The organism is Polynucleobacter sp. AM-25C3 (genome assembly GCF_018882335.1).
Lineage (GTDB): Bacteria > Pseudomonadota > Gammaproteobacteria > Burkholderiales > Burkholderiaceae > Polynucleobacter.
Genome location: NZ_JACVOS010000007.1, coordinates 57,672 through 142,905 on the forward strand (window position 1 = coordinate 57,672; position 85,234 = coordinate 142,905).

71 protein-coding genes (1 of these 71 running past the window's edge) are annotated in these 85,234 nt (G+C 46.2%); 35 read left to right on the forward strand and 36 right to left on the reverse strand.

Features of this window, described 5'->3' with window-relative positions; genetic code table 11:
• Positions 1-962, forward strand: the 3' portion of a protein-coding gene (gene murJ, locus ICN12_RS06330) for a murein biosynthesis integral membrane protein MurJ (RefSeq protein ID WP_216271643.1). 592 nt of this gene lie to the left of the window's left edge; the window shows 962 of its 1,554 coding nt (coding positions 593-1,554); the start codon falls outside the window, past its left edge; the stop codon is at positions 960-962.
• Positions 963-967: 5 nt separating this feature from the next.
• Positions 968-1,810 (forward strand): SirB1 family protein, encoded by an 843-nt coding sequence (locus ICN12_RS06335; protein WP_216271644.1) that lies wholly within the window; start codon positions 968-970, stop codon positions 1,808-1,810.
• Positions 1,811-1,856: 46 nt separating this feature from the next.
• On the opposite strand, the gene ICN12_RS06340 is transcribed toward ICN12_RS06335, so the two are convergent.
• Entirely contained in the window at positions 1,857-2,501 is a 645-nt protein-coding gene (locus ICN12_RS06340) for a VTT domain-containing protein (RefSeq protein WP_216271752.1), read from the reverse strand.
• 82 nt (positions 2,502-2,583) lie between these two features.
• Here ICN12_RS06340 and miaA point away from each other — a divergent pair, with 82 nt between their 5' ends.
• A complete protein-coding gene (miaA, locus tag ICN12_RS06345) occupies positions 2,584-3,588 on the forward strand; it encodes a tRNA (adenosine(37)-N6)-dimethylallyltransferase MiaA (RefSeq protein WP_216271646.1) in 1,005 nt (334 codons plus the stop codon).
• 14 nt (positions 3,589-3,602) lie between these two features.
• On the opposite strand, the gene purM is transcribed toward miaA, so the two are convergent.
• On the reverse strand, positions 3,603-4,655 hold the full coding sequence (gene purM / locus ICN12_RS06350) for a phosphoribosylformylglycinamidine cyclo-ligase (protein WP_216271648.1): 1,053 nt from the start codon (positions 4,653-4,655) through the stop codon (positions 3,603-3,605).
• Between the two features lie 73 nt (positions 4,656-4,728).
• Here purM and ICN12_RS06355 point away from each other — a divergent pair, with 73 nt between their 5' ends.
• The 6 genes from ICN12_RS06355 to panB all read left to right on the forward strand — a co-directional run bounded on the left by ICN12_RS06355 (position 4,729) and on the right by panB (position 10,006).
• Complete coding sequence (locus ICN12_RS06355) at positions 4,729-5,718, forward strand: AI-2E family transporter (RefSeq protein WP_216271650.1); 990 nt, start codon at positions 4,729-4,731, stop codon at positions 5,716-5,718.
• 12 nt (positions 5,719-5,730) lie between these two features.
• Positions 5,731-6,489: a DnaA regulatory inactivator Hda gene (hda, locus tag ICN12_RS06360; RefSeq protein ID WP_216271652.1), complete on the forward strand. Its 759-nt coding sequence runs from the start codon at positions 5,731-5,733 to the stop codon at positions 6,487-6,489.
• A 6-nt stretch (positions 6,490-6,495) separates the two neighbouring features.
• The gene (locus ICN12_RS06365; RefSeq protein WP_216271654.1) at positions 6,496-7,176 is read left to right on the forward strand and encodes a histidinol-phosphatase; all 681 of its coding nucleotides are present in this window, start codon (positions 6,496-6,498) and stop codon (positions 7,174-7,176) included.
• A complete protein-coding gene (gene pcnB, locus ICN12_RS06370) occupies positions 7,173-8,573 on the forward strand; it encodes a polynucleotide adenylyltransferase PcnB (RefSeq protein ID WP_216271656.1) in 1,401 nt (466 codons plus the stop codon). Before ICN12_RS06365 ends, pcnB begins: the two co-directional genes overlap by 4 nt.
• Before the next feature lie 72 nt (positions 8,574-8,645).
• Positions 8,646-9,173, forward strand: coding sequence for a 2-amino-4-hydroxy-6-hydroxymethyldihydropteridine diphosphokinase (gene folK / locus ICN12_RS06375; protein ID WP_216271658.1), 528 nt, complete (start codon positions 8,646-8,648; stop codon positions 9,171-9,173).
• A gap of 17 nt (positions 9,174-9,190) precedes the next feature.
• Positions 9,191-10,006 (forward strand): 3-methyl-2-oxobutanoate hydroxymethyltransferase, encoded by an 816-nt coding sequence (gene panB, locus ICN12_RS06380; RefSeq protein WP_216271660.1) that lies wholly within the window; start codon positions 9,191-9,193, stop codon positions 10,004-10,006.
• A gap of 14 nt (positions 10,007-10,020) precedes the next feature.
• Here panB and dnaJ read toward each other — a convergent pair whose 3' ends face one another.
• The 5 genes from dnaJ to hrcA form a co-directional block, all read right to left on the reverse strand.
• Positions 10,021-11,154 (reverse strand): molecular chaperone DnaJ, encoded by a 1,134-nt coding sequence (gene dnaJ, locus ICN12_RS06385; RefSeq protein WP_216271662.1) that lies wholly within the window; start codon positions 11,152-11,154, stop codon positions 10,021-10,023.
• A gap of 99 nt (positions 11,155-11,253) precedes the next feature.
• On the reverse strand, positions 11,254-13,191 hold the full coding sequence (gene dnaK / locus ICN12_RS06390; protein WP_216271664.1) for a molecular chaperone DnaK: 1,938 nt from the start codon (positions 13,189-13,191) through the stop codon (positions 11,254-11,256).
• A gap of 175 nt (positions 13,192-13,366) precedes the next feature.
• A complete protein-coding gene (gene grpE, locus ICN12_RS06395) occupies positions 13,367-13,927 on the reverse strand; it encodes a nucleotide exchange factor GrpE (protein WP_216271666.1) in 561 nt (186 codons plus the stop codon).
• An 82-nt stretch (positions 13,928-14,009) separates the two neighbouring features.
• Entirely contained in the window at positions 14,010-15,104 is a 1,095-nt protein-coding gene (gene hemH / locus ICN12_RS06400; RefSeq protein WP_216271668.1) for a ferrochelatase, read from the reverse strand.
• Between the two features lie 45 nt (positions 15,105-15,149).
• Complete coding sequence (hrcA, locus tag ICN12_RS06405) at positions 15,150-16,172, reverse strand: heat-inducible transcriptional repressor HrcA (RefSeq protein ID WP_216271670.1); 1,023 nt, start codon at positions 16,170-16,172, stop codon at positions 15,150-15,152.
• Positions 16,173-16,209: 37 nt separating this feature from the next.
• On the opposite strand from hrcA, the gene ICN12_RS06410 reads away from it, so the two are divergent.
• Both ICN12_RS06410 and recN read left to right on the forward strand, forming a co-directional pair.
• Complete coding sequence (locus ICN12_RS06410) at positions 16,210-17,115, forward strand: NAD kinase (RefSeq protein WP_216271672.1); 906 nt, start codon at positions 16,210-16,212, stop codon at positions 17,113-17,115.
• 26 nt (positions 17,116-17,141) lie between these two features.
• Positions 17,142-18,812 (forward strand): DNA repair protein RecN, encoded by a 1,671-nt coding sequence (gene recN, locus ICN12_RS06415; protein WP_216271674.1) that lies wholly within the window; start codon positions 17,142-17,144, stop codon positions 18,810-18,812.
• Between the two features lie 6 nt (positions 18,813-18,818).
• Here recN and glnE read toward each other — a convergent pair whose 3' ends face one another.
• A complete protein-coding gene (gene glnE / locus ICN12_RS06420; RefSeq protein ID WP_216271675.1) occupies positions 18,819-21,635 on the reverse strand; it encodes a bifunctional [glutamate--ammonia ligase]-adenylyl-L-tyrosine phosphorylase/[glutamate--ammonia-ligase] adenylyltransferase in 2,817 nt (938 codons plus the stop codon).
• Between the two features lie 79 nt (positions 21,636-21,714).
• Here glnE and ICN12_RS06425 point away from each other — a divergent pair, with 79 nt between their 5' ends.
• The 4 genes from ICN12_RS06425 to ICN12_RS06440 are packed head-to-tail and all read left to right on the forward strand — an operon-like array spanning position 21,715 to position 29,382.
• Complete coding sequence (locus tag ICN12_RS06425) at positions 21,715-25,884, forward strand: YhdP family phospholipid transporter (RefSeq protein WP_216271677.1); 4,170 nt, start codon at positions 21,715-21,717, stop codon at positions 25,882-25,884.
• A gap of 6 nt (positions 25,885-25,890) precedes the next feature.
• Complete coding sequence (locus ICN12_RS06430) at positions 25,891-26,724, forward strand: carbon-nitrogen hydrolase family protein (protein WP_216271680.1); 834 nt, start codon at positions 25,891-25,893, stop codon at positions 26,722-26,724.
• Between the two features lie 23 nt (positions 26,725-26,747).
• Entirely contained in the window at positions 26,748-28,238 is a 1,491-nt protein-coding gene (gene tldD / locus ICN12_RS06435) for a metalloprotease TldD (RefSeq protein ID WP_216862160.1), read from the forward strand.
• Positions 28,239-28,257: 19 nt separating this feature from the next.
• A complete protein-coding gene (locus ICN12_RS06440) occupies positions 28,258-29,382 on the forward strand; it encodes a 3-deoxy-7-phosphoheptulonate synthase (RefSeq protein WP_216271682.1) in 1,125 nt (374 codons plus the stop codon).
• 52 nt (positions 29,383-29,434) lie between these two features.
• Here ICN12_RS06440 and ICN12_RS06445 read toward each other — a convergent pair whose 3' ends face one another.
• On the reverse strand, positions 29,435-30,004 hold the full coding sequence (locus ICN12_RS06445; protein ID WP_216271684.1) for a cob(I)yrinic acid a,c-diamide adenosyltransferase: 570 nt from the start codon (positions 30,002-30,004) through the stop codon (positions 29,435-29,437).
• A gap of 42 nt (positions 30,005-30,046) precedes the next feature.
• On the opposite strand from ICN12_RS06445, the gene ICN12_RS06450 reads away from it, so the two are divergent.
• From ICN12_RS06450 to proC, 5 genes are read left to right on the forward strand one after another with little or no spacing between them, the layout of a single operon-like run.
• Complete coding sequence (locus ICN12_RS06450; RefSeq protein ID WP_216271754.1) at positions 30,047-31,537, forward strand: FAD-linked oxidase C-terminal domain-containing protein; 1,491 nt, start codon at positions 30,047-30,049, stop codon at positions 31,535-31,537.
• On the forward strand, positions 31,537-32,685 hold the full coding sequence (gene glcE / locus ICN12_RS06455; RefSeq protein ID WP_216271686.1) for a glycolate oxidase subunit GlcE: 1,149 nt from the start codon (positions 31,537-31,539) through the stop codon (positions 32,683-32,685). The genes ICN12_RS06450 and glcE overlap by 1 nt, the downstream gene beginning before the upstream one ends.
• 20 nt (positions 32,686-32,705) lie before the next feature.
• Positions 32,706-33,986: a glycolate oxidase subunit GlcF gene (glcF, locus tag ICN12_RS06460; protein WP_216271688.1), complete on the forward strand. Its 1,281-nt coding sequence runs from the start codon at positions 32,706-32,708 to the stop codon at positions 33,984-33,986.
• Complete coding sequence (locus ICN12_RS06465) at positions 33,983-34,708, forward strand: YggS family pyridoxal phosphate-dependent enzyme (protein WP_216271690.1); 726 nt, start codon at positions 33,983-33,985, stop codon at positions 34,706-34,708. Before glcF ends, ICN12_RS06465 begins: the two co-directional genes overlap by 4 nt.
• The gene (gene proC / locus ICN12_RS06470) at positions 34,705-35,565 is read left to right on the forward strand and encodes a pyrroline-5-carboxylate reductase (protein ID WP_216271691.1); all 861 of its coding nucleotides are present in this window, start codon (positions 34,705-34,707) and stop codon (positions 35,563-35,565) included. The genes ICN12_RS06465 and proC overlap by 4 nt, the downstream gene beginning before the upstream one ends.
• A gap of 7 nt (positions 35,566-35,572) precedes the next feature.
• Here proC and ubiA read toward each other — a convergent pair whose 3' ends face one another.
• Positions 35,573-36,430 (reverse strand): 4-hydroxybenzoate octaprenyltransferase, encoded by an 858-nt coding sequence (ubiA, locus tag ICN12_RS06475; protein ID WP_216271693.1) that lies wholly within the window; start codon positions 36,428-36,430, stop codon positions 35,573-35,575.
• A gap of 48 nt (positions 36,431-36,478) precedes the next feature.
• Positions 36,479-38,566: an ATP-dependent DNA helicase RecG gene (recG, locus tag ICN12_RS06480; protein ID WP_216271695.1), complete on the reverse strand. Its 2,088-nt coding sequence runs from the start codon at positions 38,564-38,566 to the stop codon at positions 36,479-36,481.
• Between the two features lie 30 nt (positions 38,567-38,596).
• Here recG and queA point away from each other — a divergent pair, with 30 nt between their 5' ends.
• The 5 genes from queA to secF all read left to right on the forward strand — a co-directional run bounded on the left by queA (position 38,597) and on the right by secF (position 44,109).
• Entirely contained in the window at positions 38,597-39,643 is a 1,047-nt protein-coding gene (gene queA, locus ICN12_RS06485; RefSeq protein ID WP_216271697.1) for a tRNA preQ1(34) S-adenosylmethionine ribosyltransferase-isomerase QueA, read from the forward strand.
• The gene (gene tgt / locus ICN12_RS06490; RefSeq protein WP_216271699.1) at positions 39,640-40,797 is read left to right on the forward strand and encodes a tRNA guanosine(34) transglycosylase Tgt; all 1,158 of its coding nucleotides are present in this window, start codon (positions 39,640-39,642) and stop codon (positions 40,795-40,797) included. Before queA ends, tgt begins: the two co-directional genes overlap by 4 nt.
• A gap of 122 nt (positions 40,798-40,919) precedes the next feature.
• A complete protein-coding gene (gene yajC / locus ICN12_RS06495) occupies positions 40,920-41,246 on the forward strand; it encodes a preprotein translocase subunit YajC (protein ID WP_216271701.1) in 327 nt (108 codons plus the stop codon).
• Between the two features lie 25 nt (positions 41,247-41,271).
• On the forward strand, positions 41,272-43,131 hold the full coding sequence (gene secD / locus ICN12_RS06500) for a protein translocase subunit SecD (RefSeq protein ID WP_216271703.1): 1,860 nt from the start codon (positions 41,272-41,274) through the stop codon (positions 43,129-43,131).
• A 3-nt stretch (positions 43,132-43,134) separates the two neighbouring features.
• A complete protein-coding gene (gene secF / locus ICN12_RS06505) occupies positions 43,135-44,109 on the forward strand; it encodes a protein translocase subunit SecF (protein ID WP_216271704.1) in 975 nt (324 codons plus the stop codon).
• Between the two features lie 14 nt (positions 44,110-44,123).
• On the opposite strand, the gene ICN12_RS06510 is transcribed toward secF, so the two are convergent.
• Together ICN12_RS06510 and purB are read right to left on the reverse strand one after the other, a co-directional pair.
• On the reverse strand, positions 44,124-45,443 hold the full coding sequence (locus ICN12_RS06510; protein ID WP_216271755.1) for a 3-deoxy-D-manno-octulosonic acid transferase: 1,320 nt from the start codon (positions 45,441-45,443) through the stop codon (positions 44,124-44,126).
• A 59-nt stretch (positions 45,444-45,502) separates the two neighbouring features.
• Positions 45,503-46,882 carry an adenylosuccinate lyase gene (purB, locus tag ICN12_RS06515; RefSeq protein WP_216271705.1) on the reverse strand — a complete coding sequence of 460 codons (1,380 nt, stop codon included), beginning with the start codon at positions 46,880-46,882 and terminating at the stop codon, positions 45,503-45,505.
• 93 nt (positions 46,883-46,975) lie between these two features.
• Here purB and ICN12_RS06520 point away from each other — a divergent pair, with 93 nt between their 5' ends.
• Complete coding sequence (locus tag ICN12_RS06520; protein ID WP_216271707.1) at positions 46,976-47,590, forward strand: glutathione S-transferase N-terminal domain-containing protein; 615 nt, start codon at positions 46,976-46,978, stop codon at positions 47,588-47,590.
• Here ICN12_RS06520 and mnmA read toward each other — a convergent pair.
• Positions 47,587-48,702, reverse strand: coding sequence for a tRNA 2-thiouridine(34) synthase MnmA (gene mnmA, locus ICN12_RS06525; RefSeq protein ID WP_216271709.1), 1,116 nt, complete (start codon positions 48,700-48,702; stop codon positions 47,587-47,589). The genes ICN12_RS06520 and mnmA overlap by 4 nt on opposite strands.
• A 175-nt stretch (positions 48,703-48,877) precedes the next feature.
• Here mnmA and ICN12_RS06530 point away from each other — a divergent pair, with 175 nt between their 5' ends.
• The 3 genes from ICN12_RS06530 to ICN12_RS06540 are packed head-to-tail and all read left to right on the forward strand — an operon-like array spanning position 48,878 to position 51,772.
• Complete coding sequence (locus ICN12_RS06530) at positions 48,878-50,008, forward strand: Re/Si-specific NAD(P)(+) transhydrogenase subunit alpha (RefSeq protein ID WP_216271711.1); 1,131 nt, start codon at positions 48,878-48,880, stop codon at positions 50,006-50,008.
• Positions 50,009-50,032: 24 nt separating this feature from the next.
• Positions 50,033-50,371 carry a proton-translocating transhydrogenase family protein gene (locus ICN12_RS06535; protein ID WP_216271713.1) on the forward strand — a complete coding sequence of 113 codons (339 nt, stop codon included), beginning with the start codon at positions 50,033-50,035 and terminating at the stop codon, positions 50,369-50,371.
• Between the two features lie 33 nt (positions 50,372-50,404).
• Positions 50,405-51,772, forward strand: a complete 1,368-nt coding sequence (locus ICN12_RS06540; protein WP_216271716.1) for an NAD(P)(+) transhydrogenase (Re/Si-specific) subunit beta — start codon at positions 50,405-50,407, stop codon at positions 51,770-51,772.
• Between the two features lie 52 nt (positions 51,773-51,824).
• On the opposite strand, the gene ICN12_RS06545 is transcribed toward ICN12_RS06540, so the two are convergent.
• From ICN12_RS06545 to ICN12_RS06625, 17 genes are all read right to left on the reverse strand, one after another.
• Positions 51,825-52,520: a hypothetical protein gene (locus ICN12_RS06545; protein ID WP_216271718.1), complete on the reverse strand. Its 696-nt coding sequence runs from the start codon at positions 52,518-52,520 to the stop codon at positions 51,825-51,827.
• An 87-nt stretch (positions 52,521-52,607) separates the two neighbouring features.
• A complete protein-coding gene (gene groL, locus ICN12_RS06550; protein WP_216271720.1) occupies positions 52,608-54,257 on the reverse strand; it encodes a chaperonin GroEL in 1,650 nt (549 codons plus the stop codon).
• 26 nt (positions 54,258-54,283) lie between these two features.
• The gene (locus tag ICN12_RS06555; protein WP_216271721.1) at positions 54,284-54,574 is read right to left on the reverse strand and encodes a co-chaperone GroES; all 291 of its coding nucleotides are present in this window, start codon (positions 54,572-54,574) and stop codon (positions 54,284-54,286) included.
• A gap of 730 nt (positions 54,575-55,304) precedes the next feature.
• Positions 55,305-55,997 (reverse strand): ABC transporter ATP-binding protein, encoded by a 693-nt coding sequence (locus ICN12_RS06560; RefSeq protein WP_216271723.1) that lies wholly within the window; start codon positions 55,995-55,997, stop codon positions 55,305-55,307.
• Between the two features lies 1 nt (position 55,998).
• Positions 55,999-57,189 (reverse strand): ABC transporter permease, encoded by a 1,191-nt coding sequence (locus ICN12_RS06565; protein ID WP_216271725.1) that lies wholly within the window; start codon positions 57,187-57,189, stop codon positions 55,999-56,001.
• The gene (locus tag ICN12_RS06570) at positions 57,186-58,343 is read right to left on the reverse strand and encodes an efflux RND transporter periplasmic adaptor subunit (protein ID WP_255537729.1); all 1,158 of its coding nucleotides are present in this window, start codon (positions 58,341-58,343) and stop codon (positions 57,186-57,188) included. Before ICN12_RS06570 ends, ICN12_RS06565 begins: the two co-directional genes overlap by 4 nt.
• An 819-nt stretch (positions 58,344-59,162) precedes the next feature.
• The gene (locus tag ICN12_RS06575) at positions 59,163-59,711 is read right to left on the reverse strand and encodes an HPP family protein (RefSeq protein WP_216230473.1); all 549 of its coding nucleotides are present in this window, start codon (positions 59,709-59,711) and stop codon (positions 59,163-59,165) included.
• A gap of 68 nt (positions 59,712-59,779) precedes the next feature.
• Positions 59,780-60,370 (reverse strand): nitroreductase family protein, encoded by a 591-nt coding sequence (locus ICN12_RS06580; protein WP_216271727.1) that lies wholly within the window; start codon positions 60,368-60,370, stop codon positions 59,780-59,782.
• Complete coding sequence (locus ICN12_RS06585) at positions 60,360-61,034, reverse strand: carbonic anhydrase (protein ID WP_015420605.1); 675 nt, start codon at positions 61,032-61,034, stop codon at positions 60,360-60,362. Before ICN12_RS06585 ends, ICN12_RS06580 begins: the two co-directional genes overlap by 11 nt.
• Before the next feature lie 19 nt (positions 61,035-61,053).
• Positions 61,054-61,755 (reverse strand): respiratory nitrate reductase subunit gamma, encoded by a 702-nt coding sequence (gene narI, locus ICN12_RS06590; RefSeq protein WP_216271728.1) that lies wholly within the window; start codon positions 61,753-61,755, stop codon positions 61,054-61,056.
• Positions 61,752-62,432: a nitrate reductase molybdenum cofactor assembly chaperone gene (narJ, locus tag ICN12_RS06595; RefSeq protein WP_216271731.1), complete on the reverse strand. Its 681-nt coding sequence runs from the start codon at positions 62,430-62,432 to the stop codon at positions 61,752-61,754. Before narJ ends, narI begins: the two co-directional genes overlap by 4 nt.
• 5 nt (positions 62,433-62,437) lie before the next feature.
• On the reverse strand, positions 62,438-63,961 hold the full coding sequence (gene narH, locus ICN12_RS06600) for a nitrate reductase subunit beta (protein WP_216271732.1): 1,524 nt from the start codon (positions 63,959-63,961) through the stop codon (positions 62,438-62,440).
• Positions 63,962-63,973: 12 nt separating this feature from the next.
• Positions 63,974-67,747 (reverse strand): nitrate reductase subunit alpha, encoded by a 3,774-nt coding sequence (locus tag ICN12_RS06605; protein WP_216271734.1) that lies wholly within the window; start codon positions 67,745-67,747, stop codon positions 63,974-63,976.
• 20 nt (positions 67,748-67,767) lie between these two features.
• Complete coding sequence (locus ICN12_RS06610) at positions 67,768-69,150, reverse strand: NarK family nitrate/nitrite MFS transporter (protein WP_216271736.1); 1,383 nt, start codon at positions 69,148-69,150, stop codon at positions 67,768-67,770.
• A gap of 24 nt (positions 69,151-69,174) precedes the next feature.
• Positions 69,175-70,437: an MFS transporter gene (locus ICN12_RS06615; protein ID WP_216271738.1), complete on the reverse strand. Its 1,263-nt coding sequence runs from the start codon at positions 70,435-70,437 to the stop codon at positions 69,175-69,177.
• Positions 70,438-70,565: 128 nt separating this feature from the next.
• A complete protein-coding gene (locus tag ICN12_RS06620; protein ID WP_216860525.1) occupies positions 70,566-71,225 on the reverse strand; it encodes a response regulator in 660 nt (219 codons plus the stop codon).
• A 40-nt stretch (positions 71,226-71,265) separates the two neighbouring features.
• Positions 71,266-73,116, reverse strand: coding sequence for a type IV pili methyl-accepting chemotaxis transducer N-terminal domain-containing protein (locus ICN12_RS06625; protein WP_041484816.1), 1,851 nt, complete (start codon positions 73,114-73,116; stop codon positions 71,266-71,268).
• A 17-nt stretch (positions 73,117-73,133) separates the two neighbouring features.
• On the opposite strand from ICN12_RS06625, the gene ICN12_RS06630 reads away from it, so the two are divergent.
• Entirely contained in the window at positions 73,134-74,099 is a 966-nt protein-coding gene (locus tag ICN12_RS06630; RefSeq protein WP_255537730.1) for an SLAC1 family transporter, read from the forward strand.
• A gap of 21 nt (positions 74,100-74,120) precedes the next feature.
• On the opposite strand, the gene ICN12_RS06635 is transcribed toward ICN12_RS06630, so the two are convergent.
• Genes ICN12_RS06635 through ICN12_RS06650 form a run of 4 tightly spaced genes read right to left on the reverse strand, consistent with a single transcriptional unit; the run spans position 74,121 to position 79,379 of the window.
• The gene (locus ICN12_RS06635) at positions 74,121-76,541 is read right to left on the reverse strand and encodes an adenosylcobalamin-dependent ribonucleoside-diphosphate reductase (protein WP_216271740.1); all 2,421 of its coding nucleotides are present in this window, start codon (positions 76,539-76,541) and stop codon (positions 74,121-74,123) included.
• Positions 76,522-77,736, reverse strand: coding sequence for an NAD(P)H-dependent flavin oxidoreductase (locus tag ICN12_RS06640; RefSeq protein ID WP_255537731.1), 1,215 nt, complete (start codon positions 77,734-77,736; stop codon positions 76,522-76,524). The genes ICN12_RS06635 and ICN12_RS06640 overlap by 20 nt, the downstream gene beginning before the upstream one ends.
• A 51-nt stretch (positions 77,737-77,787) precedes the next feature.
• Complete coding sequence (locus ICN12_RS06645) at positions 77,788-78,942, reverse strand: NnrS family protein (protein WP_216271741.1); 1,155 nt, start codon at positions 78,940-78,942, stop codon at positions 77,788-77,790.
• An 11-nt stretch (positions 78,943-78,953) separates the two neighbouring features.
• On the reverse strand, positions 78,954-79,379 hold the full coding sequence (locus ICN12_RS06650; RefSeq protein ID WP_216253051.1) for a PAS domain-containing protein: 426 nt from the start codon (positions 79,377-79,379) through the stop codon (positions 78,954-78,956).
• 206 nt (positions 79,380-79,585) lie between these two features.
• On the opposite strand from ICN12_RS06650, the gene ICN12_RS06655 reads away from it, so the two are divergent.
• Positions 79,586-79,795 carry a DUF3079 domain-containing protein gene (locus ICN12_RS06655; RefSeq protein ID WP_216271742.1) on the forward strand — a complete coding sequence of 70 codons (210 nt, stop codon included), beginning with the start codon at positions 79,586-79,588 and terminating at the stop codon, positions 79,793-79,795.
• 163 nt (positions 79,796-79,958) lie between these two features.
• Here ICN12_RS06655 and ICN12_RS06660 read toward each other — a convergent pair whose 3' ends face one another.
• The gene (locus ICN12_RS06660) at positions 79,959-80,702 is read right to left on the reverse strand and encodes a hypothetical protein (protein ID WP_216271743.1); all 744 of its coding nucleotides are present in this window, start codon (positions 80,700-80,702) and stop codon (positions 79,959-79,961) included.
• Positions 80,703-80,762: 60 nt separating this feature from the next.
• On the opposite strand from ICN12_RS06660, the gene ICN12_RS06665 reads away from it, so the two are divergent.
• The 4 genes from ICN12_RS06665 (at position 80,763) to ICN12_RS06680 (ending at position 84,927) form a co-directional block, all read left to right on the forward strand.
• Positions 80,763-81,029 carry a hypothetical protein gene (locus ICN12_RS06665; protein ID WP_216271744.1) on the forward strand — a complete coding sequence of 89 codons (267 nt, stop codon included), beginning with the start codon at positions 80,763-80,765 and terminating at the stop codon, positions 81,027-81,029.
• Between the two features lie 187 nt (positions 81,030-81,216).
• The gene (locus tag ICN12_RS06670; RefSeq protein ID WP_216271745.1) at positions 81,217-81,930 is read left to right on the forward strand and encodes a TnsA endonuclease N-terminal domain-containing protein; all 714 of its coding nucleotides are present in this window, start codon (positions 81,217-81,219) and stop codon (positions 81,928-81,930) included.
• A gap of 1 nt (position 81,931) precedes the next feature.
• A complete protein-coding gene (locus ICN12_RS06675; RefSeq protein ID WP_216271746.1) occupies positions 81,932-84,034 on the forward strand; it encodes a TnsB C-terminal domain-containing protein in 2,103 nt (700 codons plus the stop codon).
• Positions 84,035-84,060: 26 nt separating this feature from the next.
• Complete coding sequence (locus ICN12_RS06680) at positions 84,061-84,927, forward strand: TniB family NTP-binding protein (RefSeq protein WP_216271747.1); 867 nt, start codon at positions 84,061-84,063, stop codon at positions 84,925-84,927.
• Positions 84,928-85,234: the final 307 nt, after the last annotated feature.

An 85,234-nucleotide genomic window follows, 5' to 3' on the forward strand; every position in this document is an offset into this window, starting at 1 on the left:
TGCAGTTGGCAATTCAAATTCCGGCACTTTCTCGCCTAGGCTTATTGCCCAGGGTTGGTCTATTGCCAGGCGCAATCAAATCCGCTATCCAAAATCCAGACGCTAGACGGGTCATGAAATTAATGGGGCCGGCTGTTTTTGCAGTGTCTGTTGCTCAGATCTCACTGATCATTAATACCAATATTGCTTCTCGCTTACAAACTGGTAGCGTGTCTTGGCTCTCGTATGCCGACCGCCTAATGGAATTTCCAACAGCACTTCTCGGTGTCGCGCTAGGAACAGTCTTACTACCAAGCCTGAGTAAAGCAAATGCAAAAAATGACTTAGTTCATGCTGGTGAACTGTTGATCTGGGGATTGCAACTCACCTTTTTACTTGCCGCCCCTTGCGCAATTGCCCTCTTTATTTTTGGGGAGCCTCTTGCAGCAGTCTTGTATCACTACGGTAAATTTACCGCCCTAGACGTACTGATGACGCAGCGCGCATTGGCAGCCTACGGAGTTGGATTGATTGGCTTGATTTTGGTGAAGATCTTGGCTCCAGGCTTTTACTCACGCCAAGACATTCGTACACCAGTCAAAATTGGTTTGTTGGTTTTAGTAGCCACGCAGTTGGCCAACTTGGTTTTTGTTCCTTGGCTCGGGCATGCCGGATTAGCTCTTTCAGTTGGTGCTGGCGCCTGCCTTAATGCGACATTGCTGTGGGTAGGCCTGCATCGTCGTGGCGCCCTCCCCAGCGCTGCATGGTTAAAGTATTTGAGCCAGTTACTGCTTGCCTTAATTCCATTCTCATTCCTGCTGTATTACGCAGCGACTGCGCATGATTGGATTGCACTTCAGCAAACTCCTTGGACTAGGGTTGGGTTGCTGGCCGCTTGGCTTGCTGCCGCTGCAGTGATTTACTTTGGAGCCCTAGGCCTTGTGGGTATCCGCTGGCAAAAATTCCTGCGTCATGCAAAATAGCTGATATGCCAACACAACAACTCGACTATTTCACCTCCTTAGTTGCTGAAGACGAACACCTCCCTTTAACTGAGGCTGCGGTAGCCGTTGCACAGCATGCCTATCCCGACCTGGATGTGCAGGGAGCGCTCGATCAGATTGATCAATGGGGCAATAAGCTCAAAAAACAAATTACCCCAGATACCCCACCGATTCAGCGTCTGCAATTGTTAAAGCATTTCTTTTACAACGACTTGGGTTTTGGTCCTAATTCCAATGATTTCTACGCGCCCGAGAATTCTTATCTCCACCAGATCATTGATAATCGCCGTGGTATCCCAATCTCCTTAGCCATCCTAATGATGGAGTTAGGCCAACAGGTTGGCTTGAATATTCGCGGAGTCTCTTTCCCGAATCACTTCATGATGCGCATCTCCTTGCAACAAGGTGAAATCATCATGGACCCATTGACCGGTGACTCGCTATCCAAGAATCAATTGCAGGAAATGTTAGACCCCTACCTTGACGCTAAAGGCTATCGCGGCGAACTCAGCCTGCCTCTGAATATTTTCTTGCGCGCCTCTAGCTCTCGAGAAATTCTCTCGCGCTTTATGAGAAATCTCAAAATGATTTATTCAGAAGACGAGCGTTGGGAGCGCTTACTCGGCATTCAGGAGCGTCTAGTGATTTTGTTGCCAGACTCGAATGAAGAAATTCGCGACCGCGGTTTAATCTTTGCCCAGCTTGAATACGTGCGCCCCGCTATAGCCGACCTACATCAATATTTAAGCGAGATGCCAGGTGCAGAGGATGCGGCAGATATACGTGAGCACATCGCTACACTCGAGAGCCAAACTAAACTGCATTAAGCACTCAAGTTCAGCAATCTCAAAAAGGATTGCTGATTGCTGGCGCTTATTTCTTTTTGCGCTGAAAGAGTTTGTACACAGCAGCCATCACAATCGGAATAGCGGCTGCGCCAATACCAATCAATACGATGACATTGAGGTTCTGGCGAATGATGGGAATATTGCCAAAGAAGTAACCGGCCACCACCAGTCCAAATACCCACAAAAGTGCACCAGTAATATTAAATAACTGAAAGCGCGAGAAATTCATTTCCGATACACCCGCCACAAATGGTGCGAAGGTGCGGATGATTGGCAGAAAGCGTGCCACGATAATTGTTTTACCGCCGTGTTTCTCATAAAAAGAATGGGTCTTGCGCAAAGCTGCTTGATCAATCCAGCGCGATTGGCTAGCAAAAATTCTTTTGCCGATCCAGCGGCCAATGAAGTAGTTCACGGTATTTCCAGCAATGGCAGCGATTAGCAATCCAATGCATAAAGTCCAGAGATTAAAATGCTCAGTAGCACAGTAGGCCCCGGCAATAAATAGCAATGAGTCACCCGGCAAAAATGGAGCTACAACTAATCCGGTCTCCGCAAAAACGATAGCAAAAAGTAAGCCATAAGCCCAATAGCCGTATTGCTGAATCACCACGTCCAAATGACGATCAATGTGTAATAGCAAATCGCCTAACTGCAATAAGGTGTCGATCAAATCGTGCTCCAGGTATTCGTTGCAAGGATATTAACAGGCTAGCAATACAGATTGCGTCATTTCATTCCTATAATGGGGGATGCATACTGAACCCCACATTCAGCCTAAGCATGCCCCTGATCAAGCGCCAATACTGTGTATTGTTGGCCCTACAGGCGCAGGCAAAACCTATCTCGCAATGGCATTAGCGGAACATGCGAAATCCATTGGTCAAACCGTTGAATTAATCAGCATGGACTCCGCCTTGGTGTATCGCGGACTAAATATTGGAAGCGCTAAGCCGACCAAAGCAGAGCAAGTAGCAGTTCAACACCACCTGATTGATATCCTAGAGCCAACTGAATCCTACTCTGCAGCGCGCTTTGCAAATGATGCTAAGCGACTGTGTGAAGAAATTCGTGGTCGCGGAAATATTCCTGTTGTAGTGGGTGGCACGATGCTCTACTGGCGCGCATGGGCGCATGGCCTCTCTTCCCTGCCACCAGCTGATCCAGAAATTCGCGCCCGCCTAGATGAGCAAGGTAAAGCGATTGGCTGGCCTGCAATGCATACTGAACTCGCTAAATTAGATCCCGTTACCGCTGCACGCTTACAGCCCAATGACTCTCAACGCGTACAACGTGCATTAGAGGTTTACGAAATCACTGGCAAACCCTTGTCTGAACTGCTGGCAAATTCACCAAGCGAGGATGGTAGAGAGGGCTCAGCCATTCCCACATGGATTGATCTGATATCCCTAGAGCCCAGTGATCGCGCCCGCCTGCATCAGAGCTTAGAAAAACGCTTTGATGAAATGCTAGTCGGAGGACTGCTAGAAGAAGTTGAGGCGCTGAGAAAAAATCCAGACCTGCATGCGGACTTGCCTGCTATTCGTTCAGTTGGGTATCGACAAGTCTGGGAATATTTGGATGGCGAAGTCGACCAAGAAGAGATGCGTTATAAAGCGCTGGCTGCCACAAGGCAATTAGGGAAAAGGCAGTTGACTTGGTTGCGCGCAATCGCCGGAAGAAAGACTTTCGACCCCTTCAATCCAACTGAGTTGAATGCAGCCTTGGACTATTGCAAGCAAAGCATAGGTAAATAGACTTTTGCCGAGTATTAAATAACGATTGTTTGTGGAGCACCAGCTGGACGCTCTACAACCTCGCCAACAATCCAAGCATGTAAACCTTCAGCCTTGAGGGATTGGATTGCAACATCCGCCTGATCAGCAGACACAATCACCACCATACCAATGCCGCAGTTAAATACACGCACCATTTCTGCATCCGCTACGCCACCCTTCATCTGCAACCAGCGGAAAAGCTCTGGCATTTGCCAGCTATCACGATGCAATACGGCTTGCGTATTTTCTGGGAGTACACGTGGCACGTTGTCTACTAAACCACCACCAGTAATGTGAGCCATACCCTTCACATTGATCTCACCGATCAACTTCAGCAACTGCTTCACATAAATTTGTGTTGGAGCCATCACCACATCACCCAAGGGACGTCCACCCAAATCATCAGTCGGTTTTGCACCAGCACGCTCAATAATTTTGCGAACCAATGAATAACCATTGGAATGTGCCCCGCTTGAAGCAATTGCCAAAACGACATCACCAGGAGTAATCGTTGCACCAGTAATGATTTTGGATTTTTCAACAGCACCAACTGCAAAGCCTGCTAAATCGTATTCACCAGGAGGATACATACCAGGCATCTCAGCAGTTTCGCCGCCAATGAGGGCGCAGCCAGACAACTCACAACCCATTGCAATGCCACCAACCACAGTTGCAGCTGTATCAACAGTGAGCTTGCCACAAGCAAAGTAATCCAAGAAAAAGAGGGGTTCGGCACCTTGAACCAAAATGTCATTCACGCTCATAGCCACCAAATCTTGGCCGATCGTATCGTGACGATTCCACTCAAAGGCCAGTCTCAGCTTCGTGCCAACACCGTCAGTACCAGATACCAAAACTGGCTCTTTATAGCGCTTAGGCACTTCAAAGAGAGCGCCAAAGCCGCCAATCCCAGCTAGCACACCTTCACGCATGGTTTTCTTAGCCAAAGGCTTAATGCGATCTACCAAATCATCCCCAGCGTCAATATCGACGCCAGCGTCACGGTAGGAAAGGCCTTTTGAGGAAGAATTAGTAGATGAGGTCATGGCAGAGATAGAAGATTAGTAAAAAACACTACTTGGTCGGTAGAATCATTGAATTCTAGAGGATTCGAGCACGATGGCTGAAATTTTTACCCCTTTTCTGACTGCATTTATTCTGGCTTACGCCTTGCGCCCAGTTTGCTTGTGGCTTGAGAGGCATCGCCTACCCCGCGCAGCTGCAGCTGCAACTGCCATGATTATTGGCCTGGGAGTGTGTTTTTTGATTTTGAGCCTGTTTATTACCCTCCTCAAAACCGAAATTCCCCTCATCAAGGCTCAATTTCCAGAATGGATCCAAAATACCCAATCTTGGCTTGGGCCCAAGTTAAGTGAATTTCAAATTGATGTGGATTGGAGCACCCTCAAGTCGAGCGCCACTCAAAAGATTACTGAACACCTAAATGACAATTCCGATGCGTTGATGACATCCACACTAGAAACAGTGTTGATGTCGGGCAGCTCAGTTATTACCGGATTCGTTAATGCAGTACTGACGCTATTTGTGATGTTTTATCTATTGATCGACTGGGACCATTTTTTCAAACTAGTCAAATCGATTGTTCCAGTACGCGCGCAAGAAACCATTCACCATCTCGCCATGCATGCCGATGGTTTGCTCTCCCAATATCTCAGGGGCATGTTGATTGTTATTTCCATCATGTCTATTTTCTACAGTGCTGGATTAAGTATCATTGGAATTAAAGGCGCTGTGGCATTAGGTGTATTCACTGCGCTCATGATTGTGATTCCCTACATTGGGATCACCTTAGGCTTCACCTTGGCGATCTTGGCAGCCCTTCTGCAATTTGGGCCTGGTGGTGCAATCATTGGTGTCCTGGTGCTGTATGGTCTCGGCCAATTCATCGAAGGCTTCTTTCTAACACCACGCCTAGTGGGCGAGCGGATTGGACTGCATCCCGTTGCCGTGCTGTTTGCCTTGTTGTTATTTGGAAAATTATTTGGCTTCTTTGGAGTGCTCCTAGCATTGCCAACCAGTGCAGTAGGTTTGGTTCTACTTCAGTATGGCTGGTCACGGTATACCCAAAGCCCGTGGTACCAAAAGTAAATTTCTGCAGCAATGAATAACACTCCACTGCCACGGCAATTTGCTCTCGATATCAGCCATATCCCCACACCCAGCTTAAATAATTTTTTAGCTGGGGAAAATCTAGCGCTGCACTCTGCTTTGTTGGATTTAGCTAAATCCTGGCAAGTGAACACCCCAAGATTAGTAAGTGAGAACCCCTTAAATCAACGCTGGATGTATTGGTGGGGCCCTGAGGGCTCTGGTCGCACCCATTTACTCAGCGCAATTGGTAACGCCGCTCAGCAACTAGGGCTGGAGCACTTTCCTCTTACCCCCAATGAACCGATTTCTTGGGTGCGCCTAGAAGAAAACCTATCCACTCTCTGTGCAAGCGATAAACCCTCTGTAATCACTGTGGATGACGTGGATCGACTTGATGAACGCTTAGTGGCATCTTTATTTCGTATTCTGAACGCCATTCAAGGCAGCAAAGGGGTTCATATTTTCATGGCAGGCAACGCTGCCCCTGGCGCTTTAAGGCTCAGAGAAGACCTGCGTACCCGCCTGGGATGGGGTTTAATCTTTCAAACCCATCTTTTGGGCGATGATGAGAAAATACAAGCATTACAACAAGCAGCGCAAGCGCGTGGCTTGGTTTTATCACCAGATGTACTGCCTTGGCTACTCAATCGCTTTTATCGGGATATGCCGAACCTGATGGCCTTGATGGATGCTTTGGATGCTTACTCACTAGAAACAAAACGTGCTGTCACCTTGCCTCTTGTACGAGAGCTCTTGCAGCCCAAATAAATATTAATGACTCAATTAGCACTCTTCGATTTAGATCACACCCTCCTTCCCTGCGACAGCGATTACGAATGGGGTCAGTTCTTGGCGCGCATTGGTGTGGTGGATAGCAAATTCTATGCGCAGCAAAATGAGCGCTTCTATCAGGACTACAAAGATGGCAAGCTCGATATCCAGCAATTTCTTCGCTTTGCTTTAAAGCCACTCTCAGAACATTCCCGAGCCCAACTGAAAGAATGGCATGACGCCTTCATGGAAGAAGTCATTACCGGCCAGTTGCGTCAACAAGCAGTTGATCTAGTGAAGCGCCACCAAGATGCTGGCGATCTTTGCTGCGTTGTCACCGCCACCAATAGCTTTGTCACAAGGCCTATCGTGGAAAGTTTTGGTATTGAGCATCTTGTTGCTACCGAACCCGCTACCGTGGGCGATAACCCACTTGCCAATTTCACTGGCGAAGTAAAAGGGATTCCGAACTTTCGGGAAGGAAAAATTCAACGAGTGCACGATTGGCTTGCCAGTCAAGATTTAGCATTAGATCACTTGCCACATAGCTATTTTTATTCAGACTCCATGAATGATTTACCCCTCCTGGAAAAAGTAAGCAATCCTGTTGCTACTAATCCGGATACTCGCCTGCGTGACGAAGCCACAAAACGCAATTGGCCCATACTTGAACTGTTTGCATGATTACCAAATTTATTAAACGTATTTTGCGTCGCGACCCCATGGTCCGACATACCGCCGCTCACACCTCTGGTGCCCCAAAACGGGTTCCTAAAAAATCCCATCGCATTGATCCGCACTTGCTTTCTAAAAACGCAGTAAAGGTAACACACACTCTGCAACAAGCCGGCTACGACGCTTTTATTGTGGGGGGCGCTGTACGGGATTTGGCTTTAGGCATTGGCCCCAAAGATTTTGATGTGGCAACCAACGCAACACCAGAACAAGTACAAAAACTTTTCCGTAAGGCGCGCCTCATTGGTCGTCGCTTTCAGATTGTGCACGTCACTTTTTTTGGCAAAGGCCAGCCGGAAATCATTGAGGTATCCACCTTTAGAGCCTTACTGGAGAACGCTGGAGAGCATGTCGCTGAAAATGGCCGCATCTTGCGAGATAACGTTTGGGGTAGTCAGCATGAAGACGCTGCGCGCCGAGATTTCAGTATCAATGCGATGTATTACGACCCTGCCACTGAAACCGTGCTCGACTATCACGGCGGTATGGCAGACATGCAGAAGAAAACCTTGCGCATGATTGGTGATCCCGCTAAGCGCTATCGCGAAGATCCGATTCGGATGTTGCGTGCAATTCGCTTTGCCGCTAAAACGGGCTTCACACTGGATGCAGCAACACGCGCACCGATCGCCAAATTAGGCAAACTGATTCATGATGTTCCTTCAGCGCGACTGTTTGATGAAATTCTCAAGCTCCTCATGTCAGGTTACTCATGGGCTGCTATTCAGGGATTAAAAGAAGCTGGACTACACCATGGCCTCCTTCCCTTGCTTGACCATATTCTGGACAGCAAAGCAGACTCTAAAGAGGCGAATGATTTTGTTCGCATTGCTTTAGCTAATACCGACGAACGCATTCAATCTGGTAAGAGTGTGTCAGCCGGATTCTTGTTTGCTACCTTGTTGTGGCCAGATCTCCTGAGTAACTGGAAAAAAAATATCGCCAAAGGGGTTTCCAATATCCCAGCACTGCATGATGCGATGGATGAAACCATTGCCAGCCAAAGCAGTGGCATGGTCATCCAGCGTCGCTTTGAAAGTGATATGCGAGAAATCTGGTCTATGCAACCCCGCTTTGAAAAGCGTGTTGGCCGCTACCCTTATCGCCTGGTTGAGTCCCCACGTTTTAGAGCGGGTTATGACTTTATGCTGCTCCGTTGCGCTACTGGTGAGAAAAATCCAGCCTTAGGTGAGTGGTGGACTAGCTTTATTGCTGCAGATCCTACGGGCCAAGAAGCCTTAATGGCTAGCGTCAAGAACGAGAGTGGCAATAGCGCATCACCTACCAAGCGACGCCGTCGCAGAAAAGCCAAAGTTGCCGCGCCCACCGAAGGTGCAGCAGACTAAGCAGGCCTGAGAAAAATTCAGTAAAGTAGTTTCCGTAGTTTCGTATCGCTTTATTTCTCGTTTGGGATGCGCATGGCTCGAGCTTTTATCGGATTTGGTGGCAATATCGGTGACACGCGTCAGCTCATTACTGACGCGATTGTTTGCCTTGCGCAGCGTTGTGAACTCCAGATCATTGCCAAAAGCTGTTTCTATCAAAGCGCACCCTTTCAGGCTGCTGGTGGCGACTATATCAACGCGGTGATTGAGATTGAGACCCAACTAAGCCCTTATGGCCTATTGCATGTCTGCCAAGCCGTTGAACAAGAATTTGGTCGTGAGCGCCCCTATACCAATGCACCGCGCACCTTAGACTTAGACATTCTGTCCTTTGAGGGCGTCTCTCAGGGAGATTCTGAGTTAACCCTCCCTCATCCCAAAATCATTGAGCGCTCATTTGTCTTGCTGCCACTCCTAGAAATTGCTCCCGACTTCTTTTTGCCGAACTGGGGTGAACTCAAGGCCTATTTGCCTCAAGTTGCCGACCAGCGTATTGAAAAACTCCCTTGCCGCAACTGTAATTGCGGTGAAAAAGACGTTTATAGCCAATCTACGCATTAATTCATTAAACTCACGCCATGGGTTACTTGCAAGGCGAAAAGCCAATTACGATTTCTAAACTCCTCTCGATGCGTGCCGAGGGTGAAAAAATAACGATGCTGACGGCATACGATTCAACGATGTCCGCGTTGTTGAACCGCTGTGGAGTGGAGACCATTCTGATTGGCGACTCCTTGGGCAATGTAATTCAGGGACACTCAAGCACTACGCCGGTAACTGTAGAGCAGGTGGCGTATCACACGGAATGTGTGGCTCGGGCAAATTCACATGCTTTTGTAATCGCCGATCTTCCCTTCGCTAGCTATGGAGATCCCGCTCAAGCCTTAGATTCAGCAGCAGAACTCATGCGTGCTGGTGCCGATATGGTGAAGCTCGAAGGTGGCGATTGGCAAATCGACATCATTCAATATTTAGTGAAGCGTAGCGTGCCCGTTTGCGCTCACCTTGGTTTGCTACCTCAGTCCGTTCACATCCTGGGTGGCTACAAAGTTCAAGGCAAGTCTAAAGATGCAGCCAGTCTAATGCTGGAACAAGCTATTGCTTGCGAACAAGCTGGCGCCCAGATGATTGTGCTCGAGGCTATTCCAGCCTCCCTTGGAAGACACATTACGGAGTCCCTCTCTATCCCCACCATTGGAATTGGGGCAGGCGCAGATTGCTCAGGGCAAGTATTGGTACTGCAAGATATGCTGGGCATTAGCCCCGGTAAGCCGCCGAAGTTTGTTAAAAACTTTCTGGAAGGTCATGCCTCTATTGAGGCAGCAGTCAAAGCCTATGTTCGAGAAGTGAAATCCGGAAAATTTCCCGGACCCGAACACGGCTTTGCTGGATAAGCTTGAACTACTAGTTAACTAAAAAAACTTTTTACCCCATCAAACCATCCCTTTTGATGGGGATTGTGTTTATCCCCGCCCGATTTAAGGCTGTCATCAAATTTCTGCAGTAATTTTTTCTGCTCATCAGTCAACTTGACTGGTGTTTCTACCGCTACGTGAACAAACAAATCACCAACCAAGGTGGAGCGCAAACCTTTAATACCTTTATTGCGCAAACGGAATGTTTTACCAGTCTGCGTACCTTCAGGAATCGGGAACTCTACGCGCCCCGAAAGGGTTGGCACTTCAATATCCCCGCCAATCGTTGCGGCTGTAAAGGAAATGGGCATTTGTACATGCAAATCACTACCATCACGCTCAAATACCTTATGGGGTTTAACTCTGACTTCTACATAGAGATCGCCGGATGGTCCGCCATTCACCCCTGGTTCACCGTTACCGACTGAGCGGACACGCATGCCATCATCAATACCCGCAGGAATTTTGATTTCCAGTGTTTTTTGTTCTTTATGTTTACCACTGCCATGGCAAGTTTTGCATGGCTTAGGAATGTACTCGCCCGTGCCGCGACACTTAGGGCAAGTTTGCTGCATCGAGAAGAATCCTTGCTGTACCCGGACTTGGCCGTGGCCATCGCAAGTCGTACATCTCTCAGCCTTGCTACCAGGCTCTGCGCCAGTGCCATGACATGGTTTGCAATTACTCCAGCTTGGCACCCGAATTTGAGTGGTGTAACCCTCGGCCGCTTGCTCGAGAGTGATCTCCATGTTGTAACGTAAATCAGCGCCTTTATAGACTTGCGGCCCTGACTGTCGTCCGCCGCCTTGACCGAAGATATCGCCGAAGATATCACCGAATGCGTCCGCAAAACCACCGCTGCCACCGAAACCGCCGCCGCCAAAACCACTAGACTGATCAACGCCCGCATGACCATATTGATCATAAGCAGCGCGTTTATTGGGATCGGTTAATGTTTCGTAAGCTTCTTTAACTTCTTTAAATTGGGCTTCTGCTGTTTTGCTATCGGGGTTGCGATCGGGGTGATGCTTCATGGCCATCTTCCGATAAGCTTTTTTTAGCTCTTCATCGCTGGCACCTTTCGCAACACCAAGCACTTCGTAATAATCGCGTTTACTTTTAGGCACAAAATTCCTCTCAACAACCTGAATGACACAAGTCGGCACGAGGCCGACTTGTTATTTAAGTACTTCTAAACTACGTTAAATGGCTTTCAATATCCGGGATTACTTCTTGTCATCCACTTCTTTGAAATCAGCATCCACTACGTCAGCATCCGGCGCAGCAGCTTGTGCTCCACCAGGAGCTGCGCCAGGAGCAGCACCGCCACCAGCCTTAGCCTGTTCAGCGGCCATGGCTTTTTCGCCTAACTTCTGACTTGCTTTACCCAAAGCTTCGGTCTTTGCTTCAATGGCAGCTTTATCGCTACCTTTGATTGCTTCATCCAGTCCTTTTAAGGCAGCTTCAATCGCTTCCTTCTCGGATGCTTCTAAAGAAGCGCCATGCTCTTCTAAGGCTTTCTTGGTTGAGTGAGCTAAAGCATCAGCAGTATTGCGTGCGGTTACCAATTCCAATGCTTTTTTATCTTCATCGGCATTCGCTTCAGCATCTTTCACCATGCGCAGAATTTCTTCTTCGGTCAGACCAGAGTTTGCCTTGATGGTGATTTTGTTCTCTTTGCCAGTGGTTTTGTCTTTTGCAGTCACGTGCAAAATACCGTTGGCATCAATATCAAAGGTCACTTCAATTTGCGGCATACCGCGCTGTGCTGGAGCAATACCTTCCAAATTAAACTCGCCGAGCAATTTGTTAGCAACCGCCATTTCACGCTCACCCTGGAAACACTTAATCGTCACCGCAGGCTGGTTGTCTTCCGCTGTGGAATACACCTGTGAATGCTTAGTAGGAATAGTCGTATTCTTTGGAATCATCTTGGTCATCACGCCGCCCAAGGTTTCGATACCCAATGACAATGGAGTTACGTCCAAGAGCAATACGTCTTTACGATCACCTGACAAGACAGAACCCTGAATCGCAGCACCAACAGCAACGGCTTCGTCTGGGTTTACGTCTTTGCGTGGCTCTTTACCGAAAATCTCTTTTACCTTGTCCTGAACAGCAGGCATACGGGTTTGGCCACCAACTAAGATCACATCATCGATTTCAGCAGGATTCACACCAGCATCTTTAATTGCAGTTAAGCAAGGACCAGCCGTACGGTTGATCAATTCCTCTACCAAAGACTCTAACTTAGCGCGAGTGAGCTTCAAGTTCAAATGCTTAGGACCGCTTGCATCAGCAGTCACGTATGGCAAATTGATTTCAGTTTGTTGCGCAGATGACAATTCGATCTTGGCTTTTTCAGCAGCGTCTTTCAAACGCTGCAAGGCCAATACGTCTTTACTCAAATCAACGCCTTGCTCTTTCTTGAACTCAGCGATGATCCAATCAATGATGCGTTGGTCAAAGTCTTCACCACCTAAGAATGTATCGCCGTTAGTGGAAAGCACTTCAAACTGCTTCTCACCATCCACGTTAGCAATCTCAATAATGGATACGTCAAATGTACCGCCGCCTAAGTCATACACAGCAATCTTGCGATCCACTTTGTCTTGTTTGTCGAGGCCAAATGCCAATGCTGCTGCAGTTGGCTCATTGATGATGCGCTTCACGTCCAAACCAGCGATACGACCTGCATCTTTAGTTGCTTGGCGTTGGCTATCGTTAAAGTAAGCAGGAACAGTAATCACTGCCTCAGTCACTTCTTCGCCGAGGTAATCTTCGGCTGTCTTTTTCATTTTGCGCAGGATTTCTGCAGAGACTTGTTGTGGCGCCATTTTTTTATCGCGCGCTTCAACCCATGCATCACCGTTGTCCGCTTGAACAATTTTGTAAGGCATCAAACCAATGTCTTTTTGCACTTCAGCATCAGTAAATTTACGACCCATTAAACGCTTTACCGCGTAGATCGTGTTTTTAGGGTTAGTAACGGATTGGCGTTTTGCAGGCGCGCCAACCAATACTTCGCCATCTTCTACGTAAGCAATGATGGATGGAGTTGTACGGCCGCCTTCGGCGTTCTCGACAACTTTAGGTGCATTGTTTTCAACAACGGAAACGCACGAGTTCGTGGTTCCTAAGTCAATTCCGATAATCTTTCCCATAATGGCTCCAAAAAATTAAGTTATGTGTAATTTCGTAAAACTGCGAATAAATCGATATTCAATAAATGGGGTCAAAAAGAGGGAATTCAAGGGCTAAAAGAGCAAAAAAGGCAGAAATCTGCCTTTTTTATCTCACTTCTTTGCCAAAAACCCCTAATTTGGGGCCTGAAATAGCTTATTTGGGTGCACTTACGGTTACCAAGGCTGGACGCAGAATGCGATCAGCAATCGAATATCCCCTCTGGAGCACTGAAACTACGGTATTTGCCTCTTGGTCTGATGGCACTGAAGCAATTGCTTGATGGTGGTGAGGGTCGAACTTTTCACCTACAGCAGGATTAATCTCAGTTATGCGGCCTTTTTCGAAAGCTGAGAGTAGCTGTTTGAGGGTGATTTCTAGACCTTCTTTGAAGGCTTTAGCATCCACCGCTTCTGCGTTCAGGGCTGCGTACAAGCTATCTGTTACTGGCACCAGATGCTCGGCAAAACTCTCAATCGCAAACTTATGTGCCTTAGAAACATCTTCGGCAGCACGGCGACGAATATTCTCACCTTCAGCCTTCGCGCGAAGGTAGCTGTCTTGCATCTCTGTTAGCTTTTGATTTAACTCAGTAATTTCTTGCTCGGGAGTCTTGACTTCGGCAGCAGCAGGGGCTGCATCAGCGCCACCTTCGGGCTGAATATCTGCAACTGGAATTTCTTGCTCAGGAGACGGGTTTTGATTTTCTTGGGTCATGGGTGCAAATTCACTTTTCTTTAAGAATCACTAGTTCTGAACAATATGGGGTCAATCAAGGCAATTTCAAGTGCGATTGAGTTTAAGCAATATTGGCCTTGGCTAACTCGGCCAAGCGGTTGCGCTCAACCAATTGAGCATCAGACTCCACACCCAAACTCCAACCAGACAAATGCTCTTGGGCAATGTCATACATCGCCTCAATCCATTTTGGATTGCTATTAAGACAAGGAATATAGCGGTAATCTTTTCCACCATGCTCCAGGAAAATCTCACGCGCTTCCATAGCAATCTCCTCTAGGGTCTCTAAGCAATCCGCCGGAAAGCCAGGGCAAAAAATATCCACTCGCTGACACCCTTCTTTGCCTAGCTTTTCAATTGTTGGTGCAGTGTAGGGTTTGAGCCATTCCGCTTTTCCAAAGCGAGATTGGAAGGTCACTAAGTATTGCCCAGGCTCTAGACCCAAAGACTCGCCAAGCAAGCGGCCTGTTTTTAAGCACTCACAATGGTAGGGGTCACCCTTCATTAAATTACGCTTTGGTAAGCCGTGAAATGACATCACCAGGCGATCGCCACTGGCAAAATTAGGGCGTCCGTCTTTATCCCATGCGCTAAGCACTTGATCACGCAACGCGGAAATATACGCAGGGTTGTCGTGATAGTGCTTTACCAAACGCAGCTCAGGTTGGTTGCGCCACGTTCCGAGAACACGAAACACCTCATCAAAGCTGGAAGCGGTAGTTGTCGCTGAGTACTGTGGATACAGTGGCAATAATAAGAGACGCTCCATGCCTTCCGCCTGAAGGGCTTCAAGGGCTTGCTGGGTGGAAGGTTGGCCATAGCGCATTGCCAAATCTACCAGTACCACTTGACCGTGATGAGCAAATTTCTCACCTAGTTCTTTTGCTTGCAGGCGTGAGTAATGCATCAGAGGGGAGCCCAATTTTGGCAGCCAAATCGAAGCGTATTTTTTTGCAGAGGCGCTACTGCGGATCGGCAAAATGATCCCGTTCAAGATGCACCACCAAATAATCCGTGGGATCTCAACTACGCGAGGATCAGATAAGAATTCTTTTAAGTACACCCTCACCGCTTTTGCTGTTGGTGCAGAAGGTGTACCTAAGTTCAGCAATAAAACTGCTGTCTTAGAAGGGCGTAAGTGGGGGTTTTGATTCAAGGGGGATCCGTCTGAATTAAAGAGAGCTAAAAAATATTATTGTTATTAGAAGCTGATTGGAGAACTCAATGCGCCCGATAACAACTTCGAAGTAATGTCGACAATCGGGATGACGCGATCATATGCCATGCGGGTTGGCCCAATCACACCCAGAGTTCCCACGATTTGGCCATCAACACTGTAAGGCGCACTAATCACCGCCAAATCTTCATATGGCAGCAAATCACTTTCCCCACCAATAAAAATCTGAATGCCATCAGCATGGCTTGAGACATCTAACAATTGCATCAAGACTGATTTCTGCTCAAGCATGTCGAACATCTTACGCAACTTATCTAGATTGGTGCTGAGGTCACCGACATTCAATAAACGTCGCTCACCTGATAAGAGTACATCTCCTTGACCCATGCCGTAATCACTTACGCCACTGTGCAACGCTAAGGCCATTAAACCAGAGATGTCAGTGCGCAAATTATCCAAATCGGAAGCGAGATGCGCCCGCACCTCAGCAAAACTCTTGCCGGCAAACTGCATATTGATGTAATTGCCTGCCTCGACTAACTGGCTTGGCGTGTAATCCTGCGTGGTTGGCAGGATGCGGTTTTGAACGTCCCCTTCAGGGGTCACCATGATGAGCAAGATCTTGCCCTCTCCAAGTCGCATAAATTCAATATGCTTAAACACTTGAGCCCGCTTTGGCGTCATCACGACCCCAGCAAAATGGGTCAAATTAGACAGAATTTGCGCAGCGGAGTTCAGCACCCTTTGCGGAGAATCTGGCAAAAGCCCTTTTTCCATCTCGCGGGCAGCTATTTCTTCTAGAGGGCGAACGGTCACCATCGTATCTACGAACAAGCGATAGCCCCTAGGGGTTGGGATACGACCGGCCGAAGTGTGGGGGCTAGTCACCAGGCCCATTTCCTCTAAATCCGCCATGACATTGCGAATCGTGGCCGCAGAAAGATCCAATCCCGAGAATCTAGATAGGGTGCGTGAGCCAATAGGCTGCCCCTCCTCGATATAGCGCTCGATGAGGGTTTTCAGTAAGGCGCGGGAACGATCATCCATAGTGGAAGGGATTTTATGCGTATGGTTTAATCGTTATATGTTAAGCCCATCCCCAAATTCCAGCAAAAAGGCATTTAGCCGGGTTGCGCTTGTCGGCAAATATCAAGCTGATGGCATGCAAGAGCGCATCAGCGAGCTAGCGCTACTCCTAGCCCAGCTAGGCTGTGAAGTCTTTGTCGAGAGCGCCACTGCGACCCACCTAGGCCTAACAGCCTATCCCATCAAAAAAGTGGAAGAATTTGCAGGGGCCATTGATTTAGCAGTAGTTTTGGGCGGTGACGGGACGATGCTTGGAATTGGGCGTCAACTGGCTGGCAGTCATGTGCCTCTCGTCGGCATCAATATGGGTCGCCTAGGCTATATGACCGATATTCCCATTCAGAGCGTCCAAACAGTCTTACCGCAAATTATTGCCGGTGACTATGAAGCGGATACGCGAACCTTGCTTGACGCTGTTGTACTTCGCAATGGTAAAGAGATTAATCAAGCCCTAGCTTTAAATGATGTCGTAGTGAATCGCTCCGGAATTTCTGGAATGGTTGAACTCGCAGTTCGAGTTAACGGTTCATTTATGTACAACCAGCGATCCGATGGATTGATTGTGTCAACTCCTACCGGCTCTACTGCTTACGCCCTTGCAGCTGGCGGACCCATTCTGCATCCGCGAGTAGCTGGAATTTTGTTGGCACCGATTGCACCGCATTCTTTATCTAACCGCCCGATCGTATTGCCCCAAGATATTGTGGTGAGCATTGAGGTAGTTGATGGCAGAGAAGTGATTGTGAACTTTGACATGCAATCACAAACTAATTTGCAATCAGGCGACACTATTGAAGTCAGTCAATCTAAAAAAACAATCACCCTACTTCACCCTCGCAGCCACAGTGACTACAAAGCCTTGCGAGAGAAGTTACATTGGAATGAGTATCCATCGACATTCTAATGTTGAATTATTCGGTACGCTAAGGCATGCTTCAAACCCTATCGCTTCGCGACTTTGTCATTGTTGATCAACTAGAGCTAGACTTTTCTTCTGGCTTTACCGTGCTCACTGGCGAAACGGGCGCCGGTAAATCTATTCTCTTAGACGCCCTCAGTCTGGTTTTAGGTGAACGCGCAGATAGCAGTCAAATTCGTGAAGGCTGTAATCGCGCTGAAATTAGCGCCCTCTTTCGCATTGATCCCCAGCAAATTGCGCACTTCAATCTTTGGCTGGATGAACAAGGTTTCCCGACGGAAGATGAAGGCCAAAACCTGCTCCTAAAAAGAATGGTAGAAGCCAATGGCCGCAGCCGCGCATTTATCAATGGCAGCGTGGCAACCTTGGCACAACTGCGAGAAGCTGGCGATCAGCTGGTAGATATTCATGGGCAACACGCCCATCAACTATTGCTTAAAGGTGGTGCGCAACGCGAGCTGCTAGATCGCCATGCCAATCACATGGACTTAGTTGTTGAAGTTACACAACTATTCAAAGCGCTCAATGATTCTCGCCGTCGCTTAGAGCAAGCAGAAAACGCTGGGCAAGACATCGAACGTGAGCGTGAACGTCTGGAATGGCAGCTAGAGGAGCTCACTGAGCTCTCACCGCAAGAGGGTGAATGGACCGCCATCCAGAGCGAACATGCTCGTTTGGCCAATGGCGCAAAAATTATTAGCGGTTGCCAAGAGGCAATCGATGCACTTAGTGATGCAGACAACTCCGTTGAATCAACCTTGTCTAAAGCCAGCACCAATATGAGCGCATTAGCAGAGCACGACTCCGCACTCAGCGATATCAGTCAGGCCTTAGAGTCAGCCCAGATTCAGATTGATGAGGCGGTGCATAGCCTGAATCGCTATCTACAAAAACTTGATTTAGATCCTGGGCGTCTTAGTGAAGTTGAGGAGCGCATGCAAGCACTGCATGGCGCCGCCAGAAAATACCGCACTGAAGCAGATGACTTACCAAAATTACTTCACGACACTACCGAACGTTTAGAGGCGTTGACGGCCTCTCAAAATATGGAAGCCTTGCGCGAAAAAGTCAAACAAGAAGAGCTGGCTTATCTCAAGCAAGCAAAGCATCTCTCACAAAAACGCAGTAAAGCAGCGCTAGATTTAGGAAAGCAAGTCACCACCGCAATGCAAGACTTATCTATGGCCGGTGGTCAACTAGAGATCGCCTTACTCCCTTTGACCGAGAGTGGCGCTCATGGGCTTGAGCAAATTGAGTTTTTGGTTGCTGGACATGCCGGCAGTACCCCGCGTTCATTGGCCAAAGTAGCATCAGGTGGCGAACTCGCTCGCATCAGCTTAGCTATTAGCGTAATCACCAGCAAAGCCTCATTTACGCCAACACTGATATTTGATGAAGTCGATGCCGGTATCGGTGGCGCTGTTGCAGAGACTGTCGGCAAATTATTGCGTCAACTTGGTGAGTCACATCAAATTCTTTGCGTGACCCATTTGCCACAAGTGGCTGCACAAGGCAATCACCACTTTAAGGTCAGCAAATCTCAAGCGGGCGATAAAACATTCTCGCAAGTTGCGCAACTAGGTAGATCCGAAAGAGTGGAGGAGGTAGCGCGCATGCTTGGTGGAGCTACGATTACCGATACTACACGTCGTCATGCGCGAGAATTGCTGGAGCAGAGTTAAGTTTTTTCAAACATCAGAAGGGGCATGAAATATTTCTTGCCACAAACCCAGCACAACTTCTCTTGCTTGAACTAGTTGAGGCTCAAGCTCCAAATCTACCCGCGTCTTTTCTGCGCCATCCAAACGCAAGCGATGTTGACGCGCTCGGAGCAGACGATAGGCATCGCCCACCTCTTGAGCCATTGAGGCCTGAATTAAGCCCGCCTCCCCCGCAATACGCAGTAAGGCAATATTGCCTAGATTTCCAATGAGTTGCGAATAGGTATTTGAAAACGCCAAGACTAAAAATTGGACGATAAATTCAATATCGACCATGCCACCGGCATCGTGCTTTAAATCAAAATCAGCACTAGGGTTTGGATGTCCAGCATGCACTTTGCGACGCATTTCTAAAATCTCAAGACGTAGCTGATCAATATCACGCTTTTGACTCAAGACCTCAAAACGCACATCATCGAAAAATGTGCCAACCGCTTTGGAGCCCGCAGAGAATCTTGCTCGCGTCAAAGCCTGATGCTCCCAAACCCATGCGGCGTTATCGCCCTCACGTAACTGATACTTTTTAAATGCGTCGGCATTCGTCACTAAGAATCCAGCCGAGCCATTCGGGCGAAGGCGTGTGTCGATTTCAAATAAACTTCCCGCCGAAGTGTAAGTAGTCAACCAATTGATCATGCGCTTTGCCAGAAGGGCGTAAATTTCTTGGGCTGCAAAATCAGTTTCTTCAGCTTGATATAAAAACACCAAATCCAAGTCTGAGGCGTATCCCAACTCCTTGCCGCCCAACTTGCCATAAGAGATCACCGCAAACGGTGCACTCGCATCTGCGGGTAATCCAAACTTCTTGACAACGCTAGGCCACACACGCTCGAAGGTAGCCTGCAATATTAAGTCTGCCAAAGCGGATAAATGATCGCTCACCTTCTCCACGGAAAGTTCATGATCAACCCCAATTCCTAAATCTGCCAATAAAGTAATAAAGGTTTCGGTGTGATGGGTAACACGCAAAATATCCATTGCTTGTTCTGAACCATCCCCATCTGCCATGACATCATCCAGACGCATCTCCAGGGTGTTCTTAACCTCTTTCCAATATTCTTCAGGATGCTCAATCAGCGCTTTCTCGATGCGTGAGTTGAGTAAGTAATCCAGCAAATGGGGATGTCGGGTTAAATATTCCGCGCCCCATTGCGATGCCTTAAGCAAAGCCAACACATTCGATAGCGCCTGAGGGTATTCAGACAGAATAGATAGATAGGCGCTACGCCGCGCAACCGCCTCCAGCAAATCAAAGAAGCGAAGTAAAGTCAGATCCGCGCTAATTAAAATGAGTTGATCTGCTTGCAAGCTATCTGCAGCCTTGCGAATGAGGTTATTAAAAATTAATCTACTTTTCTCGGGCAACTGCCTTTGCTTGGAACTATCAGCCCAAGCCAGCCAACGAGCCGCAGACTCTGGAAATAGTGCGCCATCAGGCTCCCAACCTGCCGGCAATGAAGCGCTGTCCAGACGCGAAGCATCATCGAGCACAAATGCCTTTTCAAAGTATTGGGCAACTGCCGTTTGATGCTTGTCGAGTTCACTCAAGAAAATGGCTTGCTCTTGAATCTGGTCAGGGCCAACCATGCTGGATGCCAAGCGGCTGCGGGCTCCTTCATCCTCAGGTAGATAGTGCGTCTGCTGATCCTCCCATACCTGAATACGATGCTCTAAGCGCCTCAAGTAAACATAAGCTGCTTTTAAGGCATCCACTTCTTCGGCAGGCAAGATGCCTTGTTGTTTTACCAACTCCAATACTTCCAAGGTTGGGCGAATCCGAAAACGAGGATCTGTACCACCACGCATTAATTGAAACATTTGAGCTAAGAACTCAATCTCACGGATGCCGCCACGACCCAACTTAATATCTTTTGATCGGCCATGGTGATTTGACGAACGCTTCTCTGCTTCGTGCTGAATTTGCGCGTGCAGCTCTCGAATCGAGGCAATGACCCCGTAATCCAAATGACGTCGATACACAAAGGGGCGAATGAGCTGATCTAACTCACGCTCGCAATAGGCAAAATCAGGAGAGTGAGGTAACGGAGAAATTAACCTACCCTTAATCCAGGCATAGCGCTCCCATTCCCTACCCTGGACCAACAGGTACTCTTCGAGCATATCGAGACTACAGACCAATGGGCCAGAATCCCCATTAGGTCTTAAGCGCATATCCACCCGAAATACAAAGCCATTTGCATCATGCTCTGCCAATAACTTGATCAGGCGCTTACCCATACGAGTAAACCACTCATGAAAAGACAAGCTCTTGGGCGCACCTTGGGTCTCCCCTTCGTGCTCGTATAAAAAAATGAGGTCAATATCGGAAGACAGGTTGAGCTCCAGACCCCCCAATTTACCCATGCCAACCACCATCAATGGCATCTCCGAATCAGTAACCCTGCTCCAAGGAAGTCCAAACCGCTGCCCAAGGTCTTCACGAATGTAGGCAATTGATAAGGCAACTACCTCCTCAGCAAAATGACTGAGGGCATGCGTGACCTCTTTTAAATCAGCTATGCCATTCAGATCTCGGAATGCAATCCAGAGCATGAGGCGCTGCCTAGCCAGCCTCAGATCCGCCATAAATTGAGCCTCATCCTGCTCCGGGACAGCCAGAGCGGCCTGGCAGGCGCTCAATAAACCCCTAATCCCGTCAACATCGACTTTTTGAGAGCTCTGAGACTGGAGCCAATCCGCCCATTCTGGACGAGAATTCAGCCAGCGTTGCGCATAGCTAGAATGCTGCTTTAGAAATTCAATTTGGGCGGGAAAATTGGTCATTTCTCCATCTTAATCCGACTCCAGACTGAAACGCGCAGAAGCTTGGAGATCGCCCAATGGCTGACGGATAATAGAGGCCATGCTTCGAAACATCATCCGGACTCGCCTGCAGAGCGTGCTTCAAAAACGTCCTCCAGGCCCTGGTGGTATTTGGCGTAAGCGTGCCCTCATTCTTGCTGGCGTCACTGTGGCTTTTTTTGTAATAGGCCATCTTGGGGTGCGGTTTGTTTTATGGCCTCAGATCGAAAAATCAAAGCCCGCCTTAGAACGCTTAATGAGCGCTCGCTTAGGCACTAATGTCACGATGGATGATGTCCAAGTATCCTGGACTGGAATTCGTCCGAGCTTTATGATTGAGGGCTTGCGATTTAATGGCGCAACTGCATCTACACCACCCTTATTCATTCAAAATATCAGCGGGCAACTCAGCTGGCTTTCTTTCTATCACTTATCACCATATTTTCACGAGATCACTTTTAATCAGGTTCAGTTATATGCGCAACGTGATGCAAAAGGCGCAGTCTCCATTGCGGGAGTTCCGATTAAAAGCCGGTCTAATGACTTTGCAACCGAGAGCTGGCTGCTCGCTCAAAATGACATTCAAATTAACAACGCCAAAATCTTCTGGGAAGATCAACAGGGTCGCAAGCTAAAGACTTCTATAGAAATAAAAGATTTTCACTTTACGAATGGCATTCGTAGGCATCAAGGCGGACTAAATGCAATAACGCCATGGAGCCCAAATCCCATTTCAGTGCAGGCAAATTTCGTACATCACCTTGGCGGGCAAGCGGGTGATTGGCGTGATTGGGTCGGCACTTTTTCTTGGGATCTTGCTGATTTCAACCTCAGCCAAATCTCCAAAGATATTTCACTTCCACTGCATGACTTGGGTGGAAAGCTCAGCTCTAAAGGTAGTCTGAAACTTGATGGCGGTAAGGCTGATGGCGGGCAAATGTCTTTAACAGCTGATCGCCTCAAGGTGCAACTTAATAAGGATGAAGATCCCATTGAGTTTGGCAGACTTGAAACTGATCTATTGCAGGATACGGATAGCGGCCTCAACTCCATCACTACGAAAACCTTGGCATGGCGAAACATCGACAGCCCTAGTACCGCCCCGCTTGAAAAATTAAGTCCCATTACTTTCCGCTGGCGCCCACCAAAAGATGGCGCCGAGATTAAAGAGTTTGGTTTCTCATCGCCAAAAATACAGGTGGAAGATATTGCTCTGTTTGCACTTAACCTCCCTCTGCCGAAAAAAATTCATCAGTGGATCAAGATTTCCGAGGCTGATGGAGAATTGCAGAATTTAGATATCAATTGGTCCGAAAGCCAATCCGCTTTATCGGCCTTACCAATTCCGGGAAATTGGTTTTCCGCCAATAGCCTCGATTTCACTATCAGCGCAAAACTGAATGGCATTAGCTTCATTAGGATAAATAAATCGATGCCCTCAGCCTCGAATTTATCTGGGAACTTGGTAAGCAATCAGAGGCAAGGGAGCCTCACAATCGATTCCAACAATCTTGAGTTGGAGATGAGTGATTTCTTATCCTCCCCTGAAATTCAATTAGACCGTGCAAAAGGTGAAATTAGTTGGTCCAAGCAAAAAGGTGGATGGCTAATCAACGCCAAGAAACTACAACTAAGTAACTCTGAAATTACCACTAATCTAGATCTGAGCTATTTACTTAGCGGACCTAAGCAACCCGATCAAATGGTGCTAGATATGGAATTCGTCAAAGCCAAATTGGCGACAGCGCATCGCTATCTGCCGGTTGGAATGGATAAGGATAGTCGCCTGTATTTGAGCAAGGCCTTTGAGTCTGGAGATATTCAAAATGGGTCTTTGCACATTAAGGGCGATCCAAATCAAGTCCCCTACCCAGCTGGAACCGTTGGGGAGCTAAGCCTGCATCTGCCTTTTGCTAAGGCAAGCTTTAAACCAGCCCCTTTATTACCAAAAAACCAGGGGATATGGCAGACATTCAGCAATGTCAGCGGCAATATTGATATGAAGCAATCAACCTTAAATGTTGCCATCGATAAAGCAAATTTTAAAAAGGTACTGCTAACCAATATCAATTCACAAATTCCCAATCTCAGCGCAAAGCAACTGACCTTGCTCATCAATGGCGCAGTTGAGGGGGATGGATCAGAGATTCTGGAATACCTCTTTGCGTCACCCGTGGGTATTCAGCAAGCAAATCTAGCCAAGAATCTCACCCTAAAGGGTCCAGTAAATCTAGACATTGGCTTAAAAATCCCACTGTCCGGAAGTGACGATGTCAACTTTGATGCAAAAATTACTCTTCCAGGCAATCAGGCTCAATGGGGGAATGCTCCTCCATTAGAAAATCTGAAGGGCAAAGTCCGCATTACTGAAACTAATCCCGAGTTCGAAGATGTGACTGCAAATTTTTTGGGTGGCGCTTTCAAGATTTCGAGCGCACCATCTTCATCCGGAAACTCCAGCTTTAGTATCGGTGGCGATATTAATGCCAGCTTCATCAAAGATTACATTTCGGGAAATTTACAATCTCGAACTCATCCCGCACTACTTTCTGCGATGAGTGGGTCAGCCAAATACGAAGGCATGATCAACTTTAATAAAGCAGGAAGTCAAGCTAACTTGAAGTTTGATCTACGCAATTGGGCTAGCTCCGCTCCTGCGCCCGCAAAGAAATTAATGGGAACGCCAATGCTCGGAGAGTTGAGTTTAAAAACTTACACCACCAGCAAATCAAATCCAGTGCGCGCAGATTGGTCCGGAAAATTGGGGGATCAATACTTCATTCAAGGCAACCTCAATTTCGCCAATGAGATAAAAAATGCATTAGGCATTGGAGCTGTAGCCCCCTTACCTCAACAAGGTCTTGGAATGCACTTAGCCAGCAACGAACTCAACCTCGATCAATGGATAGAGTTTTTGGGTGCAGGAAAGCCAATGGGTAAAGCGAGTGAAGCGAATAAGTCAGATATTCCAAATGAAGATATACAAATCTCCGCCCAAGTTAAAAAATTGATTGCCCTGGATCGCGAATGGGCCGATGTCAGTATTCTTTCTCACGAAAAAAATAAGGCATGGCAAATACGTTTGAATTCACCCCAAATTGTTGGCAATGTGCAATGGCACCCTAGTAATAGCGATCATCCTAGTGGATTTATTTCCGGAAGACTTGCGCGCCTGAAACTGCCAGATCAACGCACACCTACAGACTTGCCTTCTAAAGAGAATGCTCCACTAAAATCGGTGAGCCTTAAGACCCCTGTCAGTCCAAATACTATCCCCAGCCTGGATTTAATGATCGATGATTTGAGTTGGACCAAAGCAAAGCTAGGCACCGTAAAGATTAAATCTAAAACTAGTCAGGACCTCATGCAGGTCGAGTCTATTCAAATCAATAATCCACAAGGCAACTCGATAATCAAAGGCCAATGGAATGCTCGCACTCCAAGCACCCCAGATCAGAGCTCTATCGTTGTGGATATGAATATCAAAGACGCAGGCCAAATTATTGCCCATTGGAGCAACTCTAAATCTGTAGAGGGTGGAGAAGGAAAACTCAATGCCTCGCTTTCCTGGGCTGGCCCACTCTTTGCCCCAGCTTATGACTCACTTGCTGGTGAGGTCAGCCTTGATCTCGTCAAAGGCCGCCTACTGGAAGTCAATACAGATGGAGCCAAGTTACTCGATGTTCTTAGTCTGCAAAGTCTCTTTAGATTTGCAACCTTTGACTTAAAGGGTAGTTTAGGAAACTTAGCGACTAAAGGTACGCCTTTTAATTCTATTAATAGTAATTTTGAGATTGCACAAGGAATAGCCCAAACTAAGCAATTCACAATGATTTTGGATCAAGCTCGTGTAGCCATGACAGGACAAATAAATATCCCCAAAGAAACTCAGGATCTTCGTATCACCATATTCCCTACGATTGATGCCACGGCAGGTTCACTAGCTGCGTTTGTTATCAACCCCATCATTGGCTTGGGGGCAGTGTTAGGTCAATACCTCATTACAAATCAAATTAATCGCACTATGCAAACGGATTATTTAGTGCAAGGTTCTTGGGAGAGTCCTGAAGTCATTCCACTCGATCAAAAAGGTCAACCGCTCGATGCTAAAACGCTAGAGACCATTCGAACAAAGAATCTTTTAAAAGAGCAAAGTAAGCCGAGTTCGCCGAACACTGCTCCTACTAACCCGCCAGTAAATCAGAATAACTCCACCCAAATCCCAGCTTAGGCCGCCATGAACCCCCTTGCAAATGCTTCGGAACTCAAAATTGCATCGATACAAATGGTATCAACACCTCAGCTCAATGAGAATCTTGAGGTGGCTGCGCGCTTGACTAAATCCGCCTCGGATTGTGGATCTCAGCTTGTAGTGCTGCCAGAATATTTTTGCTTAATGGGAATGAAAGACGCCGATAAAGTAAATGTGCGGGAGGCTGCTGGGTCTGGCCCAATTCAAGAGCGGCTCGCTGCAATTGCGCAAGAAAATAATATTTATCTAGTCGCTGGCTCCATTCCCCTGGAAGCCAAAGAATCCAACAAAGTTCTCAATAGCTCTCTCGTATTTAATCCACAGGGAAAGCAAATTGCTCGATACGACAAAATTCATTTGTTTGGCTTTCAAACTGAGACGGAGCGCTACGAAGAATCCGAAACCATTGCACCAGGCAGCCAGCCAGGCCAATTCGAAATTCAAGTTAATTCGATGGATTGGCGCTTTGGTTTAAGCATTTGCTATGACTTGCGTTTTCCAGAACTGTATCGGGCGCTTGGCCAAGTCGATTGCCATATTATTCCCGCTGCATTTACCTATACTACCGGCAAAGATCATTGGGAAATTCTTCTGCGCGCCCGTGCCATAGAAAATCAATGCTACGTACTATCCTCAGCACAAGGTGGCATTCACCTTAATCAACGGCGTACATGGGGTGAGAGCATGCTGATTGATCCTTGGGGGGAAATATTAAGCAATCTTGCCGAAGGTGAGGGATTTATTACTGGCACGCTAAGCAAAGATAAATTAAAAGAGGTACGCTCTAAGTTACCCGCACTAAAACACCGCAAGCTTTAATGAAGAAAGTTCAGCAGAACAAGATGAAAGCACCAGAAGCATTATTTCCAAGTGATTGGACTAAGCCCAAAAAACAGGCTGACCTTCTCAAGCTAGCAAAATCTATTCTCCTTGAGCCAACAGGCCTCTCCGAGCAGGATTTGCATCGCACCTTTGGCAATATGTTTACACATCAACTTGATGATGCTGACCTCTACTTTCAGCACACTCGAAGTGAGAGTTGGAGTCTTGAGGAAGGTATTGTTAAGTCTGGAAGCTTTAGCATCGACCAAGGCGTTGGTGTGCGTGCAATTTATGGCGATAAAACTGCTTTTGCTTACTCCGATGAAATCAATTTAGAGGCTTTAAATAAGGCTGCAAAATCCACTCGAGTAATTGGCCCTCAAGGCGGTAAACGCGCCATAGCAAGCAAAATCTTTACTCCCGTTTCTAATGGCCTGTACTCAGACTTAAATCCTTTAGATTCACTTGCCCCACAAGAAAAAATTGCCTTACTTGAAGGTATTGAGCGTCGCGCCAAAGCACGTGATCCACGCATCATTCAGGTGATGGCCAGCCTAGCCGGTGAGTTTGATGTTGTTCTGGTGGTTCGAGCTGATGGCTTATTGGCTGCTGATGTGCGCCCACTAGTGCGAGTCTCAGTTCATGTAATTGCCGAGCAAAATGGTCGCCGTGAGTCCGGATCTTCAGGTGGTGGCGCCCGCCATGATTACCACTATTTCAATACTGAATTGATTAATCAATATGTTGATGAAGCTGTCGATGGGGCACTAATTAATTTGGACTCTCGCCCGGCTCCAGCAGGTCCGATGACTGTAGTGATGGGTCCAGGTTGGCCTGGCGTATTACTTCATGAAGCAGTTGGTCATGGTCTCGAAGGAGACTTTAATCGCAAGGGCTCTTCCGCATTTGCTGGTTGCATTGGACAACGTGTAGCTGCTAAAGGCGTCACCGTGGTGGATGATGGAACGCTATCTGGTCGTCGCGGCTCACTCAACATCGATGACGAAGGCACCCCCACCCAGTGCACCACTCTCATTGAGGATGGTATTTTGAAGGGCTACATCCAAGATAGCCTCAATGCCCGCCTCATGAATATGCCCCTAACAGGGAATGGTCGGCGAGAGAGTTTTGCCTCCCTGCCAATGCCTCGCATGACCAATACCTATATGTTGGCCGGTAAAGATGATCCCCAAGAGATCGTGGCTAGCATCAAACGCGGCCTTTATGCGGTCAACTTTGGCGGTGGCCAAGTCGACATTACCAGCGGCAAGTTTGTGTTCTCAGCCTCTGAAGCCTATTGGGTAGAGAACGGCAAAATTCAATATCCCGTCAAAGGCGCCACCATTATTGGTAGTGGCCCTGAATCCCTAAAACAGGTCTCTATGATCGGAAATGACCTCAAATTAGACGGTGGCATCGGGGTTTGCGGCAAAGAAGGTCAAAGCGTCCCCGTGGGCGTTGGACAGCCCACTTTACGTATTGATAGCCTGACTGTCGGGGGAACCGCTTAATACGGCTTAAAATAGTTGAATGAGCCAACAAAACACGAATCCCGCTAACTGGTATGCCGCCGTCGACAAAACGTCGGATACAGATGATCAACGCATTCATAACATTACTGTTCTGCCACCGCCAGAGCATTTAATTCGCTTCTTTCCGATTTCGGGAACTCCTACTGAAGCCTTAATCAGTAAAACACGCAGCAAAATTCGGAACATTATTCATGGCAAAGATGATCGCCTCTTGGTCATCATCGGACCCTGTTCCATTCATGATCCCCGTGCAGCCTTAGAGTACTGCCAACGATTGTTAGCAGAGCGTGATCGCTTTGCCGGTGAACTTGAAATTGTGATGCGCGTCTATTTCGAAAAGCCACGCACGACTGTTGGTTGGAAGGGTTTAATTAACGACCCCTACTTGGATGAGAGCTACCGCATTGAAGAAGGTCTGCGCATTGCACGTCAAGTGCTGATGGAAATTAATCGTCTTGGCATGCCTGCTGGCAGCGAGTTCCTAGATGTGATTTCTCCGCAATACATTGCTGACTTGATTTCTTGGGGCGCTATCGGAGCACGTACCACCGAGAGCCAGGTTCACCGTGAACTCGCTTCAGGCCTCTCTGCACCCATCGGATTCAAGAACGGCACAGACGGCAATATCAAGATCGCAACGGATGCTATTCAAGCAGCTAGCCGCCCACACCATTTCTTGTCAGTACACAAAAATGGTCAAGTCTCCATTGTGGAAACTAAGGGTAATAAAGATTGCCACGTCATTTTGCGTGGTGGTAAAGAGCCAAACTATGAAGCACAGTACGTTCAAGCAGCTTGCGCTGAGCTAGAAGCAGCAAAGCTTCCAGGCAGTTTGATGGTTGACTTATCGCATGCGAACTCCAGCAAAAAGCATGAGCGTCAAATTGTGGTTGCAGAAAATATTGCTGAGCAAATTGAATCTGGCTCACGCCAAATTTTTGGCGTGATGATTGAAAGCCATCTCAATGATGGCGCACAAAAATTCTCGCCAGGAAAAGATGATCCGAATAAGCTGGAGTATGGCAAAAGCATTACAGATGCCTGCATTAACTGGGAGGATTCAGTTAATGTATTGCAACGCCTCGCATTGGCAGTGAAGAATCGCAGAAAAGCAAAGAAATAAAGAAATCAGCAGATAAAGCGAGACTGCTTTGTTGACCTCAAAAGAGACTAATTTACTTAGTCTCTTTTTTTTCATGCTTCCATAGAATGTCTTGACCACCAGCCGCGCGATTGAGTACGCGCGCTAATACAAACAAGAGATCAGACAGGCGATTGACGTACTGACGTGGAGCGTCATATAAAGGCTCTTCCCAACCCAAGCGCACAATCGATCGTTCGGCGCGTCTACAAACTGTGCGGCATACGTGAGCTTGGGCAGCGGCACGAGTACCGCCGGGGAGAATAAATTCCGTTAATGGGGGCAAGGTTGCATTGTATTTTTCTAGCCAAATATCCAGTTGGGCTACGTGCTCTGGCTTAAGCAAGGTGTAATTCGGGATGCAAAGTTCGCCACCCAAATCAAACAAGTCATGCTGCACTTGCAAAAATAACTCTTTGAACTCTCCAGCAATGCTTTCGGGGATTGATTCAGTCATTAAAACCCCGATTTCTGAGTTCAACTCATCCACGTCACCCATGGCGCAGATGCGTAAATGATCCTTCTCGACTCGGCTGCCATCACCCAGTCCGGTCATACCGGCATCACCGGTTCTAGTGGCTATTTTTGAAAGTCGATTTCCCATGCAACTAATTATAGGTAAATGGCTAAAATGATTCTTATGAATATGGTGACCCCACCCCCAGATATCGCGGCAATCGCTGCCCTTCAATCCAAATTGGTATCGGCCTTGCGCCCTATCCTCCCCGAATACGCCTTGCTGTGGGAGCCTGAGGACACAATTCCCTACGAATGTGATGGTCTGGCTGCCTATCGACGCATGCCATTGGCGGTTGCCCTGCCAGAAACTGAAGATCAGGTCGCCCAAATACTGAAGATTTGCTTTGAGATGCAGGTCCCAATCGTCCCACGTGGATCGGGAACAGGCTTATCAGGTGGTGCCATGCCAATTTCCCAAGGATTAGTGCTTTCGCTAGCCAAGCTCAAGAAAATCGTCAGTATTGACCCTTTTACACGCACTGCAGTAGTTCAGCCAGGCGTACGAAATTTAGCTATCTCTGAAGCGGTTGCTCATCTGGGTCTGTATTACGCCCCAGACCCCTCTTCACAAATTGCCTGTTCTATTGGTGGCAATGTAAATGAGAACTCCGGTGGCGTGCACTGCCTTAAATATGGCCTTACTCTTCACAATGTATTGAAAGTCCGCGGCATTTTGATGAATGGCGAGATTGTGGAGTTCGGCAGTCTTGCGCCCGATGCCCCTGGTCTAGATTTACTCGCTATCGTAATGGGTAGTGAAGGCATGCTTGCCGTAGTGACTGAAGTCACTGTCAAGCTCATTGCTAAACCAAAGTTAGCACGCGTCATTATGGCTAGCTTTGACGATATTGAAAAAGGTGCCAATGCGGTTGCCGCCATTATTGCTGCTGGCATTATTCCTGCTGGCCTCGAGATGATGGATAAAGCAACTACCCGCGCAGTTGAAGAGTTTGTGCATGCGGGCTATGACCTTGAGGCCGAGACCATCCTACTTTGTGAGTCCGACGGCACACCAGAAGAAGTTGCTGAAGAAATCGAGCGCATGACTAAAGTACTCGAACTAGCAGGTGCTAGCGGTATTCAGATTTCTCAGAATGAAGCTGAGCGACTCAAGTTTTGGAGCGGTCGCAAGAACGCCTTCCCAGCAGCTGGACGCTTAGCGCCTGATTACTACTGCATGGATGGCACTATCCCTCGCAGAAATATTGGCACCTTACTGAGACGCATTCAGGGCATGGAAAAGAAATATGGCCTGGCCTGCTTGAACGTATTTCATGCGGGCGACGGTAATATGCATCCCCTCATTTTGTTTAACGGCGCCGATCAAGAAGAGTGGCATCGTGCTGAAGAATTCGGCACTGAAATTCTAGAAGCCTGCGTTGAGCTTGATGGCACGATCACGGGTGAGCACGGTGTTGGTATTGAAAAGATTAATTCCATGTGCGTTCAGTTTGGCGAGGGTGAACGAGAAATGTTCTGGGGCGTTAAAGCCGCATTTGATCCCGAGAAACTCCTCAACCCTGATAAAGCGATCCCCACCTTAAATCGCTGCGCCGAGTATGGTCGCATGCGCATTAGTGGGGGCAATTTACCGCACCCAGAGTTGGAGCGCTTCTAATGTCCAAATCCAACACGAACATGAATATTGATTTATTTCGAGAGCAAATTCTCGCGGCAGCCAAAAACAAGGCGCCTTTATCGATTGAAGGTGGTGGCACGAAGTCTTGGTATGGCAATGCTAATTCCCACACCAAGTTAGATACCCGCTCCTACCCTGGCATCCTAGAGTATCAACCTGAAGAACTTGTGATTACAGCTTGTGCAGGCACGCCACTGAAAGAGATTGAAGCGGCTCTGGCAGAAAAAAACCAGGTGCTACCTTTTGAACCACCGCACTTTGGCGAGAATGCGACTTTTGGTGGTGCAATTGCCGCAGGCTTAGCTGGTCCAGGCCGTATTAGCGTTGGCAACTTACGCGACTTTGTTCTAGGTGCGCGCATCATGGATGGCCAAGGCCAAGACTTGTCTTTTGGTGGCAAGGTCATGAAGAACGTTGCTGGGTATGACGTTTCCCGCTTGCTACCAGGATCCATGGGAACCTTGTCGCTGTTGCTTGAGGCTTCTGTAAAGGTATTGCCCAAACCAGCAGCGACTGCAACGTTACGCTGTCAGATCTCTCAAGAAAAAGCCTTACGGGTTTTAAATGAATGGGCTGGTCAACCACTACCGCTATCAGCAAGTTGCTGGATTGGTGGGCCAAGACAAGATGGTGAGCTGACCATTCGTTTAGCCGGTGCGCTTGCAGCAGTTAAAGCTGCTATTCCTCTGATGAATGCCGCTATTGATGCCGCTGAAGTGGATTCGACAATTGCACAAGCATTTTGGAATGATTTACGTGAACAGCGCTTGGCCGTTTTCACAAGCCTACACAGTAATGACACACTCTATCGTTTAGCTCTACCAGCTATCTGCGGACCACTGGCTCTTGAAAATATAAGCGGTGACATTGCATTGGAATGGCATGGTCAGCAACGTTGGATAAAGGCGCTTGGGGATGATGCTACTTTCGCATCCATCAAAGCATTAGCCAATTCTCATGGTGGGCATGCAACACGTTTTAGACAAGGTGCTGATGTTAATCCAGCCAATCAACGTTTTACCCTTCTGAGTGAACAAGCACACTCAGCCGCTTTAGAGGCAGTACAAGCACGCCTAAGAGCCGCCTTTGATCCAGCAGGCGTATTTGCTACTTCACGCCTTCCTTAAGTATTTCTTTTAGTCTTCCTATGCAAACTCAACTCGCCCCCCAATTTATCAATACCCCTGAAGGTATTGAGGCCGCCAGAATTCTTGGTAAATGCGTGCACTGCGGTTTTTGCACTGCAACCTGCCCAACCTATCAAATCCTCGGTGATGAACTCGATGGCCCCCGCGGTCGCATCTATCTCATTAAACAAATGGCTGAAGGCCAAACACCTACTGAAAAAACACGTTTGCATTTAGATCGTTGCCTTACTTGTCGCAATTGCGAAAGCACCTGCCCAAGCGGTGTGCAATACGGCAACCTGGTGGACATTGGTCGTAAATGGGCAGAAGAAAATACTCCCGAGCGCCCCATCTCTCAACGCCTTACCCGTTGGGCGCTCAAAGAAGGCTTAACCAGTCCCAAGCTATTTAATTCCGCAATGGCAATTGGACGCCTGGTTCGCCCATTGATGCCAAGCGGTATCAAGCGCAAGATCCCTGAGGCAAAGAATAAAGCCCTCAATTCAAATACAAATCCTTATGCAAGGCCTCAAGCGAATCACTCACGCAAGATGCTATTGCTGGAAGGGTGCGTACAGCCTGGCATGCTCCCCAATATCAATTCAGCTACAGCGCGTGTTTTAGATGCCCTCAAAATTCAATTGATTAGCGCACCCAATGCGACTTGCTGTGGTGCATTGCGCTACCACCTAAACGATCAAGCTGGCGGACTAGATAATGCGAAGCAGAATATTGATGCCTGGTGGCCGCTGGTTGAACAAGGTGCAGAAGGAATAGTGATGACAGCCTCTGGCTGTGGCGTCATGGTCAAAGACTATGGACATCTTTTTGCAAATGATCCGCAATATGCCACTAAGGCAAAAAAGATCTCTGATCTCACAAAAGACATTTCTGAAATCTTGCCAGCACTCCAAGAAGAACTTATTACTCTAGTGGGGGCGGATCCAAAATCGGGTGTGGTCTATCACCCACCCTGCACCTTGCAACATGGTCAACAAATTAGAGGCAAGGTGGAAGGCCTTTTAGCTGGGATTGGTATTGGTGTGCGCCTCTGTGCTGATAGCCACCTGTGCTGTGGCTCAGCGGGAACCTACTCCGTTACCCAACCAGAGCTATCAGAGCAATTACGCAAGAACAAGCTCACCCATCTAAATGCTGCTTGCGAAGAATCAGGTGCCCAAGTAATTGTTTCTGGGAACATTGGCTGTATTACACACCTTCAGCAAGAAGACACACCGGTACTCCATTGGATTGAGATCGTTGATCAACTGATTGCTCAAAAAAGCCTGACAAAACAATGAGCCAAGTTACCGCCAACCTCATGTTGGTAAAGCAGCGGCTTGAGTTAGCAGCCTTAGCTGCGAAGCGTGAGCCTGAGGATATTCAACTGCTCGCAGTCAGCAAGACCTTTCCAGCAAGGATCATTGAAGAGGCAATGCACGCCGGACAAACTGCTTTTGGTGAGAACTATGTCCAAGAGGGTGTTGAAAAAATCCAGCACCTTGCCAAATTACGCCCTTGGCTCGAGTGGCATTTTATCGGGCCACTCCAAAGCAATAAGACTCGGGAAGTAGCGGAGCATTTTGATTGGGTACACAGTATTGATCGGCTCAAAATTGCAGAACGCCTCTCCAGTCAGCGCGGTGAATTTCCAGAATTAGCAGAGTTACAAGTTTGCGTCCAAATCAATGTCAGCGAAGAAGAGTCAAAAAGCGGCATAGCGCTTGAGGAAGTGGAGGCACTTTGTAGCGCAATCGCTAAATTACCCAATATTGTGCTGCGGGGCTTAATGGCCATTCCCGCGCCCAGCCACGATGTCGCCCAGCAACGACAGGCCTTTGCAGCCGTTCGGGAGTGCTTTGCTGGGATTAAGGCAAAACACGCAAATGATGTCGGGTATGATTTTTTTGACACCCTTTCCATGGGAATGTCCGATGACATGGAGGCCGCAATTGCTGAGGGCAGCACCATGGTACGTATAGGCAGCGCTATTTTTGGGAAGCGCGATAAGATGAAAGCATGAGCACACAACAAATCAACCAAAATGCCCATATCACCTTTATTGGTGGTGGCAATATGGGTCGCGCTTTAATTAGCGGATTACTAGCCAATGGCTTTGAAGCCAATCAACTTTCTGTAGTTGAGGCAAACGCCAGCACCGGCTTGCAATTACATCAAGATTTTGGTGTGCAAATTATTGGTGCGTTGGAGCAAATCGCATTTAACTTCACGAAGAATAATGTCGTGGTGATGGCCATCAAACCCCAAGACTTTAATGTCGTTGCTAAATCCCTGAATGCCAAACTTAAACACGCAACAGCGCCTGGTCCATTGATCCTCAGTATTGCCGCTGGCATCCGCCTTAAAGATATGAGTCGTTGGCTTGATCATGAGCGCTGTGTTCGTGCCATGCCCAATACCCCCGCCCTTATTGGCAAAGGTATTACTGGGCTATTTGCAGATGCAGCAGTTAATGCATCTGACCGCGCCCTAGCGGAAACGATTTGCACTGCAGTAGGTCAGACGGTTTGGGTAAACGAAGAAAAACTCATGGATGCGGTTACAGCAGTGTCTGGTAGCGGACCCGCCTATGTCTTTGCTTTCCTGGAAGCTATGCAGTCCAGTGGCGAGAAGCTCGGTCTTGATGCGGCTACTGCTCGCAAATTAGCTTATGCAACTCTAGAGGGTGCTACTCAACTAGCTCATAACTCAGAAGAGCACGCAGGCGTATTGAGAGAGAGAGTAACTTCAAAGGGTGGCACGACTGCTGCCGCACTAGATACACTTAAACAGCTTGATTGGCACGGCGCACTGGAAAAAGCAATTGATGCTGCCAGTCAACGTGGCAAAGCCATGGGCGATGAACTAGGTAAGAACTAAAGGCGAACTAAAAGCGAGCTAGGCCCAATAGGATTCCTAGGAATAAGAATCCGCCTAGCCAGTTGTTATGTCGGAAAGCTTTAAAACAATCCTCGCGCTTTCGAGTGGATACCAATTTCAGGTGATACAAAGCGCAAACTAAAGCCAAGCACCAGCCCACCCAAAAGTAATTGCTGAGGTTTGCCAGTTGGGAAACCCAAATTTGACTCATGAACAAAATTGTGTAACTCACCGCAATAGCAATCACATCAAAGCGGCCAAAGGTAATGGCAGAAGTGCGCAAACCTAAACGTAAATCATCGTCGCGATCGACCATGGCATAAGCCGTATCGTAAGCAATCGCCCAAAAGATATTCCCAACAAATAAAATCCAAGCTTCTAGGGGGATAAAACCGAGAACCGCCGCATAGGCCATCGGAATGCCAAAGCCAAAAGCAATTCCCAATACCGCTTGTGGAATAGCAAAGAAGCGCTTGGTGAAGGGGTAAATAATCGCAACCGCCAAGGCAAAGAAAGAAAGCTCTTTGGTTAAAGCATTCAGAGGCTGAATGAGCAGGAAGGCGATCAGCGCGAGCGTGGCAGCCACTGCTAAAGCTTCTTTCCCAGAAATTTTGCCACTCGTAATGGGCCGGTCTTTAGTCCTCAATACATGACGATCAAAATCTTGATCTGCATAGTCATTAACGGCGCACCCCGCACTGCGCATTAAAAATGTTCCCAGGGTGAAAATAATCAGAAGATACCACTCAGGAAAGCCCCCACTTGCCAACCACAGTGCCCATAAGGTTGGCCATATTAATAAGAGAGTCCCAATCGGCTTATCGAGACGAATCAAATAGGCGTAAGCAATAAAGCGGTCGCGCATTAGATGGGTATTCTTTCCTTATTGACAATCGTGGTCATGGCGTAATTATCAAGCCTTTAGAAACTCAGTGCGAGATCCTAGCCAGCGCTCTAGGTGTCTTTCAACTAGATCACCATGTTCGGCTAGCAAACGCTCTGCTGCTAGTTGAGCTAACTCAATCAACCAGGCATCTCGCTGAAGATCCACAAAACGCAACATGGCATCACCAGATTGCTTTGCCCCCAACAGCTCACCTGGGCCACGGAGTGATAAATCACGCTCCGCAATCACAAAACCATCCGAAGTCTCTCGTAAGGTTTGTAACCTCTCCTTGGCAGCTAAAGATAAGGGCTCTGCATACATCAAGATACAGACCGAATCAGCTGAACCGCGCCCAACGCGCCCTCTCAACTGATGAATCTGTGCATAACCAAAACGCTCTGCATGTTCAATCACCATCAGTGCTGCATTAGGGACGTCCACACCCACCTCAATCACCGTCGTCGCAACTAGCAGCTGAATCTCATTGGCTTTAAACGCCGCCATGACGGCAGCTTTTTCTTCGCCCTTTAGGCGCCCATGCACCAAACCAACTTTGAAATCAGGTAAAGCTTGGGTGAGTTGTTCAAAACTTTCAACAGCTGTTTGCAATTGCAATACTTCAGACTCTTCAATTAAAGGGCAAACCCAATAGGCCTGCAGTCCCTTGGTCAACCAATCATGCAAGCCGCCAATCACCTCATCCCTGCGGGCAGCCTTCACTACTTTGGTGGCAATCGGTTTACGACCTGGTGGCAGCTCATCAATAACAGAGACATCCAAGTCAGCGTAGTAGGTCATCGCCAATGTTCGAGGAATAGGGGTAGCCGTCATCATCAGTTGATGGCAATAAAACAATTCAGAGCCAACGCGTTGCTGAATCTCTAAACGCTGTCTCACGCCAAAACGATGTTGCTCATCAATGACCGCCAAACCCAGCTTTGCAAAACTCACCTTATCCTGAATGAGCGCATGCGTACCGATGATGAGTTGTGCATCACCACTCTCAATCATCTCTTGTGCCAGTCTCTTTTCTTTGGCCTTCAAGCTTCCAGAGAGCCAAACAATCTTGACACCTAGTGGCTCGAACCACTCTTTCATCTTGAGATAGTGCTGCTCAGCCAGTATTTCTGTAGGCGCCATGATGGCCGCTTGATACCCATGATCCATGGCGCGTGCTGCGGCTAAGGCAGCAATGACTGTCTTCCCGCTACCAACATCACCCTGCAGTAAGCGATTCATCGGAAAGGTATTAGATAGGTCGAGCCCAATCTCAGACCAGACTCGCGCTTGAGCACCAGTCAGCTTGAAGGGCAAAACCTTAAATAAGCCATCCTCAACACTAGTATTTGTTGTGCTTACTTTGCTTATTTGTTGATCCCTCTTGAAGCTTGGGGCGCGTCTCTCTCTGCGAATCGCATGCGCTCGCTTTAAAGAAATTTGCTGTGCAAGCAATTCTTCAAACTGCACCCGGCGCCAAGCAGGATGAGTCCGCTCAAGTAGTGATTGAGTATTGGCATCCGCAGGGGGCTGGTGCAAATACGCAATTGCATCTTGTAGTGGAGGCCAATCATTACTTGGAAAAATTTCTGCCATTAGTTTAGATGGAAGAAATTCTGCCAAACTTTCTTTAAGGCTAGCGTCCCGCAAAGCTTGCAAGACTGCTTTACGAATAATGGTTTGAGAGGTTCCGGCGCTAGCTGGATATACCGGGGTCAAACTCGCTGGCAATGGCGCATCTGAAGTGACAGCCCGGACTGTAGGGTGAACCATCTCAGCACCCTGATAACCTTCTCGCACCTCGCCTCGCACCCGCACATGACTACCGACTGCCATTTGCTTTTGCTGACTAGGATAGAAATTCAGGAAACGAAGTTGCAGCGAGCCAGTGTCGTCCTCAATCGTGACTAGCAGTTGTCTTCTGGGGCGGAACATGACCTGATTGCGAATAACAACACCTTGAGTCTGGATAGAATGGAACCTTCCTAGGCCCAAGGCCTCATCGATGGTGAAGAGCTCAGTCTCATCCTCATAACGGGATGGCAGATGCAAAGCAAGGGCCATAGGGCTGTTTAAACCCATCTTTTCGAGTGCAGTTGGCGGTCGCTTAGTCGTCATCGTTAAAATCCAATACCTGATGGTAATGCTATGCAACTTTCCGACTTCAATTACGACCTCCCGCCCCAACTAATTGCCCAGCATCCCCTGGCCAATAGAACGGATAGCCGCCTCTTAGAGGTCAGGGCCGAGGGGAGTAATGACGCCCAACTCATTGATCGGCAATTTCGAGACATCCTTAACCTTGTCAGACCTGGGGATTTACTGGTCTTCAATGACACCAAAGTCATTCCCGCTCGCCTCCATGGCAAAAAAGAGACTGGGGGCAATGTAGAGCTCCTGATCGAACGCATCAGTGGTGATAAACAAGCCTGGGTTCAAATTAGAGCCTCCAAAGTTCCCAAAACTGGATCCATAGTTCATATTCACAATAAATCTGGCGAAACTTTCCCAGTTGAAATGATTGGGCATGACGACCGATTCTATGAAGTGCGCTTTCCAGCAAATGTCTTTGCTTTGCTTGAACGGTTTGGTGAATTACCGCTCCCACCCTATATCGAGCATCAGCCAGATGAAGAGGATGCTAATCGCTACCAAACTGTCGTTGCCAAGGTTCCTGGGGCAGTGGCTGCCCCGACCGCAGGCTTGCACTTTGATGCAGCCATTCTCAATCAACTTCGTGAGTTCGGCGTTAAACAGGCCAGCGTCACTCTCCACGTAGGGGCTGGAACATTCACCCCGGTTCGAGAAGAAGACCTCAGCAAACACAAAATGCACTATGAGTGGTTCTCGGTTCCCGCGGAAACGCTTACAGCAATCGAAGCTACCCATAAGGCAGGGGGTAGAGTCGTTGCGGTTGGTACGACCAGCCTGCGAGCCCTAGAGAGCCAGGCTCAAACCCAACAGGCCAGCGGTGAAACGAACTTATTCATTACGCCCGGATATATATTTAAAACCGTGGATTGCTTGCTAACGAACTTTCATCTGCCAAAATCGACTTTATTAATGTTGGTCAGCGCCTTTGCTGGCGTGGACAATATCCGCAATGCCTATCAACATGCCATTCAAAATGAATATCGCTTTTTTAGCTACGGCGATGCGATGTTCTTAAGCCGTCTCAACAATACAAACTCATGACAAAACCTGTTCACTTCAATATCCTGGCACGCGACTCCGCAAGCCCTGCCCGCCTAGGTCGGCTTGATCTTCCTCATGGCAGCGTGCAAACGCCGATCTTTATGCCGGTTGGAACCTATGGCACCGTGAAGGCGATGACCCCACGGGATTTGAACGAAGCCAAAGCGCAAATTATTCTCGGAAACACTTTTCATCTGTGGCTAAGACCAGGTTTAGATGTCATCAAAAAACATGGTGGCTTACATCGCTTTATGGGTTGGGATAAACCCATCCTGACTGACTCGGGCGGCTTTCAGGTATTTAGCTTAGGTGCTCTGAGAAAAATCTCCGAAGAAGGTGTGACCTTTGCATCACCCATTAATGGTGATAAGTTATTTATGTCTCCAGAAGTCTCAATGGAAATTCAAGCGGTGCTCAATAGCGATATCGCCATGCAGTTTGATGAGTGCACCCCTTACGAAGTCAAAGGACAGGCAACCTCAGAAAAAACTGCTCGCGCTTCACTAGAAATGTCGCTGCGTTGGGGTGATCGTTCCTTAAAGCGTTTTCGGGAGCTCGAGACAGGAAACGGTCTCTTTGGCATCGTTCAGGGCGGGATGTTTGAAAACCTTCGTGAATTTTCTCTAGACGCCGTGAGTCAGCAAGGTTTTGATGGCATTGCTATTGGCGGTCTATCTGTTGGTGAGCCAAAACCGGAGTTTGAGCGCATTCTCAATTTCACTGCCCCTAAGCTGCCAGAACATATGCCCCACTATTTGATGGGGGTTGGCACACCAGAGGACCTGATACTCGGCGTCAGCCTAGGTATCGATATGTTTGACTGCGTCATGCCCACCCGAAATGCCCGCAATGGTTGGCTCTTTACCCGCTTTGGCGATCTCAAACTCCGCAATGCAGGCTACAAGGACGATGATCGCCCTGTCGACCCTACCTGCGCATGCTATACCTGCCAAAACTTCACCAGATCCTACTTAAATCACCTCCAAAAGGCGAATGAGATCCTCGGATCACAGCTCAATACCATCCACAACCTCTCCTACTACCTCCAGCTAATGGAAGAGGTCCGAGAATCGCTAGCTAAAGACCGTTTTAGCGCCTATCGCGAGGAATTTCATCGAAATCGCCAACGGGGCGTAGAGCCTGGGCAGGATTAATAGCCCTAGGGCAGTAAATCAGCCCTCAAAGCCCCATACAGTTTAGAATTGCGGGTTTACGGCTTCGCTTTAAAAGCCTAAAACTGAAGCAGTTTCCAATTGGTAATTAACGGAGGTTTTGTATGTGGATTAGTAACGCTTTTGCCCAGGCTCCGGCTGCGGGTGCAGATTCTGGTGGCTTGATGAGCTTCCTTCCCTTGGTTTTGATGTTTGCAGTGCTGTACTTCATCATGATTCGCCCACAAATGAAGCGTCAAAAAGAAACTAAAGCAATGTTGAGTTCTTTGGCGGTTGGCGACGAAGTAGTGACTGTTGGCGGCATCATCGGCAAAGTAACTGCATTGAAAGATCAAGTTGTTACAGTTGAAATTGCTGCTGGCACTGAAGTGCAAATGCAAAAAGGCGCCATCACAACAGTATTGCCAAAAGGCTCACTGAAGTCTGCTTAATACGTTTGTTTAAAAGTATCTCAATATGAATCGCTACCCTCTCTGGAAATACATAGTCATCCTCTTTGCTTTATTGATCGGGGGACTATATTCATTACCCAATTTCTACGGAGAGGCTCCAGCGGTTCAAGTCTCGTCCGCCAAACCAACCATCAAGGTTGATTTGGCGACACAGTCTCGAGTCGAAAAGATTCTGACTGATGACAACATTAGCAACACCGGTATCTTCTTTGAATCTGCAGGCAATGTAGGTTCCATCAAAATTCGTTTTAACAATACCGATATTCAACTGCGCGCTCGCGATCTATTGCAGCAGAAGTTGAACGTCGATCAAAACGAACCCAATTTCACAGTCGCATTAAACCTGCTCTCCAATACACCGGGCTGGTTAAATGCACTCAATGCATTACCAATGCCACTCGGTCTTGACTTGCGTGGCGGCGTGTACTTCTTATTGCAAGTAGATATGAAGGGTGCTGTTCAGAAGAAGGTGACTTCTTTAGCAACGGATATTCGCAGTCAATTACGCGACAAATCCATTCGTCAACAAGGCATTGAACGTGGCCAAGACACCATCACCCTGACTTTCGGTAGCACCGAAGATGCTGAAAAAGCACGCGCTGTGCTGATGACCAGTCAACCTGAGCTGACTTGGCAAATTAAACCCACCGGCCTGTCTCCAAAACTCGTTGGAGAATTTAAGCCTACTGCCTTGAAAGAAATTCAAGATAACGCAGTAAAACAAAACATCGTCACGCTCAATAAGCGCGTGAATGAATTGGCCGTTAAAGAACCAGTGATTCAACAACAAGGTGCAGAGCGCATTGTTGTGCAACTACCAGGCGTACAAGACACTGCTCGCGCCAAAGACATTATTGGTCGTACGGCAACTTTGGAATCCAGATTGGCCGATCCAATTGTGTCAACGATTGCGATTGGTGAGGCACCACCCCCAGGAATGGATGTTTTCCGCTTTGGCGAAAATCGTCAAGGCGTATTTAAGAAATCTGTGATTTTTAGTGGTGATCGCATTACCGATGCGAGCGCCGGCTTCGATCAAAACCAACGCCCTGCGGTCAACATCTCTTTAGATGCTGCTGGTGGTCGCGTGATGCAAGAAGTAACTCGTGAAAACATTGGCAAACCAATGGGCATGATCTTGTTTGAAAAAGGTAAGGGCGAGGTTCTCACGATTGCCACAATTCAAGGCGAGTTCGGCTCTAAGTTCCAGATCACTGGTCAGCCAACTACCGAGAGCGCAAACGACTTAGCCCTCTTGCTGCGTGCGGGTTCTTTAGCGGCACCAATGGAGATCATTGAAGAGCGCACGATCGGACCAAGCCTTGGCGCAGAAAATATTGAAAAGGGCTTTAAGTCCCTCATCATTGGTTTCGCTGCAATCTCTGTCTTCATGATTGCCTACTACCTCTTATTTGGCACATTCTCTGTAGTTGCTTTGGCAGTGAACTTGCTACTTTTGATTTCTGTATTGTCGATGTTGCAAGCCACCTTAACTCTGCCAGGTATCGCTGCGATGGCCTTGGCACTGGGTATGGCAATTGACTCCAACGTCTTGATTAACGAACGTATTCGTGAGGAGTTGCGCAACGGCGCCGCCCCACAAACTGCAATCGCCGTTGGCTTTGATAAAGCCTGGGCAACAATTTTGGATTCCAACGTCACCACCTTAATTGCTGGTCTTGCATTGCTCGCATTTGGCTCCGGTCCGATTAAAGGCTTCGCGGTAGTGCATTGCCTTGGTATTTTGACTTCCATGTTTTCAGCTGTCTTTTTCTCACGTGGCCTGGTTAACCTCTGGTACGGCAGAGGTAAAAAAGTTCAAAAACTCGCTATCGGCCAAGTTTGGCGTCCACAGGAGAAATAAGTCATGGAATTTTTCCGGATCAAAAAAGATATTCCCTTTATGCGCCATGCATTGGCGCTCAATGCAATCTCTTTAATTACCTTTTTAGCTGCCGTTTTCTTCCTCTGGCATAACGGCCTTCATCTATCGATTGAATTCACCGGCGGTACGGTGATGGAAGTGACTTACCCACAGACCGCTCCCTTGGATTCGATTAGAGCAAATGTAGAAAAGTTAGGCTACGCCGATACCCAAATCCAGAACTTTGGCAGCTCACGCGACGTGATGATTCGCCTGCCGCTGCAAAAAGATGCTGAAGGAAAAATGATTTCCTCTGCAGATCAAAGTGCGGCGGTGATGACAGCACTTGAACCAGCTACCTCTGGCGTCAAGTTGCAACGTGTTGAGTTTGTTGGCCCTCAGGTAGGTCGCGAACTCGCAATGGATGGATTGATGGCACTGCTATTTGTCATCATCGGTATCGTGGTTTACCTTTCCTTCCGCTTTGAGTGGAAATTTGCTGTCGCCGGCATCATCGCGAACTTGCATGACATCGTGATCATTCTGGGCTTCTTTGCCTTCTTTCAGTGGGAGTTCTCCCTCTCCGTATTAGCAGCAGTACTTGCTGTTCTGGGCTACTCAGTCAATGAGTCTGTTGTGATCTTTGACCGTATTCGCGAGAACTTCCGCAAATACCGCAAGATGAACACTCGCGAGATTATTGATAATGCAATCACCAGTACGATTAGCCGCACTGTAATTACTCACGGCAGTACTGAGATGATGGTGTTGGCCATGTTGATCTTTGGTGGCCCAACCCTCTTCTATTTTGCGTTAGCACTCACCATCGGTATTTTGTTTGGTATCTACTCTTCAGTATTCGTAGCAGCAGCCTTAGCTATGTGGCTTGGCGTAACACGCGAAGATCTAGTTAAGGGCGAACGTAAGCCGGATGATGTTACCCGCAACGATGACCCCAACTTCGGGGCGCAGGTCTAAGCTTTAACTGGGTTTTAGTTTAGCGTGAAATTCTGATGCTCAAGGGCGGCTAATATTCTCTTAGTCGCACCTTGATGCTCAAGCGAGTAAGTCTTTGCGGCACTCGACATCTTCGCTAACTCAGCGGTATTCAATAGCAATTCTTTCAAAGCTTCCATGAGGGCAATCGGCTGACTCAAGATGAACTCACCCTGGATGCGCTTTGCTGCGCCAATCTTGATCGCATCTAAAGCAGCTTGCTGGAAATTGTAAGTATGCTCACCCAATAAAACAGGACATCCAGCAGCGCAAGCTTCAATCAGATTCTGACCACCAAAGGGAAGAAGGCTTCCGCCCATGACTACCAAATCGGCCGTGCTGTAATACATGGGCATCTCACCCATCGAGTCACCGAGAATGACATCCAAATCAGTAACGCCTTGAGGAACTCCGCCCCACTCACTGCGACGCCGGAACTTCAAGCCGGCATCATGGATTTGATTGGCTACTTCAGAGAAACGCTCCGGATGACGCGGTACGATGCAAAGTAAAGGCGCAATCTCGAATGCATTACCAAGCAGTAGATCTTTCCAAGCCTTCAAAATGATGGCCTCTTCACCATCACGGGTACTGGCAGCACAAACCATCAGCCGTTGATTGCCATGCAACTCTTGTTGCCAAGCTTTGCCTTGCTGAACTAAATTGGGATCCAGTGGCACATCAAACTTGAGATTGCCAATGATCTCCACTTGTTTGACGCCCAGACTGCGATAACGCTGGGCATCGAATTCTGTTTGAGCCAAGATGCCGGCAAAGGCCTGAAATAGAGATCTTCCTGCCTTGCCAAATCGGTTTACGCGACGAGCGCTACGCTCAGATAAACGGGCATTGACCAAAAATAATGGCAGGCCGATTTCTGCACAATAAAACACCACGGTTGGCCAAGCTTCTGTCTCCATGAACAAACCAAACTTGGGTTTGAATGTGCGAATGAAATTAGCAACAGACCAACAGAGGTCATAGGGCAGATAGACTTGGCGTAGCTGACCTGCCGCAATTGCTTGTGCAAATAAGGCACTGCCAGTGCGACGACCATTGAGCGTCATATGCGTCAAGAGAATGGTTTCGCCACGAGCGAGATAAGCCTCGATCAAGGGTTGAGCTGCTCTAGTCTCGCCAACGGATACCGCATGAATCCACACCGATCCCTGCGTTATCGACTTTCCATACGCAAAACCTAAGCGCTCAGAAAAGTGCTTTAGATAATCTACAGAATGCCGTGTGCGCCAAGCAAGGCGAATGAATGCGAAAGGCAAGAGCAGATGCCAAAGCAATTGATAAACAGCAAACCAGATCTTGGGGCGGGCACCGTATTCAGAATCCTGCGGAACGCGCCCAAGGCTTGGAGTCAAACTCACTTTTTCAGACGTTCGGTCAATTCGACCGCCTTACCTAAGTATGAAGATGGCGTCATCTCGAGCAATAATTTTTTCGCATCATCCGGAATCTTCAAACCACGAATGAAGGTTTGCAAATCGGCTTGACTAATGCCTTTGCCACGAGTCAACTCTTTTAGTTGCTCATACGGGTTCTCGATACCGTAGCGGCGCATCACAGTTTGTACTGGCTCTGCCAATACTTCCCAGCAATTATCCAAATCAGCAGCAATCGCAGCATGGTTTACTTCCAACTTGCCTAAGCCACGTAAGGCGCTGTCATAGGCTAAAACGCTGTGACCAAATGCAGGGCCTAGATTGCGCAAGACAGTAGAGTCCGTGAGGTCACGCTGCCAACGAGAAATCGGCAACTTCTCAGCCAAGTGACGCAGCAGGGCATTGGCTACACCTAAATTACCTTCGGAGTTTTCAAAATCAATTGGATTGACTTTATGCGGCATGGTTGAAGAACCAATCTCACCAGCTTTAGTGCGCTGCTTAAAGTAACCAATGGAAATGTAGGCCCAGAAATCGCGGTCCATATCCAACAAGATTGTGTTGGCACGGGCAATGGCATCAAACAATTCCGCCATACCGTCGTGCGGCTCGATCTGAATGGTATACGGATTGAATGTGAGTCCTAAACGCTTCTCAACCACATTCTTCGAAAAGTTTTCCCAATCAAAATTGGGGTATGCGGATAAGTGGGCATTGTAATTACCAACGGCACCATTCATTTTTCCGAGGAGGGGAACTGCTGCAATAGTTGCAATCGCACGCTCTAAACGTTTGGCAATATTGGCCAACTCTTTACCCAATGTACTTGGGGATGCTGGCTGGCCATGGGTACGGGACAACAAAGGTACCTTGGCATTCTCGATCGCTAAGCCAGTTAATACAGAAAGTACTTTTTTGAGTTGTGGCAACAACACTTCATCACGCGCCCCACGCAACATCAAACCATGCGAAGTGTTGTTAATATCTTCAGAAGTGCAAGCGAAGTGAATAAATTCGCTTGCTTTTAGTAAATCAGAGCGACCGGCTACTTTTTCTTTTAAGAAATACTCGACCGCTTTCACATCATGGTTAGTGACCGCTTCAATATCCTTGATGCGCTGCGCATCCGCATCAGAGAAGTTTTCTGGCAAAGATAATAAATAAGCTTCATCTGCTGCGCTAATTTTTGGTACGTCTGGCAGTCCGGCAGACGCCAGTGCCAATAGCCAATGAATCTCCACAAAGACCCGCTGACGCATAAATGCGGCTTCGGATAGCCAAGGGCGTAAGGCATCTAGTTTTCCGGCATAACGGCCATCTAAAGGGGAAAGTGCATTGAGGGTAGAAATCGGCTGACTCACGAATATTGCCTTTACATTGAATGTGTCAATAATCCTTGATTTTAATCGTTCTTGATGGCAACCCAATTTGGCTGGCATGGCTATACTGCCCCTATGAAACTCATTGGATCCCTCACTAGCCCCTACGTACGCAAGGTACGCATTGTTTTCTTGGAAAAAAAGATAGATGTAGACCTTGAACTTGAGAATGTGTGGGCTGCAGACACCAAAATCGCCCATAACAACCCTTTAGGCAAGATTCCCTGCCTACTTTTGGATGATGGCGAGGTTATTTATGATTCCCGCGTAATAGCAGAGTATGCCGATACCCTGAGCCCAGTCGGCAAGCTGATCCCTGCTGGCAGCCGTGAACGTGCGACTGTCAAAACCTGGGAAGCCTTGGCTGACGGGGTTGAGGATGCTGGCATTTTGGCTCGTCTAGAGATGACTTTGCGCCCACTAGAGCAACAAAGCCCAGTTTGGCTTGAGCGTCAAATGGGCAAAATTGATAGCGCTTTAGCCCAAATGTCCCGTGAATTAGGCGAAAACGCCTGGTGTCATGGCAATCAGATGACTTTGGCTGATATTGCGGTGGGATGCGCTCTAGGCTACATACTCTTTCGTTTCCCGAATATCGCTTGGCAAGCCCAATACCCCAACCTCGACGCCCTATATCAAAAGCTCATGCAAAGACCTTCTTTTGCAGAGACAGCGCCTCCTGTGGCTTAAGCAGAAATAATTCCACCGCCCAGGCAAATATCACCATCGTATAAAACGGCAGATTGGCCTGGAGTCACTGCCCACTGAGCTTGCGGAAAAGCCAATTCAAAACTCAAGGGTCCTTCCGCTCCGGCGGTAAGTGAGCACGCAGAGTCTGCCTGACGGTAACGGGTTTTTGCTGAATACTGTCCTGGCGCAGGAGCCGCGCCATCAACCCAACTAGCATCGATTGCAGAAAGCTGATTCGCCAGCAGCCATGGGTGCTCGTGCCCTTGAGCAACATACAAGGTGTTGTTCGCAATGTCTTTACGGGCAACATACCAAGCATCCCCATTGCCATCCTGACTACCACCTAAACCAATACCTTTGCGCTGCCCTAAAGTGAAGAAGGCAAGCCCCATATGCTCTCCCACCGTTTTACCTTCCGGCGTTTTAATCGGGCCTGGGGTGCGTGGCAAGTAGCGGTTTAAGAATTCCCGGAAAGGGCGCTCACCAATAAAGCAAATTCCAGTAGAGTCTTTTTTACGGGCATTGTGCAAACCAATTTGCTCGGCAATCTTGCGAACCTCGGTTTTTGGAATTTCCCCCAAGGGAAAAAGGACATTAGCCAATTGGCTTTGAGTTAAGCGATGCAAGAAGTAACTTTGATCTTTGCTTGCATCTACTGCTTTTAATAATTGCACTCGGCCGCCATCATGGCGAACCCGAGCATAGTGTCCAGTAGCAATTGCATCTGCACCCAAACTCATAGCGTGATCTAAGAAGGCTTTAAACTTAATTTCTGCATTGCACAAAACATCTGGGTTAGGAGTTCTGCCGGCAGCATATTCCCGGAGAAATTCTGCAAAAACACGCTCGCGGTACTCAGCAGCGAAATTGACTGCTTCAACGTCAATCCCGATTAAATCCGCTACCGACACCACATCTAGCCAATCTTGGCGAGCAGAGCAATACTCGTCGCTATCGTCGTCTTCCCAGTTTTTCATGAAAAGGCCAATCACTTCATAGCCTTGCTGCTTCAGCATCCAGGCTGCAACAGACGAATCTACCCCTCCAGACATCCCAACAACGACTTTGGATGGTTTTGAGGCAGGTATTGCTGAAGAATTGAGTGGGATCATCAAAAAATGCGAGAATTCAATATAAGCTGAAAACCCCATTGTAAAAGCCTTAACTCAAGTTAGCTAAAGAACTTCACTTAAGCGCCATAAAACATAAGGGTATGCATATATATGTGTATTTACGTATACATACCTAAAATAGATTTTTTGAATAATTAGCATTTGGAGACATGCCATGCGCATAGGAGTACCGCTGGAAATCAGGCTCGGGGAAACTCGTGTTGCCGCCACACCGGAAACCGTTAAGAAGCTGATTGGCCAAGGCCATACGGTTGTTATTCAAAAAGATGCGGGTGTAACAGCCAGCCAGCCAGATTCTGCCTATGAAGCTGTTGGCGCAACGATTGGTAGCGCAGCAGATGCCTTTGGCGCGGAGATCGTACTCAAAGTACGTGCACCCGAAGCTGCGGAGCTCAAGCAAATAAAATCCGGCAGCGTGCTACTGGGCATGCTCGATCCATTTGATGACGACAACATTGCCGCCATGGCTGCGCAAGGTGTAACTGCATTCTCATTAGAGGCCGCCCCACGCACGACCCGCGCGCAAAGCATGGACGTCTTGTCATCACAAGCCAACATCGCAGGTTACAAAGCGGTCATGGTTGCTGCCAATGAGTATCAGCGCTTTATGCCCATGCTCATGACTGCTGCCGGTACTGTTAAAGCTGCCCGCGTCCTCATTCTCGGTGTTGGTGTTGCTGGATTACAAGCAATTGCAACAGCTAAACGTCTGGGTGCCGTCATTGAAGCTTCGGATGTCCGTCCCGCTGTAAAAGAACAAATCGAATCACTAGGCGGCAAGTTTGTAGATGTCCCATTTGAATCTGATGAAGAACGCGAAATTGCTCAAGGCGTTGGTGGTTATGCCCGCCCAATGCCAGAAGCTTGGATGAAGCGTCAAGCAGCTCTCGTTGCCGAACGCGCTCTACAAGCTGACATCGTGATTACTACTGCCTTGATTCCAGGTCGTAAGCCACCAGTCCTATTGCATAGCGATACCGTTGCCAATATGAAACCAGGCTCTATCGTGATCGACTTAGCGGCTGGCCGTGGCGATAACGGGTCTGGCAACTGCCCGCTGACTCAAGCAGACAAAATCGTTGAGGTGAATGGTGTGAAGATTATTGGTTACACCAACCTGGCCAGCATGGTTGCTGCAGACGCCTCTGCCTTGTATTCACGTAACTTGCTCGATTTCATGAAACTCATCGTCGATTCAGAAGCAAAGCTAGTGATCCCAATGGATGATGACATCGTTACTGCCTGCCTCATGTGTCGTGATGGCCAAGCCATCCGTAAAAACTAATAAAGAACATTCGAAGGAAATATCATGGATCTCGCTGCTTTTCAAAGCATCCTCACAGTCCAAAACATCACCGTGTTTGTCTTGGCTATTTTTGTTGGCTATCACGTGGTTTGGAACGTCACTCCTGCACTTCATACTCCACTCATGGCAGTTACTAATGCTATTTCTGGGATTATTATTGTTGGCGCCCTACTTCAGACTGAAGTCATTGGTGGCGATGAGATCACCCTCACCAGCGTCATTGGTGCAGTGGCAGTCTTCTTGGCCTCAATCAATATTTTTGGTGGCTTTATGGTTACCCGTCGCATGCTTGAAATGTTCAAGAAAAAAGCCCCTAAGGCTGATGCGGCTGGAACTAAATAAAACTAGAACAAGATCTATATAGAGACCACAATAATGTTAAACATAACCGCGATTTCCTATCTCATTTCTTCGGTGCTGTTCATCCTCGCCCTGCGTGGACTGTCTTCGCCAACGACTTCACGCCAAGGCAATACCTTCGGCATGATCGGCATGTTGCTTGCCGTGATTACCACCTTCATGATTCCTGACTTTAAGCCAGTCTTCTCGTTGATCATTGGCGCAATTGTTGGCGGCGCCATCATTGGAACACTTGCAGCTAAGCGTGTGCAGATGACGAAGATGCCTGAGCTCGTAGCACTCATGCACTCCTTTGTTGGTTTATCAGCAGTATTGATTGCGATTGCAGCGGTATATAACCCTGCCCATGACCATACTGGCGCGCAAAAGATTGAACTCTTTATCGGCGCATTTATTGGTGCAATTACCTTTACTGCTTCTGTCATTGCTTTTGGAAAATTATCTGGCAAGGTCAGCGGTAAACCAGTGACTTTTGCTGGTCAACATTTACTCAACCTGATCCTTGCTATTGGCATGGTTTCTGGTGGCGTGATGTACTTCATGACTGGTAGCCACGAAGCCTTCTTGGTGATGTGCGCGATTGCCTTGGTTTTGGGTGTGACCTTGATCATCCCAATCGGTGGTGCAGATATGCCGGTCGTGGTCTCCATGCTCAACAGCTACTCCGGTTGGGCAGCAGCAGGTATTGGTTTCACATTAAATAACCCAGTATTGATTATTGCCGGCGCTTGCGTAGGCTCTTCTGGCGCGATTCTGTCTTACATTATGTGTAAGGCAATGAACCGCTCGATCTTGGCAGTGTTGCTTGGTGGCTTTGGTGCTGAAGCGGCGGCTGGTGGTGACGATGACGGCGGCCCTAAGAACTACAAAACGGGCTCACCAGAAGATGCGGCCTTCCTCATGGAAAATGCGGACACGGTCATCATCGTTCCTGGCTATGGTTTAGCCGTTGCCCGCGCTCAACATGCTCTAAAAGAATTAACAGAGAAATTAACTCATCATGGTGTAACCGTGAAGTACGCGATTCACCCGGTTGCCGGTCGTATGCCCGGTCACATGAACGTGCTCCTAGCTGAAGCTGAAGTGCCATACGATCAAGTATTCGAGATGGAAGATATCAATAGCGACTTCGGTCAAGCTGATGTGGTGTTAATCCTTGGTGCAAACGACGTGGTCAATCCTGCCGCCCGTACCCCAGGTAGCCCAATCTTTGGCATGCCGATTTTGGAAGCATTTAAAGCCAAAACCATCATCGTGAACAAGCGTTCAATGGCTGCAGGTTATGCCGGCCTAGATAATGAACTCTTCTATATGGATAAAACCATGATGGTCTTCGGTGATGCGAAGAAGGTTGTGGAAGATATGGTCAAGTCGGTAAGTTAAGCAATAGCTAAGCATTCACCCCAATAAAAAGCCGCCTTCGGGCGGTTTTTTATTAACGTCTCTGATAGCTATTAGAGAGATTGTCTTGGAGAACGTAGGCCACCCCATTGGCAACTAAAGATAAATTCTGATCTAAGACCCTGCTTCGATAGACCCATCCCTTGGGGAGTTTTAGCTGCTTATTTAAATCTGGCAGATCATTCATTGTCAATGCAGGATTTTCTATTTGTGAGTATGACTGCATGACGTAGACCTCACCCGCAGGGGAAGTAAGTTCATATATAAGGCTTCCTGCCTTATAGATAAAATTAGTGGTGCGGGTAATTTGATTTGGCGTAAAGCGCTTGTCCCCAAGAATTTGTTTTAAGAGCCCTATATCAACCGTTGCCCTTAAGTTCATTTCAACGCCACCAAAAGATTGTTTGACATTATTAACGGTTGCGCCCGCCGCCTGAATCTCATCCATCATCCAATACCGGGGGCCATTTAACACTACAAAGGAAGCATCAAATTGCTTCACAATAGCCGCTTTAGATAATGCCCGCCACTTATCCTCGGGACAGAAATTCAGACCCTGCGTATTGAATACCTTAACTTCCAGATTCAGAAAATGGCGTTTGCCATAGAGAACTTCACAGTAACGTTGATTCCGCAGATTTGAAACGCCTTTTTCAAAGCTAGGTTGTGCACTAGCCATTTCAGCACTAAGGCAGAAAACAATTAAAAGTAATTGATATAGTTTCTTCATTAGCCCACTGTACCAAAAAAAACGCCTGGTCTTTTGAACCAGGCGCTTTAGTTTCTACAGCTTGATAGCTGAGGAAATTTACGGCAATTACATCATGCCGCCCATTCCACCCATACCACCCATGCCGCCCATATCAGGCATGCCACCAGCGGAGTCATCCTTTGGTGCTTCGCAGATTGCGCAATCAGTAGTCAACAACAAGGCTGCAACAGAAGCGGCATTAACCAATGCAGTTTTTGTTACCTTAGTTGGATCGATCACACCTTGAGCTACGAGGTCGCCGTATTCACCAGTTGCTGCGTTGTAACCGTTGTTGCCTTTGCTAGCCAACACTGCATTAACAACTACACTGGCTTCGTCGCCTGCGTTAGAAACGATGATACGAATTGGCTCTTCCATGGCGCGCAATACGATGTTGATACCAGCATCTTGATCAGCGTTATCGCCTTTCAAGCCCTTGATACCCTGCATCGCGCGTAACAAAGCAACGCCGCCGCCAGGAACAATACCTTCTTCAACCGCTGCACGAGTTGCGTGCAATGCATCATCAACACGGTCTTTCTTTTCTTTCATTTCTACTTCAGTAGCAGCACCAACACGAATCACTGCAACACCGCCTGCCAACTTGGCAACGCGCTCTTGCAACTTCTCTTTGTCGTAGTCGCTAGTGGCTTCTTCGATCTGAACACGAACGTTCTTCACGCGTGCTTCGATTGCTTTAGCATCGCCAGCACCGTCAATAATGATGGTGTTTTCTTTGCCGATTTCAATGCGCTTCGCCTGACCTAAATGCTCAAGAGTAGTTTTCTCGAGTGTGAGGCCGATTTCTTCAGCAATCACGGTACCGCCAGTCAAAATCGCAATGTCTTCCAACATGGCTTTACGACGATCGCCAAAACCTGGAGCCTTAACAGCACAAGTCTTGATGATGCCGCGAATATTGTTCACAACTAAAGTTGCCAAGGCTTCGCCTTCAACATCTTCTGCAATGATCAACAATGGACGGCCAGACTTCGCTACTTGCTCGAGTACTGGAAGTAAATCACGGATATTGCTAACTTTCTTGTCAAACAAGAGAACGTATGGCGTTTCCAGGATGGCAACTTGCTTTTCAGGCTGATTGATGAAATATGGGGAGAGGTAACCGCGGTCAAACTGCATACCCTCAACCACTTCAAGCTCATCTTCCAATGACTTGCCATCTTCAACGGTAATCACACCTTCTTTACCTACTTTTTCCATTGCTTCAGCGATACGCTGGCCAATGCTGTAATCGCTATTAGCTGAAATAGAGCCAACTTGAGCGATTTCTTTAGTAGTTGTACAAGGCTTGCTGATTTTCTTGAGCTCTTCGATTGCAGCTGAAACAGCTTTGTCGATACCGCGCTTCAAGTCCATTGGGTTATGACCTGAAACTACGTACTTCATGCCTTCGCGAACGATAGACTGAGCCAATACAGTAGCGGTAGTGGTACCGTCACCAGCGATGTCATTAGTTTTGGAAGCAACTTCCTTGACCATCTGAGCACCCATGTTCTGGAGCTTGTCTTTGAGTTCGATTTCTTTTGCTACGGTTACGCCATCTTTAGTGATGGTTGGGCCTCCAAATGAACGCTCGATCACCACATTGCGACCCTTTGGTCCCAAAGTAGTTTTTACTGCGTTCGCTAGAATATTTACGCCTTCTACCATCTTGGTACGGGCGATATCTCCAAATACGACGTCTTTTGCTGCCATGATTAAGTTCCTTTCTTAGGTACCGATTACTTCTGTACAACAGCCATGATGTCTTCTTCGCGCATTACGAGAAGCTCGTCGCTGCCGACCTTAACTGTTTGACCTGCATATTTGCCAAATAACACGCGATCGCCAACTTTGACGTCTGGTGCATTCAACTTACCGCTGTCATCACGTTTGCCTGGGCCAACTGCCAATACTTCACCTTGGTCTGGCTTTTCAGCAGCAGCCTCTGGGATGATGATTCCAGATGCAGTTTTTGATTCTTGATCTAAACGTTTAATGATTACGCGATCATGTAAAGGACGCAGATTCATTCCTTCTCCTATGTTAGTAAGTGTTAACTAATTAAAAAACCAATATAAATCAATGTGTTGCAATCTCTTAACACGAAGGTAACAAGCTTTTAAGCTTAATAAGCCTGTTTTAGCACTCGCGTGTAGGGAGTGCTGATTATATAGGTCTGATTCCAGGGATTTCAAGGGCAAAATTGCCTTAAATTTCTGATGTAGGAGATCACTTATTTTTAAAATTTGCTCACTGATTCTTAAATCTCATCAAAGATTAAAGCCTTAAGAGTGGCCCATTAACATCAGCGATCAGTCTTGAAGCTAGTGCGGACGTTCGGAGTTCAATAGATTAGATTTCCAAATGTCCCAAATCGACCCATAAGAGACCGTCGCAGATAACAAAATCAGTCGAAGAGGGTTTAAGCGCTTCTTAGTGGGCCCATCAGGACTTGAACCTGGGACCAAAGGATTATGAGAGCAGAAATCCAAAGAAAACTACTGGGATTTCAAGAGCTTACGTCTCCTAAATATTGGTATGTAAGCGTATGTGTGACTAATTTTAAGGGATAGCAAGAAACGTTTGCTTACTCTTTAGTTTTAAAAACCAAAGAATTTTTAAAGCAACCATCTAACAGCTTGTTGCTCCAAAGGGTTCTTTTATTAGCATTGCGAGCGTTAATTTAAGTAACGCTTGTTTGGAAAACTGCCAATGAGTAACCAAGCTGAATTTTTTGACTCGGAAATTAATCATGAATTCCTATCTAGATTGCTCAATAGTTTGCCCATCTCTAATAGCGTAAATTCGCTTAAATAGAGGGATAATTTTTTCATCATGGGTAACCACAATAATTGCAGTCTGATATTGGCTGGCCATTTGATTTAAGATCCCCATCACTCCTAAGGCTCTTTCGCTATCTAAAGGAGCTGTCGGTTCGTCGGCTAAAATCACTGGGGGTCTATTTGCCAAAGCCCTTGCAATGGAAACTCGTTGTTGCTCACCCCCAGATAATTCTGATGGGTTAGCATTCGCCCGATGCGCAACATCTAAAGCTTCTAGTAACTCCTTAGCCCTCGCTCTAGCAATATTGTTTGGCACCCCCGCAAGCATAGGTAAAAGCGCCACGTTATCCGTCACGTTCAGAAAGGGAATTAAGTAAGGCGCTTGAAAAATAAAGCCAATTTTGTCTCTTCTCAGAGCCCTTAAGTCCTTAATCTTCCAACCATTCTCGTAGATCACTTCACCACCCAAAGTCATGCGACCTGCTGTGGGCTCAATGACTGCTCCTAGACATTTCAGTAGCGTACTTTTTCCAGACCCAGATGGGCCTATAAGCCCAACCACTTCACCAGGAGCAATTTGCATGTTGACATTTTTTAGGGCATCTACAGCAGCATCACCATGTCCGTAAGTTTTTCGAAGTCCCTCTAATTGAATACTGTATGTACTCATATCAGCCCCCTATCGCTTGGGCAGGATCTACTAGCAATGCAGTCCTGATCGCCAAGGTACTAGCTAAAGCGCATATGACCATCACTAAAATGAATCCGATGACTGCATCTATCGGCTCCAATAAAACATATTTTGGAAACAGCGGCGCCCAAAAAGTAGCTGAAGTTTTTCCCACAATAAACCCGATTAAACCCAATCCAAGGGCTTGTTGCAAGATCATGCTAGCAATAGTGCTATTTTGAGTGCCAATCAATTTCAACACGGCAATCTCCCTAATCTTTCCTAGGGTCATGGTGTAGATAATGAAAGCCACAATGGCAGCGCTTACTACCGCCAAGATCACTAGAAACATACCAATCTGTTTTGCGGAATTTGCGATCAACTTAGCAACAAGGATTTCTTCCATCTGCGCCCTTGTATACACCTCAAGATGTTTCCAGCGACGGATTGGTTTAGCCACCTCCTCCGGAGTTCTTCCCCCTTGGATTTGAACAAGGATGGCATTCACGCTGTGATTGGTAGATTGCGATGCTGTAATGGCATCCAATAAGCCAGGAATGGGGCGATTCAAACTCGGATTAGCTATATTTCTGGCGCGATCATTCAGAATCGCATCGTTGTCCTTTAGAAATTGCGCCTCTTGTGCGTCTTTAATTGGAATGAATACCATTGGATCGCCACCCGATGAGACCATACGGCGAGTTAAACCCACTACCCGATACTGATGGCGCTTAATTTGAATGAGGTCGTTTAGCTCAAACCCCGTTTTAACATCCGCCAATGCTTCATAGTGTGACTGAACAATATGTCGACCGGAAATCAAATAAGCCGGCTCACCAAGCTGCCCACTTTCTACCCCAACCACCATGACTCTAGTATCACTCTGCCCTTTACGAACCTGCATTGTGAGATAGGTGATGTTAGCTGCGCGTGCAACGCCCGGCATCCCCAACACGCCTCTTACATAGTCATCTCGAATGCTGGATGCTTCAGCATAAGGGCCTTGGGTATCTTTTTGTACCACCCAAAGATCTGCACCGCTATTGTTTAGTAGGGCCATGGCATCATCCACCATGCCTCGATATACCCCTGCCATTGTTAGAGTGACACCGATTAGCAGTCCGAGGCCCAATCCCGTTAGAGCAAACTTACCCCAAGAATGCGCAATGTCACGACCCGCTAGGCTAATCACGGCGTTTTCTTCAATAAAGAATCAACTACCTTAATACGCTGCCCTTCTTTAATTTCAGCATCGCTATAGAGAACAACTTCATCACCACTCTTAAGTCCACTCAGAATAACCACTTGACCATTTAAGCCGTTTTGTCCAACTTGTACTCGAGCAAAGTAGGGCTTGCCATCTTTGAGCACCCATACCCCAGTTTCATCACCCCTCTTTTTAATGCTTGCATTGGGCAAGCTAAGGCCATATTCACTGGGGGCTAATTGCAATGTCACTTCTGCCATCTCCCCAACTGAAACAGTCTTGGGCATATCTATCATTTCAATTTGGGCAATGCGTTCTTCCGCAACACTATCACTGAGCATCTCAACGCGAACTACCTTGCCCGAGATTGGGTGATGTGGATTAGAGCGCAATATCACATTTGCATCTAAGCCAACGGCTAATCCCATTGACTTACCTTGGTCAAAACGCGTCTTAATCCATAGGCTCGTTGGGTCGATTAATTTTAAAACCGCCTGACCAGCAATAACAGTTGAGCCTGGCTCGGCATCTCTAGATGTAATGATCCCATCTACTGGAGCCCTTAATTTAATATTAAGCTCTTGTTGTTTAAGCCCAGCCAAATCAGCAGTTGTTTTTTGAACAATCGCTTTTGCTGAATTGAGTTCCTGTGACTTGCCTTCAACAACAATTGGGCTAATAAAATTTTTCTTTCCCAACTCCACATATCGCTTGTACGTTTCAGAAGCCAGCAGTAAGCGTGCCTTTGCATCAGTCACTTGTGCCTGAGCAGCAATCATTCTCTGATTCAGATCAATAGAATCCATCTCGGCAAGTAGTTGACCCTCTTTAACCAAATTGCCTACATCTACATATACGTTTGAAACGCGTCCAGCAACTACTGGTCCCATCAAATATGACCGCCTCGCTTCAATTGTTCCCACTCCAAATAGTGTGGGTGCAAGCGATTGATCGCTAACTTTAATAGTCGTCACTTTTGTGGACGCTAAAGGCCCAGAATTTAGAACAACAAATCCAAATACGACTAATAAAAATGTAAGCGTGAGACCCATCAGTAATTGACGGCGGGTAATGTTCAATTCACGCATTCGGAGTAGAAGCGAACTTAAGAGTTCTTTTAATTTAATTGTGGTATTCATATTTGAATCTAGGTTTATATTTTGCGAACCATCAATAAACTTAAGTGAACGAGATGTGTCCCTTAATGATGCTCCTTTTGGTTGTCAAATAGCGATTTAATTACCCATCTCACAGGAGATCAACTCAATCAAAGTTAACTCTCGCTTTTTGTCTACTTTGCTTTTTCTTGGATCATTATTCATTATATTTTAAGATATAATGAATAATGATCTTCAGGCAGCAAAAAAATTAAATAAACTAAAAATGCATTATTTGTACCCGAAGATAAATCCAAAAAACACAACATTGATAATAAGAATTCAATGGCCAATATGTGATCGCTTAATCTAGCAATAGCTGTCCTTCTATTGTAGATTTGGGTATTTGCGAAGTCTTTTGAAGCTTAAACCTTAGTCAAAGCAACGCCTAGATAAATAACCCAACTAAATTTAAAGGTTCTCGTAGTTTAATTTCAGATTGGAGATTTTGCATTTTCAAGTGTATCGATTAATGCCTCCAAAAAAGAAATTAATCCTCAAAAATATTAGGAATTCCATTTAATAAAATTTTTTTTGAACTTGATACTGACTCATCCAGATCAGACTCTATAATTTTCCTAAAATTAGTGCAATTATCTCTATGCACACACTCAGACAGAGTTTGATGCTTTTTACGATCGTTATATGCCGTGCAATGATCGCGAGTCCAGCTTCCGTCCAACGGGCAAGAATCTTTCTTTCCCATACACACCCCCACTTAGTCAAAAATACTGCATTGAGGTAATTTAAAGCGCATCCCAAGACTAGGACTTAATCTAAATTACATATGTTGCGTTGCTTTTAACCCTGTTTGCTAAGTTCCTTAATCGGGTAGGGTTTCTTGGTTAATTTTCCGTACAGATATGCAGCGGCAACCAGGACTAACGAGTCCGCAAAAATAGGATAGATCGCAAAGTAATAGCTACTAATATTTCCAGCGGCGATAAACATTGCCAGTAATAAAGCTGTTGGGCTAAAGCACTTTAAACTATACATAGCTAAAGCTGAAGCGACAACCGCTGCTGGCATTCCCACAAATGGCGAAGGGAAGATAGAGACGCTGGCTGCAGCCAATAATGCAGAAACCACGTTGCCTTCGATAATTGCCTTAGGATGAAACATCGGGCTAGATGGCATTAGAAAAATCATCAGCGCCATCACCAAAAAAGCAGCATTGATAGGCACCGCTTGCTCAGTTGTGCCAACTAGCTCATTAAACATGATGACAGCAATAATCAGTACATCTACCCCAAAGCAAATCCTAAGGATTTCTAGCCAAGAAAATCCATAAGGATCGGGCGGAATATACTTTTTAAGTCTAGATAGATAGTTTTCCCAACGATTACTCATATCTTATAGAATTTAGCAGAAATCAATATTCAATCCATGTTTCTTTAGGCTATTAATTAATTAGGCGCTTAGAATTCCAATGTAGACACAAATTCAGAAGGGATCATACGTGGCTTTGGAGGGGTGGATCTATCTGGCGTACCTATATTAATAAAACATAATGGATCCTCGTAATCTTGAAGGCCAAATAGCTCCCTTACCGGCTTCATATACATTGATTTACCACTTGTTGGGCTTGCACCAAACCCCATAGCATGGGAAATTAAAAAGATGTTCTGTATGGCACATCCAGCGGAAATGATTCGTTCGCTAGGTGGAACTTCTGAATCCGTACCTCTAGCATTCACAATTGCTAGCATTACCAAAGGTGCTCTATGGGCTTTCACCATGGCGTCCTGAACTTGTTGCTCAGTTGCACCCGGGTCCCGCTCAAGCAATGATTTTGCAAAGGCGTCCGCTAATAATCCCCTGCACTCAAGAGGGCAGATAACAAAACGCCACGGACGAGTCAAATTATGATCAGGCGCCGTCGCAGCCATCGAAAAAATACTTTCCAATTGCTCTGGGGTAGGCCCAGGCTGAAATAGCCTTTTAGGCAAAAATGATTGTCTTGAGCTAATTAATGCTGCCGCCATTTCTGCAGTCTGGTTATTCGACATGTTTTGGATCTCCATCAAAATGATCATCAGCGTAAGGCCCGGTTCCGCAGCTATCTGCATGGTGCGCCGGGATAAACTTTCCTTCAGTTACATCAAATACCTGCACTTCACCCTCTTCAATTACGTAATACCAACCGTGAAGGGTTAACTCCTTGTTTTCAACTTGTGAGCGAACCATTGGGTATTCCATTAAACGTTCTAGCTGCAAGATGACTGAGCGTTGCTCCACCCTTCGGAGTGCCTCAGGGGTTTGGCAGACCGGCAAAAGTGCCTCATCAATTAATTCAAGCCAAGCACTTAAATTAATCGCCTCTTCTGGCACCCCTTCATAAGCTGACCTGACTGCCCCACAATGACTATGTCCACATACAACAATTCGACTAACATTAAGTTGCATTACTGCAAATTCAATTCCTGCAGCCGTCCCATGAATACCATAGGAACCATCGTAAGGTGGAACAATGGCGCCTACATTGCGCAAAATAAACAAGTCTCCAGGCCCCGTTCCGGTAAGTAAATATGGAACAATTCTGGAATCAGAACAACCTAAAAATAAGGTTTTAGGTGTCTGCCCATTTTGAATAAGGCTTGTAAATTCTTGGCGATGCGCCGGGAAATATTCTGTCCGAAATTTGCGCAGTCGATCTAATAACTCATCTGGCATCGTCAATTGCTCTCATCGTTTACTTACGACCCATACCGAATTTTCTACTACGTACAATTTGATATGGTCTTACCAGATAGGTGATGGATGCAAACCCACTCCAAATATGAACAAGTCGGGTAAATGGAAAGATTAAGAAAATTGTCATTCCTAAGAACATGTGCAATTTAAATACCCAATCTACCCCACTTAATAACTCAACAGCTCCACCACGTAAGGTGACTATATGTTGAGCCCAGCCTGCCAGCTTCATCATGACCGAACCATCTAAATGTTGGCCAGATAGAGGAATGGTTGCTAAACCGAGCAATAACTGCAACCAGAGCACTACAACAATCAAAATATCACTTGGCTTTGAAGTAATACGGATTCGATCGTCGGTCAAACGTCTATGTAAAAGAATGGTTAATCCAATAAATCCAAATACGCCAGCGATGCCACCACTTGCCATTGCCATAACCTGCTTTTGACCGGCCGTAATAAATGGCTCATACAAGAAATGTGGTGTCAGCATGCCAAAGAAGTGGCCAAAGAATAAAAAGAGCACGCCAATATGAAAGAAGATGCTGCCTATGCGCAATTGTTTCTTACGTAATAATTGGCTTGAGTCGCTTTTCCAGGTGTACTGATCCCTATCAAACCGAATAAGACTTCCTACAAAAAATACCGCAAGGCAAATATAAGGATAAATTCCAAAAATAAATGTATCTAGATAGCTCATGGCTGAACTCCTTTGAACTCTTTCGCACGTTTGACAAATTGAAGCGGTTGCTCTTCACCGGGTTTGGATTGGCCACGGGTTGAGCATCCGCCAAATGCTGGAGGCTCTGCCCACTCTTCATCCATAGACTCTTCCTCAATCTTCAATTCAACAATTTTGAATTTTTCACCGGAGAACTCTATAGCTGCAGCTATCAACCATGCGTAACGGTTGTTACGAGCAACTAAAGTGGAGTAGACGGCATTCAAGATATGGGCCATTTCCCCAATAAATTGCCTGGACTGATCTAAGGGTAGTGTTGAGGCAAACTCGAGAATTACCGACAAGTGATCGGGAAGCTCATTAGCGCTTAACTCTAAACCACCATCTTTATAAGTTTGAAGTAAGTCAACCATAGCTTGACCGCGCTCACGAGAGTCTCCATGAACATGCTCAAACAAGTGCAGGGATGTCGCCCTACCTCGATCAAAGCACTCTACATATTCTTCCTGCAGGTCATACAAATCTGCAGATTCCAGGTGGTTAACAAAATCAACTAGACCGGCATAAACCTTTTTAGTGAGCTTTGGCATTGCCAATAGCGCACTAGTCACTTCGGCTGAATGCTGAATAATCTCTGCATCTGGATACTGAAGAAATCTAGAAAGCGCTCGTAATGGTAGTGAATGTTTCATCATTTCTCCTAAACAGCCGGCTTAATTGGAATGGTGCGACGCTTAGTACCGCCGAAGAGACTTGCTTCAGAGTCGCCATCAGAGCATCCGTTTCCAAAAGTAAAGCCGCAACTTCCCTTCATATCGAATGTATTTTCTGCATACTCACGATGCGATGTTGGAATGACAAAACGATCTTCATAGTTAGCAATCGCCATGGTCTGATACATATCTTCCACCTGATCTTCGGAGATGCCAGCCTGTTTCAATGCCTCTAGATTGCGTGTGCCATCCACATGCTTATCTCGCTGCCATGCCCTCATTGCCAACATTTTTTCTAAGGCGGATATCACCGGAGCCTCATCTCCAGCAGTTAACATATTGGCTAAATATTGCACCGGAATACGTAACTGCTTCACATCTGGAATATGGCCATTTACTCCGACATAACCAGCCTCCACTGCCCCAGTAACCGGGGAAAGTGGTGGAACATACCAAACCATTGGAAGCGTTCTATATTCTGGATGAAGTGGTAATGCAATTTTCCAATCCATCGCCATTTTGTATACAGGGCTCTTTTTGGCAGACTCCACCCAAGATGGAGGCACGCCGTCAGCTAAAGCTTGTTTCTGTACTTCTGGATCATTTGGATCCAAAAATACCTTCAACTGTGCTTTATATAAATCTTTTTCGCTCTCAACGCTGGCAGCGCTTTCAATTTGGTCGGCATCGTAAAGCATGACACCTAAATAACGGATACGGCCAACACAGGTTTCCGAACAGACTGTTGGTTGACCCGCCTCAATACGTGGATAGCAGAAAATGCATTTCTCTGCTTTACCGCTTTTCCAGTTGTAATAAATCTTTTTGTACGGACATGCAGAGACGCACATACGCCATCCACGGCATTTATCCTGGTCAATTAAAACAATCCCATCCTCTTCACGCTTGTAAATAGAACCTGATGGACAAGATGCAACGCAAGCAGGGTTCAAACAATGCTCACACAGACGTGGCATATACATCATGAATGTATTTTCGAACTGTCCCCATACGTCTTTTTGCATTTGATCAAAGTTGGAGTCTTTACTACGTTTTGCGAACTCACCACCAAGAATTTCTTCCCAGTTTGGGCCCCACTCTATCTTCTCCATGCGCTTGCCAGTGATTAAGCTTCTTGGGCGAGCAGTCGGAGTGGCCTTAGATTCGGGAGCGCTTTGTAAATGCTCATAGTCAAATGTAAATGGTTCGTAGTAATCGTCTATTTCTGGCAAATTAGGGTTGCCAAATAAGTTCATCCAAATCTTGGACCTACCACCTTGTTTAGGCTCAATCTTGCCATTGCTTTTACGCTTCCAGCCACCCTTCCACTTCTCTTGATCTTCCCAATTTTTTGGGTAACCGATTCCTGGTTTTGTTTCAACGTTATTAAACCAGGCGTACTCCATCCCTGGACGATTCGTCCAAACCTGCTTGCAAGTAACGGAGCATGTGTGACAGCCGATACATTTATCCAGATTTAAGACCATGCCAATTTGTGCGCGAATTTTCATCTATTTTCTCCGTTACGCTTGAACTGTGTTGGCATTTTCACTATCAAGCCAATCAATATTTCGCATCTTCCGAACTGTCACAAACTCATCTCGGTTAGTTCCAATCGTTCCGTAGTAATTAAATCCATAACTAAGTTGCGCATAACCACCAATCATGTGTGTGGGCTTAAGAACAATCCGCGTTACCGAGTTATGAATACCACCGCGCATACCAGTAATCTCAGATCCTGGCGTATTGATGATCTTCTCTTGAGCGTGATACATCATGACCATTCCTGGATTTACCCTTTGGCTCACGACAGCTCTCGCTGCTATTGCTCCATTGGCGTTATATAGCTCAACCCAATCGTTATCCACAATACCAGCTTTAACCGCATCATCTTCACTCAACCAAACGACTGGTCCACCACGATTCAGAGTCAGCATCATCAAGTTATCGCTATAGGTGGAATGAATGCCCCACTTTTGATGCGGCGTAATGAAGTTCAAAACAATTTCTTTATTTCCATTAGGCTTAATGCCCTTGACCTCAATAATGGTCTTTAAATCTACCGGCGGTCTATAAGAAACAAATCCTTCGCCAAATGCCCGCATCCATTTGTGATCCTGATAGAACTGTTGACGGCCAGTCAATGTTCTCCAAGGAATGTACTCATGAACGTTTGTATAACAAGCGTTATAAGAAACTTTTTCACTCTCCAGTCCAGACCAAGTTGGCGAACTGATGATCTTTCTTGGCTGCGCCTGAATATCACGGAAACGAATCTTCTCATCCTCGCGATGCAAAGCTAAATGCGCATGCTCAAGGCCCGTGATTTTGGATAATGCATCCCAAGCCTTGACTGCTACATGACCATTTGTCTCAGGAGCAAGCATTAATACAACCTCAGCAGCATCAATATCCGTTGAGATTTTTGCCATCCCCTTCATCTCGCCATGCTCAACACGACCATTGAGCTCCCGCAACTGCTCCACTTCAACCTTGGTATCCCAAGCAATACCCTTCCCGCCGTTTCCAACCTTGTCCATGAGCGGACCTAAGGCCGTAAAGCGGTTATAAGTATTTGGATAGTCACGCTCTACTACGGCAATTTGAGGCGCAGTTTTTCCGGGTATGAGATCGCACTCACCTTTCTTCCATTCCTGCACATCAAATGCCTGAGCTAATTCAGCGGGCGTGTCGTGCATTAAGGGAGTCATCACAATCTCTTTTTCAACACCCAGATGACCTACGCACACCTCTGAAAACTTTTTCGCAAATCCTTTATAGATATCCCAATCACTACGAGCCTCCCAAGCGGGGTCAACGGCTGTAGATAACGGATGGATAAATGGATGCATGTCGCTAGTATTAAGGTCATTCTTCTCATACCAAGTAGCAGTAGGTAGAACAATGTCGGAATACAAACAGGTAGTACTCATCCGAAAATCTAAGGTCACTAATAAATCAAGCTTGCCTTCAGGCGCCTTATCATGCCACTCGACTTCAGAAGGTCTTGCCTCATCAGCTCCAAGATCCTTGCCCTGAACACCGTGACTTGTTCCCAGTAGGTGTTTTAAAAAATACTCGTGCCCTTTTCCTGAGGATCCTAAAATATTAGATCTCCATACGAACATATTTCGCGGCCAATTGCTTGGATGATCTGGGTCCTCGCAACTCATTTGTAATGTTCCAGACTTCAAGCCATCAACAACATATTTCTTAGGATCTTTACCTGCAGCAAGAGCCTCTTTTACAACCTCAAGGGGATTTGTCTTTAACTGGGGAGCTGATGGCAACCAACCCATCCGCTCTGCACGGACGTTAAAGTCAATCATGCTGCCCGTGTACTCCTCTTTATTTGCTAGGGGCGATAACACCTCCTCCATACCAAGTTTTTCATAGCGCCATTGATCGGTATGCGCATAAAAGAAACTGGTAGAGTTTTGCTGACGCGGTGGACGAATCCAATCCAGTGCAAAAGCCAGGGGGGTCCAACCAGTTTGTGGGCGCAATTTTTCTTGACCTACATAGTGAGCCCAGCCACCACCGCTCTGGCCGATACAGCCACACATCATTAACATATTGATGATGCCGCGGTAATTCATATCACAGTGATACCAATGATTCATCGCAGCGCCAATAATGACCATTGACTTGCCTTTAGTCTTTTCTGCATTTTCTGCAAATTGACGAGCCACTGTGATTACTTGCTCACGCTTTACTCCGGTAATGGATTCTTGCCATGCTGGAGTATAAGGACCATTGTCATCATAAGATTTGGCGCACTCACCACCTAATCCACGGTCAATTCCATAATTACCTGCCAATAAGTCAAAAACTGTTGCTACAAATACTTCTTTTTCAACGCCATTCTCAGTAAGAATAATTTTCTTAGCAGGTATATTCTGAACAAGAACATCACTTTGCTTATTTGCATCAAAATATGGTGTATCAATACCACCAAAGTATGGGAATCCAACGGGGACAACATCATGTATTGACTGATCCTCCATTAGTGATAACTTCAATTTCACATCATTACCGTAATTAGCTTCTTTTGATTCTAGATTCCATTTACCCTGGTCTTTACGTCCCTCCGGACCCCATCTAAATCCAATGGACCCATTCGGTACTACCGGCTTGCCAGCCGTATCGAATGCAACCGTTTTCCAGTCGGCGCCATTAGTCTGGCCAAGCTTGCCATCAAAATCGCTTGAACGCGCATAGCGTCCAGGAACCAATACTTTTCTGCCGTCATCCAATACTTTTTCTTCCAGCATCACCAGATTTGGCATATCTGTATAGCGACGTACGTAATCATCAAAATACTCAGTGCGCTTATTGAAATAAAACTCTTTCAGAATGACATGCCCCATGGCCATCGCAATCGCAGCATCTGTACCCTGCTTAGGGTGCATCCAAATGTCTGCTAATTTAGAAATTTCGGCATAGTCCGGAGTGATTGCCACCGTTTTAGCACCCTTATATCTCACCTCGGTAAAAAAGTGCGCATCGGGAGTACGTGTTTGAGGGACGTTAGAGCCCCATGCAATGATGAAAGTAGAGTTATACCAATCAGCGGATTCCGGCACATCGGTTTGCTCACCCCATACCTGGGGGCTAGCTGGCGGCAAATCACAATACCAATCGTAAAAGCTCATGCATACGCCACCGATTAGACTTAAGTAACGCGATCCAGCTGCATAACTCACCATTGACATTGCTGGGATCGGAGAGAAGCCAATAATCCGATCGGGTCCATGCTTTTTAATCGTATAGACATTCGCTGCGGCAATGATTTCATTTACCTCATCCCACGAACTGCGAACGAAACCACCCTTACCCCGTAACTCCATCCACTCTTTGCGCTTAGCAGTGTTTTCAACTAAATTTGCCCAAGCATCTACCGGAGATTTGGCGACCGACTTTGCTTCACGCCACTGCTTTAGCAGTCGGCCGCGGATCATTGGATACTTCACGCGATTGGCACTGTACATGTACCAGCTGTAGCTCGCGCCGCGTGCACAACCCCGAGGCTCGTGATTAGGCAGGTCAGGTCTAGTGCGCGGGTAATCAGTTTGCTGAGTTTCCCAAGTAACAATGCCGCCTTTGACATAAATTTTCCAAGAACATGATCCCGTGCAATTGGTACCATGCGTTGAACGTACGATCTTATCGTGCTGCCAGCGCGAACGATAAGCGTCTTCCCACGTGCGGTCTTCTCCGACCGTCACACCATGGCCATCTGAAAACTCTTCTTTATCTGCAGATAAAAACTTGAGGCGATCTAAAAAGTGACTCATATCAATCCTTTAATATTTTCTTAGCAAGGCATTGGTGCGTTCTTACGGCTGTAATACCACCAGGTAATGAACGTACAGGTAACGTAAAAAACAATGAACGAGTACAGGGCAGCTTCAGGACCGCCTGTAGCAGCAATAGAACTTCCATAACTCTTGGGAATGAAGAATCCTCCGTAAGCACCTACTGCAGAACTAAAACCGAGCACTGCTGCAGCTTCTTTATTGGCATCACGAATTGCTTGGTCCTTGTCAGCCTGAGTATTGCCAGCGGCACGTTGACGCTCTGTCAAAAAAATGACCGGGATCATGCGGAAAGTTGATCCATTGCCAACACCAGATGTGGCGAAAAGTAACATAAAGGCAAACAAGAATCCATAGAACTCGCCTCCAACACCTCTCATTGGCAAGAAATGGAGGACTGCAAATACACCAGCACCCATTGCAATGAAGTTCCAGAAGGTAACTCTGGCGCCACCTAGCTTATCGGCTAGCCATCCACCTATAGGCCTTGCTAATGCACCAACCAATGGTCCAAGCCATGCATAACTAAGCGCATTAACGCCAGGAAATTGGCTCTTAATCAGCAAAGGAAAGCCAGCTGAGTAGCCAATAAAAGAGCCAAAGGTACCCAAATACAACCAGCACATGAGCCAGTTATGTTTGCGCTTAAAGATCACTGCTTGATCAGCAAAGGAGGCTTTTGCCTCAGCCAAATCGTTCATACCAAACCAGGCAGCAATTGCTGATACTGCAATAAATGGCACCCAAATAAAGCCTGCATTTTGCAGCCACATTGGCACTTCTTTACCTGCTTTTACAATAATTTGAGAGTCGCCACCTAAGCCACCGAATACACCTGCCGTAATCACCAGTGGAACAACTAACTGAACAATAGACACACCTAAATTACCTAGACCTGCATTAAGGCCTAAAGCCGTGCCTTTTTGCGCTTTGGGGTAAAAGAAGCTGATATTAGCCATTGAGGAAGCAAAATTTCCGCCACCCAACCCACATAACAAGGCTAGCAAGATGAAAAACTCATAAGGGGTTGATGGATTCTGTACAGCAAATCCAATACCTATAGCTGGAATTAATAATGATGCTGTTGAGATTGCCGTCCAGCGTCTGCCTCCAAAGATTGGAACTGCAAAAGAATAAAAAATTCGCAGAGTAGCGCCACATAATGCAGGAAGGGATGCCAACCAAAAAAGTTGATTCGTCGAGAATTTAAATCCAACATTCGGCAAGTTCACCACTACTACTGACCACACCATCCAGACTGCAAATGCGAGGGTTAATGCCGGAATCGAGATCAATAAATTGCGCTTCGCGATCGGCTTTCCAGTAAATTCCCAAAACTGCTTATTCTCCGGCTCCCAGCGCGAAATTACGGTCGAGGACATGATGTTTCCTTTTCTTTGCGATATTTAAGAGAGCGATGGAATGGATTTAGCACCCATCACTTCAGATTTACGAACTTCAGTGAGATACATCCAGATAAGCGATACCCACACTACGCCGTACATCAGCATGAATGCACTTGAACGAATCCCTGTGATATCTAAAATGGCGCCAAACATAATCGGCAGAATGAATCCGCCCAAACCACCGGCCAAGCCAACAATTCCTGAAATGGTGCCGATATTTTCTGGGTAGTCGTCGCCGATATATTTGAAAACACTGGCCTTACCAAACGCCCATGCAATGCCCAAGATGAACATGAGGCCAGTAAACAAATAAATATTTAGGCCAATGTGAAAAGTCTCAGGCCCATTAATCGTTTGGATAGTGAAATCGGTTTGGGGGTAAGAGAGTAAAAAAAGACAAATCCAACTTACCCACATTACCCACCAAGTGACCTGATGGGCGCCATATTTGTCAGATAACCATCCACCAATTGCTCTTAATACGCCACCAGGTAATGAGAAACATGCAGCAAGTAATGCGGCGGTCCGAATTTCCAGACCAAACTCACCGACGTAGTACTGCACCATCCACAAGCTGAGGCCAACATAACCACCAAAGACAATGCTGTAGTACTGGCAGTAGCGCAATACTTTCGGGTCTTTTAGGGCTTTTAATTGATCTTTAAAGGAAATATTGCTCGTTACCAAATGAGAAGGATCGCTAGCGCTAAAAATCCAAAATAAGAGTGCTGCGCCCAACATAACGCCTGCGTATACCTGCGGTACTACAGCCCAACCAAATGCCACCACCAAGGCAGGCGCTATAAATTTGTTAACTGCGGCACCAGAGTTACCAGCACCATAGACGCCCATTGCAAAACCCTGACGATTTTTTGGGAACCATCTTGCTACATAAGGAGTGCCGACAGAGAACGATCCGCCAGCCAAGCCTACGAATAGACCAATAACCAGAAAGTGCCAATATTGGGTGGCATAACTCATCATCCAGATAGGAATAACTGTAGAGAGCATCAGTAAAAACATCACAATGCGACCACCGAATCGATCGGTCCAGATTCCCAGGGGCACACGTACAAGTGAACCAGTCAAGATAGGGGTAGCTGTTAAAAGACCAAATTGAGTTGCACTTAAGTCGAGTGATTTTTTAATCGGTATACCAATCACCCCGAACATCATCCACACCATAAAGCAAACGGTGAAGGCAAATGTGCTGACAATCAAAACTGAATATGCTTTAGCGCTAGTTTTGGCTATCGAACTCATGAATACCCCTTAATGTCATGAGTTAATTATCAAAACTAACGGGGATTAAGAATATCCTCCAAAAGACTACTTTCAAAAAGCAGTCGAACTATAGGCAGCTGTGGCTTATAGTTCTTTAGGACTAGTACTTACGAAATAATGCCTTCAGCATTGGCAAACACTGCCACCTGTACTCGAGAAGTCAAGTTGAGCTTTCTCAAAATATGCTGTACGTGAATCTTGACAGTAGTTTCAGCTATGCCAAGCTGCCGAGCGATTTCTTTATTACTTGACCCAACGGCAATCAAGCGGACAGTATCGATCTCCCTGGGTGATAACGTAGCCGCCAAAGAAGTATTTGAGGGCTTATCTTCTTTTCTGGTATTGGTCTTAAAGGCACTAACTAGCTTATGAGTCAGCTCCTTGCTAATAACAGACTCACCTTCAAACGCCTTCCGAATGCCAAGTAGAAGCTCGTCTTTCTCGCTAGTTTTAAGCAAATACCCCTGGGCGCCATTTTGCAAAGCTTGCATTAAATCAGATTCATCTTCGCTCACTGTAAGCATGATGACAGTCGAATCAGGGGATGCATGAAAAATATCAGGGAGCGATTGAATGCCACTGGCGCCAGGCAAATGATTGTCAAGCAAGATTACATCCGGCTTTAGAGATTTACATAAGCGCAACGCCTCAATAGCGTCCCCAGCTTCGCCGACAACATCAAAGTCACTGGCCTGCGAAATTAAAGCGATCAAACCTCGCCTAAATAAGGTGTGATCGTCAACAACTAGAATCCGGATTTTTTCCAATTTTTTCCACACCTTCAATATTGAGATAACAGAATATCACCTACGTAGGTAAAGTTAACGATATGCAGGTTCCTGCCAATGCCTCCGAGCTCAACTCCAGCTTGGCTCCAATTTTATTGGCACGTTCCTGCATGATACTCATCCCCACATGCGTGCTATCAACCGTATTTAGCTCTGTTGAAAAACCAATCCCATCATCAATTACTCTAAACGTCCATTTTGGCGATTGCGCTACTTCGACTCTTACAATGCTCGCTTTCGAATGCTTTCTGATATTTGATAAGGCCTCTTGAATGACATGCATTACCTGAATCTGAACATCTGGCGCTAAAGGAAGTCCTTGCCCTTCAACAGATAGCTCAGTATGAATACCGGATTGGTGCTCGAATTTTTGTAAAGTCGTCTTTATCGCAGGTTCAATATCCTCGGTATTAGTACGCGTTCTAAAATGCAACAAAAGCTCGCGCACGTCACTATAACTTTCTCTCAAGCCTTCATCCAGCTCACCTAGGATAGTTTTGGCCTTTTCCGTAGCGGGCTCTACGATCTCATCTCTGAGCATTCCAACCTGTAATTTTAAAAACGCTAGTGACTGCGCAATTGAATCATGCAACTCTCTTGCTAATAAACTGCGCTCCTCAGAAATTGCCGCCTCTTTCTCCAAAGCTTTAATTCTCAAAGCCTCCATTGCCCCAGCCAAATGATGCGCCAAGGTCCCTAGCAAGGCCCTCTGATCTGAATCTATCGACTGCTCCTTAGTATAAAAAATATCAATTTCGCCAAGTAAATCTTGCTGAAATAGGATCGGAACCGAAATAAGGGCGTTATAACCTGCCTTTACGCAATGCCGATCCGCCTCTATCTTTGGATCAAATGTAATTACCTGAATTTCTGCATTACCACTAGACTGTCCACAGTAACAGTCTCCAGCAACCAAACATTGCTCTTCCTCGGCAATGGATGAGGGTAAATTTGCGCCAGATAATAAAAAATATCTCTTATTTGCCTGATCTGTCCAACGTATCGCGATGGCAGAAGCGTCCGTTATAGACAAAATTCGCTTTGAAAATCCTTGAGCCAATCTTTCCAGATTATCTTCTGTTGAAACGAATGAACTCAAATCATATAGCGCTTGCAAACGATTTTGTCGCTCTTGTAAATGGAATGTCTTTTCCCGGACCTTTGCCTCTAACCCGCTATATAAGTCACTAATAGTTTCAGTCATTGAATTAAAGCCGATTGCCAAATCACCAAATTCATCTTTTGCCTCGATTTGAACTCGTGTATTTAATTTTCCGGATCTCACACCATCAAAACCAATGCGCAGCTTCTCTACTGGATCTAAAATAACGGAATACCCCACATACATGATGACTAATGTGGCAAAAAGAGAGATAGCCAACATAGCAAACTGGAATAGATGGAGCATATTTGTCCAGTAATCAACCTCGACTTCTATTGACCCGACAAACCGATCAATATTCGCAACAAAATTATCAATGCGCGATACAGAAATACTGGTAGCCTTCCTCGTCTGTAGATCATCTTTGATGCTGCTCCATTGACCAGAAATATTTAGAAACAATTGTTTATTTAATTGATTCCAAGGCACAAATAGCGGCCGAGCTGGATCTCCATATTTAAGGGTAATGATGCTGTTGTCAAACTTAGTTATTAGCTTAGTTGTTGCCGCAGCATCACCCTCATTTACCAGAAGGGCTAACTGATAAGTTTGCATTCTCATGCGGCCAGCCTCATTGATTGCTGCCGCGCCACCCTCAAGCTTCCAAGTAACCCATAAAGTAAAGCTAATAGAAATCATCGCCAACACCAAAAGTGTCGTGCCAATGATCATTAGTTTCTTTTTTAAGGTAAATTCGGTATTCTTCATTCCACAACATATAAATAATGATACAAAGAGACAAAGAGCCCAATTGGCTTCATCGCCTACACCCAGGACTATTTGGCATGTCCCTAAGCTTACTTAGCCTCTCCTTCGCATGGAGTAAATACTCTCACGTCACTTCAATTTCAACTTTTTGGATTGAACGTTTTTTTCTTGTACTCGGCATCTTCATTCTATGCTTTCTAACAATACTCTGGAGTATTAAGGCGATTTTTTATCCTCAAGCGATTGGGGAGAAGTTCTTAAACCCGGTTTTAGGCCCAATGATGGCTTATTTTCCTATTAGCACAATGCTTGCTATCGCTCTACTATTCCCCAGATTTCCGGAATACTCTACGTTTGCTTATACGTTAACTGCTATCGCGCTCATTATTCAAGTCACCATTGCTTGGCGAGTGGTTCATATGCTCTCAATGGGTAATATGCCCACTGACCAAGTAACACCAGCGCTGTATCTACCCATTGTTCCTGGCGGCTTAGTTGGAGGCGCTGCGTTAGCTGCAATTGGATTGCCTGGATTTGGATATCTTGTATGGGGAATGGGTCTTGGAGGTTGGGCGTTATTAGAAATGCGCATTTTGCATCGCTTGTTTGCAGGCCCTCTGCCACCGCAATTTCGCCCAACCATTGGAATTGAAATGGGTCCAGCAGCAGTTAGCACCATCACCGCCATTACGATTTGGCCAAACCTTCCAGTTGATGCCATCTTGGTAGGTTTGGGTATTGCATCAGGTCCTATTTTTGCAGTACTCACGAGATGGCGGTCTTGGACGGCGGTCCCCTTTTCATTTGGATTTTGGTCATTTGCATTCCCTGCTGCTGCAACCACCTCTTGCGTCATTGAGGCGGTTATACGAGGAGGCTGGCCCCATCAAGCTGCGACGATTGCAATTGCTATTTCTACTGCGCTTGTCCTATTTTTGCTAGCCCGAACAATAATCTTGTTGATTCAACAAAAACTATATTGAACTCACTGCATCCACAGATGATTAGCCACACGCTCCGACGTAACCACAACTTGTGCAGTAATCACAGCCATCTTTTTTTATCACCGCATGAGCGCCACAGTCCGGACATTTTTTCCCAGCCATTAGGCCCCCGCCCGTGCTTTTTTGAGAATCAAGCTCACCAATCGTAAACTCCTCTGCAGCTTTAAATTCTGTAATTCCCCTTTTGGCTAGGATATTCTCAATAGCAAAAGCTACAGCAGCCACTTCAGAGTCATGCCACATTGGGGCTACAGCACCATCTTGCTTTTTCTTCGTTCCTAATCGAACAGGCCCTCTATCCCAAGCAACCTTCCTCATATCGCTTAAAGCTCTAGCAAGAAAGCCTCCCCGCGCTGCAAGAGAGAGCATTCGCATACTCGAAGTAATCCACTGCTGAGACTCTCCACTTTGACCTACAGGCATAAAAAATTCAATTGCCCTCTCAACACTTGCTTTCTTGCCAGCAACCACCCCCTCAACAGTCAAAAAGGAAATAATTAAATACAGCGTTTTTTGCCCATCCTGAGTCCAGTAATTAATTTTCTCAGCCACCGCAGGTAATTCGCCATTAGGACGGCGATCCACCACTTTTTTTGACGGACTATTTCTCCAATCCTCGCCATCTAGATCTGCGCTTAAGGGATTCTCGTTTGGACTAGGAGTTACCTGCAATACCGAACCCAAAATACTATTGGGTCGATAGGTGGCCATTCCCTTGAGCCTGGACTTCCATGCCGTTAGATATAGATCCTTAAATTTCTCATAAGGATAATCTGCCGGAACATTTACCGTTTTTGAAATGGCGGTATCAATAAATGGTTGAACTGCTTCCATCATCAAAATATGATCTTCAGCAGACATTTCTAAGGCAGTTACGAAATACTCTGGCAATACATTGACGTCTCCACCCAATTCCTTATACATCCTCCAAGCGTGATCCTCAACCGCATACTCTTTCGTTGAGCCATCAGCCTCTCTTTTCTTTCTGGTATATGTCCATGAGAAAGGAGGCTCAATTCCATTTGATGCATTATCTGCGAATGCAAGACTCACTGTTCCAGTAGGCGCTATCGACAACAGGTGGCTATTTCTCAAACCAAACTGCCGAATTTTTTTCTTCAAATCCTCACCAAGTCGACTCGCAAAATTTCCACCCGAAAGATATTGGTCGACATCCAAATCTGGAAATGACCCCTTCTCCTGAGCTAATGCAATTGAAGCCTCGTAGGAAATATCGCGCAACTTTTCTGATATTTCCGCCGCCTTTAATCTCGCTGGAGCGCTGTTGTATGCCAGCTTAAGCATAATTAAGGCATCCCCAAGACCGGTAAAGCCTACGCCAATACGTCGCTTTGAGTGGGCCTCTAATCCCTGCTCTTCAAGTGGCCAGTATGTTACATCCAAGACGTTATCAAGCATACGCACTTGAACCTTCACTACTTCAGAGAATTTAGCGAAATCGAAATAAGGTTCACCTGAAAAACCGAAAGGGTTAACGACAAATCTTGTGAGGATGATCGGGCCTAAGTCACAACAACCATAGGGAGGCAGGGGCTGCTCACCACAAGGATTGGTCGCCTCAATCCTCTCGCAATAATACAAATTATTATCCTGATTAATATTGTCGAGAAATAAAATTCCAGGCTCGGCAAAATCATATGCCGATTGCATAACCGCATCCCAAACATCTCTTGCTTTTACTTTCTTGTATACCCAGATTTGATCCGATTTTTGGTAAGCTCCATCCGCAATCAATAATTCACCAGGCTTTGCCTTGTGTACTAGCTCCATCTCCCCATCATTTTCAACCGATCGCATGAAATCATTTGAAACGCCAACGGAGACATTGAAGTTATTCCATCGACCCGGCGTTCTTTTTGCCGTAATGAAATCCAATATATCTGGGTGGTCTATTCTCAATACGCCCATTTGAGCCCCCCGTCTTGATCCAGCGCTTTCTACTGTGGAGCAGGATTGATCAAATACATTGATGTAACTACAAGGGCCTGAAGCAATTGAGGCGGTTCCTTTGACCTCGGAACCTTTTGGTCGAATTCTAGAAAAGTCATACCCAACCCCGCCGCCACGACGCATAGTTTCGGCAGCCTGCTTTAAAGCCTCATAAATACCAGGGCAACCATCCTCATCTAAGTCCTGAATACAATCTCCAACCGGCTGCACAAAGCAATTAATTAGAGTTGCCTTAATCCCAGTTCCCGCTGAGCTCATAATGCGACCGGCGCCAATGGCGCCTGCATTGAAATTCTCCAAGAATTTCTTCTCCACTTCTTCGCGTAGAGACGGCTCTTCTACTGAGGCGAGACTTTTTGCCACCCTTGCAAAAATAGTTTGCTCATCTTTTTCACCATTTTTTAAATACTTTTCAGCTAATACATCAAAACTAATTGGCTGCATAACCATAATTTTCTGGCTCCACTTCTGACAATAATTGGGTAATTAATTCGATGACGGGGCGTATCTGATTGCCAAAAGGTAAGGCGCCGGCCCCTCGAAAAAACAACCCTTTCTGTACATTGCCAGTAAGGGCGCTCCCAAGGACCTTATCAATGCAAAATTGACCCCATGAACTATTACCATCACGCAAGCCGCAATCATGAAGGCAATCAAAAATCATTGTGCAACGTGGTTTTTTGCGAGCCGTACCTTGCAGAATGCTCTCAACCTTTAGATACTTTCCAAGCCAGGGAGTTTTGACTGCTCTAGCTGGAAGTCCAGCCACACTTAAAAACTCAACTAAATCCTTTTGTTTGGCATTAGCCAGCACATGTTTAAATGCCTCGTCAGCGTCGCTCTCACAAGTTACCGCAAAAGCAGTGCCTAACTGGACGCCAGATGCTCCAAGTGCCTGCAAGCGCTTAATGTCTTGTAAGGAAGAAACTCCGCCAGCTGCAATTAGCGGAATCTGCCCTTCAATTCCGATGGATTTAAAAAAAGTAAGCACCTCAGGGATGACATTTTCAAAATCAAATTTTGGGTTGTGAATATCCCCCACGCTAGATGCCCCTACATGCCCTCCAGCCAATCTAGGATTCTCGATCACAATGGCATCAGGAAGACGCCCTTTCTTCATCCATTTTTTTACTAATAATTGAACGCCTCTAGATTCTGACAGAATTGGAATCAAAATGGCATCCGGAAAATCTGCCGCTAGATCCGGTAAATCAAGCGGTAAGCCGGCACCCACTACGATGGCATCAGCTCCATTCTCTAAGGAACACCTTACATAGGCGGCATACTCATTCACAGCCTTCATGACGTTTACTGCAATTAAACCAAATCCCTCAGAATCTACTTTAGCCTGGGTAATTTCCCGCCTTAATGCCTCAATGTTCGCTTTATTAATGACCTCTCGACTATCCGAACAAGGAGATAGGTGTTGGGTCTCTTGCATTAAGTCTGGATGCAAACGTCTCAAATCAATGGAGGAGATCGTTCCCATGCCTCCATTTTTTGCAACTGCGCCCGCAAGACGATGAGCTGATACCCCTACACCCATACCGCCTTGCACAATAGGAAGAATTGTCTTGCCTTTGATGACTAGCGGTGTAATCCCGCTCTTAGTTAGTAGATCTCCTGAAAAGGAAGGAATCATCATATTCATTGGCATACCCATATAAGAGACTGCGCTATCAACTCAATAGCGCCACTACCCTGGTTGCCCATCCAAGCGGGGCTTGGTAAGCCAAGGAAAGTACTTGTAGATGTAAAGAATGAAAGCCAAACACCAGCAGATACCAGCTAACCCAATCGTAAAATGGAACCAAACGCCCACTGTTAAATGCGCAACCATCCAAATGACTGCTGTCACCTGCACCAATACATAACAGCTCACTTCTATTGCCCCTGCCTTAATCAGCCTGCCTGTATGCCCCATAGCCGTTCTGGTAATCATGCCAATAATTAAGCCGCCCGTAGCACCAATACCAAAAGCATGCAGAGCGATATACATGGAGACCAGCCCAAAAGATGAAAAGCCGAGGAGGATAAAACCTAAAGGAATCCAAAAATAGGCAGCGTGTAGGATCCATACGATTGGCTTGGATCGTGTAGCCAAAGGCTTCCAACCTAACAGCAAAATAAACTGTAATACGCCGGTCAGAATGCATATGAGAGCAGTAACAACGCTGACTGAAAAGAATATCCAAAGCAAAAAGGACGTCGCACTGAATGCCAGCACAACAGTTGCAAATGATTTATTGCGAAACTGTTTTATTCCCACAATGGCATTCGCGGTAAAGCTTGGAATAACTCGACCACCAATCATGATTTCGATCATCACAATTAAGAATAACGATGAGATCAAAGGAACATTGCTATCAATACCGATATGTCCATAAGCAGACATATAGAACAATCCATTCAGTATCCCCAAAACACTGAGAATAAGAGGCAGGAAAAGATTTCTCACCATACTTCTTTGTAATATCAACTTACCAATAATCATTGCGATGATCGGCAAAAACAGAATGTCAATAATCACAAAATACGAACTAAATAACGGACCAAGTCGTCCCGCAATCCAGAAAAATGCTAGCAGCATTAACGATCTGCCCTTAGGTGTCTCAAGCCCCGTCCATGATCTAACTGCAGTTAGGGAGAAGCCAGCTACAACTGTTGTTGCAAACCCAAAAATCATTTCATGAGCATGCCACTGAATTCCAGGAATCGAGCCAATCCCTCGAATGCCTGAACCACTAAGCTCCATCAGCCATTCCAAAATAGCCGCTACAGACCAAAATGCCGCCAATAAATAAAATGGTCTAAAGCCTAGCGCAAAAAGAGGGATGGTCTTTTTTGTCATATCTACTTTAATTAAGACTTCGCCTCTAATTCTGCAATGCGCTTTTTGAGTTCACGATCTGTCTGAAAGCGCTCTGTATCATCCCTAACAATGGCTGCGATAGCACCTACATTGCCATCTTCATCCGTCAGCATTGCCACTGTGAAAGCAATTGATAAAGCTTTGCCTTCTTTGTGAAGGGCCGGTACGGTGAGCAAGGTAGAACCGTAGCGGGTCGTTCCCGTTTCCATGGATTTTTTATACCCATCCCAGTGCCGTAATCTAAAACGCTCTGGCGTAATGATGTCCAAACTTTTACCTAGAGCTTCAACAGCTGAGTATCCGAAAATTCTTTCTGCAGATGCATTCCAAAAAACAATATCACCTTTGGCATCTGAAATAACAACACCATCACCCATCGCGTTGGCTAACTGCTCAAAATCAACTTGGTATTTCATATTCAGACAAACTCCGTAAGCTAGGGATCAAAAGGTCTATTGTTTTTAGATTTTTGGATTCTCCACGTAACCATTGGTTATTGAAATAGCTCTATAGAACTATGCCCAACAATAAGGCCTCTTTAAACGCTTGAAATGCAGACTTCTTTTGCTATAAATCAAATACTTGGAGATAAACAAGCGTTTAATTACAAATAAAAATTGATATGCTAAAAAAATTCCCCCTCAACCCACCACATCCAGAACGAGTATGTTGGGGATGCGAGAGATATTGCCCGTCGAATTCAATGGCATGTGGAAACGGGTCTGATAGAACACAGCACCCACATGAACTATTCGGGGATGGCTGGGAAAGTTGGGGGCTTGATGATCGAGATTCTTTTAATGATCTTAAAAATCAACATCTTCATTTTTAGTGAACTAACTGGGAAGTGAGTATGAAGACAAAAGATTCAAATTTGATGGTCATCAGCGACCGCTTCTGGCCGATTAGGGACGTCCAAACCCCTAAGAACACCCCATCTTGAATGACTGATGTAGGGCAAGCAAGGGACTGAATCTTGCCTTAACCGAGATAGCTCAAAATACGCGGATTACCTCAATACCCTGAATTTTCTTAAGCGCATCTAAAAAACATTCTTGGCCAAACTCCCCCAAGCCTTCCTCAAAATAGTCTTTTAGTGAATCGGTATACATCTTAAGGAGTCGCTCAGAACGGCCTGATATTGTTGTTTTAATAAAAAAGTAAAAGAGCAGAGTTAGATATTCCCAAGTAATTTTTGGCAAGTTAGCTGCTTGTAGCCTCAGAAACTCATTTGGATTGACTGGGTGCTGAACATCTAGCTCAGGATTTCTTCCATAGCGCCAGCTTTCTATTTTTGGATGGGGATATCTCTCAATCCCATTCTCACTGAAAACATCATCAATACGTTTCAGGATTTCCTTCTCGCTGATGGTCTTAAGTTCGAATAATTCCCAGATTTTGGAGTTAAAAACAATGGCTGTACCTAGAAAATTAGGATGCTGATTAACAGCTTCAACAATTTCGGGAAGATTTCTTTTTAAACCCCTTCCCTTGCCTCGTGGGTACATGCCCACTTTGTCTATTCGTTCAAAAATTTTTGCGGGCGGATTGTGAAAACAGTCTTCAGCATTCCTCCACACAAACATTTCATCTAATTTTGGATTTGTTATTTCTGCCAGGCCCTTAACTTCCTTACACCAAAGAATATTTCGTGCCTTTGCTAAAGGTTCAATCTCTTGACCACCACGAGATTTCCCCGTTAATGCCTTATCGATTTCGGGAAGTTGAATGTCTTTCATATTCCTGTAGATTTTATTAAAACCCAATATGAAAATAGCAAAAATTTAGAAAATATTTAAATGACCCCAATTGACTCCACCTTAAGCGGCAAACTGATACGGGAATATGGCCCCATGATTGGAGGACGCGATCTTTACTCTGCCCTAGGATTCAAGTCCTACGGGGCATTTCGACTCGCCAAAGAACGTGGGGAGATACCAGTTGAGATATTTAAGATTCCAAAAAGACGGGATTGGTACGCCTTAACTACCGACCTGGCCCAATGGCTTCTAAGCCTTACCCGCGCCGAAGATAACGGCTCGCACAATGAGGAGCTAGAAATGTAAAAAGTCAGAATTAACCTAAAGGTCAACCCTGACTTTTTTTTGATGCTTGGATTTGCTGCTGTTCGAACTGACAGTATCCCCAAACCCCAAAACAAAGTCAATTTTTTTGAAGCTCATTTGAGCTGACACGGGAGAAATGCATTCAATTGATGCCTTTTGACGGTTCAGACGAATCACTGGAGATGCAATGCAGCAACACTTACCTAGATCAACCGAAGAAAATTTGGTATTAAAAACATTATGTCGAAAGTTTAATAATGGGGCGTTAATAATTCATGAAAACCCCATTCGACAAGTAGGCGGCAAGAAAAATGCCCCGCACTTAAAAACTACTGCCTACCATTTTGATGCTCTTGATGTTGACTGGATAAACACAGAGTCAAGTTATGAGGCTGATTTTGTATTGGTAACCGCCCTTGATCCTAATGTATCTGCCATATACCACCAGAGAGCGACCCTAACGCTTTCAAATGGAGCAACCTACACTCCCGATTTTTTAGTCATTAAGAATGGTCGGCCAACAATAGTAGAGATAAAACCGCACAAATTTACTCTCAAAGCACCTTGGCCACAATTATTTGAGCAAGCCCAATCTATTTGTGAAGCCCTAAACGTTACCTTTGAAGTTCAAACAGAACTGCAATTTCGCGTAGGAAATTTGCATAAAAGAGCCGAATACATTGCATTTTGTGCTCGTCTTGAATTCAATTCAGAAGATATTTTATTGGCTATTGAGGAAATATCTAAATACACAGATGGAATGACCTTTGATTTTTTCATGAGAATTACAGGCCTTCCAAAAATATTAATCTTAAAGCTCGTAGCAAGCCGTCACTTGCGCCTTAATGATGCGCTTGAGTATGAAGATGGCTCGATGATTTATTCGTCAGCAGCTTACTGACATGAGAAATTATTTTTCAGTTCAAAAGGGATTTTCGTTTTTATTTGAAAATGCCGTCCACGAATTTAATAAAGAATTTGTTAATTCGCAGTTAGAGACTCGTGTTTATTTTACGAACATGACAACCGGAGAAATCTGGGACAGCACTCGAGAAGATGTCTATACCAATGTGACCAATAAGTCTTACGCGGTGATACAGACGGGGTTAATTGATGACTTCACTTCAGACATACCACGTCACAATAATTACTCAACTATCGAACTAAATCCAAAGCAAAAGTTTGCTCATGAGAGGCGGATATTTTATTGCGGTCATTTAATTGCAAAAAATATTAGCGGAAATAATATTTCTGAATTGCGCGCTGAGCTCCATAGAATGAAATCATTTCTAAGTGAGCCAAAAAAACCAAGCCCATCAACTGTCAGACTTTGGATGCTTCAATATCAACCGCGAGAAGATGCTGCTGATTTAATTTCTGGTCATGCATTGCGTCCGAAAGGGCGATATCGATCACATCCTTTGCTAATAAAAATGGCATTTGAGGTCTTAAAACATCATTACTTCATTCAAAAAAATAATAAAAAAAATATAACAAGAAAAACGGCTCAGGCTTGTGCCATAGAAGTAAATGTGCGCGTGAATAACTTACCGCTATCAGATTTCAAGGAAATATTTCCTGAAAAAGATCCGTTTACCTATACCGGCAATCCCCCGCTCGCGCTCTTGAGATGCCCCTATATCAGTATCGCCACCATTAAAAGATTAATTCTAAGTTTTACACCTTATGAACGCGATCGTTTGCGCCTGCCAAAGGAATTGGTTAAGAAAAAATGGCAACATTCAATTGGGGGTGGTTACCCGGAACATGCATTCCAATATGTTGAACTAGACCATACCGTATCTGATGTATATGTCTACGACTCGAAGCATGGAAATATTATCGGCAGGCCCGTCATAACATTTTTAATTGACTCATTGTCTGGCTACATCTTGTCTACATGGGTCAGTTTTGATGGTGAAAACATTGGGCGATTCAGTAAGGTCATCGAATTTGCTTATCGAGATAAAACAAGCTTATTAAAAGAATTTAATCTTCAAAATGACTGGTTTGCTTTACTAGTCAAACCCTTCTATATGCGTATCGACAATGCGCCGTCACAACGCTCCGCAATCTTTTATGCCATATCTAAAAACTTAGGCATCAATCCAGAACGTGGCGCAGTTCGAACACCAGTAATGAAGGGTGGTGTTGAGAATTTGATGAAACGTTACTCGGATGCACTGCCTCAGCGAGGAAGGCCGCTTAAGCCAGGCGAGGTTTCCATTCCAGGCTATAACCCCTTGAAGGATGCAACCATTGCATTTGACGATTTTATTGCCTGGGTCTTCAAATGGGTAGTTGACGTGCACAACGTTTCAATTCCTGAGCGCAGCTTAATGTCTCCAAGAGATATTCTGATAGAGGAAATGGAAAAGCTTAAAGGCACAGTTCCTGTCTACCCAATGATGACTGAAGAGTTTAGGAGAGACCTATCCGTTCCCAAGCAATGCCAGGTAGACAACAACGGCATCACCCTTCTTACAATCAACTATCGCAGCCCTGAGTTGCGCGACCTCACTTATCAAATTAGTCCGAAATTCAAAACTGAAGTTAGATTTGACCCTAATGACATGGGCAGTATTTTTGTCTTAAATAAAAAAACTCAAAATTGGATTACCGTTCCGGCAGTGCGGGAAGACCTGGCAGGAAAAAGTCTTTTCTGGGTGAAATCAGAACGTAAAGCTCGTCGCCAAACGAACATTGAAAGTGGTGCACTTCAGAGGCATCTTGAGGCGATATATGGCTTTGGCGCATGGCAAGACCAATTTCTCTCTTCTAGCAAAAGAAAATTAAATGAAGCGAAAAGGGATGCTAGGCGCAGACAGGTCGATCAAGATAATCCGCACGGCAAGCCAGACACCCCTCCCATGTTGCCACCGCCTACTCAAAAAATGAATCCCATTGCGGAGATTGAAGCCCTCACCGCCAATTATGCAGTCGTCAATACTCCTACAGAAACTATTGACCCCCTTATTGATGCGGTTGTATATGCGCCACTCTAAATTTATTGCCAGCATGTAAATTCCCTATGAACCCTAACAATAATTTAGCCTCACTTCAATTACGTAGCATACGATTAAGACACCCCCTCTTTGAAGAGGCTTTCAATGGCACCTTAGATATCTTAAAAAATGCTCTTGCAACTGCGCGGCCTAACAGCGGTGTCTTAATTCATGGGCATGGGGGAACGGGTAAATCTACCCTTTTGGACTCACTTAAAAATGCTATTGAAACAGGTACAAATGGTGCGCCCCTTGGAAGGGTGCTTAACATCACATTTGCCGACTCTATTCCAACTCCTAAAAGTCTTTATTCATCAGTACTAAGGCAAAGCAATTATGTTTTGAAGATTACCTCACGCTCAACTCGTGATGGAATTTTGGAAGATCGGGTTGTGGATCAAATTGAACGTGAAAAATACATAGCAATGTTCATTGATGAATCCCAGCAAGTAGTCAAACAATCCAAAGATGAGCTTAGGATACGAGTACTAGACGCTGTTAAAAATATTTCGACTAGGACGGGAATTACGACCGTGTTATCGGGGACGAAAGATATTTCGCTATTGTTTGATGGCGCTTTGGGAGACGGGCAACTGAGCACTCGGTTTGCCACTAGATTTTATCTTGCTGAATTCCAAACAGAATCGTCCCTAATGGGATTTTTAAACGGCTATACCCAACAATGCAGTGCCATGGACATAAATATTATTCGACACAAACATAAAGAAATATTTGAAGGCATTGGCGGAAACTTACGGCGTCTAACAGATTTCATCATCATGTCCGTTGAAATTGCTGAAATTGAAAATGTAAGCGTTCTCACAGTTGAGCACCTGAAATTAGCATTTAAGAAATACTACGGAAATGCTCATGCGCGCGTTAACCCATTCTAGGTTTCCATTGCGGACAGAGTTGTTCCCGTTTGCAACCTTTCCAATTCAAGATGGACTGCTACCGGGAGAATCTGGTCCCGGTTATGTTCTGCGGATGGCCAGTAAAAATCATGTTGGCTACTATGAGTTACTACGCCACATTGATCTATACCCATATCCTTATCTCACCATAGATGCCACGGTAATCCCCCCATTTTTAACTTAAGCTAAAAGTAGAAGCTGGTACTGCAAGTGCTAGTTTTTGCTTTGGTGTAATTCCACCTAAGCCCATGTTCGGTCTTTCATGATTGTATGTCCACATCCAATC

What these genes read in the sequence shown, in the direction of transcription:
- ICN12_RS06560 (WP_216271723.1), bottom strand. Translation starts at nt 55,997, where the DNA reads ATGAGTACATACAGTATTCAATTAGAGGGACTTCGAAAAACTTACGGA.
- ICN12_RS06680 (WP_216271747.1), top strand. Translation starts at nt 84,061, where the DNA reads ATGAACCCTAACAATAATTTAGCCTCACTTCAATTACGTAGCATACGA.
- tldD (WP_216862160.1), top strand. Translation starts at nt 26,748, where the DNA reads ATGAAAGCACCAGAAGCATTATTTCCAAGTGATTGGACTAAGCCCAAA.
- ICN12_RS06450 (WP_216271754.1), top strand. Translation starts at nt 30,047, where the DNA reads ATGGTGACCCCACCCCCAGATATCGCGGCAATCGCTGCCCTTCAATCC.
- ICN12_RS06670 (WP_216271745.1), top strand. Translation starts at nt 81,217, where the DNA reads ATGCAGCAACACTTACCTAGATCAACCGAAGAAAATTTGGTATTAAAA.
- recN (WP_216271674.1), top strand. Translation starts at nt 17,142, where the DNA reads ATGCTTCAAACCCTATCGCTTCGCGACTTTGTCATTGTTGATCAACTA.
- narJ (WP_216271731.1), bottom strand. Translation starts at nt 62,432, where the DNA reads ATGATGAAACATTCACTACCATTACGAGCGCTTTCTAGATTTCTTCAG.
- tgt (WP_216271699.1), top strand. Translation starts at nt 39,640, where the DNA reads ATGACAAAACCTGTTCACTTCAATATCCTGGCACGCGACTCCGCAAGC.
- narH (WP_216271732.1), bottom strand. Translation starts at nt 63,961, where the DNA reads ATGAAAATTCGCGCACAAATTGGCATGGTCTTAAATCTGGATAAATGT.
- ICN12_RS06630 (WP_255537730.1), top strand. Translation starts at nt 73,134, where the DNA reads ATGATACAAAGAGACAAAGAGCCCAATTGGCTTCATCGCCTACACCCA.
- dnaK (WP_216271664.1), bottom strand. Translation starts at nt 13,191, where the DNA reads ATGGGAAAGATTATCGGAATTGACTTAGGAACCACGAACTCGTGCGTT.
- ICN12_RS06665 (WP_216271744.1), top strand. Translation starts at nt 80,763, where the DNA reads ATGACCCCAATTGACTCCACCTTAAGCGGCAAACTGATACGGGAATAT.
- ICN12_RS06535 (WP_216271713.1), top strand. Translation starts at nt 50,033, where the DNA reads ATGGATCTCGCTGCTTTTCAAAGCATCCTCACAGTCCAAAACATCACC.
- pcnB (WP_216271656.1), top strand. Translation starts at nt 7,173, where the DNA reads ATGATTACCAAATTTATTAAACGTATTTTGCGTCGCGACCCCATGGTC.
- hda (WP_216271652.1), top strand. Translation starts at nt 5,731, where the DNA reads ATGAATAACACTCCACTGCCACGGCAATTTGCTCTCGATATCAGCCAT.
- ICN12_RS06465 (WP_216271690.1), top strand. Translation starts at nt 33,983, where the DNA reads ATGAGCCAAGTTACCGCCAACCTCATGTTGGTAAAGCAGCGGCTTGAG.
- folK (WP_216271658.1), top strand. Translation starts at nt 8,646, where the DNA reads ATGGCTCGAGCTTTTATCGGATTTGGTGGCAATATCGGTGACACGCGT.
- ICN12_RS06650 (WP_216253051.1), bottom strand. Translation starts at nt 79,379, where the DNA reads ATGAAATACCAAGTTGATTTTGAGCAGTTAGCCAACGCGATGGGTGAT.
- ICN12_RS06610 (WP_216271736.1), bottom strand. Translation starts at nt 69,150, where the DNA reads ATGTCCTCGACCGTAATTTCGCGCTGGGAGCCGGAGAATAAGCAGTTT.
- ICN12_RS06585 (WP_015420605.1), bottom strand. Translation starts at nt 61,034, where the DNA reads ATGCCAGATGAGTTATTAGATCGACTGCGCAAATTTCGGACAGAATAT.
- secF (WP_216271704.1), top strand. Translation starts at nt 43,135, where the DNA reads ATGGAATTTTTCCGGATCAAAAAAGATATTCCCTTTATGCGCCATGCA.
- secD (WP_216271703.1), top strand. Translation starts at nt 41,272, where the DNA reads ATGAATCGCTACCCTCTCTGGAAATACATAGTCATCCTCTTTGCTTTA.
- ICN12_RS06675 (WP_216271746.1), top strand. Translation starts at nt 81,932, where the DNA reads ATGAGAAATTATTTTTCAGTTCAAAAGGGATTTTCGTTTTTATTTGAA.
- ICN12_RS06430 (WP_216271680.1), top strand. Translation starts at nt 25,891, where the DNA reads ATGAACCCCCTTGCAAATGCTTCGGAACTCAAAATTGCATCGATACAA.
- ICN12_RS06625 (WP_041484816.1), bottom strand. Translation starts at nt 73,116, where the DNA reads ATGAAGAATACCGAATTTACCTTAAAAAAGAAACTAATGATCATTGGC.
- groL (WP_216271720.1), bottom strand. Translation starts at nt 54,257, where the DNA reads ATGGCAGCAAAAGACGTCGTATTTGGAGATATCGCCCGTACCAAGATG.
- glnE (WP_216271675.1), bottom strand. Translation starts at nt 21,635, where the DNA reads ATGACCAATTTTCCCGCCCAAATTGAATTTCTAAAGCAGCATTCTAGC.
- mnmA (WP_216271709.1), bottom strand. Translation starts at nt 48,702, where the DNA reads ATGATCCCACTCAATTCTTCAGCAATACCTGCCTCAAAACCATCCAAA.
- ICN12_RS06640 (WP_255537731.1), bottom strand. Translation starts at nt 77,736, where the DNA reads ATGATGATTCCTTCCTTTTCAGGAGATCTACTAACTAAGAGCGGGATT.
- ICN12_RS06355 (WP_216271650.1), top strand. Translation starts at nt 4,729, where the DNA reads ATGGCTGAAATTTTTACCCCTTTTCTGACTGCATTTATTCTGGCTTAC.
- ICN12_RS06555 (WP_216271721.1), bottom strand. Translation starts at nt 54,574, where the DNA reads ATGAATCTGCGTCCTTTACATGATCGCGTAATCATTAAACGTTTAGAT.
- ICN12_RS06410 (WP_216271672.1), top strand. Translation starts at nt 16,210, where the DNA reads ATGTTAAGCCCATCCCCAAATTCCAGCAAAAAGGCATTTAGCCGGGTT.
- glcE (WP_216271686.1), top strand. Translation starts at nt 31,537, where the DNA reads ATGTCCAAATCCAACACGAACATGAATATTGATTTATTTCGAGAGCAA.
- ICN12_RS06580 (WP_216271727.1), bottom strand. Translation starts at nt 60,370, where the DNA reads ATGTCGAATAACCAGACTGCAGAAATGGCGGCAGCATTAATTAGCTCA.
- glcF (WP_216271688.1), top strand. Translation starts at nt 32,706, where the DNA reads ATGCAAACTCAACTCGCCCCCCAATTTATCAATACCCCTGAAGGTATT.
- ICN12_RS06545 (WP_216271718.1), bottom strand. Translation starts at nt 52,520, where the DNA reads ATGAAGAAACTATATCAATTACTTTTAATTGTTTTCTGCCTTAGTGCT.
- ICN12_RS06365 (WP_216271654.1), top strand. Translation starts at nt 6,496, where the DNA reads ATGACTCAATTAGCACTCTTCGATTTAGATCACACCCTCCTTCCCTGC.
- panB (WP_216271660.1), top strand. Translation starts at nt 9,191, where the DNA reads ATGGGTTACTTGCAAGGCGAAAAGCCAATTACGATTTCTAAACTCCTC.
- grpE (WP_216271666.1), bottom strand. Translation starts at nt 13,927, where the DNA reads ATGACCCAAGAAAATCAAAACCCGTCTCCTGAGCAAGAAATTCCAGTT.
- recG (WP_216271695.1), bottom strand. Translation starts at nt 38,566, where the DNA reads ATGACGACTAAGCGACCGCCAACTGCACTCGAAAAGATGGGTTTAAAC.
- ICN12_RS06645 (WP_216271741.1), bottom strand. Translation starts at nt 78,942, where the DNA reads ATGACAAAAAAGACCATCCCTCTTTTTGCGCTAGGCTTTAGACCATTT.
- hrcA (WP_216271670.1), bottom strand. Translation starts at nt 16,172, where the DNA reads ATGGATGATCGTTCCCGCGCCTTACTGAAAACCCTCATCGAGCGCTAT.
- ICN12_RS06660 (WP_216271743.1), bottom strand. Translation starts at nt 80,702, where the DNA reads ATGAAAGACATTCAACTTCCCGAAATCGATAAGGCATTAACGGGGAAA.
- queA (WP_216271697.1), top strand. Translation starts at nt 38,597, where the DNA reads ATGCAACTTTCCGACTTCAATTACGACCTCCCGCCCCAACTAATTGCC.
- ICN12_RS06575 (WP_216230473.1), bottom strand. Translation starts at nt 59,711, where the DNA reads ATGAGTAATCGTTGGGAAAACTATCTATCTAGACTTAAAAAGTATATT.
- ICN12_RS06655 (WP_216271742.1), top strand. Translation starts at nt 79,586, where the DNA reads ATGCTAAAAAAATTCCCCCTCAACCCACCACATCCAGAACGAGTATGT.
- ICN12_RS06520 (WP_216271707.1), top strand. Translation starts at nt 46,976, where the DNA reads ATGAAACTCATTGGATCCCTCACTAGCCCCTACGTACGCAAGGTACGC.
- purM (WP_216271648.1), bottom strand. Translation starts at nt 4,655, where the DNA reads ATGACCTCATCTACTAATTCTTCCTCAAAAGGCCTTTCCTACCGTGAC.
- narI (WP_216271728.1), bottom strand. Translation starts at nt 61,755, where the DNA reads ATGAGCTATCTAGATACATTTATTTTTGGAATTTATCCTTATATTTGC.
- ICN12_RS06615 (WP_216271738.1), bottom strand. Translation starts at nt 70,437, where the DNA reads ATGAGTTCGATAGCCAAAACTAGCGCTAAAGCATATTCAGTTTTGATT.
- ICN12_RS06425 (WP_216271677.1), top strand. Translation starts at nt 21,715, where the DNA reads ATGCTTCGAAACATCATCCGGACTCGCCTGCAGAGCGTGCTTCAAAAA.
- ICN12_RS06530 (WP_216271711.1), top strand. Translation starts at nt 48,878, where the DNA reads ATGCGCATAGGAGTACCGCTGGAAATCAGGCTCGGGGAAACTCGTGTT.
- ICN12_RS06335 (WP_216271644.1), top strand. Translation starts at nt 968, where the DNA reads ATGCCAACACAACAACTCGACTATTTCACCTCCTTAGTTGCTGAAGAC.
- ICN12_RS06540 (WP_216271716.1), top strand. Translation starts at nt 50,405, where the DNA reads ATGTTAAACATAACCGCGATTTCCTATCTCATTTCTTCGGTGCTGTTC.
- ubiA (WP_216271693.1), bottom strand. Translation starts at nt 36,430, where the DNA reads ATGCGCGACCGCTTTATTGCTTACGCCTATTTGATTCGTCTCGATAAG.
- ICN12_RS06440 (WP_216271682.1), top strand. Translation starts at nt 28,258, where the DNA reads ATGAGCCAACAAAACACGAATCCCGCTAACTGGTATGCCGCCGTCGAC.
- ICN12_RS06635 (WP_216271740.1), bottom strand. Translation starts at nt 76,541, where the DNA reads ATGGTTATGCAGCCAATTAGTTTTGATGTATTAGCTGAAAAGTATTTA.
- ICN12_RS06570 (WP_255537729.1), bottom strand. Translation starts at nt 58,343, where the DNA reads ATGAATACCACAATTAAATTAAAAGAACTCTTAAGTTCGCTTCTACTC.
- ICN12_RS06445 (WP_216271684.1), bottom strand. Translation starts at nt 30,004, where the DNA reads ATGGGAAATCGACTTTCAAAAATAGCCACTAGAACCGGTGATGCCGGT.
- yajC (WP_216271701.1), top strand. Translation starts at nt 40,920, where the DNA reads ATGTGGATTAGTAACGCTTTTGCCCAGGCTCCGGCTGCGGGTGCAGAT.
- ICN12_RS06605 (WP_216271734.1), bottom strand. Translation starts at nt 67,747, where the DNA reads ATGAGTCACTTTTTAGATCGCCTCAAGTTTTTATCTGCAGATAAAGAA.
- proC (WP_216271691.1), top strand. Translation starts at nt 34,705, where the DNA reads ATGAGCACACAACAAATCAACCAAAATGCCCATATCACCTTTATTGGT.
- miaA (WP_216271646.1), top strand. Translation starts at nt 2,584, where the DNA reads ATGCATACTGAACCCCACATTCAGCCTAAGCATGCCCCTGATCAAGCG.